Source organism: Fulvivirga sp. (assembly GCF_040218215.1).
Taxonomy (GTDB): Bacteria; Bacteroidota; Bacteroidia; order Cytophagales; family Cyclobacteriaceae; genus Fulvivirga.
Map to the genome: position 1 here is coordinate 57,672 of NZ_JAVJQL010000014.1, position 115,343 is coordinate 173,014.

Below are 115,343 nucleotides of genomic sequence, written 5' to 3' on the forward strand. Positions count from 1 at the left end.
TGGAGTATCACCAAGGTCATAACCCAGAGTCGCACCTTCAATTATTTTAACAAAAGTATTATCAGTGTCAACACCATCAGACAATGATATCTGAAGAACCTCAATTGGATCAGATTTCTCTTCCCTGAAGAATGTTCCTGTTGAAGAAGTTTTTGCCAACTCATTTAATGTTAACGAAGGGCCATTAGCAGTGGTCTGAACCCAAAAAGCCTGCCCCGTTCCTATAACCCCTGCATTTAAATCCCCTGTAGAGCCGTCCCAAACCCTATACGTACCCCCTGCACCGTTATCTCGAACCTGAATACCTTGATTGACGTTGACCCTGGTACCTCCAGTACCACTCAGCACATTATCCCAATCAATTGATGATGCAAAAGGATTACCTACCAAATTCCAACCTTCATTGGCAGGGCCATTACCATCATTATTATAAGTTACATTCAAATCAATATCTGCATTATTCGCCAAGTTCACGGTGCCTGTTACGTCAATTACAGTACTTGATGCCCCCTCCCTAATGAAAGCTGCATAACCTCGGCCAACTTCTATTGTGCTACTAGCTAATGCCCCAGATGCGGGGTATGCCTCATAACCATCATCTGCCAAACCCGGTAAACTCTCGATATAACGATATAAAGAAGGGTTGGTAGAAGTGATTCCAGTGCCCGTACTTGGATCATCAAACGTTCCAGTTATCGGAAAGTCGTCACGCCATTGTTCCAAATTGGCGCCACTTACAGGGCTGGATAAATACCTGTAAATCCTTCCTTCGCCACTCAAAAACCGCTGGACTACAACGTTGCCTGTAATATTGGCTCCTGACGGCACCACCCCAATACTACCATTTCCTGTCGCACCATCTGATGTAGATACAATGGTAAGGTTGCCTCCACTGGCTATTGTTGCACCACTGGCTCCGTCAAAACTCAATCTACCTGTTAAATTCAAGGTGCCGGCTATTGTAACTGTACCTGTCGCTTTTGTAACAGCAATATTATTAAATGACGCTCCACCTGCAGCAATATTTTGATTGGCCGTTGTTCCTAAAGTAACGGTGCCTCCGTTGGCAGAAAAAGTGGCTGATGGGTCAATCTGAAGATTTCCGTTAATATTAATATTACCAGAGGGCAAAGTTAATGAAGCTCCACTTGGAACTTGTACATTAACAAATGTTGCTGTACTAGAACCATTGATCAACGATACACCATTAAAAATAACTTGGCCAGAGTATGTTGATAACGAGCCTCCATTTCTTACCCAATTACCCAAAACCGTTAACGAATTGGCACCAATCGAGAGTGAGCCACCATCTAAAGTAACATTTCCATTAACCTGTAAGGCTTGATCTAAAACAAGGGAGCCAGAGGTATTGATAGTGATATCCCCTAGCGCATCGGTGGTAAGGGCATCCGGTATTTCACTACCAGTCGTTTGACCCGCATTGGTGTAGATAACATTGTATAACGCCCCACCGGTGGTTTCAGGGCTGTCCCCCGAGAATGTTGCATTGGAATTCTTTGTTAATGTGGCGTCATTACCCATGAACAAGTTGGCGTTATTTGTCAATGTACCATTTGTAAGTACTAATGATTGAGAAACATTGAGTGTACCATTCAAGGCTAGTGTACCAGAAGATCGATTATAGGTGATATTACCAATAGTATTAAAGGTAGGGTCAAATTGCAAAGCACCCACAGCACCTGTCCCAGTAATGTTAACCGTTGACGCAGTATTTGCCAACAAATTTCCTGTACCAGATATAGTTCCGGTTAAATTCAAGGTCTGATCCCTAATATCCAGATTGCCCTGAGTAAGGTTTAAGGCTGTTCCTATGGTTACATCATCTTCAAAAACTGCCACTTCACCAGACCTATCAATCGTTAACGTTCCCAAAGAAGGTGTTGCTGAAACAAAAGGAATGACACCAATAGCACCTGAACCGTTAAACACGAGTGTTGATGTAGAATTTACCGATAATGATCCACTTCCAGAATGGGCTCCCTGTAATGTCAATGTATTACTTCCGACAGTCAAATTACCACTGGTCAAGTTCAATTCTCCTCCTAAAACCACACTACTTGCCAAGGTGACACCGTTACTGTTATTGATCTCTGTATTAACACCTGAAGTTGATGGATGCCCCGAACCTATGAATTGGGCAGTAGCCCCATTATAAACTATAGTGCACCCCGTAGCATAAGTCTGTCCACCAGTAACTCGAATTCCCCCGGCTGAACCAGAAGATTGAATTGCTCCATTAGCAGCATTTGAACCAACTCTTAACTCAGCCAAATTAGCAACATTTAGAGCTCCTGAAGTACCTAAGAAATTGTTATTTGGAACTGAAACAATAGCATTAGACATGATATTAATATTCTGGCCATCGAACAATTCATTTGTTGAAGCAGTTATTACTTGTTCAGAATTACCATTAAAATTGATGGTATAAGAACCAGAACCAAATCCAGTTGTAATATAAGAAAAGTTCGACATGGATAAATCTCCCGATATATTTACTTCTGAGCTTCCGGATCCGGCCTGAGACATATCTATAAATCCAGAATTATCGAGAGTAACACTTCCTCCAACGTTTAAGGTTGCATTCCCGGATGCTCCGGAGAGAACTAAGTAAGGAAAGTTTGAGGTTAATATTGCATTTCCCTGAATATCAAGAACATTATTAGACCCAGATTCAGAAATTAAGAAATACTCTTCAACATTCAAATCTCCTGCTACAGTAACGGTAGTGTTAGATCCTGATTGATTTAGAAAGACACCTGTAAAACCTGTATTTAAAAGATTTAAATTACCATTTACAGTAACTAACCCACCTGATAAATCTATAGCAGATGTCTGGCTCGAACAGTCCCAAGTAAAATTTCCAAAAGATTGTCCTAAATTTGTTGGGGCAACTGAATTTGAAGTATATCCGCTAACCATACATGTTGAAGAAGTATCCCAAGTACCTAATGGAATGGTACCAGCAGTTGTTGTATGCTGATGATCATATATTGAGTTTGATTCAAAAAACAATTTAGCTGTTGTAAAACCTGTCATTGTGGATTGATTATTTACTCTACCAAAAACTCTCATTCTCTTTATCAACCCTCCTGCCATAGTTAATATACCCTGATTGTTTAGAATACCACTTGCAGAAATTGTGAGTCTGTCAGAAGGCGGTCCTGCAGCAGAAATAGTTAAAGAACCTCCACTTTGGATTGTTAAAGTTCCGTTTATTGTCTCATTTGTTGTCAGAATAACTGAATGAGTATTTTGTATTTCTATCAAATTACTCAAAGAATTAGGAGCTACACTTGAAGGACTTTCTTCATAAGTTCCATTCTGATCAGCATCCCGCTCCCATATTGTAGCTGTAGACCAAGTACCACCAGATAATGTCCTGAAATTTCCAGTTTGACTGAAAGCACTTATTGTAGTGATAATTAAAAGAATTGAAAGACTGAGTCTCTTCATATAACAAAAATCCAAATTGAACTTAAAATACAAAAATAAGAATTAAAACACAGCTTGGCTGTATAAATAAATCATTTTTTAGATACCAGTATTACCAAAAATGTAACCTACAATAAGGACGTTATTTTATTGATAATGAGTTGCTTTTGCTCTGTTGTAAGGTTCGATCCTGATGGCAGGCACAGCCCTTTTTCAAAAAGATGCTCACTTACCTTGCCTCCATAAGATGGATAGTGGCTAAAGACAGGCTGCAAATGCATAGGCTTCCACAATGGCCGGGTTTCTATATTATGTTTTTCCAGTTCAGTTCTCAATGTTTCCCTATCAAAACCTGTTGCTTTTTCATCTACCAAAACGGTAGTCAGCCAGCGGTTGCTATAATAATCCTTATCAGGCTCTTCAATAAACGTAAAACCCTTGCCCCTTAGATTTTGCTTATAAAAACCGTAATTAGCCCTTCGCTTGTCGGCCCATTCGTCCAGCACCTGAAGTTGCCCTCGGCCTATTCCAGCCGCTATGTTACTCATACGGTAGTTATAGCCTATCTCTGAATGTTGATAATGCGGGGCCTGATCTCGTGCTTGTGTCGCCAAAAATCTGGCCTTTTTAATCCAGGCTTCATTATTGGAAACCAACGCCCCGCCTCCTGATGTGGTAATAATCTTGTTACCATTAAATGAATAAATGCCAAAATCACCAAAGGTGCCTAACTTCTGCCCTTTGTAAGATGAGCCAAGCGCCTCGGCAGCATCTTCAATTAACGGAACCTCATATTTTTTACATATACTGGCAATTTCTTCAATCTTACCCGGCATGCCATACAGGTGAACAAAAATAACGGCTACTGGCTTTCTACCTCCTTTTATTTGGTTGTATAGAGCTTCTTCCAAAAGAGTAGGATCCATGTTCCATGTCTGCTCTTCACTATCAATGAATATGGGCTCGGCACCTTGGTACACTATTGGGTTCGCTGAAGCAGAAAAAGTAAAAGATGAGCATATAACACTGTCGCCAGTTTTAACACCTAAAATAATCAAGGCCAAATGAATGGCTGCTGTACCTGAGCTTAATACCGCACAATGTCCTGCTCCTGAATAAGCACACAGCTCCTTTTCAAAGTTATCTACATTAGGGCCTAAAGGGGCTATCCAGTTTTGATCAAATGCCTCTTGTATATAATTCAGTTCACTGCCTCCCATGTGTGGCGAGGAAAGGTATATTCGTTCATTCATTTTTTGGAATATTGTTTTGATAGTAAAAAGCGGGAATAAGTAAAAGCATTAATAATGGATTAACAATTAACCGGTGCATAAAAGAAACTAAAGGCCCATTATAATTGGTGTAATATCTAATGACCAGATATGGGGTAAGTATGAGTACTATTCCAACCAGTTGTACGTATAATGCAAATACCACATACTTTCTTTTTTCAAAAAGACCATAGATTAAAAGCACTACAAGCAAGTCATTAACAATGAACCGAAACGTTCGTGCCACTGCAAATGAGATGTATTTGGAGTCAAGGGTCTGGTTAAAAAAAGATTGGATATCGCGCTGAAGGAGGTAAGCCAGCAACAATCCCAAGACGCTAATAAAGACAATCAAATATCTTTTCATTCAGCATTTGGCTTATTGTACAGTTTGGTAACCCAGAAATACCACATAATGAAGATTACGCCAAAAAGAAACCCTGTAAAAAGATATTTGTGGGTAAAGTACAGATATTGATCAAAATAGACTGTGATATAATATAAGGCTCCCACCCTTACCAGGTTAAAAATGTGGATGATGACAAAACCAAGTGGAATAAACCAAAGCAATTTCCTTTTCAATCGGCCATAAGCCATTAAAAAGCTTACAAATACAATCATGGTATTTAGCCCATTGCAGCCCTCAAAAACAGACAACACACCTCGGTCTGCATTACTCAAGTGCACATTTGGCCTTGCCTCATCCCTTAGAATAGAGGTTTCATTTCCCGCAAGGTTTAATATCCAGGATGTTTGCTCTGTAACAATATAAGTTATGGGGTCAGGTTGTGGGGAGTAGCTATTAATATACAATCCATAGAGAAGGTTGAGCACCATATAGGTTCCTAAGAATTTGGCCAGGAATAATATTGAAGGCTTGAACTCTTTAAGCATTGACATATTCATTTTACAATTTTTGCGGGAACCCCTACCACGGTATCACCGGCCTTTACAGTATCAAGCACAACAGCCCCAGAACCAACTTTGGCTCCTTTGCCAATCTTTAACCCATTTAAAATATTCGCACCACTGCCCACCAGCACCTGATCATCAATTATAACCCCACCTGCAACGTTAACCCCTGGCATCAGTGAGCAACAATCGCCTATTACAGCATTATGCCCAACCGTGCTGTTTAAATTAAGAAGGACGTGGTTTCCTATTAATATTTCTGTAGTCAGCACAACACCAGCAGTTACTATCGTTCCCTCACCTAACTTAACTGTTTCTTGATCCATTATTATCGCTCCAGGGTGAACTAGTGTAGCATAATGAATATTTGAAAATACACTTATTTTTTCTGTCACTTCAAATTTAGTTTTAGGCGATCCAATGGCCACCACTAAGTAAATCCCTTGATCGTAGTTTTTTAAAATATCCAGTCCGCCAAGAACACTTTCATGCGTCTTGCCATCATCAACAAACCCAACAAAATCCCATTCAAATGTCTCCTTGTTGATCGAGTCGACCAATGCTTTTACTTCTTTTCCAAGACCCCCGGCACCATATATGATTAACTTTTTACCCTCAGCCATTAGCAATAATTTTACCTGGGTTACCCACAACTTTACAATTATCAGGAATATCAGAAACAATGACCGCACCTGCACCTATCGTGCACCATTTGCCAATTTTAACCAACGGGATAACTGTGGCTCCTGCACCAATTAATGTGCCTTCTCCAACTGCCACCCCACCACACAAAGTGGCATTAGGGGCTATGTGTACAAAATCATGAATAACACAATCATGATCGACAGATGAACTGGTATTTATTATGACGTGATTGCCTATTGATGTGTCTGCATTAATAGTGGCAGAAGCCATTACCACAGTGCCTCTGCCAATTTTCACTCTTTTATCAATTACAGAAGCAGGATGCAGGGCATTACAATATTCAGTATTCAATTTTTGAGCAATCTTCTTTCTTATAGCGTTGTTGCCTACTGTTATTATACAGGGAATATGCTCGGCTTTATGAGCACTGTAATTGCCAATAACAGGATATTGCCATAGTTGCTTCTTATTAGGATCATCATCAAAAATGCCTAAGATTTTTGAACCGTTTTGTTCAATGATGTCTATAACAACTTTTGCATGACCACTGGCTCCAAATAAAAACATATTTCAATTAGCAATTAACAATGCGCAATTAACAATTGACAAGTAATTAATATAAACTTTAGTTTCCCTTAAATTTTTCCATTGTTGCGCTTCCTTTTGCACTTATCCCTTCCGCAATAAACACCTTCTTTATTGTAAGAAAGATTATTTTCAAATCTAACCAAAAGGATTGGTTATCCACATAATACAGATCATACTGAAACCTCTGCTCCCATGAAATGGCATTCCTTCCGTTTACCTGTGCCCAGCCTGAAATACCGGGTTTTACCTCATGCCTTCTCCTTTGTTCAGGACTATAAAGCGGCAAATATTCTACCAACCACGGACGGGGACCAATGAATGACATGTCTCCTTTGATTACATTTATTAACTGAGGGAGCTCATCAAGCGATGTTTTCCGAACAAAACTACCAACCCAAGTCAATCTCTCTTTATCAGGTAAAAGCTCTCCATCTGCTCCTCTTTCATCAGTCATCGTTTTAAATTTGATAACTCTAAACAACTTCTCATTCATGCCTGGTCTTTGTTGGGTGAAAAAGACCTGACCTTTCTGAAATGCCATTAAAAAGATAATGACCAAAACAAAAATTGGGCTCACCACTATCAATAAGATAAGAGCAATTGAAAAATCAAAAAAGGGCTTTACCAGGTTTTTGTACATTAGCGCTACATCAATTTTTGATATTCTTGCAATATAAGTTGCCAAACATTTTCTTGTTTATAATCCATTATACTAGGCCGGGCGTTGGCAGCTAATTTAGTCCTTAATGATGCATTTAAGCATAGTTCCTCCATACTTTCCTTAAGTTGCGAAGTGTTTTTTGTTTCTATAAGCAACCCATTTTGACCTGGTTGTATAATTTCATTATTACCGTTAATATTAGTGGCAATTGATGGCAACCCCATGGCACAAGCTTGCAAAAGAGCATTAGGGAACCCCTCTCTGTAACTAGGAAAAACAAAAACATCTGAAGCTGCCAAATACATTCTTATATCACTTTGAAAACCGACAGCTATTATCTTTTCATTTAGGCGGATTTTATTTTTTGTTTCAACAGTAAGTGGTTCCCGTTGGTCTTCGTAATTGCCAACTAATACAAGATATGTGTTATCAACAGTCAAACTATCAAATGCTGCGACTAACTCTACTATTCCTTTATCCCGAACGAGACGACCCACAAAGCAAAAAACCATTGCATTTTCAGAAATATTGTTACAAGCTCTAAATTCAGTAGCTTTGCTTCGCAACGCTTCCGTTGTATCAAAATAGTTGGTATCAATGCCATTGGAGCTACCTTTACCTATCACTTTTAACTTCTTATGCGCAACGGTAAAATTTGATTTGATCCAACTTTCTAAATTTTGCGAATTTGGAAAAACATGTGTCGCAGACCAGTAAGTTAGAAACTCGGTAACAGTCAATATTAGTTTTGATATACCAGAAGCTTCCATTAAAGGCATTCCGGCTACAGTATGTATTCGATGCTTAACACCACAAATCTTTCCCGCTAACATAGCAATAAGACCTGCTTTGGGTGTGTGTGAATGTATGATTTCAGGCTTTTCAACTCTAATCAGTTGAATAGTCCTCCAGAGGCAAACCAGATCCTGCCAAGGACTGATAACCCGAGTAAAAGGAATAACAAAATGTTTTACCCCTTCCCTTTCCTTAATAAGACTAATATCATCACCATCTGCACTGGCTGTAATCACTTCAAAACCATGTTTTTGAGCATAGGACAGCTGCCCCTTCAAAAGTAAGTTTAATGAAATAGGAATGGTTGTAACACGGAGGATTTTAGGCATTATACATTTTTACTGACAGCTTTTGAGAATTCATAGAACTCTCCCCAAAAGGATTTACGTTTATCATTAAGTTTTTCAGGATAATAATTCTTTGCTTTTTCAAAATTTTCTAAAGCCATAGCACTCAAATTACCTAAATTTCGATATATGTAATTAATCTTCTCTGAAAGTTGGTTATGATTTCCAGGCTGATGAAGATAGGTCTGATGTAGCAACTCTGGGGTACCTGCAATAGAGGAAGCTAAAACAGGACAAGCCCGCGCCATTGCTTCAATTACTGACCTTGGAAGTCCTTCTTGCATGGATGGGTGTACATATAAGTCAATACTATCTAAAAAAACATTAATTTGCTCTCCTGCCATTAATTTTCCATGAAACAAAATGGAGTCCTCTAATTCATACTTTTTAATTATAGGTTTTAGAAAATCCTGATTACCAGGCCCTACTATATGCAATTTAAAGCTAATGTTCAGTTGGCCTAAAGCTTTGATCAAAATGCCGATGCCTTTGGCCTTTACATCAACTTTACCTATCACACCAATATTTAACGGCTCATTTGATAGCTCTAATTTTTTTATATTATCTAATCTCTTTGTTAGGATATCAGAAGATGGTTCGGTTAACATAACATTGGAAGCTCCAATATGACGGCCTTTGGTTGGATATCTAGACTGAAGAAATTGATCAGTAACATATAAAACGAACTTGCATTTCCATATAGCTCTTCTTAATCTAAAGTAAGAGTATGGAGCTATTAATTTTGCTTTAAAAGATTGATGGGCTCTATAGGCATCCCATGGGCAACCTACTAACTCAACAGCATAAGGCTTGTCTAGCATTTTAGCAATTCTGATCGCTTGAAATGCATATTCACTATATATGCGAACAATTAACGCATCATGAGATTTAACAAGCTCTTTTAATGACTTGTCATTTTTAAATAAGTTAATTACAAATGACTTTAGTGACTTGATAGGTTTAAAGAACCTAAAAGATACTTTAGGGTGACTTACAACATTATATCTACGGAGATCTTGATCAAAGTCTACGTTGTGACCTATTACCGTTAGCTGGTCAAAATGCTCTAAATACCTTTCCCATGAAGAACTATTAAATGCACCTGAGCTATAGATGATTCCCTCATCTGATTTTAAGTAATTGTGATCATATACAAATATCGCTTTCATTGATCAGAAGGTTCAAATTCCACAACAACTGCTTTAAATTTCTCATTTGCTCCTCGTGGGATAAAGCCCATGTAAGTAAATTCAATAAATATATTTGTATCAAGCCTTTTCACAATTTCTTCCTTTATTTGATCTTCAATTTCGTCTTTATTTGCATTAGTCCGAATTGAAAGTCTACATTCAAAACTTTCATATCCTTTTTGAATAATTTGAGCTTCATTAATTCCATCTACATTTTTTGTAGCATGAAAACATAAATAGCCTATTCTACTTCCATCTCTTTTCCAAACAAGATCTTCCGAACGACCGTTTATCTCACCAACTTCTGGCCATAAAGGGATGCTGTCTTCAGTCACATTGTAATCTGTAGATTGAATTGAATCACCGATTTCATACCTGATAAGCGGCATACTTTTACGCATAAATCCTGTTACTACTACACATCCATAGCCATTAGATACAGCATTCTTGTCTTGATCAAGTATTTCTATAAAGCCCATTCTGGGATGAATCTTCATTAGACCATCTTCATTTTCAAAAATTCCATGTACGCATTCCTGCGAGGAATAAAAATTATGAATCTTTCTTACCAAATTAGTTTCAATCACATTTCTCCAATCAGGTTGAAGTATTTCTGAAGTAGTAACTGCAACCATTTCATTTTTATTAGCTAGCGAATCTGATCCTAACACTTTTGCTAATAAGTGTACTGCAGAGGCATAACCATATATAATATTTGGACATTCTCTTTCAATCGTTTCTTTTATTTCATTAACATTTTGACTCTTTAATGCATAAATCGACAAATGAAGATCATTCGTGAATTTATCTTTAAAAAAAATAGGGCCACCAGCTTTAGGTACATAATAGCCTGAAAGAATTAATAACTTAGGAAAAAATTTACCATTGATTTTCTTAAACCAATAGTTTTTTATCATCTGTAACTCTGCTTTTTCAAAAATATTTGCTTTCAGCTTTAAAGGGGTGCCTGATGTCCCACTGGTTGTATGAGTCTTGGCAAGGAATTCTGAATTACTGAAGAAAAGAGAATTATTCGACTTGAGAACCTCTTTCTTTAAGATAGGAATTTTCTGAACCAGATCGAAGAACTCCTCCTGCGATCTACAGTTAGAAAAATTAATTTCAGGGTAATTATTAGCTTTATAGAATGGAATGTTTTGTAAAGCGTGGCTATAATTTTTCTCAAACTGCTTCATCTGATACTTCCAGAAATGCTGTTCATCAAAAGAATAAAATCTTCGGCACCTCAGATAATATAAGAGACCCATGAAGTCCTTTATTAGCCGATTCAATCCATATTTAGAATATTTTGCCAGCATAAAATCTCTACAAAATTGAGGAAATAGCTTCTTCGTACTGATCGGCTATTTTTGCAGGAGCAAAATCGAAAGCCCGCTTATAACCATTCTTAGAAATACTCTCCAATTTCTCTGTATTAGAAAACAGTTCATCAATAGCTTCGGCAATTGCAATAGAACTGTCAATAGGAACTAGTATTCCATTGTTATTGTGCTCAATAATTTCACTTGGGCCGTGAGGGCAATCAGTTGCAATTACCGCACAACCCGAGGCCATAGCTTCTATAATCACGTTTCCAAAACCCTCTAAATAAGATGCCAATACAAAAACCTCAGATCTATTTAAATAATATTCAGGGTTAGGGACCATTCCTTCGAATTGAACATTATCTTCAAGCTTAAGATGCTTTGTCATCTCCTTCAAGCGATCTTCCTCTGGACCTGATCCCAGAAAAGTAAGAGTTGCATCAGGAAATTTTTTGACTATTTCTACCATCGCCTTGATCACAAGATCAAACCCCTTCAACTTCACCAACCGACCAACACAGATAATTGATCTTGCTTTTCTGCTGTGAAATTCTTGATCCGCCTCAACGACATCATTATCTGTGATACCAATATTGTGTATGGTAACTATATTATCTCCAGCATTTAGAATTTTTTCAGTTATCTCTTTTCTTACACCATTGGAAAGAACAATTACCTTATCTGCATTTTTATAAATTCTAGGCATTATTTTATATAAAATCTGCTTCAAAAAATTCGGTTGAAATTTAATGGCTTGCAGTAGTGAAGCTTGAACCAAGTAAACACTTTTGAAAGAATGTTTTGAAAGTTTTCTTACAATCCAGCTAATGAAATTAACCATATCCATTACTGAAACAAAGGCTTTTGGTTTTTCAGAATTAACTAATCTTATCAGTGGGTTTACCGATAAAACCAAGGCTTTAATAGATGACTTGCAGTTTATATTTAAAGTAATTACTCTAATTTCATCTTGGTTGATGATATCAATATATTGATTTTCCGACCTACTAGTTACTAATATTTTCTCAAATCGCTCATTGTTTAGATTCTGAATTAACCGTGCAAAATGCTTTTCTGCTCCACCTCTGCTTAAAGAAGGACAGAAAAACATGATTTTGATTTTGGAATTATTCATTTCTTTCCTTGAACCATTTAATCGTTTGCATCAAACCATCTTCTAAGGCCACCAGCTGCTTTCCACCCAAAAGTTCATCGACCATCTTTTGATTACTAGGCTGCCTTCTCGTCATATCTCCCTCTTTAAGTGGATCAAGGTGTTTTATTTCACTAGCAGAATTGGTTAATTTTATAATTAGTTTGGCTAATTCTAAAACAGTCATCTCTGTAGAAGAGCCAATATTATAAATTTCATTTCTACTTTCATCAGAAAGCATAGCAGCCACGGTCGCATTTAAATTATCATCAACGAAGCAAAAAGTTCTGGTTTGCTGCCCATCTCCATAGATAGTAATGGGTTTATTTTTTAACGCTAAATCAATGAATTTGGAAATCACGAAATCCTGCGACTGATGAGGACCATAAGTATTAAAAAATCTGAAGATGGTATAATCCAAGCCAAATTCACTTTGATAAGTCTTAATAAAAACTTCACCCACGTTTTTTACTACTGCATAAGGGAGTTTAGAATTTAAAGGGGTAGTATGTTCATTCTGTGGTAATTCTACGGGTTCTCCGTAGACTTCACTGGAAGAACTAAATAGGATTCTTTTGACATTAAAGTCCTTAGATAACTCTAATATATGTTTAAATCCATCTATATCTTTCAGGACTTGCAATGGATTTTCCAGTGTTCTTAATACCCCAACGTACGCTGCATAATGAAATACATAATCAGGTTTAAAAGTGTAAAAGATATTGTACAGTGTATTATAATTATTAGCATCTCCTCTTATGAAACTATAATTTGGATCATCTTTAAACTCGTCAATATTATCAATTGATCCGGTCAAGAAATTATCTACACTAACCACCTTGTAATTCATAGATAATAGTTTCTTTGTCAACCTGGAGGCAATGAAACCAAGACCTCCTGTAATAAAAACTGTGTGATTTTTCATGCTCTAAATTATATTCACTTCCAAAAGGAAATATCAATTTTAAATTCCTTTTCTAATGCCTTATTATAATCTGCAAAATAGTCCTTTAATAAATTAATTGAGGACGAGTCACTCGAGGAAATTACCTGCTCGGTGAAATATCTAAAATATACTTTTTTGAAAGTTGATTTAAATGGTATCTTTCTAAAACTCCTATTCAATCTTGCCAGTATATTTTGAAGAGAAGAACTTTTAGGTTGATAGGTTTGATTTTTTTTCTCAAGATCCAGTTCATCCCAATTAAAATCAACATTTAACCAACTAAATAAATTAGAATAAAATCTTTCCGGTTCCTTTTTCATTTCCTCAAAGACTCCAATATAGAGATTGCTGTTTTCAAAGAAAGACTTATATTTTCTTAAATGATCAATGTAGGTAGAGTAATACAACTCATTTTTTAGAACGAAGCGGCTACTTTCATTTTTAATATAATCCATTGAATTATTTTGGATCAGATCGTGTACATAGCGCTCGAAAGAAATGTTTTCTGGCAAATAAGCCGCATTAAATTTAGTATAATAAAAGGATGAGCGTATCCTATCTGCTGGCTCTCGTAAAAGAATGATTAACTTGTAATCATCCATCCTGTTTTTAAGATGTTCAAACATCTTATCCTGAAATATATGATGGGTAGTTGCTTCCATCAAATACTTATTAGACAGATCAAAGAATGGGTAAAAATCTTCCCAAGAATTATTATTCCTTCGACTACTTTCAGCATATAGCTTGACAGGACTATCATCGTCCATAAGAAAAAATGTTTCTTTAGGTTGTGACCCTGTTATCGCCTTGCATTGATTGAGCACGTTGAATAAAGAACTTGTACCGCATTTTGGAAATCCAAGGATATATAGATTGGGTTGCATTATAAGGGCCTAACAGCGTTTTCACACCTACTAAAAATAATATCATTTGAAAATAATTGACCAAACTTAATACGGTTGTGTTAAAATTCATAATAAATATGATGTAGGCTATTAAGAAATAAACATCATCTGTAACTCCATACTTCAAAATTCTATTCACAACTAGTTTATATATCCTACCTTTTAAAAAGAAAACAAATATTAAACCCAAAAAACCAAAATTATAATAGGCTTCTGCCGTCTCGCCTGGTGGAATTCCCGCTTGAGATGTTCCAAAAACGTTTCTTCCCACATAGTAACCGGTACCATGTGGTTTATCATTCCAAACAGAGCGTGGAATAAAAAACAATAAGGCCCCTAAATATGATTTGCCATATAAATAATCAGTCTGATTTGGTACTTTGGCGTAGATAGCAATATCCGCATTTAATCCTTGCCATAGCCCCAGCTCTTCTTCTGATTTCTCTATTGATTCAGACAAATTAAGATTACTGAACACACTCCAATCTACTTTATTATCATAAGTTGAAGCTCTAAATTGACCTAAAACACCAAAAACTCCCAAGAATAATATGCCGATTAAGGCTGGTCGGGTGATTGGTATCTTTCCATTTTTAATCATCCAAACAATAAAAAATGGCATAGTCGCTAAAATCAAACCTGATCTCGAGCCCACAAGAAAAAACCCGGAAATAACAGTGATGATTACCGCAATGAGTAAAATTATATTTCCTTTTAATTTTGCACCATTAATAGTAAACCATATTAATGGGAAAATATATATTCTTTTCAAAAATGATAATTGAACTCCTATTTCTGATAGGGCTTCTTTCCTGGAAGTTCCCCAACTCGAAATATAGCTCGTAATACCACCTTGGCTATTAAAAAATAGTAATAATAACATTAAACTCGCTACCGATATATAGGGAATCGCCCTCTTAGCTGAAGTAAATACGATAGGAAACGGAAAGCGGGGAATCTTAAAATGAATGGCCCTGTTGCCAAGTGACACATAACCCAAATAAAAAAAAGACAATGCAACAATATCAAAAACACGGGCCTGTAGGTTTAAAAAAACTAAATCATATGTTACAACATCGGTAGAACGAAATGCTGCAGTACTAGAAAAAGTATATTCAGTCTGAAAAAATGGAGTTAAAAAATTACCACCTGCCTGACTAACTGTACTTTTTAATAAACCTAATAGAATAGTAAAGACTAAAGGATGAATAACACCAATATTTCTAAATGGAACTAATACCGGCAAAAATATTAAGGTAGAATAGATGATATTTAAAACTGTGAGAATAAAAAGACCTTCTTGTTCTGCATTAAGTAAAAAAGTGTATATCGGGATAAAAATTCTATAGACAATAAAATACGTCTTTAACAAGAACATTAACCAAGTCGGTATATCAATAAAACTATTGAAATTATTCTTCACTTACTATTTCTTATAATAACAATTAAGCACTATTACTTCACTTTTCACCCAATACACTCTAACCTTATTCATACAAAAGCGAAATCTTATGTACTTAAATAGATGTTTTGATAACTAGTGATTATCTCAGGCTTCGAGAATAACTGAGTCGCTAAATTACGCCCATTTTCTGAATACTTTTTTAGTAATTCCTTGTTGTTAGATAGCTCATAGGCATTTTGAAAGAAAGAATCATACACCCCTTGAGGAACTACAATACCACATTTATTCTCTTCTATAATTTCCTCTGCACTACTCACATTAAAGGAGACCACTGCTTTTCCACAAGCTAAGCTTTCAATCATACAGCGTGCAAGGCCTTCTCTTTTGGTCGGCACTATCGTAAGATCTGCTGCTTTATAAAAATCTTCCACTTGCTTATAGTAGCCATGAAAAATACACTTTGCCTCGAGTCCTAATTTTTCAACCATTAACTGACATTCCTGAGCATATTCATTAATATCCCCTACCAAGTGTATCATCACATCATGTGCTTTTAAATCTTGCTCCATCGCTTGGATAAAACCCAATTGATTTTTCTTGGTATTGAAAGTAGCTACATAAGCCCAATGCAAATGATCCTTATCCATCGTAAGTTTTTCTCTTAATTGATTCTTCTCGGTTTCATTTGCAGGAGAAAATCTTTGGAGATCCACAATACTGTAGATTGCATGAATGTGATTGCGCCAATACTCCTTGTTATTAAGAGGAAGTCGTTGATACAACTCCCTTTTCATGTGCTCTGACAGTACAATAAGCTCATCACAATAATTGACAAACTTCCACTTTTTAGTGTAAAGTCGACCAGGTTCAAAAACATCCCTTATATTAAAAATAATCTTGAATTCAGCTTTAAACTTAAATAAGTTAGTCATCTTGGCAGAAAAAACACCGTAAGAGAGTGCCATGATATCATTAAAATGAATAGCCCTTATATTTCCTCTTGATACCAGCTTTAATAAAGTAAAAGACCAAAAAAGGACATTATAGATTCTGGCCCTTAAACTGAACGAATCCATTGTAGGTGTAATCTTAAATTCGTAGCCTAAGGCTTCAGCTTGTTCCACCACTGAAGTACGGGCGTTGGTTAGTAAAATAGGCTCTATTTCGTCAAATGATTTGATGAGTTGCCATAAGCTGTTTATCCCTCCATTCGCTTGACTTTTGGATTGATAAAAAACAAAAATCACTTTTTTCTTATTCATGAATCTCTTTTAGAATCCTATGCGAACGTTTTTCCCAAGTATAGTTATTTATGAAGTCATCATAGGCCTGCAATGAGATACTTTGCTTTAGTTTTTTATTATTGACCAAAGTATGTATTGCATTTTGCCATTCATTAATGTTTTCTGGATTACATAAAATGGAATTATCATTATTTAGTACTTCCTTTAACACAGCTAAGTCCGAAGCTATTATCGGCTTTTGATGTGCCATATACTCAAACATCTTTAAAGGTGATGTAAAATCAGAGATGTTCGTTTTACCGTCATTCCATATTCTCACAATTTTTTGATTTGGCAATAAGCAAATATCAAAAGCATTAATATAATTTGATAAACTTCCTTGTTGAATAAAGCCATGATAATGCAAGTTAAAATAGCCATGCTTAGCTTTCCAACTTTCAATATCATTTTGATTACCACCCACCACATGAAATTGCACATTGGTCATGCAATGCGCAAGTTTTCCTACTATTTCCATTCCTTTCCCAACATATAGATGCCCTACATAGCCAATATGAAATCCTGCACCTAAATCGATTTTATCTGTAGTTGTTGGGACTACACTGGCATCATGAGCAACAATAACTTTACTAGCAGGTAAATTAAAGTCTTTAAGCATCTGATGCTTTAGAGCATTTGAAATAACAGTAACATTTTTAACTTTTCTGAAAAATCTTTTAGTCATCCAACCTAAAACACCTGCTTTCATTTTTAAAGGGGAATGAAATTCATGAACAACCTGTTTTCCCATGTTTACTAAAAACATGGCAGTGTAGAAGTCCCGTGAATAGTAAACATCTGCCCATCTTATCAACGCATAACATGCCTTCAAAAAGGAAAAAAAATATTTCGACCCTTTAAATTTAACGAATGTAAGACGCTTTATTTTAAAGGAATGTGATACATTGTAAAAATCAAAAATAGCACCTACTGATTTCTCACCTTTATTATAGTATATGTATGTCAGGAGTTCTACATCATGTGTTTTCGAAAAGGCTTCACACATTTTCATAATATGCACGCCATGAGCTGCCCTGGTAGGTAAGTCTGCATCTGACAAATAGACAATTTTCATATCTATTATCTAGTTGAATTTATTCCTAATTCTTTGAAATATAGAAGCTGTAGCTTCCTTCTTTGGTGAGGTGGATAACCTCTTAATGTATTCGGAGGAATAAGTATAATTAAGTTGCTTGTTAATATTTCTAGTTTGTTGAAAAAATTCTTCTTTCTCTGTTTCAGACCATTTATGAAATTTATAGGAAGGGCTTAGCGTATTCACTTTCTTAGCCGTTAATTTATGAAAGGTTGCTTCTGAAATTTTATCTTTCAGCGATAAAAAATCTGCAATTTCAAGGTATTTTTGGTAATCTAGGTCTTCTAGTTTGATTACTTTATAATGACTATTTGGAATACCCTCAAACTGTTTTAAAACTGCGGAGTTCAATGCTTGATAATACCATGAAAGCTTTCCGATTTGAGTTAACTGTTCCCATTCCTTCAATTCATTACCTATAGGCACTATTCTACTGAAACTGTGATGCTTAAGTGACATCTTTGGCTGAAAACCTGGTGCTTTAGAATAGTCTGAAATAACTAAATCGTTTTGATACCAGCCTTTTTTGTGGTAGCTCGTCACTACTGCATGAGGTGCCCTTACAAGCAGAATGAACTTGGCATTAAATTTTTCAAATAGAGGCTTTACTGCTAAGGATAAGTAAGCACTAGATTCAAAAGAAAAGTCTGCTTTTTCCAAGTCATTTTCAACTGCTTTCGCTTTAATATGAAAATAACCGGAGTGCTCTAACTTTAATTGATTCCACTCAGCATATCTATAAAAACTATCTTCTAAGGGAAGGCGTTCGTGGTGAGAGAGAAGATTAGGTTGATGAGATAACAACTCATACAAAAACTTCGTACCACAGCGACCAGTACCTATGCTGAATGCTACTTTATTAGAATAATTCATTCTTACATTTGTGTTTTATATAGCGTTGAAATATAATTAAAGTCCATTATTATTCTTTAAGGCATTTTTCCAAATTGATAATTGTTTTTTCGCTCTATCTTCAACGGAATATTTCAATGCTACTTCTCTTACAATTTCTCTATCAATATTTTCATGATATAATATAACAACTGCCTCTATAAATTCTCTTATACTTTCAGGGATGATCTGAACAGCAACACCTTCCTCCACCAAATCTTCATGAGTATTCTTAGGGATGATTATTGAAGAACCAGTAGCAAGATATTGATATATCTTCTGAGATGAATTACCCTTTTCTTTTACCTCCTGACTAGAAACAAGTGCAACACCAATATTCAAGCAGTTAAAGTATGGTAATACCTCATCAAATGGAATTGTTCCAGTGAATGTAAAGTACCTTTCAACATTCATTTTCTTAGCTAACTTTTGCATTTTATATAGGTGCGTACTGTCTCTATATTTACTGTCCCCTACAATGACAAAATGAACATCCGGAATCTTATTAATAATTTGTGGTGCAGACTTAATCAGCAAATCAGCACCTCTATTTAGGGGGACTCCTCCAATATATCCAATTATAAAACTGTCTTTTTTAAAACCATACTTCGCCTTGGTACTTGGTCGATCCATTAAATGGAATCGCTTTAAATTAACGGCATTTCCGACAACATGAACATTTTGATATCCTAATAAAATTAATTGATCAGCACCTTCCTTTTGCGAACAATCTATACACTTTGCCCCATTTAATCCCCACTTTAAGACTGTGTTTCTATACCAATTCTTTACATTTTTACTCTTTTTAATTTGACCTTGAAAATGACGAAAGCCAAATTTGACCCCTCTAAAATATAACCATATAGGAATTAAGCTTAATCTCCCGGTTGAATCGGGTCTAAGAATTACTAAAACGTCTTTCCTATTTTTACCCAGATTATGATAGATTGAGATAAAAGAGCGCAGATATTGAATCTGCCAAATAAGAAGTGACATTCCCTTATAAACTTTCTCATTTACATTGAAAGAATAAAAATTGGAACTTGAAATTTCGCTACGGTTGGTTTTTGATGCAAGCAAAAAAAACAGCTTAACATTCTCTTGAGCGCTTTGGTTTAATGCTAATATTGATTCCAATTCATTTGTACCCGGACCTGTAGGTTTGGATATATCTACTAATGTGACATAGACTATATTCATTTTTTAATTAATAAGCGATTGGAATTACTATTTTGTATATGGAAAGTCTTCGCACAAAGCTAATAACTCTTCACAAGTTGATTTTAATGTTATTGAAGTAATTCCAGAATTGCGCTTAACTTCTGTCAATCCCTTTATCACTTGCTCTATTTTCTCTGTTTCATCATCATAAAAACAACAGTACTCCTTAATTTCATGATCTTGATAATACTCCTTACCTTCAGTATGTAAAATAAGGCTCTTGACCTCCATTCCTGCGGCTTCGATTGCCACTGATGACATCAATGTAATATGCAGACTAGTATTTTTTAAGATGTTTGGTAATGGCAGAACTGTAGCTTCTTCAATATTAATTAAATCTAGTATTTCTAATCTTTCCAATTCCATTCTAATATTATCTAATTCAGGCAACTGCCTAGGATGTAAGCGAAACCAAAACTGATAATTACGATTATATTCTTTAATGAATGACACAAGGTAGTCCGGAAATTGCTCTCCTCTATTACCTAAAGTATATAATATTAATTTCTTTGTAGGATCAAGTAGTTCAGATATATCTTGAATTTGTGGAATCTTATTTTCTTTGAAGACCATTAACCATGGATTTCCCAAAGCCACTGCTTGGTGTGCTAACTGAGGTGACCAGCTATTTATAACATTGCTCTCGTACTGACTCCATGTCCAAAAGTAATCAGGTAGTGTAGATAAACCAGATGATGGGATATGTGAATAATTTCCGTAAGAATAGTGTTCCTTATAAATTATCCCGTGCTGGATATCAAAGGTAGGGATTTTCATTTCTTTTGCCGCTACTAAGAGTGCTTGCTGCCATTCTCCGTAATAACACACCAGTAAAACAGCTTTAGGTTTTATCTTTTTTAATAAATCTTTTGCTAAGGATTTATTTCTATTGATACGGTATGCTATGTTCTTGACTTTATGCAAATTTATTTTTTTTGTAAGCTTATCATCTACTTTAGATATAGCCCTTAAAAAATCATCAAACCCTATTAAAACTAAAGGGGCCACTTTATGCAATTTTTTACTAATTCTTACTCTTAAATTCCCCCAGTTTATGGCATCATCTAACTTTTGAAATCGATTATTCTTATACACTTTGGTAATGTAGACATCAGTTTTAGATTGTTCTACTAAAGATCCTTTATGACCCATTTCTTCTAACTGATCCAATAAGGGATCTGCAAAACGATTATATGAGGTATTTTCTAGCTGATTACGATAAATTTGATTTGCAGAAACTAAGAAATCTGCTGGCCTTGAATTTTTTAACAGCCTTTTGTAAGCAAAGTAATATTTGAACACATTTTTTAAATTGACGTCTTTTTTCTTCTTCTTGGTAGTATTTTTTTTTTCTAAAAAATGCTTAAAAATTAACTGGCGAATGATCGGCCATAAATCAATTCCTTCATACTTCCAGTCATACACCGGAAATTTTTCTTCTAATTCATTTACAAGAGTTAGTATATCCTTTTTTGATAAAGTCCTTGAACTGGTGTTTAACATTTATAATCTTATAACATATTAATACTCAGATTTTCTAAATTACTGCCTTTACAGTACTTGTTTATCATCTAGCATTTGGTTTTGCCTCCTAGATAGCCAACTAATTTATTCTATTAACTCATCTACTTTTAAACTTTAACAAACTTAGTCTTCATCTTTTCAGGAACTTCGGTAGTAAAACAATAATTTGTGCAGGCATATCTGATTCCTTCCTTAATTGGTGCACCTCTATGTATCCCTGATGTATCAACAAGAATTGCTGTCCCCTTTTTCCCGGTTATAGTACATAAAGCATTGGTTCTAAATTTCGACCTGATAAATGAATCCGTGTATCTGCTAGGAATCTTTTTTTCATCATCCAAATTATAATCTGCTTTAACCACACCTAATACTTTTTTGGATAAACGGTGTGATCCAACTATATATTGAAATGGCCCATTATTTTCGGTTACATCTGATAAATACACTATTAACTTTACTTGAGGGTAAATATAACTATCTCTGTGCCATCCTCCACCTGAACCTAAATTACCAGGAATAGGCGACACTCTATTTGCCATTGTAAATGAGCCTTTCGTATTTAGGTACCCTGATATTAAGTCAATTACTTTTTCTGACTGAAACGCCTTATGGAAAGTATCATCAACCACATCAATTCCCAGTAATCTATGATCACTTTTTAATTCATCTGCTATTACATTCTCAGCTTTATCAATTAACCCATCAATCTTTCCCACAAGAACTTCACACTCCTTCTCAGTCAAGAAATCATCTATCACAACTAGACCGTCTTTTTTCAACATTTCATATGTTTCATTTATTGAATTTGACTGAAGGTTAAATCTCTGATAGTCAGAAATATCTTTAAGCAATCTTATAGTATTATTAAGATATTTTTTAGTTTTAGTAGCCCACCTCATGATTTAGCGAATTTTTAATTATTTTATCAATAGAATCAATTGTACTATCAGAAAGATAGTCTTTGTAACCTCCCACTTTACCTTTCCTTACCTTATAAGCATCGTTATTGTCTTGTTTATCACTACTTACACCAATTGCGTTTGTTCCGTAAAAGTTTTCTTTTTCCTTTTGTTTCATTTTTGAAAAATCATTGAATTCCACTGATTTTGCAATTGAACTAAGCGATATGTCTTTAACATTAAAAAAAGATAGAATTTCTTTTACTGAGTCTATGGGGTGATTACGCATATCTTCATACTTTACAATTTTGAAATCTTTGCATTGATTTTTGGCCTTAATCCAATCATTATAAAAACGAATAATGGTTTTTAGTCCTCCGTAGTGACCCATGATGAAGTTTTCAATTGATGTCAAGTCAAACTCTTTTTTTTTCAAAGATGTTCCCCTTTGCGTCAAATGAAAATACCACGATATTAATGTGTCTTTTGGTTCTCTCACTAAAAACAGGACTTTCTTTTCTTTATATAATTTCTTATCTCTAAAAAGTTCTCTATAATGGTAATACATGGGTCTACCATCATGAGTCATTTGCAACTTGGGAAATGTCTTTGACTTTTCATTTAAACGTAATAATGTATCAATATATTCTTTAGGGTTTCCTCCAAACAATTCGGGATACTCAAAGTAAAATGCGTGATTAATAATTAATCTTAACCAAGTTCTTCCACACTTGGGGTAAGATACAATAACGTTGTCTGGTAAATTTTTAACCAGCTCTTGATAGATAGGTCTTCTTTTTCTCTTTCTTATTTTATTAATTATTAGCTCTGGCAATAGGGTTTTTAATGTCTGTTTCATATAAAAATGGAATTTAGCCCTAATTAATAATTACTACTTGAAATCAGGCTCATAATAATCACTTGAACTCCTTTCATTAAACTTGGATATTCTTTTTATCAATTTTTGAATTAGCAGTGAATAGTACTTATAACGAGGTTTTCTTGTATTGGAAATCCTCTCTTTTATCCTATTTTCAATAAACAATTGTAATTCACTATTTTCAAGTCTTTTGTTTAATGATAAAGCATATCCCAAAATTCCATAGCTTTCAGCGATTACAATTGCTTTTAGTATTTTTTCTTCTCCTTGAATAAGCTCAGCCCTTTTAAGGAAGAATAAGTTAATTCCAACAGGTTGTCGTGAGGATTCAGCTCCGTATGACTCCTCGTTAATATTTTTCCAAGCCATATAGTCGCTATTAATTTTATGAAGGAAGAAACCTTCATTATAGAGCAAATTAAAAACATCTCCAAACAATCGTTGTCCCTTATGTGCTTCAAGAGCCCAAGCTTCTACAAACACCCCTAGTGTTCCTTTTAATGCTTCTTTCGCTCCTTCTAGTATTTGAAATTCGGCTCCATGTACATCAACTTTCATGAAATCGGAAGATGAATTAGACAAAACAGAGTCCAGTTTATCAGTAGCAATTGTAGTTGTACTTTCAACAGCTCTTGTGTTCCAATGACGGTTTGCAAAAGTGGAACTTAACAATTCAATGTTTGGCTCAAATACGCTTGAAGCAGCCGCACTTTTTGTTAAGTACAGCTTCAATTCACTCTGGGAATCCCATAACGCTATATTATGATACTTTCGATTTGATTTTGCCTTGTCACATAGAACCTCAAATGCTTTCCTATCAGGCTCAAAGCCAATGACGTTAATACTTGAATCATCCAACATGTTCCAAGGTTCACCTAACTTTCCTCTTGCACCTATATCAATATAATTTACAGGGTCTTTAGATAATTCAACTTGAATACTTTTAAATGAAAATAAATTCTTTTTATACATAATTCTTTCTCTGTAAATCTAATACCTGTTTTATAATTAGTCCCTTTAAGGGACGGCAGCGATCCTCTTGTAAAGCAAAAATCACCTTTATATAATTTGAAGGAATTTACTATGGCTACATATTATATGTTGGGGCAGTTCAAGTTTTCTAGGTAACTCCAGACATCTCTTGGAATAATTTGTTATTTTTTAACAACTCTTGATATGATCCTTGAGAACTTATCATTCCATTTTCCAAGAATAATATTCTATCACATTTCTCAAGAGTACTTAATCTATGTGCCACCATTATTATAGTTAGGTCATCATCCAAACCATGTAATATTTCAACAAATTTCCTTTCTGTTTTATTATCCAAAGCAGAGGTGGCTTCATCAAATATTAGAATCTGTGGGTTATTATATAGGGCTCTTGCAATCCCTATCCGTTGTCGTTGCCCTCCTGATATTTTTACTCCATTTTCTCCTACCTTCGATTTCAATCCTTTATCTAATGAGTTGACAAAATCAAACAACTGAGCCGCCTTAACTACCTCCTTTACCCTATCTAAATCTACGTTATTAGGCTTAATTCCAAATGCAATATTTGCTATTATCGTATCATCAAGTAAATAAATATTTTGAGGCACATAACCTACACTCTTTTGCCATAAGGACAACATAGACTGTAAATCCACATTATCAACTTTTATATACCCTTCAGTAGGTTGATGTAAGCCAAGAATTAAATCTAATATTGTAGTTTTCCCTCCACCAGTCGCTCCAGCAATACCAATTATTTCACCTTTTTCAATTTCAAAATTGATTTTATTAATCACTTTACTTTCGGAAGATTGATAATTAAAACTAACATTCTGAAAAGATATCTTGTGTTCAAAATTGAGAGATTGATCTAGACTAGTATCATCCTGTTCTCTATCCTTTTGGATTTTCATATCTTTTACTACCGGGTCAATAGAAACTTCATTACTTCTTACCAGATTTAGATTAACCATAATTGCGCTAAAGTTTTGTCTCATCCTTACCAATGCCAGACCAAAAAAACTCAATAAATAAGTTAGTTCAGTTCCTTGGTAAGCTAAGAAAAGCAAACCCCCAGTTAAAAAAAGTATCATTACAACCGCAACTATTTCAAGGTAACCTGAAGGTAATTTGGAGAGCATATTTACCCTTAGTTGAGTATTTGCAAGCCGTAATGTGGAGTTTTTAAAAAGTTGATAAAAAAAATGTTCCCTATTAGCAACCTTAATGGCTTTCAACCCCTGCAGTCCTTGATATAAATATTGCAATTGCAACCGTCTTTCTTGTTGCATAGTTTTACCGTATCTCCTAAGTTTCCTTCTTAGTAACAAATTAAAGCCTCCCATTGCAATTACTAAAAAAGAAACAACTATTGTGGTCATATAAAATTCTACAACCAACATTGAAATAAAAATAGCAATTAGAATTATTATATTTAATAATATTAGAAAACTTGGAATCAACACCTTTGCAGCTATATAAGAAACTTCGTTATTAATATTCCTAATTAATGTGCTCGTATTTCTATTTAAATAAAGCTGATAAGGACTAAACAAATACTTACTAAAAAGATCACTTGCCAATTTTGTTTGTATATGCTTTATAAGCTTTAATTGCTTAAAATCAACATAAAAACGATAGGCATTTTTCATTAAGAACACCAATATTATCATAACCGAACCAACTAAAAATAGGTGTTTAGTGGTTAACAAGTTCAGCTCATCTAAAAAGTCATATAGCCAAGGAAAATTTTTAAGCTCTTCAGGTTGTAAGATATATTTTATCACAATCGGTACAATCCCAATGCCCAGTACTTCTAACACAGCAGAAAGCAACATCATCCAAAATAAAATGAAAATTCTATTCTTATTTTCGCTGTCAAAGAGGGATAAAATTTTTCTGATTAAAGACATATTAATTCTGAAGTAAGTAATGGCCACTCATTTTTTCAAAGATTTCAAAGTCAAAATTAGAAAATACACCAAATGCTGTTTTTTGATCAACCACTATATGACTGATTTTTCCTTTCATTAAATTTTTATTCTTTCTGAAGTTATCTTTTGTACTCAACATTATGCCTCCTGCTCCTCTATATAATGCTTCCCTTTCCAGTTTTGTGAATTTCTCTTGGTCTAAAATTGGCGCTAAGGTATGCCCGGTATGTTGATAATACATTCTGTTATCAGGCCGTACACTTAAAACTGCATCTGATTGAAATAAAGTCATCGTATTAATGGCATCATCCATTATGTCACTTTTAGTAAATGGATACTCTAATGAAACCGTCATAATAGCTTCGAACTCCCCATATTTTTCTTCTGCAAATTTTAAAGCTTGATCAATCGTATCCCTTAAAGTTTCGTTTGCTTGAGAAAAAGCTTTCGGTCTTTCTATAACATCTACTTGCTTATACCCTTCAAAGGTAGTTTTGGCATATTCTAAAATGTCCGGGTCTGCGCTTGAAATTATGATATGATCAATTTTTTTTGCTTCAACACAAGTCGCTACTTTCCTGTGTAAAATAGTTTTTCCATCAACCTGATGTAGTGGCCAGTTGACATTACCAATAAAGGCACTTCTGACAGGGATTATGCAAAGCGTACGTTTCGTTTGCAAATGCTGATTTACAAAAAGTTCTTTTATTTTTTGTCTGGTTGCTAGTATTCTTTCCTCATTAGTGGTTAAATTATTTCCATGCCTTCTGTAAGAAAATAAACTTTGAGAAACATTGGTGACCTTATGATGCATGATGAATTTAATCCATAAATCATAACCGTCCTGGCACGTAAAACTTTCATTATAGCCCCCTAAATCTCTTAAAAACTCTAAGCGAACCATCGTGCAGGCACCATGTGCAGGCTGATCATATAAAGAAACTTCCTTTTCAAAGTTGTGCCCCTTCTCCTCTCCAGTCTTATTGCCATCTATATCTACATAGTAATAATCTGGAAAGACTAGTCCTAGTTCTTCATCAGCTTCCAAAACAGCACTCATTACCTCTAATGCCGTTGGTTCTAAAAAGTCATCTGCATCAAGGCGCATGATATACTTTCCATTTGCCATTCGCATGGCAACATTATTAGTGATATTTAAACCTTTGTTTTGTTGATATATAATGGATACTTTGTTGTTTTCTCTATATTCCTCAATAATAGCTTTGCTTCCATCAGTTGAGCCATCATCAATAATTAGCAGGTCAAAATCTTGTAAACTTTGCTTTAAAACACTTTCAATTGATTGCCTTAAAAACTGTTCGTAGTTATAGTTTGTGATGTAAATTGTTATTAATGGACTCTTCATTTCTAATTTCTTTCTTTAAGCGGTTTTGCTGGAATCCCTGCTACAACCTGGTATTCTCCCACATCCTTTTTAACTACAGCATTACTCCCCACTACGGCTCCCCTTTTTATAATGACTCCTGGCATTATAACCACATGTGCTCCTAACCAACTATCTTCTTCTAAAACAATAGGTGCATGTCGATAGCCCTGGTCTTGAATAGATTTCGATTTCTCGGCAAAACCATGCATGCTAGTTTGCAGATAGACAAAACCTGAGATCAAACATTTTCTTCCAATAGTAATCGAATCACCCCATTGAAAACCGTATATAAGCCTACTCTTGCACCACTTTCTAAAGAAATTTGAGCATTATTGGTTGAAAGCAATCTTACACCCCTATCAATCCTGCAATTATCCCCTATTCTAATACTGCTTTTTCCATGAACTCTAATTTCTATACTTCTTCTAAACTCTACATTATTGCCAATCTCTAACTTACAGCCCTCGTCAATCCATATTTTAGGGATACTGTCAGTCCTAAAATTGTTTCCAATTTTAATATTAGAAGAAGCATAAAAAAATTTAGTCATCATTGCATTAAATGACGGTCTAAATTTTCTGATATAGAATTGTGTAAGCCGGTTTATCATATAATTATATCCCAGCTTAATTTTTGATGTTTGAAAATGTCTTTTTGGGCTCTTTTACCTAAGACATCATAGTAATATCGAGCATCTATACCATGATTTGGTCTTAATACTGTTGTATTTTCTTCAGTAAATTTTTCTCCCTTTTTTATATCTTTCAATGGATAGACTGCTCTTCTAAATGATAAATCATGTCCATTGTTAATTTCTATTGGTACAGGTTTTTTCTTTTCATCACCCTGAAGTGATTTGATTAATTTAATTTCACCAATTAATGAATGAACTTCTTCTTTCGTCAACGAGACTTTATGATCCCTAAACTGTTTATTTGTTCTATCATCAGTGAAATGAAACTCTAAGACTTCCGCTCCCATCGCAACCGCATACCACAAAGCTTTACTTCCTTCAGTATGATCAGAATACCCTATGGTCAGGCCTGTTAGTTTTTTCAGACGCTTCATAACGTTCAAATGTGCGTCACTTACACTAATCGGGTACATGCTGGTACATTGAAGTACGGACAGCATTTCCTTCGATTTATAAACAGGATTTACAGATTGGATAAAATTAATGGTTTCCAACACCTCTTCTTCAGTTGAAAGGCCAGTGGAGATCACCATCGGTTTTCCTCTTAACGCAGTTTTATTGATTACGGGATAAGCAGTTAAGTCACCACTCCCAATCTTATACAATGAGATAAACTCATCTATCCAGTGCATAGCGTCTAAATCCCAGACAGAGGAAGTATATTTTAACCCTGCATCAATTACCATTTTAGCAAGCGTTCTATGTTGCTCCTGACTTAATTCAAATTTTTTAAAATGTTTGTTGCGATCAGGGCTCTCCACACTCGAAACAAGGCTATTGCCTGTATAAATTTGAAACTTAACGTAATCAACATCAGATTCTATTGCTAATTGGGTCAATTGCTTTGCATATTCAAAGTCACCTTCATGGTTACCACCAATTTCTGCTATTAGCAACGGCCCGTATTTTCCATTAAATGCGTCTTTCACCATATTGATTTTGTGAAATTATTTCAGCTATTTCTTTGATATTATATTTTATGTGGTCTTGATCAAATGAATTAATAATAGTAATCGCTTTTTCAAAATCCTCTAGAGTATCTATTGCGAGTTGTGTACCTGCCAGTTCTTTAAGCTCATCATTATAAACAAAATGATACGATTTCAGCTCATTTTCATACAAATACAGGGTCACATGCTCGCGATAACGTTCTTCTGTAATGATCTCTTTTAATAAGTTTTTATAATGTTCTAGTCTTACGATTTCAATACTCATCCCTTTCGGATAGCTTCGTCCTTTGACATTACTTATAAAATCACATTTTCCAGTATGCGCCAAATTAATTAGGTTTTCCAATAGGGGAATATCTAAAAAAAGATTATCTCCATTTATTCTAATAATATAATCAACAGCTAAGTTAACTCCGGACTCGTAAAATCTTTTGGCTACATTTTCCAAAGACCCCCGATAACAATTCCAATTTTGCTTCTCACAATACCTTGAAATTATATCGTCTGACTTTTCAGTTGACGTGGCTATTATTATCTGTTCAGCTGGCAGCACCTTATTTACTCTTTCAAATATATATTGTAAAATAGTTTTGCCATTAATTTCCTTTAAAGCTTTTCCTGGCAACCGACTAGAATTATACCTAGATAATATAGTTACTCCTATTGTCATATTCCTATTTTCTTTCTCCAATCTTTTTGGCTGGACTCCCACCCCAGATTTCGAAAGCAGGAATATTGGAATTCACTACTGAATTAGCCGCAACAACAGCTCCATCCCCAATTGTAACACCCTTCAAAACAGTAACATTACTGGCAATCCATACACCATTTCCTATAAAAATTGGGGCTGTTTCATTAGGTTGCTTATTAATTAGTCTTGCTCTTTCTATTTGATAATTACTATCCACTAGATAAACAAATGGGGCAATTAAGCAATCATCTCCTATTTCAATTTTGTCAGATGCAAAAATAAAATTATGATAACCAATGGTAGTTCTATCACCTATTTTAATTATTGATGATCCATTACAACTACAAATTCTTACACCTTCTTTTAAAACCACCTCATCTCCTATAAAGATATTTTTAGGAAACCGCATAAATTCAACCGATTTGTCGATATGAACCCTTTCACCAAGCTTACCTAGTCGGCTTTTTTGCCAAAAAGCACGTAATTTATGTTTCCATGTGAACTTAATATGTTGGCGTAATTGGGACATTTTCAAAATAAATTTCATTAAAACAGATGATAACGGGAATACCGAACCCACATACCTTCCTAGAAATGCATTTTACATTTAAACTATTTCGAAAACTACGGATTATAAATTGTAAAATTATCCTTCTTGATAATAGCCACCGTTTCCTTTTTTATTACCATAGCCATAGCCATAGCCATAGCCATAACCTTCTCCGTAGCCATAACCCGGGCCTACCCGTTTTATATCATTAAATAAAAGACTTACTTTTTTAATTTTCCCATTTTCATAAAACTCCTGCACGGTTTTAATCGCCTGCTTGGGAGTATAATCCTGCCGCACAAGAAAAAGTGTATGATCAGCGTATTTGGATAGAATAAAGGCATCCGTTACCAAACCAATAGGAGGAGTATCCATTATTACAAAATCAAAATTTTTAATTGCCTCGGCCATGAATTTTTCCATCCTGTCACTCATCAAAAGCTCGCTGGGGTTTGGAGGAACCGGCCCCCCACTGATCAAGACCAAATTATCAATGTTAGTGTCCTGAATGATTTCAGTAAATGCCATTTGCCCGGATAAATAATTACTTAAACCGACATCATTGTTAAGATTAAAATCTCCAAACAAGCGGGGTTTTCGCATATCTGCACCAACAATAAGGGTTCGTTTGTTGCTAAAGGCCAAAACCGTTGCCAGATTAATGGTAGAAAAGGTCTTTCCCTCACCACTGATGGAGGATGTGATCAAAAATATCTTTTTGTCTTTGCCTTCTGTAAAGAAATTAAGATTGGAGCGCAATGACCTGAACGATTCGGCCACGCCAGATTTCGGTTTTTTATAAACGATCAGGTTATCAGATAGCCCATTATGTCCCACTCCTCCGATAAGGGGTATATTGGTTACATTTTCAATATCCTCTTTCGACTGTACCTTGTTATTCAACAACTCCATAATGAGAAAAAAAACAAAGGGCAACATAACTCCCATTGCACCAGCAATGGCATAATTTCGAGATGGCTTAGGAGCAATGGCGCCACCCATCTGTCGAGCGGGATTCACAACTACAATGTCACTGGTGGTTGAGGCTTTTGAAATACCCGCTTCGGCACGTTTTTGCATCAAAAAAATATACAAGTTTTCGCTGAGTGTATAGTTTCGTTGCAGATTAACCAAACGTCTCTCCGACTCTGGAAGCTTAGCCAATTGCTGATCCACCAATTTAATTTGTTGCTTTATAAATTGCTCATTGATCTTTTGCGCCTCTAATGAACTCTCTACACTCTCCTGTATGTCAGCTCTTATCTTCGCAACTTGTGCCCGCTTCCTTTCTATCAATGATGTCTCTTCTTTTCCTCTACTGGTTTGCAAATTTAACTCTGTTTGTAGTTGTACTAGTGAAGTAATGAGACTAGTCATAATTGGATCTTCCACGCCAACGCTAGTGGGAGGTACTACTTGGTTGAGGTTATCTTCTTTGCGCAGATATTCCGTAAGATACTGGTAGTAGTTTTTCTGCAAACGCAGCTGTGCCAAATTGGCTTCAAGACCCTCTACCCGCTGGTATAGCCTTAAAGCTTCACCCTCCAGATTAGTAATGACATTTTTTTGCTTAAATGTCTCTACCTCACGCTCAAAATACTGTAATGAGTCCTTAATCAATTGCAACTGAGAATCAATAAATTCAATGCTTTGGGTAGCAGTTTCGTTTTTCTTATCCAAATCATACTGCTGATATTGTTTTATTAGCTCATTAAGGAAATCAATCTCCTTTTCCGGCACAGCTGTATTGATTTCCATGTTTACCACTGAAGCTCCCTGCTCCTGCCAGTAAGCTTTAAGACGTGAAATATAGCCATTGGCAGTTGCTTCTACCGAATTAAAGTTGATCAATAACCTGCGATCCACATAATTTTGGTTACCGCCAGTTGATATAACTAAAAAATGGTAATCATACAGGCGTATCGTATCACCAAATTCATAAGTAATTGGCTCACTTGTTCTAGTATCTTCCAATAATTGCAATTTAAATCTGTTAGCATTTAAGAGTGTGAGTTCCATAGTCTTTCCGGAAGGAGTATGCCCTTCTAAAAAATGAAATTTGAACGGTATATTTTTATCATATACCTCCGTAGTCTTAATTTCACCTTCCCTAAAATAGCGGGTATTCAAATCAAGATTTTCCACCACCGAAGACATGAGTGGAACTGATTTTAAGATATATAGCTCATTGTAAAAATTTCGATAAGGATTTACCAAGGCGTTGTTGTAAAGTAATTTAGCGCCTACATTTTCCTGATTTTCTTTAATAATAATAGAAGCCTTGATGGGATAAATTCTGGTACTATACCTGTTTATGGAGTACGCTACGACCAATGAAACAACCAAGGTTGAAATAATAACATACCAATAGCGTAGTGCCCTATAAAGTATGCGTTTATAATCGATAAGATTACTACCACTTTCACGAGATGCTTCAAACTGCATCATGTCGCGTTCAAACGGATAACCTGAATCCTTGCTAGTCATTAGTTTTTGAGAAGGTTTAAAGTGAGTAAAATCACGGAAACCGTAGAAACAAATAAGCTTAGATTTTGCCCGAAATATCTTCGAAAGGGACGTTGCTTTAGAGGCGGAACAATAATAACATCATTGGGATGTACAAAAAAACTACTGTGCTTCATATAGTCTTCTTCCAGAAGGTTAACATAGAACACCTCGGAAGTATTCGCCTTCTGTCTGATCACTTTCACCTTTGAGCGATCAGCCATCTCACTTAATCCTCCAGTACCTGCAATGACTTCCATTATAGTGACCCGGTTATTGATACTATTGAAGACACCTTCTCTATTCACCTCCCCTAAAACTGAAATTCTATAATTTAAGAGCCTCACCTTCACAGCAGGTGCAGATAAAAATCTGGTAGCTATTTCTGTAATTCTCTCCTCTGTTTGATGCAAGGTCAACCCACTTATTTTAACTTTTCCTACCTCAGGAAATTGAATTTCACCATTTCTATCCACTAAATATCCGCCAATTGCTAGGTTGTTTTGATTAGCTCCTCCTCCCGTACCTTGTTGTAGGTTGGCAAAAATATTATACTCATCTTCCGTCAAACTCTCAATCCTTATCGAAAGAATATCCTCAGATTGAATTCTGTATTCATAATTGACCAAATCATAAGAACGTAATACCGTATCAGTGGGAAAATCTTGATTCAGTTCATTTTCAGATTGTAAATAAACCAATTTTCTATTGGGAACACAAGAAGAAAAAAACAGCACAGCCAATACTGAAAAAATTAAAATTCTATCCATCAGTCTAAAAAATATCCACTAATTAACATACTGCTTACCAAGCATCCAAACCTCTTTTAACATCTTTAAGAAGTTTTCCATCTCATTGAGGGGTATCATATTGGGCCCATCGCTCAATGCTTTTGCTGGATTGGGGTGCGTTTCAATAAAAAATCCATCTACCCCAACTGCTGCAGCTGCTCGTGCAAGGTATGGAGCAAATTCTCTTTGCCCACCCGAAGTGCCACCTTGTCCACCTGGCTGCTGAACACTATGGGTAGTATCGAATACAACCGGAGCAAACTGTCTCATAGTAGGTAATGCTCTCATATCTACTACCAAATTATGATATCCAAAGCTCACCCCACGTTCTGTCAAACAAACATTGGGATTACCAGAATCCCTTACCTTATCCACAGCATATTTCATGTCTTCTGGCGCCATAAATTGTCCACGCTTTACTTTTACCATTTTTCCTGTCTCAGCTGCAGCTATCAACAAATCGGTCTGGCGACATAAGAATGCTGGTATTTGCAATACATCAGCCACCGTGGCCACTTCTGCCGCCTGATAACTTTCGTGTATATCCGTAACAATAGGAACTCCTAACCTGGATTTCACCTCCGAGAGAAGTTTCAAGCCTTCTTCCATGCCCAACCCTCGATAAGAATTAACCGATGTTCTATTTGCCTTATCGAATGAAGCCTTGAATACATATTCAATATCAAGCTGATTACAAATAGATTGAACCTTTTCTCCAACCTCAAGACATAAGTCCAAACTTTCTGCGGCACATGGCCCAGAAAAAACGACCAGCTTATCACCTCCAAGGGCAATCTTGTCTGCTATTTTAACATTAGTCTTAAAAATCTCCATGTGTTGCCTACATTCTAACTTTATAGTACTTGAGATACCAATCTACGAACTTTTTTACGCCCTCATCAATATCTGTGCTTGGTTTAAAATCAAATTCCTTAATTAACTCACTAACATCCGCATAGGTTGATTCTACATCACCGGGCTGTATCGGAAAATACTCTTTTTTTGCTTCTAATTTAAATGCTCTTTCTAATGAATAAATAAAGTCCATAAGTCTTACTGGACTGTTATTTCCGATATTATAAATTTTATATGGTGCAGTGGATGAACCTATATTGGAACCATCTCCTGCCCAATTAGTATTTGATGCAGCAGGTTTATCCATTACTCTAATCATAGCCTCTATGATATCATCAATAAATGTAAAATCACGCGACATGTCTCCATTATTAAAAATCTTAATAGGTTCATTCTTACTAATTGCTTTTGCAAAGAGAAACAATGCCATATCGGGCCTCCCCCAAGGGCCATAAACTGTAAAAAACCTGAGACCCGTTACTGGTATTTTAAACAGATGGCTGTAAGAATGTGCCATTAGTTCATTGCTCTTCTTGGTAGCAGCATACAATGACAATGGATGATCGACATTATCATTAACAGAAAATGGCATTTTTGTATTTGCACCATAAACAGAGCTGGACGAAGCAAATACTAAATGCTTAACTGGATGATTACGGCAAGCTTCAAGAACATTTAAAAAACCCTGAATATTGGCATCTAAATAGACTTGTGGATTTTCTACCGAATACCTAACTCCGGCTTGAGCTGCCAGGTTAACAACTATATCGAACCCCTGCTTCTCAAAAAGACTGTCGATAGTAAATTTATCTTTCAAATCAGCTTTAATGAATTGAAAGTTATCATAAGTATCGCTATTAGATAACTGACCTTCGGATATTGAATGTTCATCAATACCTAATTCAGCAAGTCTGTCTAACTTTAATGAAATATCATAGTAACCTGAGATATTGTCCAGACCAATGACCTTATCTCCCCTTTTAAGAAGTTGTTTTGATAAATGAAACCCAATAAAACCGGCAGCCCCTGTTACTAAAATCCTAGCCATTTACATAAGTGAATTTAAGACTCCTTCAAAATCACCTTGCGCAGCAAGCACTAAATCCCCCACTTCCCTCAAAACCCCATTGCCACCGCCCTTAACAGTAATGAAATGAGCTTCATCTTTAACATAAGATAGTGCGTCCACCGGAGCAACGCCCAAACCTACATTTTTAATGACTTTTAAATCAATGATATCGTCACCGATATAGGCTATTTCCTCTAGCTTCAACCCCTTCTGCTCTGCAATATCCTGAACAATCTGAAACTTATCTTTCACCCCCTGAAAACAATAATCAAGCTTCAGCTCTTGACATCTTCTCTCTACTAATACGGATTCCCTGCCTGTTATTGCACCAACGGTAAAGCCCAACCTTTTCAAGTGACTTATAATTTGACCGTCTTTTACGTTGAAGGCTTTAATTTCATCACCGCTATTAGTATATATGATTGATCCATCAGTCAATACACCATCCACATCAAACAAAATTGCTTTTATCTTTTGGGCACGACTTTGAACATCCTGAGGTATATCTACCAAGACCTTCTGCATAGCTAATAATGCCGGCTTACTAATCAACAATGATTACTCCTGTGGCTACAAAATTGTATTCTTCTTTCGGTTCAGTTATGGCCGCTATCTCAGCTTCACTTTTACCAGCATCCTGAGCATAATGTTGCAGGGTTTCTACATCGGTAATTTCCTTTACGGTCTCACCGGCAATTATTGCTTTCTTACCCTCTGCCCCACTTGTAGGCACGAAGAAGCCATAGTCTTTAAAGGTAACTCTAATTTCTTCTCCATCGTCCATCTTCATGGTCATCCAGCAGCCCTTCTTTTCACAAGTAGCCAAAATTTCACCCTCCAACTTCACATTAGCTTTTTTACCATTTTCTATTAATGACTTGGCTTGCGAAATACTAACCACTTCATTGTCATCAATTTTTTCACCATAGTAGTTCTGATTTGGCTGCGAGCAACCTACTAAGGCAACTAGAAGTAAAATTCCTAAATTTTTCATCATCATGATCTTAATGTTAATGCAAACAAAACTAGGACTAATTTCAATTACTCCTTAATTAAAATCTGAATTTAAATGTCAATTAGTTGAAGACAAGGACATTATTCACCCACAATTTTGAACGCCCCCCAATAGAAGGGCTCTGGATATTCTTGCATCAAAGACAGTTGAGCCTCTCTAAATGCATAGTATTTTTCCTTTCCTTTGGCCAAATTCTCATAGAATAGTGTCATCAACCTTTGAGTGGCGTCATCATCAACATTCCACATACTCATGACCAGATAACGAGCTCCGGCTATTTTAAATGCCCTTTGAAGCCCATAAACACCTTCTCCGTTTGACACTTCACCAAGACCTGTTTCGCAAGCAGACAAAACAACCAATTCAGTGTTGTTTAAGTCCATATTCATAGCTTCATAGGCCGTTAGTATTCCATCCTCATTATCAATAGGATTATTGCCAGATAGTAAAAAATCCTCTGCTCCGGCCAGTATTATTCCGGCCCTGAGCAATGGGTTTTGGTAGTATCTGTTACTCTCCTCAAAATCCGGGGATTTAACATTTTCAAGAAAATAACCATGTGTAGCTATATGTAAAATGCCCGGATTACTGATTTCCTTAAGCTTGGATTCACTGGCTTGACTGGTAGTGAGTGTATTTGTTATAATACCCCGGTCTTCATAAATTTTGCTTATCTCTTCTACCTCTGTTTTAGTGCCGGGCAGCTCGGCAATGCCCTCTCCACTTCGCATATACCTCAACAGACCTCCTCTCAAACCTCTTGTCTCTGAGAAATCAACACCCCTCAAACTTCTATTTACGCCAGTCTCACTAGGTTTTTGTTTCTTTGCTAGGGTATAAGTTGGAAAGCCAAAAAGATATTTAGAGGCTGATGCTTTTTCAGAGGCTGAAGACAAAATATCACGGGTGCTTGTTACTTCTTGAATTTCTATCTCCTTAATCAGGTACTCTTTGGTGTTTGGATTAACCAGAGTACTTAAGTTAACCTGATTGTAAACACCGTCAGGTGAAATGTATAACTTATTAACACCTTTGAACTGCTTTTCCAAAGGGGCCCACAACTCATTATATGTATAATTATCCTCGATTTGATACCTGATTGAATTTCGGTAGTTATTCAGATACCTGCCTTCCATCAGTTCACCTCTTGTTAACAGAACAGACCTTGGAAATTCAGAGCTTTCATCAATGATAAGTGCCAGGTAATGTATCTTTTCACTAAAAGACCCACCCTTTGCCGGGTCAGACACTCTATACCTGATTATTTCCACTGCAGTCTCACCTGTTTTTAGTGATTTCTGAACCCTTTTCCAATCTGGTATTTCCTCATTGTATATTTGTGCAAATTGAGAAGACCTACTTACCAGACTCTTTTCAATCTGATTGGCATACTGGTTTAAAGAATCAACTAAACCCTGCCTGGGATCATTATTTGAATATAGTTTTGAAAGCCTCTCTTTGGCCAATTTCCAGGTATTAAAATCCTTAATTAGTGAAGAATCATTACTGTCGTAAATACTCCTCCTCAACCTTTCAGTAGCCACCATAATGATGCCTTTTGTTCTGAGTTGATAATTATATAGCTGACCCAGGATGTCAGGGTCATTTTTCATCATCTGTGCTGCTAAAGAGTTGTACTGCTCAAAAGTTGGTCTTAACTTTTCTAAATAAAACTTGGTTTTTTCTTCTTCACTTAATGACGGGAAGAATAATTTTATCTGCTCAAAGAAGTTTTCAAATGTCTGTTCAAAATACTTCCTCGAATTCTTTAAATCATTCTTTTTCCAATAATAAATGGCCAAATAATTAGTAACCTCAGCATATTTTGGATGGTGCTCTCCTAAAATTGATTTTCTCAACTTAAGGGCTTCTTGAAGGGTTTTTTCAGTATTGGCTGCATTTTTCAATAATTCAGTCTTTCCAATATTAAAAATAACTGTAGCGTAGTTAGCACTCTTCTTGCCTTCAACTTTTTCGTAAATTCCCCTTGAAGTTTCGAAGGTTTTAATAGCCAGCTCATATTGCCCCTTTTCTCTGTAAACATTTGCTAAGTTGTTCAATACTTGCGCATTAACTTCACTCTGTTGATCATATAGCTGAGCTGAAATTTCCAACGCTTCTTTCAATGACTTTTCTGCCAGATCAAAGTTCTTGACATCATAATAGGCCATACCTATATTAATAAGTGATGTCAAATAATTAGGATGAACTGTGCCAAAGGTCACTGAATCCTGACTTAAAAGGTTTTTATAAATAGCTATAGCTTCATTTGATCTCCCAAGGGCCATTTGTGCTAATGCAATATTATTATCAATGTCATTAAGAAGTATTTCCATGCCCATGATCCCATCGAGGTTATTCTTGGATTGATTGAAGATCAATTCAGCTATCGGGTACTTTCCTTGATTAATGTAATTGATTGCTAAGGAACCTTGTGTAAGCACGAACCTTATGGTATCATCTTGCTCTTCAAACACTTTACTTGATGATACTAATAACTCTTTTGCATCATCATAATTACCCAGTAATGACAACACATCACCTTTTTTGGCATTTAGAACCGCTACTGCATATTCATCGCTTTTAGAGTTTTTTAGCTGTTTATTTAGAATTGCCAAAGCGTCTGAATATTTACCCGTTTCAACCAAAATATCGGCATAGAATAATACTGATTCTAAATATGCATCAGATTCCTTGCCATGAAGAGCTGCATCAACAACAAGCAATTTATTTGCTATACCAATAGATTTGTTAAATTTCCCCAGGTCAAAATACAAATAGGCCAGCGAATACAGGGTGTTGCTATAACCTATGGTTTCTAAAGGAATGAGTTGTTCCCGCACCTTTAATGCCTTCTCATAATATGATGTTGCCAAATTGAATTTGGCTAATCCCAAATATGTTTCGCCAAAAATTGAAAATATCTCAGCAGTTAAAGTATCTAAATCTGTGGTGTTTGCTGCTACTTGAGCCTCGAGGGCAATAATTTCTTCAAGTTGATCATTGTCAATTAATTGTTCTAATTGATTATAATAATCAGTTCTGTTTTGCCCGTAAGAATAAAGAGAAATACAGATTAAAAGGGGTGTAATAAGTTTCCTCAAAGTTGATTAGATTTTCGTTCGATTGACCAATAATATATGATCTTTAAATTTAATCAATATTATTAACCCAAATACAAGCTATTATTCCAAAAACCTGATTTAAGTAACCAATTATAAATACTAAATGTATTTAAAGCGATGCATGAAATGATTTATGACTGTTAAATCAAGTATAGAAATCAGATCTGGGTGGATAATTACTATGTTTCAGTGAAGAGTAAGGGTTGAAAACGAAAAAGCCCGAGTATTTCTACTCAGGCTTCTCTTATGTCGGGGCGGCAGGATTCGAACCTGCGACCCCCTGGTCCCAAACCAGGTACGCTAACCGGACTGCGCTACGCCCCGAACTTATATTTTCGTGATCCGCTTAGGATTCGAACCTAAGACCTACTGCTTAGAAGGCAGTTGCTCTATCCAGCTGAGCTAGCGGACCAAAATCTGTCTCAGCGGAGAGAGGGGGATTCGAACCCCCGGTACCCTTTCGAGTACGACAGTTTAGCAAACTGTTGGTTTCAGCCACTCACCCACCTCTCCGTCTCAATTTTTGAGAGTGCAAATATAAAAGAACTATTTTCAGTATTCCAAACACAATGTGAATAAAATATTGCGTTTAATTTCAGATAAGGATTTTTGATTTTAACATTAATTATGACAGGTGGTATTTGGTCGCCAATTTGGCTTCTTTATATTTGCCCCAGTTCAAAAAACAGTATATGTCTTGGTTATATTCATTTACGCTTACAGAAGGCATCCTTAGCGGCTTATTCGCCTTACTCTACCTTGCATATATGGCCAGAGTTATAAGTACTGCAAAAAAATTAAAAGTAGGCTATTCTAATGTTTTCATAAAGCTTTTGATAAGAACCGTTTACTTCATACTCATCATTGTAGCTATACTCGGGCCTTCATTCGGGGAGTCAAAAAGAGAAGTAAAATCTGTAGGTAAGGACATTTTTATGCTTGTTGACCTTTCGGAATCAATGAATGCCGCTGATATTCAGCCTACCAGGTTAGAAAAAATAAAATTTGAGTTAAAAAATATTGTCAAGGCCTTTAACTCAGATAGAATGGGAATTATCATATTCTCATCTGAATCTTTTATGCAATCACCCCTGACTTACGATCAAAATGCCCTTAACTTGTTTATAGAGACACTTAATACCCGGCTTGTTCCTAATGCAGGTACTGACTTTGGTCCTCCATTAAAAATGGCGCTGGAGAAATTGAACGCTGAAGAGTCCCCCCTAACACAACAGAAATCAAAAGTGATAATTTTAATAAGTGATGGCGAAGACTTTGGTGAGCAGACTGAAGATGTAACTCAGGACATAGAAAGTCAGGGAATCAAGCTTTTTACACTCGGAATTGGGACTGAAAGAGGTAGCAAGATAAGAGTACGTGGCGGATTTAAAAGAGATAGACAAGGTAATGAGGTCATTACAAAGCTTGATTCTAAGTCTCTAAGAAAACTAGCAAGTGAGACCGATGGGCAATATTTTGAGATAAATGAAACTAATAATGACGTTTCTCGCTTAATAAGTACAATAAACAAAATTGAAGGCGAACTGCGGGACACACGTCAGGTTGACGTTTCAGCCAATAGATATTACTACTTTTTATTAGCTGCTTTGTTTTTGATATTATTGGATGTGCTTGCAAGTGTTAAAGTGATAAAAATATGAAGTATATCATAGGTATATTATTAGTTGTAACAGCTTTTGGCAACATTGGTGATATTGCCAAGGTCAATTCATTGAAGAAGAAGGCAAAGGAAGCTTATACCAATGGCGAATATCAGGTAGCACTTCAGCATTATCAATTTTTGGTCGATTCTATGAATGTTGTTGATGACAACATTAAATTAAATATGGCTAATGCCTACTATCAACTGAAAGACACTACGAATGCCATTAATAATTACAGTGATTTATTGGCCAGCAATAACAAAACAGTGAGGTCTGTAGCTAATCAGCAGACAGGCATAATCAAAAACAAACAGAAAAAGTATGAGGAAGCGCTTGATCATTTTAAAGAGGCTTTGAAGGCTGATCCTACCAATGAGGATGCCAGGTACAATTATGAATTACTGAAGAAGGTCTTAAAAGAAAAAGAAGAGCAGCAAAAGAACCAAGATCAAAACGACAAGGATAAAAACCAGGATAAAGACAAGGAGAATAAGGACAATAAAGATCAACAGAATAAGGATCAGCAAAAGCAAGATCAAAACAAAGAAGATCAGGAGAAGCAGAACGAAGAACAGCAGAAGGAAGGGCAAGAAGATAAGGACAAGCAAGACGAGCAGCAGAAAAAAGAAGAAGAAAAGAAAGAGGGTGAAGAAAAAGATAAAGAGCAACAAAAGCCCGAGGATGCAGAAAATAAAGACCAGGAAAAACCAACAGACCAAGAGCCATCACTCTCTGAAAAACTGAAGGACATGAAAATCTCTGAGGAAAAAGCCAAAATGATTTTAGAGGCAATGAAAAATAACGAGATTCAGTACATTCAGCAGAATAAGCGAAAGCCGACTAAGAAAAAGGATCCGGATAAGCCAGATTGGTGACAGTTGTCAGGAAATAGTCTTTTTATCTCTGGTCAGATTCCCTAGATTTGTTGCCTAACAACAGTTAGGATAATTCAACAAATCTAAACCACAAAATATATTATGAAAGAAGTATATATCGTTGCTGCGGTAAGAACACCAATAGGCAGTTTTGGCGGTAGCCTGGCGGGGATTCCTGCAACTAAACTTGGGTCAGTGGCCATCAAAGGGGCTTTAGAGAAGGCTGGTGTTGCAGCATCAGAAGTTAACGAAGTATTTATAGGCAATGTAGTATCGGCAAATCTAGGACAGGCACCTGCAAGACAGGCTGCAGTAGGCGCTGGCATTGGTTATAATGTTCCTTGCACCACTGTAAACAAAGTGTGCTCTTCCGGTATGAAGTCAGTAATGCTTGGTGCTCAGTCAATCATGCTAGGCATTAATGATGTTGTGGTTGCCGGAGGTATGGAAAACATGTCTGCCATCCCCTACTACGTTCCCAAAGCACGTTATGGGCTTGGTTATGGACATGGCCAGTTAATTGATGGTTTGATGCACGATGGTTTATGGGAAGCCTATCATGGTTTTCCAATGGGAAATTGTGCAGATAATACTGCCAAAGAGATGAATATTTCCAGGGAGATGCAGGATGAATATGCCATCAACTCATATAAAAGATCAGCTGCCGCATGGGAAACCGGAAAATTCAAAGACGAGATCGTGCCGGTAGAAGTACCACAAAGAAAGGGTGATCCTATCATCTTTGCTGAAGATGAAGAGTACAAAAATGTTAGGTTCGATAAAATACCTGATTTAAGGCCAGTATTCTCTAAAGAGGGTACTGTTACAGCGGCCAATGCTTCCACCATCAATGATGGAGCATCTGCTATTATTTTAATAAGTAAAGAAAAAATGGAAGAGCTTGGCCTGAAGCCAATAGCTAAAATAAGAGGTTTTGCTGACGCTGCACAGGAGCCAATATGGTTTACCACAGCACCATCATTGGCCATACCTAAAGCCATGAAGCATGCAGGAATCGAAAAGTCTGATGTTGACTTCTATGAAATTAATGAGGCATTTGCAGCAGTGGCCATTGCTAATAACCAGGAGTTAGGCCTTGATCCTGCAAAAGTAAATGTAAATGGTGGCGCTGTAGCATTGGGTCACCCACTTGGGGCATCAGGTGCCAGAATCATAACCACTTTAAATAGCGTACTTCACCAAAATAAAGGCAGCATTGGTGTTGCAGGTATTTGTAATGGTGGTGGTGGTGCTTCTGCTATTGTTATAGAAGCGCTATAAGCCGATATTTTAAATAATATATTGAATAGCCCTGCGTTTTAGCAGGGCTATTTTTATTTTTGACCTATGAAATCACTTCTCCTTCTTGCATTGACATTCCTTTCCTTGAGCTTATGTGCTCAGCAAATGGTTTACACCTTCTATGATGAGGAGCAAACTATTCTAAAAGAGAAGTATGAAACACTAACTGGTGATGAATCCAGCCTTAACGGAAAATACATCAAATATCACCTCAATGGAAATGTGGCTACGGAAGGCTCGTTTAAAAACGGTTATAAAAGTGGTTTATTTAAAGAATATTATGAAAGTGGCAAGCTTCAGCGGGAGATCAACTTTGACAATGGTAACAAACAAGGGCCTGTGAAGGTTTACAATGAACAAGGAATATTACTTCAATCTGCCTATTTTGAAAATAACAAACTCGCTGACAGCCTTAATTTATTCTTTGATAATGGGAAGAAAAGAACTGAAGGGTATTTTAAAAATGATAAGCCCGAGGGTTTGCTTTATGAATATTATGAGAGCGGGCAGGTAAAAAGGGAAATTCATTATGAAGATGGAAACCAAACGGGAATTACCAAGACCTACTATGAAAATGGGGTATTAAATACTGAAGGTAACTATCTGAATGGCGTGCTCAACGGCTATTACAAAACCTATTTTCCTAATGGGAAAATTGAAACTACTTCTTCCATGGATTCAGGAACACAAACTGGAAAGTTTGAGAATTACGACTCTCTGGGCAACCTATTGTTAACTGGCACTTACAAAAACGGAAAGCTTGATGGAGAAAATCTGGGCTACTACCCTTCCGGAACTTTGAAGCATAAGTATTTTTATGAAGAAGGAAAATTTGCCGGCACCAACATTCAGTATTATGAAAATGGAAACAAAGAAAGGGAAGTAACAACCTCAAAAGATGGCAGCAACAAATCAATAACATACTATACCCAGGCCGGCATCAAATCCAAAACAGAATCCTTTTCGGGCGACAACCCTCATGGCGAATGGATATACTTTGATGATGAAGGATACAAAATCAAAAGTGAGAATTATGACTTGGGTAGGCTAAACGGGCAATTGACCCACTATTATAAAAGCGGAAAAATTCAAAGGCAAGTTGAATACAAGTACGATTATCGTTTCGGAAATTCTACCACTTATTACGAAACAGGAGAAATAGAATCCATTACACCATTTAGAAGTGACAAACAACATGGTACTTTCAAAAAGCTGAGTAAGAAGGGCACCATTATAGAAACTGGTGAGTATGTCGGTAATAGAAAGGTTGGAAACTGGAACCAGTATGACGAGACCGGAAAACTGATTTTGACTGAAGTTTATAAAGCCGGAAAACTGACAGAAACGATAGTGCCGCCAGAAGAAGATAAAACTGAAGGCAACTAGATGATATAAAAAACAAAATTGTATTTCATATCATGCCCCGCTGAATTAAATTTGCCCACGATCTATGAAAGCACTAAAAGGAACAAATTTTTCCTTCCCCAATCAGACAAAATTTTACAGCGGAAAAGTAAGGGACGTTTACTACTTCGGAGATAAAATGGCCATGGTTGCCACTGACAGAATCTCTGCATTTGATGTAATCTTACCAGAAGCCATCCCATTTAAAGGGCAGGTTCTCAACCAGATAGCTGCTAAAAATTTATTGGCAACTAAAGACATTTGCCCTAATTGGCTGGAAGCCACTCCTGATCCTAATGTGGCCATAGGTCACTTATGCGAGCCTTTTCCTGTAGAAATGGTTATAAGGGGCTACCTGGCAGGGCATGCCTGGAGAGAATATAAAAGTGGTAAAAGAGAAGTCTGTGGTGTAGCATTACCAGAGGGACTAAAGGAAAATGACAAGCTGCCTGCTCCTATTATTACACCTACAACAAAAGCCCATGAAGGTCATGATGAAGATATTTCCAAGGAGGAAATTCTAAAGCAAAACCAAGTGAATGCTGCAGATTATGAGGTGCTTGAAAAGTACACGCAGCAACTATTTGCCCGGGGCACCGAGCTTGCCGACAAACAAGATCTTATACTGGTAGATACTAAGTATGAGTTTGGTAAAATTGACGGTGAAATTTATTTAATAGATGAGGTTCATACTCCAGATTCGTCACGATACTTCTATAAGGAAGGATATAAAGAAAGACAGCAAAAAAATGAGCCACAGAAACAACTCTCAAAGGAGTTTGTCCGTCAATGGTTAATAGAAAACGGGTTTCAGGGTAAAGATGGACAAAAGGTACCCGAAATGACTGAATCAGTTGTAAAATCAATTTCAGATAGGTATCTTGAACTTTACGAGAAAGTATCTGGTGAGCCTTTTAATAAACAGGACTACAGCAACATAGAAAAAAGAATAGAAAGCAATATTATCGCGGCCTTAAAATAGAATTAAGGTTTCCACCAAGAAAACAAAAACAGATAATGAAATATACTATAGACAAACAAGAGAAATATAGCCTACTTAAATTGCATGAAGAAAAATTAGACTCGAGTATAGCCCCGGGTTTAAAATCAGAATTGATCACAATACATGCCGAAGGAGTTAAAAATATTATTCTTGACCTTTCAGAAGTAAAATATACAGATTCATCTGGTCTGAGTGCCCTTCTTGTTGGCAACAGAGTGGTACAGGAAAAAGGTGGTATTTTCATTCTCGCTTGCTTGTCAGACCACACTACTAAATTGATAAAGATTTCTCAATTGGACAGTGTTCTTAATATTTTACCTACCGTTGAAGAAGGTGTAGATGCAGTGTTTATGAACGAGATTGAGAACGAGCTTCAAGATGGTGAAGATGACATTTGAGGTAGAATAGTTGCCTTTTAATTTAACAATACTCGGCTCCAATTCGGCAACGCCTGCCTATGGCAGGCACCATACCGCCCAATATCTAAATATTGGAGGACACCATTTTTTGATAGATTGTGGCGAAGGAACTCAGGAAAGACTCAATATATACAAAGCCAAAGTTCAGCGAATAAACCACATTTTCATAAGCCACCTGCACGGTGATCATTATCTGGGATTAATGGGTCTTGTTTACACCATGCACCTTTTAAAACGCACTAAAGACCTCAATATTTATGGTCAGAAAGGTCTTAAGGAGATTATAGTCACCCAACTAAAGTATTCTGACAGCAGATTAAACTATAAAATAAATTTCAGGGAACTTAAAGCTGAAAAACCAGAACTGCTCTTTGAGGATGATACTTTAGAAATAACCTCTTTTCCTCTAAGCCATAGAATACCTTGTAGTGGTTTTCTCTTCAAGGAAAAACCCAAACCTCTAAGGCTGTCTAAAGAAATGCTTCCTGAAAAAATTTCATTGGCACATATTGCACTTTTAAAAAAAGGTGAAGACGTTTATGATGAAGATGGCAATTTAATCTATAAGAATAGCGAATATACTTTGCCTCCAAGAAGGTCGCGGTCTTATGCTTTCTGTTCAGACACCTTATATGATGAGAGCATAGTTCCCTATATAAAAGGTGTTGACTTATTGTATCATGAAGCTACATTTCTAGCAGACAAATACCCATGGGCTGAACTAACCTTTCATAGCACAACGCACCAGGCGGGAGCAATTGCCAAAAAAGCTGAAGTAAAGCAACTGATCATAGGGCATTACTCTGCAAGATATAAAGACCTTACTCCTTTTATAAAGGAAACTCAAGAGGTGTTTGAAAACGCTATACTTTCTGTGGAAGGAGAAACCATATCACTTAGTGAATAAACTATGAAAAATACTATAGACAAAAAAACCAACCTCTTCATAGTGCTGGCGGGTATTTTTCTCACCAATGCCCTATTGGCCGAACTCATTGGCTTTAAGATATTTTCGTTGGAATCATCCCTAGGGTTCAACCCGGCACAGATCAATTTGCTGGGTGACTGGGTGTTGGATTTTAATTTAACTGCAGGTGTGGTGCTTTGGCCTGTGGTATTCATTACCACAGATATCATCAATGAATATTTTGGCAAACAAGGGGTGAAAAAAATCAGTTACCTAACGGTTATTTTTATTGCCTTTGCTTTTATTGTTTTAGTAGTTGTTACAAAGCTAGAACCTGCTCAATTTTGGCTAGACATTAATAGTACTGACGCTCAAGGCAGGGACTTTGATATCTCCTATGCCTTTAACAAAGTATTACTACAAGGCTCATACATTATCATTGGCTCATTGGTAGCCTTTCTGGTGGGGCAATTGTTGGATGTATATGTTTTCCACAAACTCCGTAAAATCACTGGCAACAAACATTTATGGATAAGAGCTACAGGATCAACGCTGGTTTCACAACTGGTGGATAGTTTTGTGGTGCTCTTTATAGCTTTTTATCTACTGGCTCCTGCTGATGGGCAATGGACAGTTGCCCAGGTTATTTCAGTGGGAATTATAAACTACATCTATAAGTTTGTAATAGCACTGGTGTTGACCCCATTGCTTTACATAGCTCATTATCTTATTGACAACTATTTAGGAAAAGAAAAGTCTGAAGAACTTATAGAAGAAGCGGCAGACTCAAGTGAATCATTTTTTTAAAGCCAGCTTTTTAATTTTTTCCTCTCTCTGTTCTGGTGCGCATGGATATCCAAATAGGCAATCCTGAATAATGGCTTGTGCCACCTGGCGAGGTATTTTATCTTCCCAACCAGATTCACCTGCCTTAATCATAGCCAAAACATTGTCTGATATAATATCAAGGTTATCCATGTTGGCACCCTTAATATTCTCCAGTTTATTATTTTGAATCAAGAACTCAAAAAGGCCTCTTAAATTCTCAGGAAGCTCAAAATTATCTAAAGTATAAACTTCTTTAGAGTTGGCTTTTAATGCGGGATATACATATAACTTCACATTAATACCGAACAAAGCTCCAAAAGCTTCTAACACGCCCCCTCTTAAATCCGTGTAATACTTCTCTTCAAAAACACGCTGAAGATTATAAATACCCAAGATAATACCAATCTTACGTCCTCTGGTAATAGCCGATAAATAATCCACCAGCTTATAATACTCGGGATAATTTGAAATCATTACATTTTGACCCAACGCACAGATAATATCAACCCGTGCTAAGAAATCAACATCATCAATTTCCCCATCGGCCCTAAGGTCATTAAGGGTAATCTCGGTAAGCACAACTATCTTGGATTTATCAACATCTGGTTCACGCTTAAAATGCCTTCTTGCTGTAAGCAGCATATCAACATTTACATGAGTTACAGGCCTGAACCTTCCTCTTAACACCAGTACATTTTTCTTATAAAGTGCTTCAGATGGCTGCAGCACATCCGCATTAGGGCCAAACATAGCCGCTCTTGTAAGGCCATTCTTCACCAACTTTAAACTCATCAACCGGTTGTCAACATGAGCGAAATCAGGCCCATTTAACCTGAACATGTCAATGCCTATTCTACCAGGTGCAAGTCCATCAACCAATGAAACAAGCAACTCCTCTGGGTCAGTAATAAAGAAACAACCAAAAATCAGATTTACACCCACTATGCCAACCGCCTGTTGCTGCAGAAGTGCGTCATTGTCGCGCATCTTTATGTGAAGGATACACTCATTATAATCCCCACCCGGCTTGGTTTGAAATCTAAGACCTATCCAGCCATGAGGTTTATTGGTACGCTCGTAATTCAGAGCTTCTAAAGTGTCAGCAAAGGCAAAAAAAGTGGTGTTATCGGCTAAATGAGGCAAACGCTCAAGCAATAGGCTGTACTCATGTTCAAGCATCTTTAGTAGCCTGGGTTCGCAAACATATCTATCACTCATTCCATAGATGGCGTCACTAAAACTCATATCATAGGCTGACATGGTTTTGGCCACTGTGCCAGATGCTCCTCCAGCTTTAAAGAAATTGGCCGCCACATCCTGACCCGCTCCTATCTCTGCAAATGATCCGTAAATATCTCTCCTTAAATTGATCTGAAGAGCTTTTTCCTTTATTGTTAGTTTGCGGAGTTCATTCATAGCTGATATAATAACACCGTTTTAAGCTAATGTGTTTACCTGTTCAAATGTATAAGTTTTCAATTGTCTTTTGCATATATTTTCGACATTGATTTATAGTTAATTAAAAGACAGCATTGCTTTTTATTAAAACCATTCTTTTCTATCTTTTCCAGTTATAAACTCACTTTTTTAAACCACTTGTCTTAGTATGGAAGTTTTAGATTTCATTACCCTACTTATTATCATGGCAGCCTTTTTCACATTGATCAATGTGAAATACCTAAAACTTCCTTCTACAATAGGCTTAATGCTACTGGCACTCTGTCTTTCCCTATTTATTATCGGAGGCGAATATGTTTTTAGTATGCTTAACAAGCTGGCTACCAACCTAATGACTGAGTATGATTTCTCTAAAGTGCTCTTTCAGGTCATGCTTAGTTTCTTGCTTTTTGCAGGGGCACTGGATGTTAACCTCAATAAGCTTGGTGAAGAGAAATGGCCGATATTAATTCTTGCTACTGTAGGAGTACTTATTTCTACATTTATTGTAGGAGGAGCCATGTACTTGACTTTGCCATATTTAGGCCTGCCAATGGATTTTATCTATTGCTTACTTTTTGGGGCTTTAATCTCCCCTACCGATCCAATTGCAGTGCTGGCAATGATCAAAAAAACGGTAGTGTCAGAAAATTTAGAATCTCAAATAGCAGGTGAATCTTTATTCAATGATGGCATAGGCGTTGTTGTATTTCTTTCAATTTTAGGCGTTGCTGCTGGTGGTGTTGAAAATTTTGAAGCGATAGAAGTTGTTAAACTTTTCGGGATTGAAGTGATAGGTGGAATAGCCCTGGGAGCTTTGTTAGGATATATTGGTCTGCGTCTTTTAAAAATCATTGATAATGAACATACCGAAATTGAAGTATTGGTTACCCTATCTATGGTTCTTGGCGGTGCCAGTGTTGCTGATTTTTTGCACGTATCAGGCCCACTTGCAATGGTCGTAATGGGGTTGTTTGTTGGAAGAAAAGGTCGTATTGCCAAAGTAGATGAAGATGCTGCTGGTGAGTACGTATATAAATTCTGGCATTTAATGGATGAAGCCATGAATGCAATACTTTTTATTCTAATCGGGCTTCAAATAATAGTTATAAACTATGAAATGGATTACTTCTACGCAGCAGGCATTGCCATAGTAGCTGTGCTATTAGCGAGATTATTGGGAGTTGGCGTACCTCTTTCCATAATGAGAATCAAAAGGCACTTCCCAAAATATACCATTAGAATACTAACATGGAGTGGTCTGCGCGGAGGAATTTCTGTTGCGCTGGCGTTATCCCTGTATAAGGAAAATCATGGTTTTTTAATTGATGCCAAAACTGTAGATATCATCATAACAATGACATATTGTGTCGTTTTATTTTCAATAGTTGTGCAAGGTCTTACTGTAGATAAACTCTTCAAATTGGCCACAAAAAATAATAAACCGATAAAAGGAAGTACCGATTAAATTAAATGTAGCAGTCAATGTACCTGATGTGGATATTCCTTTTCTTATCCTGAAAAATTTATACATATTTACAGCCTGTTAAATTTTTATTAAATTATGGCTAATAGAGGAGGCTTTTCGAGTAAGCTTGGATTCATTATGGCTGCAGCAGGTTCTGCAGTTGGGTTAGGAAATATTTGGGGGTTCCCCTATGAAGTTGGACAAGGTGGTGGTGCTGCATTTGTAGTTATCTATCTTTTATTTTGTTTCATCCTCTGCTTCCCCGTTATGGTTACTGAAATAGCCATTGGTAGAAAAAGTCAAAAAAATGCCGTTGGTGCTTTCGACTACCTCGGATTCAAAAAATGGAATATTGTTGGAAAGATGGGCATCCTTTGTGGAGTCCTGATCCTTTCATTTTATAATGTAATTGCCGGTTGGGCATTTGGTTACATCTTTGAAATGGCCGTTGGTAATTTTGATATTGCCAATCACTTTAGCGAGTTCATAGTTGATGTATTTAAAGTGGGTGCATATGGTTTAGTCTTTATGGCAACCACAGCATATGTTGTTTCAAAAGGTATATCTGGTGGTATTGAGAAAGCTGCAAAGCTGTTAATGCCAACACTCCTATTCCTAATCGTTTCCCTTGTTATCTATTCCTTGACGCTTGAAAACGCTATGGCTGGCGTTAAATTCTATTTAGTGCCCGATTTTTCCGAACTCAATGGAAGGGTTATTTATAACGCCATGGGACAGGCTTTCTTCTCACTTTCTTTAGGAATGGGGGCTTTGATTACCTATGGAAGTTATGTTGGTAAAGATGACAATATAGTAACATCTGCAGCTCTCATAACGCTTACTGATGTTGGTATAGCTTTAATAGCTGGTTTAATGATCTTCCCGCTTATTGGTTACATGACTGAAGGCGCTATGACAGATGTTGGACGTGGACCCGGGTTAATATTCGTTACACTTCCTCAAATCTTCGGTACAATTGGCGGAACATTAGGTGCTGTTGTAGGTACAACCTTCTTTATATTGTTATGCTTTGCAGCACTTACATCTACAGTGTCATTATTGGAAGTACCAGTATCGTATATTGTTGATGAGAAAAACATTAAAAGAAGCAAGGCGGTTTGGCTTGTTGCAGGACTTATTTACCTAATAGGAATCCCTTCTTTATTAGGAAATGGCTATTCTGAATATTTCTCAAACTTCATTACTTATGTGGGTGCAGAAAGTGCCACCGACTTCTTATCGTTCGTTGGTCACGTGGCTAATGATACTTTGTTGCCCCTTGGTGGCTGCTTAATAGCATTCTTTGCTGGCCACATTTGGAAGAAAGCTAACCTGGATGACGAACTTGCTAAAGGAGCACCAGGATACAAAGGATCATTCATTCAGAAGTATTTGAATTTCGCAGTAAGCTACCTTGCTCCAATCGTATTAGGAACACTTTTCGTACTTACTGTACTTGGTACCTTCTTCGGAATAAACCTATTCTAAGAAAGAAAAGACAATAAAGGATAAAACAGATTTAAGAGGCTAGAAACGTTGTTTCGGCCTCTTTTTTTAATTCGTCCCATTCTGGTTGTGTTGGGATTTTACCTTCATCAAAAAGATTAATTAGCCAGCGTACTATTTCTTGCTTGTAGCCAAACTGATCAACCAGATCGTTGCAAAATTCAATTTCAGAGTCCTCTACAATACCATCGGCATAGACCATCATAATAACATCATACAACTGATCCATTTTTTCATCATGATTGTCCGGAATATGAAGATCGTTCTTCTTATTGCTTCTTAAGAGGCTTGCAATTTGCCGATCCTTCAAACCATATTTATCACCAATTTTGTAGATGAGCTTTTCCTCATCAGGATGCAGGTGACCGTCAGCCTTAGCTAAGGAAATAAGATTTTTAAGGTGATTTTTCTTAAAAGAAAGATATTGATGTTCAAAAAAACCAATCATATAATCAAATTAATATTATGTTTTCCACAAACGCCTGGTCAGAGCTATAACCTCATCAAGGTCACTTTTCTTCAACTCAAGCCGCTCTGCGATGTTTAAGCAAAGATCATATTCCTTATCTTGAATATCTCCATCTACCATTGACATAAACACTACATCAGCCAGTTGTTCCTCCCTATCATCCATATCATCAGGGACAACAAAATCCAACTCTGTTGGGTTTTTCAATATCCTGGCAACATCTTCTGCTGGCAAACCAAGTTCCTCAGCACGCTCTTCCAAAAACTCCCTTTCTTCTTCTTCAAAATGTCCATCCGCATAGGCCACCGACACTAAATTTTGAAAGTGCTCAAGTTTAATATTTCTCAAGGAAATCGATTTAAATAAGATAATTAAGCTCTAAATATTAAAAGTAATAAAATTACCTCAATAATTGAATGATTGCCATACGCTTAAAACATATTTATCTTACTACCGCTTCCTCAGAATTTAAATAATCAATGATTAAGCTACTGGCTCCAAGTATTGGAGCACTTTGATTTTGCAGACCAGAAGGCAACACCTGCACTTTGCCCTTGTAGATAGGCATCAGGGCTTCTTCCAAATATTTTCGTGTAGGTGAGAAAATTAAATCTCCAGCCAAAGAAAGTCCTCCAAATAAAAATATAGCCTCAGGGTCTGTGTGAGCAACAGTATCAGCCATTTTAGCGCCAAGCACCTGCCCGGTATATTCAAAGGCATCTTTAGCGACTAAATCTCCCCTTAAGGCCGATTCCGCTATCATTTTAGTCGTTAAGTCATGGAAGCTTATACCCCTAAGTTCGCTTTCCTCCAAATGATCTGCCAACATCTTATAAACAGTTCTTTTTATACCGGTTGCTGAAACATAAGTTTCCAGGCATCCTCTTCTACCACACCCACACTGCCTTCCTCTTGGATTTATAATTACATGACCTAACTCTGCTGCAAAGCCATCATGACCATGAACCAGTTTTCCGTTGCAAACAATGCCTGCGCCTAAACCAGTACCTAAAGTGATCACGATAAAATCATTCATATTTTTAGCATTGCCATAGATCATCTCACCCATGGCGGCAGCATTGGCATCATTTGTAACTAAAACAGGCACATTAAAATCTTCTCTTATAATGTCTACAATAGGAATAACCCCCTTCCAGTTAAGGTTTGGCGCATGTTCTATTGTACCTCGATAATAATTAGCATTTGGAGCCCCTATGCCTATCCCTATAATTTTTCCGTTGCTCCCAACTTTTTCGACTCCGGCTTTTATTGAGTCAGAAAGGTCTTTGATAAAGTCTCTAAAATCTTCATGGGTTTGGGTTGGTATTTTCGATTGAAAAAGAACCTTTCCATCTAAATCTACCAAACCGAATTTCGTAGATGTCCCTCCTATGTCTATACCCACTATTAACTCGATCATGACAAATTATATCTTTTGTTTAAATGATATTGAACCAAATCGTTAATTGGTTCTTTTATTATTTTACCAACTTCAATACCCTTCCCTTTGGCTACTTCTTTCAGAATATCTGAAAAGAAATAAGCGATAGAACCAGTAAAATGTGTCTTCACCGATTCATACTTGCTAAATTTTGTTATATATAAATCCATAAATTCGCCCATACCCCTTGTTATCATTTCTATGAAATAAGGGTGTTCTTTGTGCTCTTGAATGAATTTCATAAATGAGGCCAAATAAACATTAGGGTATGGCTTCATATAAACGTTTTCGAGAATCTCATCTTTGGTAAGGTGAAATTGCTCTGTAAAAGCTGCGTCCAGATCTTTCGGCAGTGTTTTATATAAGTAGGCATGAAGTAGTTGACGTCCGTAACTTGAGCCCCCCCCTTCGTCTCCCAAAACATAATCTAATGCCGGAGTTTCCTGTCTTACAATATCCCCATCAAAATAACAGGCGTTAGAACCTGTGCCAAGTATGCAAGATATTGAGCCCACACCTTCATAAGTAGCCAGCGCAGATGCCACAATATCATGGTTTACATAATACTGGCTTTTAGGAAATGCCCTTGTAAAAGCTCTTGAAATAACATTCTGAAAGTTTTTGCTACCACAGCCAGCACTGTAGATATACGCAACTTCCATGTGCTTATTATTAAGCTCTGGAATAGAAGTGAAAAGTTGATATATCTCTTCTTCACTATGAAAGATAGGATTGAGCCCGCCAGTGCTAAAAAAACCTATTGTTTTTTCATCTTCAATGAGCTGCCAGTCGCATTTGCTCGATCCGCTGATGCCAACTAGTACCATTAAATTGAAAGTATCTTAGAGATTCTTAATGCTTCGGGTTCTATTTCATGGTTTTTAACCATAGTAGATTCGAAATCATTGTAAACTGTAATGCCATTTTGAATACCAACCATCACATCTGTTTTGCCCGCCATTATTCCTTCCACAGCATACACACCCATTTTACTGGCCAATACACGATCAAAATAAGTGGGTGACCCTCCGCGCTGTAAATGGCCCAAAATGGTCACTTTGGTGTCATAATATGGAAAACGTTTGTGAACCTCTTCCGCAATTTGAAGAGCGTTGCCCAATTTTCCTCCTTCGGCAACTACAACAAGACTAGAGCTCTTTTTGCTTTCCACACCCTTGTCCAGCTTGGCTACCAACTCATCAATTGTCATTTCGTCTTCAGGTATAATGATCGCAGCAGCTCCTCCGGCTATCCCTGAGTTAATGGCAATATAACCAGAGTCTCTGCCCATCACTTCGATAAAAAACAATCTGTTATGAGAAAGTGCTGTATCTCTAATTTTATCTACAGCATCTACAACAGTATTGGTGGCTGTATCATACCCTATAGTAAAATCAGTACCTGGCAAATCATTATCAATGGTTCCCGGAATACAAATAACAGGCATTTTATGTTCTAAATAGAAATTATGAAGGCCTGTAAATGTTCCATCACCACCAATAGCTACAAGGGCATCTATACCCTTTTCCTTAAGGTTTTCGTAAGCTTTCTGACGACCTTCTTTTGTTCTAAATTCGTCACTTCTGGCTGATTTCAGAATAGTGCCACCTCTTTGAATAATATTGCCAACTGAACGCGCATCCAATTCCTCAATATCACCTTCTATCATCCCCTCATATCCGCGGTAAATACCAAATATCTTCTTATTGTAAAAAATGCTTGTTCTTACCACTGCTCTAATTGCCGCATTCATTCCGGGAGCGTCTCCTCCAGAGGTAAAAACTGCAATATTATTAATCTCTTTACTCATTAAGTCAAGGTTATTTTTTTGCTAAAATTAATGAAGATAACAATGCAATAACCATGAATTTGTACTGAATTTCAAGTAAAAATGGCAATTCTATTGGCGCAATCGATTGAAATGAATTCAATGAATGAAAATATTTTTCATTGATATTGCGCATATTTTTACGCAATAGTTGAGAGATTGAAAAAGCAAAAAATGCTTAACTCCTTGCGCTATGGAAAGATGAGTTTTTTAAGACCATAAATATATCTAAAGTGTAAGAAGTGCCGCGCCAAATACGCCCGCACTGTCACCAAGTTTAGGAGCAACGATGTGAGTATCAAAACGTGTATTAAAAGTAAACTCTTTGGCCTTTTCCACTCCGTCCGAGTAAATACTTAAAATATTGCCTACGCCACCACCAATAACTATCACCTCCGGATCTAGCATGTTAATGATTGTGGATATGCCCAACCCAAAAAAATGATGTAACCGATCCATTGTTTCCTTAGCATATTTATCAGTAGAAAGGTCTGCCACGATATTTTTAAGTTTCTTCCTAGACCCACTTACCGACTCATAAAATCGCTCAAGGGATGGTCCTGAAAGTATAGTTTCTACGCAACCAGATTTACCACAATAACACGGCCCACCCGAAGCATCTAAAAAATTATGCCCCCACTCGCCAGCGATGCCTTGAAAACCTTTAACAACTTTACCATTCACCACTATACCGCCTCCAACACCTGTACCCATAATAACACCAAAAACAACTTCGGCATTTGGCGCTATTTCCAGAACGCTACCTAGTTTGGCTTCAGCCAGGGCAAAGCAATTAGCGTCATTGGCAATGACTACTTCCTTCTCTAGTATATTGATCAAGTCCTCTAAAAAAGGTTTATGATTAAGGCTGGTTGAGTTACTATTCTTAAGCAGCCCTGTGTGAGGATCAATAGCACCAGGTGTGCCAATGCCTAATACTTCGCACTGCGCACCTGTTTCCTTTTCCATCAAGTCAACAAGCACCTTTATTCTTGAAAGCACATGGTCATAACCTTTATCACCTTCGGTATCAATCCTATTTCTGAAGATTATTTTATTGAAATCATTTCGATCTATAATAACCCCTTCAATCTTCGTTCCTCCAAGGTCAATACCCCATAGATAATTTTCTGTGCTCATAAACTGTATACTTTAAGTGATGCCTAATTACGTGAATTCACTAGCCACTTCCAATTCCTTGTCTAACCATTGTTTCTCCTGCATTATCCTGGATTCATCCCAACTAAAGGTTTTATATAGATGATTCAAAACAGGCTCCTTCAACTTTCCTATGGTATTAATATTAAAAAATAACCTGCCTGTCCTTCTTTCAAAAAAGTCCAGCACAGAGTGAACGGATTCATTTTCAATGGCCCATTGCAACTCCGCAAGTGCCAGGTCTACTTCAGCATCTTTTTCAGCAATTGAATCTGCAATTGTCAGTATTTCATCCGTTTGCTTTCCATAATTACCCACCAAATATTCAGCATAATATGGATCAAGCCCCTTGGCAACTACCTTTTCCTTAATCGAGGATTCATATGTTCTCACTTCTTTGGCGTTTTTAAAAACACCTCCTGTAAGTACAAGGCTTTCCGTTATACATGGGCCAATAATACGATGGTCTTTCTCAGAGAGTCTTTTACTAAGCTTATCGATTATCCTCTCCGCCATTTTCCTGTAACCCGTCAGCTTACCTCCTGCAATAGACAGTAAGCCACTTTGTGACTCAAAAATCTCATCCTTCCTGGATAACTGCGATGCTGACTTGCCTTCTTCTTCAATCAAAGGTCTAAGACCAGCCCAGCTGGATTCTACATCTTCAATTTTCAACTCAACATCAGGAAAGATATGTTTGACCCCATCAATTAAATACTGAACGTCCTTCTTTTCAGTACGCACATCATCTAAGTCACCAAAATAGTCTGTGTCTGTGGTGCCAATATAGGTAACACGATCTCTGGGGATAGCAAAAATCATCCTGCCGTCAGGCACATCGAAATAGACAGATTGCTTCACTGGAAATTTCTCATGAGGCAGTACAATATGCACCCCTTTGGTAGGATGAAGTTTTTTTCCAAACAAGGACTTATTCTTCGCTCTTAGTTTATCTACCCATGGACCAGCTGCACTAATAGTAAAGGAGGCATTGCATTCAAATGCCTGGTTTGTAAGATGATCAATACAATCGATGCCTTTTACCTTTCCTTCTTCATCATAAATAAAATCAGTCGCCTCAACGTAGTTTATGATATGAGCACCTCTCTGTACGGCCGTTTTAAGCACTTCAATTGTAAGTCTGGCATCATCCGTTCGATACTCAGCATAAATACCTCCACCTTCAATTAGCTCATCATGAAGCAATGGCTCCTTCTCCATTGTCTCCTCTTTAGTAAGCATTTTACGCTGATCCACTTTCTCGACACCAGCAAGGACATCATAAACCATCAACCCCACGGAGGTCATGATTTTGCCGTATGTACCATCTTTAATCAAAGGAAGCAGCATCCTTTCGGATTTAACCAGATGAGGAGCTAAACGATGTACAATTGCCCGCTCATGCCCAACTTCGCGCACCAATGCTATTTCAAATTGCTTCAAGTACCTTAAGCCCCCGTGTATGAGTTTAGTTGATTTACTGCTGGTGCCCGAAGCAAAATCACTTTTTTCAACTAAGGCTACTTTTAATCCTCTGGACACAGCGTCTAAGGCAATACCCGCCCCAGTAATACCCCCACCAATAATGATGAGGTCATATTTGTCAGATGTTAAATGATTAATTAGTACTTTTCTATTTCGTGCATCGAATAAATTCATTATTCTTTATCTAGCCAGTTAAGTGTTCGTTTTACAGCATTCTGCCATTGGGCATATCTGTTCTTCCTTTTTTCTTCAGACCAATTTGGCTGATATACTTTATCAACATCCTGAATGGATTGAAGTTTAGTTTTATCAAATAATTTAACGCCATAGCCTGCCAAAAGGGCCGCACCTAATGCCGTAGATTCTGTAAAAGCAGGCCTGACAACACCTACACCTAACAAATCAGCCTGAAACTGCATTAAATAGTTATTGGTAACTGCTCCGCCATCAACTTTCAGTTCTTCCAGGGTTATGCCACTATCCTTTTGCATAGCATCCAATATATCTTTGGTTTGGTATGCCATCGACTCTATAGCGGCTTTCGCCAAATGTGCGGGTTTGGTATCCCTGGTTAACCCGAAGATGGCACCACGTGAATATTGATCCCAATAAGGTGCACCAAGACCTGTAAAGGCTGGCACCATAATAACATCATCGTTATCAGCCACACTTTCAGCCATGGCTTCGGTTTCTCCAGCAGACCCTATGATGCCCAGTCCATCGCGAAGCCATTGAACCACTGCGCCAGCTATAAAAACACTCCCTTCGAGTGCATATATTATTTCTCCATCAATACCATAGGCTATAGTGCTCAATAATCCGTTTTCGGATTTACAAACTTCATTGCCTGTATTCATCAACATAAAACATCCCGTGCCGTAGGTGTTTTTCGCCATACCTGGGTCCAGGCAAGTCTGGCCGAATAATGCTGCCTGCTGATCGCCAGCGATACCATGAATTGGAATTTTCACTCCCTTGTATTCCCAATCTCCAAAATGGTCAGCTGATTGTTTTACTTCCGGCAGCATCGAAGCAGGAACATAAAGCATCTCCAAAAGCTTTTCATCCCATTCCAGAGACTTGATGTTATACATTAAAGTTCTACTGGCGTTTGTACAGTCTGTAACATGCTGCTTGCCATTGGTCAACTTCCACACCAGCCAGGAATCTACGGTACCAAACTTCAGATCTCCATTAGCTGCATTTTCCTTTGCGCCATCTACATTATTTAAAATCCAATTGACTTTAGTACCAGAGAAGTAAGAGTCCAACACTAGTCCGGTATTGTCAGAAACGTATGACTCATAGCCCTCTTCTTTCAGTTTATCACAGAATGCTGATGTTCGCTTGTCTTGCCAAACTATTGCTTTGTATACTGCCTTTCCAGAGTTTTTATCCCAAACAATTGTCGTCTCTCGCTGATTGGTAATACCAATTGCTGCTATGTCTGTGGCATTGATATGATTATTTTCAATAAGATCTGTCAAAACTTTGCTTTGTGAAGACCATATCTCTTCTGGGTCATGCTCTACCCATCCGGATTTTGGAAAGTATTGTTTAAACTCTTGCTGCTCCATAGCCACCATTTTTGCATTTGAATCAAACAAAACGGCCCTTGAACTGGTAGTGCCCTGATCTATGGCTATAATATATTTACTCATTAGAAGTTTTGTTTTTTACTATAGCAATAATTACTGCAACCACACAAAGTGCGATTACTATACCATAGCCAATTGAAAATTCATTTAAGAACAGGCACTTATATAATACAGCACCCAATATTCCCCCTAAAATAGGCCCGAATACTGGCACCCATGAATAGGCCCAATCAGAGCCTCCTTTACCCGCTATTGGCAACAAGAAATGAGCTAACCTCGGCCCAAAGTCACGGGCAGGGTTTATTGCAAACCCAGTGGTTGCTCCTAAGCCAAGCCCTATTGCTACTATTAGCGCTCCTACTACTAAGGGATTGAGACCTTCAGTAAAATTGTTAGCACCGATATATGATAAGGACATTGTTAAGGCAGTGGTGCCAAGCATTTCACTTATAAAGTTGGAAGGATATGACCTTATAGCGGGGCTTGTACAGAAAACGGCCAGTTTAGCACCCTGATCTGCAGTTTTAGACCAGTGTGGCAGGTAGTGTATCCAAACAAGAGAAGACCCTACTGCTGCGCCTAACACCTGAGCTACAATATATCCGGGAACTTTGTACCATTCAAAATCACCGACAAATGCCAAACCCAGCGTTACGGCAGGGTTGATATGTGCTCCACTTATTCCGCCAACAGCATAAATAGCTAATGTAACTGCCAACCCCCATGCCAACACTACTACAAGCCAGCCGGCATCATAGGCTTTTGACTCTTTCAACAAAATAGATGCAACCACTCCAGACCCAAATAGCATAAGGATCATTGTGCCTAAAAACTCACCCAGATAAATTGACATATGTACAACAGATTAAATGGTATTAATGATTGTTAATTAAATTATCCGTGCCTTAAAATGCACCAATAATAATACGCATTATACCTTCATTTTCATAGAAAGTAAAGGGCAATCACAAGTACTTGTAAACGATTGCTATTGAGCTAACTCAGGCATTACAATTTTCTGCCTTTCAAGAATTGATTGGAACGATAAAGCTACTCCGTTGCTCCACCCAAAACCATCCTGCAATGGATATTCACCCCCACCTGCTAGCAGGTCAGTGTCAACAACATTATACTTCTCCATCATCTTACCGGTCGATTTATAAACCTGCTGATTTCTGTTCAGCCATTTTTTCATGGCATCAAGGCCTTCTTTATTGTATTCATAGTTAAACATGCCATTTACAGTGATCCACTGAAGTGGTGCCCAACCATTTGGATAATCCCATTGCTGGCCAGTATTATTAAGTGTTGTCACAAAGCCTCCCTCCTTTAAGAAATCTTCGGTCAGCCTCTGTGAGGTTCTCTTAGCCTGCTTCTTGGACGCTATGCTAAAAAACAAAGGGTAAGCTGCAGCGAGGGAAAGTACGCCTGTTGCCTTTTTGTCAATGAAATTATAGTCAATAAAAAAACCAATTTCTTCATCCCAAAGGTATTTATTAATAGCTTCCTTTCTATTTGCGGCCCTTTCAAGGTAATAATCTGCGCTATCAAGTTGTTCATTCCAGTTGTAACCTTGAGCTATTTTCAACTCCAGATGATACATTAAAGAATTTAAATCAACTGGAATAATATTGGTGGTTTGAATTGTCTTAATGTTCTTACCATCGGCAAACCACCTACTGCTAAAATCCCAACCTGACTCGGCACCAGCCCGTAGGTGCTTGTATGTTGCTTCCGCTTCAAGGCCATTTTCATGCACAAGTTCATAGTCTTCTTTGTAGGACTCTGGGCGTGGCCCATCATTGTTATCATAATACCTATTGAATATAGTTCCGTCCTCAAGTTTAACAACTCTACTAAAGGCACTTCCATTGGCTACATCTGCTTCACCATTCATCCAGAATTCATATTCCTTTACCAATTGTGGCAAATATGACAGGTACTTATCCCTATTCTCAGAATAAAGCCTGGCTAATATTACAGAGTAAAATGGGGGTTGCGACCTGCCATTATAGTAAGCCCTGTTACCGTTTGGTATAAATCCAATGGAGTCTATAAGATGAGAGAAATTATCCAGCATATTGACAGCCATAGAATCTAAACCTGCATCCATTAAGCCTTCAATCGTAAAATAGCTATCCCAATAATAAATTTCTCTAAATCGCCCCCCAGGAACAATATATGAATTTGATAATGGCATTAATGAATTCCCCTCCACAACTTCATCTGGTTGCCTCGTGAGTACCGGCCAAAGTGAGTTAATATGACTCACCATAGACTTTGAAGTATCAGACACAAAATCAGTCTTTGGCTGATAAGGCATGTCAAAATTAGCTTTTACAAACTCAGAAAGGTTAAATCCTTCCTTTACCTTTTCTTGCTCATAGGAGGCTATTATTTCTCCATAAGGTTTGTTTGGAGAACAATCTACGAATGTTTTGCCATCAGGAAATACATTGGTTAGTTGTACTTCTTTGAATAACTCTGACTGATAAAAGTCATTTATTGAAACTACTGATGTTTCTTTTACTTCCTGACAAGCAGCAAATAAAAGAAGCAGGCAAAACACCCCTAATTTTCTCATTCTTCTTCTTTTAACTTGACATTATCGACAATGAACTTACCTAAGCTACGACCTTGAGTAACCCCGTTTTCAATGGCTGGCATATAGTGTATCCCACCATAAAGCCTACTAATAGCTGCTTCGTCAGAAGCTTCTTTAAATGAGTTAAACTCCCTGGCAGTAAGGCCGTATTTCACTTCTGTAGAATCAACAAAATGAAAAGGCTCACCAAAAATTGAGGTGAGTGCTACACCTGCAGCACCTGAAATCACACTATGCCCACTTGTATATTCTGGAAATGGAGGTGTTTGCAAAAGTGGCGTCCACTCTTCATCTATATATTTATTAATTACCGTTTCTGGCCGGATTAAATTGCTTCGGTATTTTTCATCCCAGCAGCTTATAAAACCATCAACCAAAGCCAATGAAGTCAATACGTAAGCACTGGCACTTTTCATAAGGCTGGCATCTGTTTGTTTACACACTGTTTTAACAATCCCGATCCAGTGACCACCTGGAGTCACCTTTTTAGTGGCAAACATCACGTGCCCATGAACATTCATTACATATGGATTACAATCCCAAAAACTAGCTATTTCAGATTGTTCTGGTGTTAAACTTTGTTTTACATCATACACTTGTTTTACCTCTTTGAAAAACTGGCTATTTTCATCTATGCTAAACTCTGTGGGAGGCTCAGGGGTAAACTGGGATGCAGAATCAATGACGAAAGTTCGAATCTTGCTCCAATGCGGCTCGATCGCTTCAATATAAGCTGGGGGCGTTGGCTGCCATCTTGAAACGTCTTCTTTAACAGTAAACTTTTCAAAAGTTCTGGTTTGTTTATAGTTATCCTTATCAGCCCAGTCCAATATGTGTTTTTTAACTGCATCAGCATATGCCAGTGTAGCTTCCTTGCCTTCTCCTGACCATCCCTGAGCTTCTAATTCGGCATGCCACTCATTGATGAATTCATCCATTTTATCTTCAGAGAAGATCAAAGTTTTACCCAGTAGCAACATTGTCTGAATTGCTGCTATTTCATGATTGACATTATCCGGAACCGGAGGTATAGGTGTAAGCCCGTTGAGCTGACCAGCAAGCGACTTATATGAAGAGTCCTTAGCTGCTAAAATCTCGTAAGCACCCACGCTCGGGTAGGTATAGATACGACTGGCAACTGGCGGGGAAAAGATATCATGCACAATAACATCGGTTAGATGCTGCATCGTTTCATGCATTTTATTTGCATCGACTTTGATAGGTTGTTTTTCCTGGTTACATGCAGAAACCAAAATTAGAAGTACAAGTAATACTCCAATAGATTTAGATTTTATTTTATTAAACATCACTTCTTCCTCGTCTTTAAATATTTAAAATTCTATCAATTAGATAATCTGTAAGTTTTCACCCTTCCATTGTTGAGGGCAAACAAATAGTAGGTATTGCCATTGACTTTTAGTATTTCGCTGGCATTCACTTGCCCTGTGATATTCAAACCTGAATTTGGATTAGGCAAATATTGAAACCCTAATGTTCCTTTGTTTAAAGCAACACCTCCATAGCTACCATCAAGTCTGCCCAAATTTACATGCATTTGATCAAAATTACCTGTTGCAGTAATATCAACCAACTTATCATTGTTAAGATCATGCAAAAGGAAACTATTAATAGATGAAAATTGCATTTCTTGAGGCAACGGGTTGGCTGAAAAGCTGCCTTGATCGTTAATAAAAACCATTGACCTTAACTCCTGAATTTCCTTTTTTTCAGAAACATCAATACTTTCCTGATCAAACAAGCTTTCTATTCCATTTACCTGCATGGCATAATCTTTATAAGAACCATATCTTTTTTTGATCATAACCACTTGCTTTTCTATTTCGTCTTTGGTGAAAAGTGGTATATACCTACCTTCCTGGCTTTGCATTATTATAGGATCAGTTCTCCCATTATTATCAAAATCATTAATATATAGTTTTAGTGGCTCTGAAATACTTGCTCTAAATTTATTATTCAAACCAATATTTCCTCCAACCAAGTCTTGATCTCCATCATTATCGATATCTGCAGCATCTATAACATTCCAAAATCCACTAGAATTAGGAATTACTTCTTTCTTTACGAGCTTATTAGCTTCATTCACCAAAATGGTGATGGGCATCCAATGTCCGGCTACTACCAAATCAACGTCACCATCATTATCATAGTCTGTCCAGACAGCCGATTTAACTAACCCAAATTTAGATGCAACAGGCGCAGTGCTACTGGTCTCATCTTTAAAAGTTCCATCCCCCTGATTTATCAATAATGTTCCTGACGTCCCTATTCCATATTGTCCAACCCCATTTAAATACCCTATAAACAAATCTTCATCACCATCACTGTCAAAATCACTAATAGCAATTGCGGATGAATTAAGTCTTGTACTTGAAAAATTCTCCGCTCGTGTGAAAATGGAATTATTGTTAATATAAAGTCTGTCTTCCAGCAAAGGATGACCGTCCGTAAACTGATATCCAGCACTAAGAACTACTAAATCCAGATCGTTATCATTATCCACATCAACAAACTCAGCCTTAGAATCTTCAAAAGCAGCATCTTTTGCAAATGCAACTTGAGCAACATTAAGAAACTCACCATTTTCACTTTGAATGAAGATAGATGCCTCTTGTCCTGCACCTCCTCCTATGAATACATCATCAAGGTTATCACCATTTATATCACCAACGGCTAAAGCTGGTCCCTCCGTAGATAATCGATAAGGCAATAAATATTCAAAATTATGATCTTTATATTTTATGTTCTCTTCGTGTTTGAACAATACCAAATCATCGGCTATTTGAAACAAAGGAGGCCGGTTACTCTCTCCTAATTCAATTCCAACTTCAGGTTCAGCTAAGGTTATCCTTTGATCAGCTTTTAGATTGGTCATCAATTGTTTTTTTCCTGATGCCCAATGAATTTCAACAGTATCTACAATTGTACTATTGCCCAGTCCAAGTGTCATGTTGGGCTCACCGGAAGACTGAAATCCATGTGTAGTTGTTAAATAACGCTGAATAATTCTGCCGTCAGTTTTCAATTTTATGCTCGTTCCAAGTGCAAAGGTATTTTGGTTCTTTCCTTCAAAATCGAACTTTATAAAATGTTTCAAGGAATCTCTCTCACTATTATTCCGGTAGACAAAGGCCTCTTGATTAACATTGTTAATAACCAAATCCAAATCACCATCGCCATCTAAATCACCATAGGCCGACCCATTTGAATAAGACGGTTGATCAAGACCCCAACTTGCTCCTACATTATCCCATGACAAATCACCTTTATAGCTAAATGTTTCATTAGGAATCTTCAGCGTAGGCATTCTTTTGATCATTTCCCTGTTTACGCTATCCTCATTGGTCTCATTGTATCGTAGATTAGCCAAATTGGAGATATATTGAATATAGTCCATATCATTGGGACGTTTGAATATTCCATTTGAGATATGAATATCATTAAAACCATCATTATCAAAATCCGCAATAAGTGGCGACCAGCTCCAATCGGTGGCAAAAATACCGGCATACAGTGCTATATCTGAGAAATTACCATTTCCAGTGTTCAACTGAAGGGTGTTTCTGGCCAATTGATGCCCATACCCGAAATCAAGTTTTATGTCATACACCTCTAGCTTATCCTCACCTCCCGATTTCATCAAAATAGTTGGATCTTTAGGTAGCATGTCTGTAGATATAATATCATATAGTCCGTCACCATTTACATCGCCAATGTCATTACCCATTGAGTATCTACTGCTGTGCCCCATTACATCATAAAGCGACTCGGTAAATGTTCCATCACCATTATTGAAATACAAGTAGTCATTTTCATGAAAATCATTACTCACATAAATGTCAGGATGACCATCCTCATTTAGATCAGATACCCCAACACCTAAACCATATCCAATCTTACTACTATATATACCCGCCTGCTCAGTAACATCTAAAAACCGCTGGTTGCCTTGAGCCACCTGGCTTTGCATAAGTTTGTCACCAGATTTAGCACTTACCTCTTCTCTAAGATTTGACCTCCCATAATTACCCACAGAATGAACAGAATGGTTTAGCAAATACACATCCAAATCAGTATCACCATCATAATCAAAGAAAACGGCATGTGTCCCAAAACCGGTGAAATTCAAGCCATATTCTACAGCCTGTTCTTCGAAAACTAAATTCCCTTTATTAATAAAAAGCTCGTTGGCGCCTTTCAGGTTTTTATAATCCCCAACATTACTTACATATATATCCAACAGACCATCAGCATTTACATCAGCCATAGTAACCCCATTGGACCAGCTTGTTTTGCCTCCAACACCGGCTTGTTCTGTGATGTCCTTGAACTTAAAATCCCCCTCATTTAAATAAAGCTTGTTTTCACCCAAATTAGAAGTAAAGTAAATGTCCGGAAGGTTATCATTATTTATGTCTCCAATGGCCACACCTGCGCCATTATAAAAGTATAGGTATTCAATGATATTCAGTTCCTCACTGGTTTCGACAGTATTCACAAAGTCGATACCTGTGACATTGCTCCCAAGTAAATCGAACAGTTTGTCAGAAGGAACTTCCGTTTGTTCAATACACCCGGATACAAGTAGTAATAAAAATAGAAGGTATTTCTTCATTTAAAATCCAAATTGAAGAAAAGCATTATTATTTCTTGCAATTATTAGCCTGTTACCTATAACAAAAATATCCCGGACTTCACCATCTGTGATGAAGCCTCGATTTCCTTCGTAGGTCTTAAACTTGTTTCCGCCAAGATTCTCCAGATATAAACCATAACTAGCATCATATCTGCCCACTTCTGGTTTAGCAGCATATAAGTTGCCCCCTAAAACAATATCCATATCGCCATCCTTATCAAAATCAAAGGCTTTAATGGCGTAAATAGGACTCAACTGAGCTTCCAGTGGCAAATCCATGTATGAGAATTTCCCATTACCCTCATTGATAGCAACAATTGATTTAAGGCTATTCACTTCGATTTTTAAGGCCTTTTTAAACATTTCTTCGCCTAAAATTTGCTGAAGAGTGGCATCCTTAAATGATTTATAATCAGGGTATTTCTTCAACACAAACTTCAACTGCTCTGCGAGATTATGTCTAAGGGCAAATGGATATAAATCTCCCTTCTCATTACTCCAGGCCAATATTGGATCAGAAAATCCATTCTTATCATAATCGTCAACAACAAGGTACAATGGCTTTTCCTTTGATGTTTTAAAGCGGCTATTTAAACCATGGTTGCCCAAAATAAAATCCTCATCGCCATCATTATCAATATCCACAGCCTCAATTGTATTCCACCACCCTTTCATTGAAGTTAGTGATGTTTCCAATTCTTCGAACTTACCATTGGTATTAGTAAATGTTCTAATACCTAAATACTCACCCACAATGACTAAATCATTATCTCCGTCATTATCAATATCAGAAGTGCTGGCATCGGTAATCATACCTATTTCTTTAAGACCAGGAGCTATTGTATCTGTAACATTACTAAAGTTTCCCTTACCATCATTTTGTAATATGTAGCCGCTGGATGGGAATCCATTCTGGAAAGGAATAAACCTTTCACCAACAAAAAGATCGATATCCCCATCATTGTCATAGTCAAAAGGCTTAACCACTGAAGTCACCTTATATTTATCAGCTGCCGGAAGCACCTGCTTTGAGAGTTCAAATTTCCCGTTTGTATTAAAATACAATTTATCCTTTAACGGCTCTGATACCGCTGAAAATTCTGAACCTCCAGTACATACATATAAATCCAGGTCTCCATCTCCATCAGCATCAAAGAAGGTGGAGCCCTGATCTTCTGATTCCCGTTCACCAGCAAAGCTTAAAGAGTCAACTATAAAACCGTTTTCAGTGGTTAATATGAGTTGCCCTGAAAACCCTTTTGACCCACCGATATAAAAATCATCAAGCCCATCACTATTAATATCTGCCACAGCCACCTTTGGTCCTTCTGTGCTGCTCATGTGATACTTTAGTCTATCACGATTGAACTCGACAAACTTATTTTCATGATGCGAAATGTTTAAGGACTGAGGTTCGAAAATATTAGATGGTCTTTTAGCTTCCAGAATAGATTGGTCACTCTGATTAATATTATTTTCATCCAATAAAATAGTTTGGTTGGGAACTACATTTTCCAGGTAAGATACTTTTTGAGAAGGCCAAATAATTTCGATTTTCACTTTCTCACCATTTGGCAAACCTACAAGTGGCCTGTAATCCATTGAGCTTTGAAATCCCCGGGTTGGTTGTTGTTCGATATAAAAGATTTGGTTGCCCTGATAAACAGTTACCTGTGCTCCAACAGCAAATGTGTTAGGCTCCTTTCCTTTAAATTCAAATCTGATGTAGTTCGCAGAATCTTTACTTTGTTGTCTGGCATTGTTCCTGTAAATGAATGCCTGCATATTCACGTTATTTACCACTAAATCGAGGTCGCCATCATTATCAAAATCGCCATATGCAGATCCATTTGAAAAAGAGCTCTGATCTAATCCTAATGCTTCAGTTTTGTCTTCAAAACTTAAGTTACCATTATTCTTAAAAGCCTTATTGCTAATAGGGTTTGAAGGAATAATTTCTATTAACTTTTTATAGTTTACCTTATTATTTTGAATAACCGACTTAGCTATCTCTTCATTGGAAATATAATTAAGATAGTCTTGATCTGTTAGATCTTGATAAATGCCGTTGGCCACGAAAATATCCTTATAGCCATCATTGTCAACATCAAAAATCAACGCTCCCCAACTCCAATCAGAAGCCTCTACGCCTGACAATCGACCTATCTCGCTGAAGGTCTTATTAGCATTGTTAAGTTGAAAAGTATTACGCGTGAATTGATGATAATAGCCATTTTTAACATTATAGCTGTACTTATCAAAATTCTCAAAAGTCGTCACCGACTTTAGGCGTTTATATTCATCCGGAAGCATTTCCGTAACAAATATGTCCGGGTACCCATCATTGTTGATATCAGCCATATCCGCACCCATAGATGCACCGCTTATGGAGTTCATTGAGTTAGTCAATTGTTCTGAAAATGTGCCATCCTGATTATTATAGTAAAGGTAATCCCTTTCAAAGAAGTCATTGGAAACATAAATATCTTCCCATCCATCTTTATTAAGGTCACCTATGGTTACTCCAAGTCCAAAGCCTATAATGCTTCCATATATTCCCGCCTCTTCGCTAACATCTTCAAAGAACTTTCCATTGTATCTAAGTAGCTTGTCACCACCTAAAGAGTCTCGCACTCCTCTTTCATTCCTTTCCAAGTTAAAGCTTCCTATGGCTTGGTAGGAGTTATTTAATAAGTAAACATCAAGATCTCCATCTTTATCATAATCAAAAAATGAGGCGTGAGTACTAAAGCCCTTATCATCCAAATGATATTCTCTCGCACTTTCAGTAAAAGTATTATCCTGATTATTGATAAAAAGTTCATTCTGCTTCTTATCACCTTCTATATCCCCAGAATTACAAACATAGATATCAAGCCAACCATCACCGTTAACATCTGCCATCGAAACCCCTGTTGACCAGCCCATTTCTCCACCTACACCCGCAGTCTCCGTGATATCCTCAAATTTAAAATCTCCTTTATTTAAGTAAAGTCTATTCTTTTTTTGATTCGCAGTTAGGTATAGATCAACTAACCCGTCATTATTAATATCACCTATGGCTACACCTCCACCGTTATAAAAATTGCGGTAAGTGTAGACATTGAACTTTTCATCAAACTCAAGATTATTAGCGAAGCTAATTCCCGTTTGAGTTGAATCTAATAAACTAAATAATTTCTCCTGCACTTGATCTTGATCATCAGTTTTACAGCTTGCAAAACCTATAACCAGAATAAAGAATAACTTTGAAAATCTCATCATTACGAACTAATAGAATGTTTGAATTGTGGATGAAGTAAGTCCTGAACCTTCACTACCACTGATTGTGTATCCTTGATATATATTAAAATGCGCCTATTGGCATCTACCTTAACCTTAAGCTTCTCTCCTCTAACTTCTGTTTCGATAAACTCATTACCCTTGTACCAAGTTTCTATCATTTTAACAACCTTTGGCTCAAGGTAGTCAGACTGCAATTCCCTATTCCATGGCGCCCATGCCATGTAACTAAACTCAATGTTCATTGCTGTCAATTTATCTTCATCATCAAAGTCTGGATAAAACAGGATCCTGACCGGGGTAGGTTTAGAATGAAACAAAGAATCTTGAAATACATACTGAACAGAGGAATTACTAGGGCCCTGTGTTACTAACTGCTGCCTGTTTAATTCAAGGCATCTTTGATAAAAGCGTGGCCTAGGGTCACCAAAATTAATGTCGAAAAGTACAGAATCTAGCCTCTGTTCTTTTTCTAATTCACGCTTCACTAACCTAGTGTATTCCGATTCGCAGCTCGCAAATAAGAATATCACGATCACCAAACTAAAAATGCACCTCATAGTATTCAACAGCTTCTCCATATTTTGTAACAACCAAATATTTTTTCTTTTCTATATCAATACTCTCAATGTCCCTTATCTGCCCAGGGATGTTGAGGGAAACACCATTCATAAATTTAAAACCTTTCTTATTTTCTCCTTTGAAAAACCATCCATTGGAAGCATCGAACCTACCAAATTGCGGCTTAACCTTATATTGATTTCCACCGGCTACTAAATCCAAAACACCATCTCCGTCAAGATCTTCAATATGCAATGCATAAATTGGGGCATATTGTGCCTGCTCTGGCAAATCTATCAATTCATAGCCATTTTCTGTGGAAAGAAGCATAATTGATTCGAGCTTGTTTACCTCAAATATAGTGGCGTCAGACAGATCTTTTTCGCCAAATAAGTCCTCCATGCCCATTGAAGCATAATTCTTATAATACAACAACTTCTTCTTTAATATCGGGAGTTGGGATATTAACTCATCTTTATCTAAAATTGGAAAATACTTGCCATTTACCTGGGTACAGAATATTTGTTCTACAGAGCCATTACCGTCAAAGTCATTGACATACATCCGGTCAGTTGGCTTGAAAAAGGAATTTAACCCATGGTTGCCTAACACAAAATCTGGTTTTCCATCGGCATTTAAATCTGCCGACTCAATGGTGTTCCACCATCCTTCTGATTCTGTAATTTTTTCCTCAACTTGAAAACCCGAGCCTTTATTTATCAAAAATGTAACTGGCAGCCAATCACCCACAATTATCAGATCCATTTTTCCATCTGCATTGATATCAGCAGCAACTGCATCTGTGACCATTCCTATACTCTTCAAAGCAGGAGCATATGTATCTGTAACATCAGAAAACACCCCTGTACCGTCATTTTCGAATAAAAATCCTCTACCACCTATCCCATAATAAAAAGGATCAAACCTTTCACCAATGAAGAGGTCACTGTCTCCATCATTATCAAAATCCAATGCTACAACAGTGCTTGTACTTATAAAAGATTTAAAAGGCAATTTATTTGGAGACTCTGTGAAATTACCCTTCCCATCATTAATTAAGATTTTATCCATCAAAACTGAGGAAGATGACGGGTAAAACCTACCTCCTGAAGCGTAATAAAGATCTAAATCCCCATCTAAATCTGCATCAAAAAATACTCCTTCAGTAATCTCAGCCTTCGAATTATCAGTAATTGTTGAAACCTGAAATTCATTTCTGATAGACTTGATTATTGCACTTTCCTGATCCTTACCACCGCCCACTAATACATCACTAAACCCGTTATTGTCAATATCGCCAATTAATAATTTAGGTGTTTCATTGCTGTACATCATAGGCAATAATCTATTCCTGTTAAAATCCACCATCCCATTTTCCTTGTGGGTGTATGAAGGCAGGTTTTGAACCTTTACCAGTGAAAGACCATTCTTTTTGGATGGGGGAACATAATTATAATCTCCATCACCACCCTTGCTAATCTTTATTTGTTGGTTAACTTTTAAATTAAATTGCTTTGTTGTTTTGCCATCTGGCCATTGGACAATGAGTGAATCAATATGCTGGACTTCCTTACCTAAGCCAATAACTACTTTATTGTCTACAGAGCTTTGGAATCCTCTGGTGACAAAGTTATCAGCGAAGAAACTTCTTCCACCAGCGTAAACAATTATTTTAGAGCCTACTGCTCCTACATTCTGTTTATCTCCGCTTAAGGATATGCTAATATTTTTGTATTGAATAGAATCAGTATTATTTCTATATATCTTGGATACTGAGTTAATATTATTCAAAACCAAATCTAAATCACCATCATTATCCAAATCGCCATAAGCGCTTCCATTAGAGAAGGTAGGTTCAGAAAATCCCCATTGGTCAGCTACATTTTTAAAATTAAAACTTCCTTCATTTTTATAGGCATAATTTGCAACAGCAGCAGAGGGCATTGTTTCAACCAGATTGGTAATGACGTCCTCTTTGTTTTTTATCATTTCTTTAATGCGCTCATTAGTCGCCTGATAGGTTAAGTAATCCCTGTCCAATAAGTCTTTGTAAATACCATTGGCAACAAAAATATCACGTAAACCATCATTGTCCATATCGAATAATAATGCTCCCCAGCTCCATTCTGTAGCTGCTATATCAGATAATCTACCCAATTCAACATAGGTACTATCCGATATGTTCTTTTGTAAAATATTTCTGGGAAACTGGTTATGATAACCGTTACTTACATTGAGCTGATACTTATCCCAGTTTTCATAAATGGCTTTGGTTTTTCTACGGCTTAGCGAGTCCGGTAGCATCTCAGTTACAAAAAGCTCTGGCCTTCCGTCATTATCAAGATCAGCAACATCCGCACCCATAGAGCCCATGCTTATAGATTCGAAGTATTTTGTTAGTGATTCGGTAAAACCACCCCTCTTATTATTAATGTATAAATAATCTCTTTCAAAGAAATCATTCGAGATAAATACATCAACCCAATCATCATTATTAAAGTCACCCAGGGTAATGCCTAACCCAAAGCCTATATTACTATTATAGATACCCGCCTGTTGAGTATAGTCTTCAAAATGACCTTCATTATTAATTAGAAATTTATTACCTCCTCCCTGTTCATCGGAAATATCCCTTTGGTTTTTAATTAAATCATAATTACCAACAGACTTGATTGAGTTGGTTAATACATAGCAATCCAAATCCCCATCCTTGTCATAATCAAAGAAAGCAGCATGAACTGAAAGTCCTTTAATATCCAACCCATATTCTTTAGATTTCTCTGTAAAAGTCAGATCTCCGTTGTTAATGAACAGTTCGTTACTTCTATTAGGAGTATTAGGATCTCCTGATTTACATACATATATATCTAGATAGCCATCTGCATTAATGTCTACGAAGGTCACCCCTGTAGACCAAACCTCAGGGCAGGCCACACCGGCTGAAGTTGTTATATCTTTAAATTTAAAATTACCCTCATTGAGGTAAAGTTTATTATCTACCTGATTACCTGCAAAGTAGATATCGGAAAGTCCGTCATTATTTATGTCGCCAATCGCAACACCACCTCCATTGTAGAAATTACGGTAGGTATAAGGATTAAGTTCCTCTGTAAAGGTGAGGTTATTTGAAAAGTCAATATTGGATTGAGTAGTAACATCAGAAAACAAAAACTCTGCTTTTTCGACCTTCTCGGTACAACCAACAACAATTATAAAAAAAACAACTCTATAGTAGTACTTCATATATCAATAAAATGGCGTCCAATAAATTGGACGCCATTTTCAATTTAATAATGTCTAAATCTAGGAATTAATATCCAGGATTTTGAGATAATGGAAATGCTTCTGATGCAGATGCATTAATTTGCTCAATTGGAATAGGCATTATGTCATAATCAGGATTACTATGAGCATCCTTCTCCCACCAAGCAGCTCCCCATTGTTCAAATCTGATCAAGTCAGTTCTTCTTAATGACTCTAAAAATAACTCTCTACCTCTTTCAGCTAGAAAATCAGCTTCTGTCATTGTTGTAAATGGAGTAGCACTGGCTCTACTTCTTAACTGATTTACAAGATCAACTCCCGCACTCCAGTTACCTGCTTGTCTGCATTGAGCCTCTGCCTTGTTCAACAATACCTCACCGAATCTTAATAACGGATAATCATTATCCATTTCAGGACCCTGACCAATTTTGAAACTGAACTTACCAAAACGAGCTCCAGCTTGTCTGGAACCGTTAGGGAATAGCTCATTTATCTCAGGGGTGTAATTAATTTCAGCACCATCAGGATCAGCTTTGTCAAAAGCCAAATCCAGGATTGGGTTACCGTCTAAGTCAGTTTGTGGTCCAACAATAAAGTTGTTTTCCTTTCTATTATCACCATCAGCATAAGAATTATAGAAGTCCTCCAATGTAGAGTAACCATTCCAAGGCTGCTGCTGCAATCTGAAAGTTAATTGACTTGGGTAGTGCAGCGTAAACTGTGCAATATTCATTCCTGTACCTGTAGACTCATCAAATGGTGCAACAAAAATATGCTCAACATTATCAACGTTGTCAGGGGCAAATACGTCTGCATAGCTAGCAGACAATGAATAGTTACCTGAATTTATTACCATGTCAGCCGCATCAATAGCTTCCTGATACATGGCAGTGCCGGTATAAACCTCAGCATTTAAATACAGTCTTGATAGCAAAGCATAAGCAGCACCTTGGCTCGCTCTACCGTAATCAGCTCTTCCAGCCGTAAGGTCAGGAATAGCAGCTAACAATTCGGATTCAATAAAATTAAAAGCAGCAGCTCTATTAGTTTGAGCAACATCAGTACCTGGTGTAGTTACCAACTTAATATTACCAAACATATCCATCAACTTCCAGTAAAAATATGCTCTAAGCATTCTAACCTGAGCAGTACCTGCCGCATCAAGTCCACCTTCATCAAGTAGTATATTACACTGAGTAACACCACCATAAAGGTCTCCCCATGCACCATTTATACCTCCTTGAGCTGGATTGAAGTCATGCTGGTGGGTTTGCAACCAAATACCACCATCAAACCAGTCACCACCTTTTTGGGTAATAACCGCCTCATCCGTTGAAATCTCAGCAACTGAAAAATAACTACCGTGATTGGCAGTACCGTTTAACAATCTAGTGAATGCAGCAGAAAGACCATCGCTAGGACTTTGAGCATTGACATTATTTCTAATACCAACCCCAGGATTTGCAGGATCAAAATCAGAAGTAAAATCTCCCTTTATCTCCTCGTCCAAGTCTGTACAAGACAATGCCAGCAGACTCAGAGGAATTAAGAATAATATTTTAAATAAATTTTTCATAGTTTTTAAATTTCTCTATTAATTATAGTCCAAGGCTTACACCAAAAGTGAATGTTCTTGCAGTGAAATAGTTATTTCTTCTGTCAATACCTGGAGACAATACGTCAGGGGTTGTACCCAAGAATCCACCATTATCAACTGGACCAAAATCTTGAAGTATTGGCTCAGGATCAATTCCAGTATAATTTGTTATTACGAAAGCATTCTGAATGTTGGCATAAACCCTCAAGTTTTTAATGTTACTGGCTTTAGAGGTATTAAATGTATAACCAAGTGTAACGTTATCTAGTTTCAGGAAATTTGCCTTTTCGACATATAATGAGCTAAACTGAGCAGAAGTTAAACCATCCACAGCTTCATCAGTACTGATTCTATTGTAGGAGTTAATTGCTCCTGGATCAATAGGCTCATAGAACGCTCTGTATGTATTCACCAAACTATGACCAAAGGCACCTCTAAAAAAGGCATTGAAGTCCCAATTTTTATAAGTAACCTGGTTAGTCCAACCTACTTCTAAATCTGGAATACCGTTTCCTAATTCTTGGAAATCACCAGCAGGGTCTAAAGCTAAGCCTTGATCTGAATTTACTGTTCCATCACCATTTAAATCCGCAAATCTTGGTGCGCCATTGGACTCAACACCTTCAAATACGGGTCCCCATATTTGACCAATCTCTTCTCCAACAGCCACTCTAATCAGGTTTGTGCTGTTTTGACCAGGAGCTCCTAAATTCGCTCTGGTTTGCTCATCGATTATAAACTCTTCCAAAGTAGTTGAGTATGTGCTCAAAACAACTCCTGGCGTCCATCTAACTTCACCAATAGCTATTGAGTTGTAGTTTAAAGACAACTCAGCACCTCTAGTCTGTAATTTACCAGCGTTTTCAAATCGTGTTCCTGATGGATATAAGTCAGTAGGCACTGCTCTTTCCAAAATAAAGTCATTAATATCCCTAGTATATATGTCCAAAGCACCTGTAAGCTTTCCTCCTAAACCAAAGTCAATACCCAGGTTAATTTCTGACTTTTCTTCCCATTTCAAATCAGGGTTAGCATCTCTTACAAGAGAAACCTGTCCACCACCTTGGAAACTATAGTTATATAAATCTTGTGCTAAACCAGAAGGTCCCGGCAATGATCCTGTAACACCATACCCTACCCTTAATTTTAATACATCAACTCCACCTAATTGAAGATAGTTTTGAAGATCAACTCCTACTCCTAACGCAGGAAAAACACCCCATTGGTTATCTGCACCCAATTTCGTTGAGCCTTCTCTTCTTACAGAGGCATTGAAAAATATTGCATTATCAAAGGTTAAATTTACTCGGCCAAAAAATGCAATGATTCGATTTTCAGGAGAAGCACTGCTGCTAATATTAACATTTGACGCCAATCCAGAAATTCTGTCACCTGCAGTTTCCAAAGCGTATTGACCTAATTCGTCACTTGGAAAATTACCTAGTTCAATAAAGATATCTTCAAATTCATCTTCCTGGAATGAATAACCGGCAGATACGTCAAGATTAATTCTATCGAAACCTTTTGAATATGTTGCATATGTTTCAAACAGGGTGAATTTGTTGTCAGAAGTATACCTTCTTGCCAAACCTCCTCTATTAAATCCTCTAAAAAGTGACGCTCTGGAATAATATTCTCCATTCAATACATTAGTGTATTGCTGACCGTAATTAGCCGTAACCGATAACTCATCTGTTATTGCAAAACTCATTTGAGTATTAAAATTAAGATTTTTCCTTTTTCCAGTATTTGTATTTTGATCTATGATAGCAACTGGGTTAAAGTTATCGAACAAAATTGCCTGAAAATACTCTCCGTTGTCAAATCTTATTGGGGCAGTTGGGTTGTATAACACTGCATATCTAAGAGCCTCGTTAAACGAAAAATCACTCTCTCTATTTGTCATAGACATATTGAAATCAACCGTTAAACGGTTATCAAATGCCCTGTGATTTAAACTTGCTCTTGTGTTAATCTGATCAAATCCAGACTTTTTCAAAACTCCTTCAATATTTCTGAAATTTGAAGAAAGTCTGAAGGTTGTAGTCTCATTACCTCCAGAAACAGCTATATTATGTACGTTAGAAACAGCAGTTCTTGTTACCTCCTTCTGCCAGTCAGTATTAGCGCCTAGATCATTACCTCCTGCAGCAATATATTCTCCTGGCTCCATGACAGGTTGTTGATTTAGAACTGAAGCAGCTGCAACGTATCCATTGTAATTTACAGATACACCGCCAGTTCTAGAACCTCTTTTAGTTGTTACAAGTATAACGCCAGAAGAACCTCTACTACCATAAATAGCAGCTGCCGAACCATCCTTAAGCACGTTCACAGATTCAATATCATTAGGGTCTACGTTATCAAGAGATGCTCCAATAACACCGTCAACTACAACCAAAGGTTCTGTATTTGCACCTACGGTAGAAATACCTCTTAACCTAATAGTTGAATTGGCATTTGGATTACCCCCTTTGTTATATACGCTCAATCCAGGCACTTTTCCCTGAAGTAATTGAGTAGCATCATTAATGTTACCTTTGTTAAACTCCTTTTCGCTAAGGGCTACAACAGAACTGGTAATCTCTTTTTTGTCTTGCGAGCCATAACCCACAACGACAACTTCTGATAATTCAGTTACATCAACCGCTAAACTCACATCTACCACCCCTCTAGATCCAACAGCTACCTCTTGAGTTGCGTAACCTATAAATGAAACAACAAGTGTTGCTCCGTTTTGAACTGACAGCTTATAGTTACCGTCAATATCCGTAACAGTACCATTACTAGTACCTTTTTCAACTACGTTAGCTCCGGGGATTGGATCACCAGAACTACCATCAGTTATTTTTCCACTCACGGACATTTCCTGGGCGTACATGACACCCGCGGCCGCGAGAAAGAAAAACATAAACATTAGTAAAAACTTCTTCATAAGGTTATGTTTTAAGTTAAGTTTAAAGTGTTTAATAATTAGATTTTTAATTACATACCGTATCAATTATAATAAGAAATCGTTTGCATTTCCTAATAATAAAAGCACTTATTCACCGAAAAATTACCGCAAACGTTTACGCAAACGTTTGTGATTTTATTATAATTTAACATTTTTTTTCGAAACATGCATCCGATTGCACAAATTCATATTTTACAACACCATACCAAAGTATATTTTGTGTTATTGCACAATTTCAATATTTACTCTAAATAGACAGCGGATTTTATTATCTTGGCACAGTTAATTACTACCGTATTCTGTAAACTAAATAATGAAGAACAATCAAATAACAATTAAGGACATAGCGAGAGAATTGGGAATATCTCCTTCAACTGTTTCAAGAGCTTTAAAAGACCATCCAGACATTAGCACTGCAACAAAAAAGGCGGTGAACGAGTTAGCTGAAAAACTCAAATATACTCCCAACTCTATAGCCCTGAGTCTAAGGCAAAGTAAAACCAATACCATAGGGGTAATCATCCCTGAAATAATACATTTCTTCTTTTCTACTGTTATTAGTGGTATTGAAGATATAGCGTATGATAAAGGTTATAGTGTTATTGTATCGCAATCCAATGAGTCTTATGAAAGAGAAGTTATGGATTCAAAAGCACTATTTAATAACAGGGTTGATGGAATGTTGATCTCCCTTTCTAAGGAAACATTAAAGTACGACCATTTTCATACTATTCATGAAAGAGGGATGCCGCTGGTTCTTTTCGATAGAGTTACTGATGCCATTAATTGTAGTAAAGTAATAGTTGACGATTTTGATGGAGCCTTTAAAGCGACAGAGCATCTCATTCAACAGGGAAATAAAAGGATAGCCCATTTATCAGGGCCATCTAATTTGGAGATCAGTAGAAACAGGCTTGCTGGATACAAAGCCGCTCTGGAACATTACAGTATACCCTACCGCGAGGAACTAGTTATGGGTGACTTCACCTCAGAAGATGAAATGGTTGCCAAAAGTATTGCCGCCAAATTGTTTGCCCTGCAGAATCCTCCAGATGCTCTTTTTGCCATTAATGACATAGTAGCCCTTGGCGCTATGATGGCCGCCAGGGAAAGAGGTTTGAATATCCCAAATGATTTTGCAATTGTAGGGTTTAGTAACTGGAGGTTCACTTCGCTCACAGAACCTGCAATGACCACTGTAAACCAACCTGGGTTCGAAATGGGACAGGAAGCTGCCAGACTACTTATCAAGCAAATTGAGGCGAAAGATGATGAGGTTATAGAACCTGAGACTAAAGTGCTTAAAACCAACCTAATAGTAAGGGGTTCTACAATCAAAAAATAGACTACTTAAACAATGCTTCTTTTTGGAGGTGGTGTTATTCTCAACTTCAAACGATTGCGGTCATTTTTTGACTCACATAGTACTCAATCAGTTTAGTAATCACTAATTTGGTTTGTTTTTAGAGATTAATTATTCTCTATTCTGAACCGAATTAGTACTGATGGATAATACAAAGAATAATAAGTTGAGCCAGGATCTTGGCGCATTTGAAAGTTTCAAAATCAAGGCTGATGGTCTTCACTCCAAAACCAGTAATGGTAATTTCATAGTTAAGGTTTATGATGCTGGCATTGTCAGAGTTCATATTTATTTCGGAGAGACTACTGACACGAACAAATACAGTGTAATTGCAAACCCTGTTGAAGACAAGTTCAGTATTGAAGATACCGAAAGTGTAATTCTTGTTAAGACATCTCTCCTCAAGCTTGAAATATCAAAATCGCCAGTAAGGTTTACCTTTAAGAAACCAGGTGGACAGATAATTTCTGCTGATGACACTTTTGGCTCATCCAGGATTGGAGACCAAATAACCACATATAAAAAACTACAAGAAGGTGAGCGCTTTATAGGGCTTGGTGAAAAAACCGGTCCGCTGGACAGAAGAGGTCAGGGTTATGAACATTGGAATACAGATAGCTTTGCCTATGGGTCAGAGCAAGACCCGCTTTATTGCTCTACTCCTTTTTACATTGGGTTACACAACAATCTGGCTTATGGCATATACCTTGACAACAGTCACAAGTCCTTCGTAAATTTCGGAGCGTCCAATGACAGATTTTCGAGCTTCTCAGTGGATGCCGGTGATATGGACTACTACTTCATCCATGATAATAATGTAGAAGGTATTATTAAGAAATATGCTCACTTAACAGGTACAACTCCCCTTCCTCCACTCTGGAGCATAGGCTATCAGCAATGTCGTTACAGCTATTACCCTGATGTTGAGGTTGAAAGAATTGCAAAAACATTCAGGCAAAAAAACATTCCTGCTGATGTGATTGTGCTTGATATCCATTACATGGAGCAATATAAAATCTTTACCTGGGACAATAAAAAGTTCTCAAAACCAGCTGAATTGGTACAACACCTCAAAGAATTGGGATTTCATGTAGTGGTTATGTGTGACCCTGGAATAAAAATAGAGGATGGTTATACTGCATATGAATCTGGTAAGCAAAATGATGTTTTTATTAAATATCCTGATGGCACTAATTACAGTGGAACTGTATGGCCAGGATTGTGTCACTTTCCCGATTTCACCAAAGCTTCCACAAGAGATTGGTGGGAAGAAAATTTAAAGTCATATACGGAGATCGGTGTTGACGGATTCTGGAATGATATGAACGAAATAGCCACATGGGGCCAGATGCTGCCCGAATTAATAGAATTCGACTTTGATGGCGAGAAAGACACTGCCCGAAAAGGTCGTAATATATATGGCTTTCAAATGAGCAGGGCAACATTTGAGGGGACTAAAGCAGGGTTAGAAAACAAACGCCCATTTAACCTTACTAGAGCCGGTTTCTCGGGCATCCAGCGTTATGCAGCGGTGTGGACAGGTGACAACGTGGCTAGCGATGAACACATGATGCTTGGTGTAAGATTAGTCAACAGCATGGGACTGGCAGGTATAGCTTTTGCCGGGTACGATGTCGGTGGTTTTGTAGGCAATGCAAGTGAACACCTGTTTGCCAGATGGGCTCAAATAGGCTCCTTCTCTCCTTTCTTCAGGGGGCATTCAATGATTAACAGCAGGGATTCGGAACCCTGGGCTTATGGTGAGCAGGTAGAAGAAATATCTACCAACTTCATTCGTCTTAGGTACAAACTGATGCCATATATCTACTCGCTGTTTTTCGAAGCGTCTGTCAGTGGCATGCCATTACAAAGAAGTTTGGCCATCAATTATAGTTTCGACCACAATGTATATAGTGGTCTGTATCAAAATCAATATTTGTTTGGCCCGTCCATAATGGTTGCGCCTCTGGAAAGTGACAAAACACTTACCAAAGTATATTTGCCAGAAGGCGAATGGTATGAAATGTTTAATGATCAGAAATTTGAAGGTAATCAGGAAATGATCATCGAGTGTGGCATTGAAAAGTTACCTGTATTCATAAAATCATCTTCAATAATTCCGGTTGTGCCTCAGGCAAATACCAATACCCAAGGGCTCGGAGATACTCTGGAGATTCACGTTTATGCCGGTCATCAAGAAAATTCCTTTGTTTATTACGAAGATGATGGCGAGTCTTATGACTATGAAAATGGACAATATCACAAAAGGACAATTGTTTACAATCCTGAAAATAATTCAATAACCCTGGAAGAGATTGAAGGAAGCACTAAATCAAGATATAAGCATTTAAAATTCTGCCTGCATGCCTTTGACGATAATTCATTCACTTTACAAGGCCAACATGCAGCAGCTCATAAGCATGAGTATAGATTTATAGAGCCAATTTCAAACTTTGATCCGTTTGGAAACGAAACTGGTGAAGGTTTAAAAATTAAAGAGATCAAGTCAATTGAAACGGAGTATGTCAATGATGTCATCATCCTGAAATGGTAATGCTCGTGGCCATGATGCGTTAATAAATAATGGCCTGCATATCTGGTTAGAATAATTAGTTAAGAATAAAAAAAATCGTAAGTTCAAAAAATGCTAACGATTGTATAACAATCAGGCAGTAATATTAGATACATTCACTATGGATAACATCTCTCTTTCCTCAGAAAAACCAAGGTTAGGTTTCTGGCAAATATGGAATATGAGTTTTGGGTTTTTAGGGATCCAATTTGGTTTTGCACTGCAAAATGCCAATACAAGTAGAATATTTGAAACACTTGGTGGTGATACCAAAGACTTAGCATTTTATTGGTTGGCAGCACCTGTAACAGGGCTTTTGGTTCAACCACTGATTGGTTATTATAGTGATAGAACATGGCACCCCAAATGGGGACGCAGACGCCCTTTCTTTGCTATTGGTGCCATATTAGCAACAATAGCATTATTTATCATGCCTAATTCGCCAAGCTTGTGGATAGCAATTGGTATGCTTTGGGTCATGGATGCAAGCATAAACATAAGCATGGAGCCTTTTCGGGCTTTTGTTGGAGATATGTTACCCCCCGATCAAAGAACCCAGGGCTTCGCTGTTCAAAGCTTTTTTATTGGGATAGGTGCCGTAATAGCTTCAGCACTTCCGTGGATGTTTTCCAATTGGTTTGGTGTGAGCAACACAACTGAAAACATTGGAGAAATTGCTGATTCAGTTAAATATTCATACTATATCGGTGGTATTGCCTTCTTAACTGCCGTGATGTGGACTGTTTTCACAACAAAAGAATACCCTCCTTCTGATGATGAAATCCACGAAGAGAAAAGTACGGAACCTTTGGTTATTAAATACACTCCTAATACTTATTTGAAAATAGGCCTGGCTTTGTTAGGTGTTGCGGCCTTATTATCTCTCTGGTTTTATTTTAAAAATATCGAACCCCAACTTTATGTACTTAGCGGAATCATAGCTGTTTTTGGAATTTGCTACTCGGCTGCATCTTTATTCATGTTTAGAGATAAGTATCGCAATGGCTTTGTGCAAATTGTAAGGGACTTTCAAAATATGCCCAAAACTATGATTCAACTGGCCTTTGTTCAGTTTTTTTCCTGGTTTGCATTATTTGCCATGTGGATATATACTGTCTCTGGTGTAACCAGCCATATTTATGGTTCTACAGACCCAACCAGTCAAGCCTATAATGACGGTGCTGATTGGGTATCATTACTTTTTAGTGGCTATAATGGAGTTGCAGCTTTGGCGGCATTGGCACTTCCCTTTTTAGCTAAAATTACAAGTAGAAGGGTAGCCCACCTGATAGCATTAAGCTGTGGTGGTATAGGTCTTATTTCATTTTATTTTATTGGTAACCCCACACTTTTGGCCTTTTCAATGGTTGGTGTGGGAATAGCCTGGGCAAGTATTTTATCAATGCCTTATGCACTATTATCTGGATCATTACCTCCACAGAAAATGGGGTATTATATGGGCATATTCAACTTCTTCATAGTCATACCTCAAATTGTTGCGGCAAGTATTTTAGGATTTTTAATAACTCAATTCTTCAATGGTGAATTTATATATGCACTCGTTCTGGGTGGAGGGTCAATGATTTTAGCAGGATTGCTATGCCTGATTGTAGATGATAAAGATGAAGTGGATATAAAGCAAAATGCAGCATAAATTAACCTCAATACTATTTCTCTTTCTAGTTGCAGTGGGCAATGTAAGTGCTCAGGATGACCCTATTTTTACAGATCGACCTAATGTGACTGATGCCATTGGCTTAATCAGCAAAGGCACTTTTCAGGTCGAATTGGGCTACTTTTCTAGCAAAATTGATGCAGGCACTAATAATTTAACGTCCAAAACAATACCTAATTATTCTATCAAATATGGCCTTTCAGACAAGGTCGAACTACGGATTTTAGGAACCTATTTGTCCATAGATAATGATATGGAGACCATCTCAGGGCTGAGTCCAATAACTCTTTCTCCTAAATTTGCATTATATGAAGGGCTCGGTGCCGTACCTAAGACCTCCCTTGCTGTAAATATGACTTTTCCTGATTTGGGTAAAAGGGAATTTCAGTTATCCGAGTTTAGCTATGGTTTCAGAGGTTTATTTGGTTATGTCTTTGGCAAGATTAGCTGGGATTCCTCTTTCGGTTTTGACTGGATAGATGGAAATAATGCCGTAAACGCCTATTCTTCAGCGCTGAGTTATCCGCTGGCTAACAGGTTAGGTGTTTTTGTTGAAATCTATGGTTCAGGCCGCTCCGATTATCTTCATGGCATAGATGCTGGCATGACCTATCTCGTGACCAATAATTTACAGATTGATTTCATTATTGGAAAAAACCTAAACTCTCTGGTTGAGTATACAGACTTTGGTTTTGGTTTTGCCTGGAAAACCGGCAATTAATCCAACTTAAATATTGTGGCCGTCTGGTCCCTGTGAATCCTTGGATTAAAGAAATGGAGCATTTTATCAAGACTCGAAGGTTCGATCTCAGTTTTAAAAACAAGGGCCTTATTCTCATATAAAGCCTCAACCCTCTTCTTTCTATCATCCAGATTATTTGCACCCTGAAAAATCACATAATTGGGTGTTTTACCCGCTGATCGGATTTCATTCTTCAAAGAATCCACTGATTTATCTGCGTTTAATGAATAAACCACATAATGGTTCTTGTCCATCTTCTCAACATCAGTCAACCCAAGGATTCCTTTATTCCATTCGTTAAAATCAGAATAATTATTACCAAGATAAAATACAGGTGGCTGCTTTACGCTACGTTCATTTTCTATTATCACAGATTGTGCGTCTTTTTGCTCATACAAGTAATGTAAGGGATCAACCCTATCCTTTTTGGTAAAAGTAAAGCACATAAAGGCTCCACCAATAAAATTCACCAGCCAAAAGAACTTCCATGAGACAGATGGAATAATGCTATATTTTGTTAGAAACTGTCCTTCTGCGATCTTTTTCCATCCGATAGTACCTAGTATTATTAGCATTGGAAACATGGGTAGAATAAATCGCTCTTGCTGATTAGGAAACGAGGAATGAAAGACAAAGAAAACCAGCACAGCCATAAACATGAGTGGCTCAATTTTGTACGATCTAACGTACCCAATCATTAAAAACACACTTACTGGTGGTATTAAAAAGCCAAATGTAGTCAGTGTAAATTTGAATGGAGAACCTGAAATAAACTCTCCCGAGTGACTGCTGTTATACCCAAAATACTCCACTATTGAATGAAAAGGATAGTCGAAGATTATGAGGTCGATGAGCCCTACGGTTAAAAAAGCTGCAAGTAAATAGCCCAGCGTAAAGAGAGCACTTCCAAGCCATTCTTTTCTAAAAAGAAGCACTAACCCAAGTCCACCGGCAAACAATATGGTATGGTACCTGAAAGCAAATGAAAGTCCGAACATGGCGCCTGAAAGCAGCCAAATCGAAAGAGTAGCACTTCCCTCTTTATGCGACTTTATCAGTAAATAAAAACCAAATAAAAGGGGTGGAATACAGGCCATTTCAACCAAAAAACGAACGCCCATAAAAGGCATAAACCAGAGTAGTGCAGTAATCCAACCAACCAGTTTGGCTCTTTTCTCATCAGCAATCAGTAGTGTTATTTTTATAGAAAAAAAGACAATCAGCAATGTGTAGGCGGCATGAACAAATCTCATGGCCATAGTTTTGAGGTAAGGGTCTTCAATCCCAAACTGTTGTACTACCCAGATGATGCCGGCATTTAAACCAGCATAAAACATACTATGCTTTGGTGGAATGCCATTTTCAAGCCAATGAGGAATACCATTAGCCCATGCATTAGCCACTCTTGTAACATCAAAATGGTCATCATGAAAGCCATAACCTTCAGAAAAAATAGCAGCCAAAACACGAATGAATAATGCTACTAGAAGTATGGTTTTAAAAGGATATTGCCTGTAGTATTCCCTGATCACTTTGAATGAAATTTCCGCAAAACTAGAAATAATTTCTAGGGAAACTAGGCTGTGGTCTCTTCTCTGAGTTCCCTGCGAATAATTTTACCCACATTTGACTTAGGAAGCTCCGTCCTGAACTCTACATATTTAGGTCTTTTGTATCCCGTAAGGTTTTCATCACAGTATGAATCAACTTCTTCTACAGTTAAAGATTGGTCACTTTTTACAATAAAAACCTTAACCGCTTCTGTAGATTTAGGATCAGGAACTCCTATCGCTGCCACTTCCAACACCTTAGGATGGTTGGCAATTACATTTTCAATCTCGTTAGGGTAGACATTAAAGCCAGAAACATTGATCATATCTTTTTTACGGTCAACTATTTTGAAGAATCCATCTTCATCCATAAGGCCCATGTCACCAGTCCTGAACCAGTTTCCTGGGAAAAACACTTGTGAGTTATCCTTATTCAGATAACCAGTCATTACTTGTGGCCCTCTTGCACAAATCTCCCCTACCTCTCCCTGAGCCAGCTGATTACCTTCCTCATCAAATATGGCCATCTCCGTACTTGGGGTTGGCAGGCCTATCGTGCCTCTTTTGTGGCTTCCGTCAAGTGGATTACATGATAATACAGGAGAAGTTTCGCTTAATCCGTATCCTTCTACTAAAGCTGTACCTGTTACTTCCTGCCACTTAGCAGCCACAAAGTCCTGAACTGCCATCCCTCCTCCGATTGTCGCTTTCAAACCGCTGAAATCAACATTTTTAAAATCTTCCTGATTAAGCAGCCCGTTAAAAAGCGTATTTACACCGGTCATCAATGTGAATTTCTGTTTTTTCAATTCACCAATAAAGGCTTTCATGTCACGTGGGTTTGTGATAAGAACATTTTTGGCTCCTATTTTCATCATAAACACCCCATTGACCGTCAAAGCAAATATGTGGTACAATGGAATAGCGGTAACCATGGTTTCCGTTTTCCCTATCTCTAACAAAGGATCAAACCACCAGATAATCTGCTCTGTATGAGACAACACATTTTTATGTGACAGCATGGCTCCTTTAGACACCCCTGTAGTTCCGCCAGTATATTGAAGAAATGCACAATCCTCCAAACCAATATCTGGTTTTGTGAGCTTTACGTTACTTCCTTCCTTTAAAGCGGTATTGAATTTTACTGCGTTGGGCAAGTTGAACTTAGGCACCATTTTTTTGATGTACTTGACCACAAAATTGACAATGGTTCCTTTCAACCCTCCCAACAAATCTCCAAGACCTGTTACAATAACATGCTCTATCCGAGTGTTTTTGATTATTTTTTCAAGGTTACAAGCAAAGTTTTCAACTATAACAATGGCCTTGACCTCTGCATCCTTAAACTGATGCTCCATTTCCCTGGGCATGTAAAGTGGATTGGTATTCACCACTTTTAGTCCTGCCCTGAGGGCTCCTATTAAGGCAATAGGGTATTGCAAGCAATTAGGCATTTGAATAGCGATAGTATCGCCTTTTTTCAGCTTACAATTATTTTGTAAGTAGGATGCAAAATTAAGGGACAACTCATCCACCTGGGAAAAAGTGAGTGCCTTGCCCATGTTTTCAAAAGCATCCTGATTGGAATACTTTTCAAAACACTCTTCAAACATTTCTACCAACGAGTTGTGCTTCAACTCCTCTATGTCCGCAGGTATACCTTTTGGATACCTTTTTATCCAAGCAAAATCAGCCATGCCAAATCAATCGTTTTCTAAACGGCTAAAGATAGATTTATTCTGGAATCTCAACAAATAAAAAAGCGACCCGAAAGAGCCGCTTTTTTTTAACCTATTAAACTTAAACGCATTTGCTGTAGGAGAAGGACTCGAACCTCCAAGAGGTGGTTAGCTATCATACATAGAAACACTAGTGGTCAACCCATTATATGACGTTTATCCCGATTTCCTCACCCCCGAGACAGGAGGGCTTGTTTGCCAATTTCAACACCCTACATTGTTTTTGATATTTCAAATGTAGCAAATCGATTCATTTATTAAAATTTTATCAATGATATTGATTAATATTTATTGTATTTTTAATTTTATTATGTTTAAATTAAAATATTAATAATTAAACTTTAAAAATATGCCTCTAAATTTCGAAATTGATAATGTGGACCTCAAAATCCTTGAAATTCTGATGAAAAACGCTAAAAAGCCCTATACAGAAGTGGCCAAGCAGGTGTTTGTTTCAGGAGGAACCGTACATGTCAGGATGAAAAAGCTAGAGGATGCTGGAATAGTTAAAGGAACTACCCTTGAAATAGACCCAACAAAACTTGGTTATGACATAACTGCTTTCATCGGGATATTCCTTGCCAAAAGCGAATTGTATGATGACGTGATCAGACAACTAAAAGAAATACCAGAGATAATTAATGTTCATTATACCACTGGTAATTATAGTATGTTCGCCCGCATCCACTGCAAAGACACACAACACCTTAAGGATTTACTGCATGATAAAATCCAAAAAGTAGATGGAATCGTGAGGACAGATACAATGATTTCATTAGAGGAGAGTATAAACAGGCATATTAGCCTCACATAGAACCAAATAAATTTGACCTATTAATATATAAGGAATTTCTATCCAAAAATTTGATTATTGGGAACATCCTTCCGTGAATTTTGTTGTACCTTTGCAATATAATTTGAAATTAGTCTAAATAATTCATATGAGTAAAGACAATCAAATTTTAGAGGAATTCACCTCCAAAGAGTACGAACACGGTTGGAGTATTGATATAGAGTCTGATCAGGCACCCAAGGGATTGACCGAGGATACCGTCAGATTCATTTCTGCTAAAAAAGAAGAGCCTGAATGGTTGCTTAAATGGAGGCTTGATGCCTTCAAAAAGTGGCAATCAATGAAGGAGCCAACATGGCCGAATGTAAAATATCCTGCTGTTGATTATCAGGATATAATCTATTATTCGGCACCCAAAAAGAAGGCTACCCTTGACAGCCTTGACGAGGTGGATCCTGAATTGAGGGAGACATTTAAAAAGCTGGGTATTTCCCTTGAAGAGCAAAAAAGATTGACAGGTGTGGCCGTTGATGCTGTCATTGACAGTGTTTCTGTGGCGACTACTTTTAAAGAAAAATTAGGAGAACTTGGTGTTATATTCTGCTCATTTAGCGAAGCCGTAAAGGAACACCCAGAGCTCGTTAAAAAATATTTAGGTTCTGTAGTGCCTACTGGTGACAATTACTTTGCAGCACTTAACTCAGCTGTATTTTCTGACGGGTCATTCTGCTATATACCGAAAGGTGTAAGATGTCCTATGGAATTATCCACTTACTTCAGGATAAATGCAGCAAATACGGGTCAGTTCGAGAGAACGTTGATTATTGCTGATGATGCTTCATATGTAAGTTATCTCGAAGGTTGTACGGCACCGCAAAGAGATGAAAATCAATTGCATGCAGCTGTAGTTGAAATTTACGCAGCTAAAGATGCTGAAGTAAAATATTCTACCGTTCAGAACTGGTACCCTGGGGATAAGAATGGTAAAGGTGGTATTTACAACTTCGTGACTAAGCGTGGTATCTGTGCAGGAGATAATTCTAAAATTTCATGGACTCAGGTTGAAACCGGGTCTGCAGTAACATGGAAGTACCCATCTTGCATTCTTAAAGGAGACAATTCTACTGGTGAATTTTATTCCGTAGCTGTTACCAACAATTATCAGCAGGCTGATACAGGTACCAAAATGATTCATATTGGTAAAAACACTAAATCGAGGATCGTTTCGAAAGGTGTGTCCGCAGGACATTCGCAGAATAGCTACCGAGGTCAGGTGCATGTAATGAAACGTGCTTCGGGTGCCCGTAACTTCTCACAATGTGATTCTTTGCTAATGGGAGATAAATGTGGAGCTCATACTTTTCCTTACATAGATATTGAGAATAGTACTGCTCAGGTTGAACATGAGGCTACTACTTCAAAAATTGGTGAAGATCAGATTTTCTATTGTACTCAGCGTGGTATAGACGAGGAAAGTGCAGTTGCTTTAATTGTAAACGGTTATTGCAAAGAAGTTCTAAACCAATTACCTATGGAATTTGCTGTAGAAGCTCAAAAACTTTTAGCGCTTACTCTAGAAGGATCAGTAGGATAACAGTTCTCAGTTTTTTGTTCATCGTTATTCATTATGTCAAGAATAGATAAATTTGAGGATTTAAAAAGTTGGCAAGAGGCAAGACTTTTATGCCAATCGATATATGGTCATTTGTTATCTAATGAAGAAATTAGAGATTTTCCCTTGAAAAATCAGATTAATAGTTCCTCTGGGTCAATAATGGATAACATTGCAGAGGGTTTTGGCAGAAGTGGAAATAAAGAATTTAGGCAATTCTTAACAATAGCTAAAGGCTCTTGCACAGAAGTAAAATCTCAATTATATCGATCATTAGATAGAAATTATATTAACGCTGATGTTCATCAAAATCTAAGTCAGAGTTGTGACAATATTGGCAAGTTGATCATGGGGCTTATTAAATATTTGAACTCAAGTGATTTGAAAGGCGGGAAATTTAAAAATGAGAGCAACACTCAAAAAACATCAAACTAAAAACAAAAAACAATTATGCTTAGCATAAAAGACTTACATGCCTCAATTGAGGATAAGGAGATTTTGAGAGGTATTAACCTTGAAGTGAAAGCGGGTGAAGTACATGCGATTATGGGGCCTAATGGTTCTGGTAAAAGTACTTTAGCTTCTGTACTGGCGGGAAGGGAAGATTACGAAGTGACAGCGGGAAGCGCTGATTTCGAAGGTAAGGATTTACTGGATATGGCAGCTGAAGAGCGTGCCCGTGAAGGTATTTTTCTGGCTTTTCAGTACCCTATTGAGATACCTGGTGTAAGTACCACTAACTTCATGAAAACGGCACTTAATCAAGTTCGTGGACATAAAGGCCTTGACCCTTTGGATGCAGTCTCTTTTTTAAAACTGATGAAAGAGAAAATGCAATTGGTCGAGATTGACCAATCATTGTTGAGCAGATCTTTAAACGAAGGCTTTTCTGGTGGTGAAAAGAAAAGAAATGAAATTTTCCAAATGGCAATGTTGGAACCAAAGCTTTCTATCCTTGATGAAACTGATTCAGGTCTTGACATTGACGCACTTAAAATAGTAGCCAATGGTGTTAATAAGCTTAAAAACAAAGATAATGCAACAATAGTGGTAACTCACTACCAGCGATTGTTAGATTATATAGTGCCTGACTTTGTGCACGTATTGTACAAAGGACGTATAGTTAAATCAGGAACAAAAGAATTGGCTTTAGAGCTTGAAGAAAAAGGATACGATTGGATCAAAGAAGAAGTAGACGCTACTATCTAAAATCAAATTTATGACTGAAGTTGCAGAAAGAAGTAAGGTTTTGGAAGGTCTAAATACAAGATTCTCTGGTCTGAATTCTAATTCAGAATTTCATACCATAAGGCAGAGAGCTTTTGATTTTGTCAATGAGAAAGGTCTTCCCCACCCTAAAAATGAAGAATACAAATTCACGAATGTTACCAGAATTTTAGAAAAGCAATTTGATATTTCTAAAAAAACAGGGCATGCAGTTGAAAAGTCTGATGTTGATGCACTCATATTTGAAGGGTTGGATGTTGTTAAACTCGTTTTTATTAATGGAGCATTTTCTTCAGAATTATCTGATAATGAAGAAATTAAAGGTTTAAAAATCTCTTCAATAGCCAGTGCCATCGAAATCAATGACCCTCAGTTTTTAGAGCTTTTCGGAAAGGCTACCAAAGATAACAATGATGAATTTGCAGCTCTAAATACAGCGCTTGTTGAAGATGGGTCATTTATTACAGTGGCTGACAATAGTATCATTGAAAAACCAATCGCTTTATTTTTTATCAATGACGCTACACAAGAGAAAAACTATACCACTTTAAGAAATCTGATTTCTATTGGTAAAAATAGCCAGGTTGATTTCCTGGAATTATTCTCCACAAAGGGAAACAATGATAGCTTCACCAATATTGTAACTGAAATATTGGTTGATGAGAATGCACATGGAAATTATTATAAAATCCAGAATAATAATGACAACGCATCACATATCGGCACCACCCAAATACACCAAAAGAGGTCCAGCGTTTTCTCTACATACACCTTCACATTAAATGGAGGTACTGTAAGAAACAACCTGAACATTGCCGTTGATGGTGAAGGCTGTGAATCACACATGTATGGCCTATATGTAGTCAACGGCAAAACGCATGTTGACAATCACACTGCTGCCGACCATATTAAGCCTCATTCCATGAGCAATGAGCTTTATAAGGGAATCTTAGAAGATACTGCCCGAGGAGTATTTAATGGTAAAGTATATGTAAGGCAGGCTGCTCAAAAGACCAATGCATTCCAGTCAAACAAGAACATTCTTTTGTCAGATACTTCTACTGTTAATACAAAACCTCAACTGGAAATCTGGGCAGATGACGTAAAATGCTCTCATGGCTGTACAACTGGTCAGCTTGATGAGGATGCATTGTTCTATTTAAGAGCAAGAGGATTGAGTAAAACCAGCGCAAGGGCACTGTTGCTTTACGCATTTGCCATTGAGGTAATTGAAAGTGTGAAGTTGGAACCGCTCAAAAATTATCTTGAACACATTATTTCTGATCGTCTACATAAAGACTTTTAATATGACAGCCATTAGTAGCAAAACAAAAACTTTTGATGTTGAAGAGATAAGAAAGCAGTTTCCTGTTTTACACCAAACGGTTAACGGAAAACCACTCATCTATTTTGACAATGCTGCTACCAATCAAAAACCTAAAGCTGTTATAGATGCTATATCCGGTTATTATTCAGGTTACAATGCCAATATCCACAGAGGCATTCATACATTGGCTGAAAAAGCTACCAAAGCATTTGAAGAAACCAGAAAAACACTAAAAGCATTTATTAATGCCAAGGAAGTAGAGGAAATCATCTTCACTAAAGGCACTACAGAAAGTATCAATCTGGTAGCCTCTTCTTTTGGCCGCAAATTTATTAATGCTGGTGATGAAATTATCATTAGTGGATTAGAGCATCATTCCAATATTGTTCCGTGGCAATTGATTGCCGAGGAAAAAGGGGCAAAAATCAAGGTCATTGAGGTGAAAGACGATGGCTCTTTAGATATGGAGCAATACAAGCTTTTGCTTTCAGACAAAACTAAATTAGTGGCAGTAAACCATGCTTCTAATAGCCTTGGAACCATTAACCCCGTAAAGGAAATAATAGATGAGGCACATAAAGTAGGTGCAAAAGTATTGATCGATGGTGCTCAGGCTACTGCTCATTTAGATATTGATGTTCAGGCTTTGGATTGCGATTTTTACGCCATTTCAGCGCATAAATGCTACGGCCCTACTGGCACGGGAGCACTGTATGGAAAGCGCGAGTTATTAGAGGCTATGCCTCCATATCAGGGTGGTGGGGAAATGATTAAAGATGTTAGCTTTGAAAAAACCACTTACAACGATATTCCTTATAAGTTTGAGGCCGGCACGCCAAACATTGGCGATGTAGTGGCGTTCAAAACTGCACTGGATTTTATTACTGAACTCGGTAAAGAAAATATTGCCAGGCATGAAGATGAGCTTTTAGCTTATGCAAAAGATAAGATTCAGAAAATTAAAGGTGTGAGGCTTATTGGCGATGCAAAAGAAAAAGTAAGCGTATTGTCCTTTATTGTTGATGGCATCCACCCTTTTGACATTGGGCAAATGCTAGATGCCAGCGGTATAGCTGTAAGAACGGGACATCACTGCACGCAACCTTTAATGGATAGATTCAGGATAGAAGGAACTGTAAGGGCTTCTTTCTCGGTTTACAACACCAAACAGGAAATTGACAAAATGATCGAGGCTCTTGATAGAGTTGTCAAATTCATGAAATAATATGTCAATAAAAGAAAAGCAAGAAGAAATTATAGAAGAGTTTGCCATTCTTGATGGGGATATGGAGATGACCAATTTCTATGTGATGGAATTAGGGCAGAAACTACCACCAATGAGTGAGGCAGATAAAACCGATGATAATATTGTAAAAGGTTGCCAATCAAAAGTATGGCTTACAGCCGACCTGGATGGTGATAATATTACTTATCATGCTGACAGCAATACGGCCATAACCAAAGGACTGGTAAGTTTGCTTGTAAGAACATTTTCCGGACAAAAAGTGAACGATATTCTTAACGAAGAGGTTTATTTCCCAGAGCGTATTGGTATGGAAAGATTCATTGGTACACAGCGTTCTAACGGCTTTGCTGCCATGATAAAACAAATGAAGCTATACGCATTGGCCTATAAAAGTAAGATAGAATCATGAGTGAGATTAAAGAAGCAGAAATAACGTTAAGGGATAAGGTTTTAGAGGCACTAAAGAACGTATATGATCCTGAAATACCTGTGGATGTATACGAGTTAGGATTGATCTATGAGATCACTATTCATCCTGTTAACAGTGTTTATGTGCTTATGACATTGACCTCTCCTAACTGCCCTGCGGCTGAGACAATTCCAGCGGAGGTTGAAGCAAACATTAAGAAGATAGAAGGTGTTAATGACGTGAATGTTGAAATCACTTTTGATCCTCCTTATTCTCAAGACATGATGTCCGAAGCCGCAAAGCTTGAATTGGGCTTTTTATAAGAACAATAGATATTCAATAATTTAAATAAAATACTAACTACAAATAATATGTATCCAGAAGAACTAGTAGCCCCAATGAGAGTTGATTTAACTTCTGTAGGGTTTGAAGAATTAAAAACCGGTGCTGATGTTGACAAGCATCTTACCGACCATAAAGGAACCACTTTGATGGTGATCAACTCTGTGTGTGGATGTGCCGCAGGTGCAGCTCGTCCAGGAGTAAAGTGGGCTGTTGAGCAAACAGATAAGAAACCCGACCACCTTACCACTGTGTTTGCTGGTGTAGATCAGGAAGCCGTGGCTAAAGCCAGACAGTATACTTTGCCTTACCCTCCTTCTTCTCCTTCTATCGCTTTGTTTAAAGATGGTGAGCTGGTGCACTTTGTAGAAAGACATCACATTGAAGGCAGAAATGCTGAAATGATTGGCAACCATTTGTTAGAGGTATTTAACGAATACTGCTAGTCGCGGAAGTAATTTAATCTGAGGCCCTGGTTTTTATCAGGGCCTTTTTATTTGCTTTACAACACCTAAACCTTCAACAACTTATTAATATCAGACACCGCTTCTGGTGTGCCCATGATGTAAAGAATGTCGTTCTGGTTAATTTTGGTATTACCATCGAGATCGGTTATGAAATTTCCATCCCGCTGAATAGCAACAATATTTACCCCCCAATTTTGTCTAATAGCTGCATCTTCCAGTGATTTACCAACAATACTGTTATCACTTTGAGACACGGTGGCACTTGTAATTCTTAAATTAGGAATGTTTAATCCATTGGCATCCTTACTAATCCCGGGTCTTATCATTTTATAATTGTCACCTCTTATATATTGGACAAGATTGGTAATCTGGTCATCTGGGATGAGGTATTTGTACAAAACCCTGGTAAAAATCTCAATACTGGTTTCGAATTCTTCTGAGATCACTTCATCAGCGCCAAGGTTAAGATTAGTGGAAATTTCGCTGATGTACCTGGTTCTGACAATGATAAATACTGTTCGGCAAATCTCCCTTATTGAACTTACCACCTTCTTGGTTGTTGCCCCATCAGAAATAGCAATAACAGCTACCCTTGCGCTCCATACTTTTACCTGCTCTAAAATAAACGGATTAGAAGCATCCCCAAAAATAATAGGCTCCCCGTTGGCCTTTTCAGCATGAACGGTTTCTGCATTCATCTCAATAATAACATAGGGTATCCCTGTTGATTTTGCTGCTTTGGCCACATTTTTACCATTAACACCAAAACCAATAATAATCAGGTGATCCTTAAGCGATTTAACATTTTCCTGTTCATCGACCTGTTCATTCCAGTAGTTAAACTTTGCCAGGTTTTTTGATAACTGGGTATTGCTGAGCAGCTTCACTATCCTGCCGGAAAACATGAATACTAAGGGTGTCAGGGCCATGGACAGTATAGATATGGAAAGAAAATATTGATTGGTTACGGCATCCAACAACCCATTTTCTATTCCTACCTTTGATAGTATAAAGGCAAACTCCCCCACCTGAAAGAGGGCCAGCCCGACCAAAATTGACACTCTTGGCGGATATTTTAATATTGCAGCGGCTACAGAGCCAATCAACCCCTTCAAGATGAAAACAACCACTGTAAATCCTATGATAACCCCTGCATTTTGCAAAAAGAATGTAATGTCAAGCAGCATGCCAATAGACACAAAAAAGAAACTGGTAAATATTTCCCTAAAAGGCATAATCTGGCTTGTTGCCTGATGGCTGTAGTCAGATTCAGAAATAATAAGGCCGGCAATAAAAGCACCCAATGGCAGGGAAAGGCCAATGCTGGATGTTAACCATGCTACTGCGAAGCAAGACACCACAATGGTAAGTATGAACAACTCCCTGCTTCTTGTCTTGGCTACTTCAAACAGTAAACGAGGAAAGATGTACCGTGCTGCAATAATTACCAAACCAACAACAAGCAATGTTTTTAAAACCAGGCTGGCGAGCGTAAGCAATACATTATCAGACTTGCCCGCCATTATTGGGGCAAGTAGCATCATAGGCACAACTATAATGTCCTGAAAAATAAGGATGGCAAGGGTAGTCTTTCCATGCGGACTATTAATGTCCCCACGGCTTTGCAAAATATTCAATACGATAGCCGTACTGCTAAGGGAAAATAGAAAGCCTATAAATACTGCCTTTGTAATATCATACCCTATGTAGACAGATAATAAACCAGCTACCACAATGGTGAGCAAAACCTGAAACGCCCCTCCCAGGAAAACCGCCTTCTTTATAGCGGCAAGGCTTTTCAATGAAAATTCCAATCCAATAATAAAGAGTAGAAGAATAATGCCTATTTCTGATAGAATTTCTACTTCATGAGAAGCTTTCACCAGGCTCAAGCCATGAGGGCCCGCCATTATCCCTGTAATCAAAAACCCTAAAATAGTAGGTAGTTTGAGTTTTTGAAAAATCAAAATAACAACAACCGACAATCCTAGAATAATGACAATATCGGGTAACAGTGGTATGTTCATAAAAGCAAATAGATAAATAAATATAAGATGACAAATAAATATTTAGAAACTCAGATGGTTCCTAAACTCAGTTATCTCATCTTTAAATGATTTGGATGTATCAATACCCAGCTTACTGTTCAATTCATCATTGGGCTGTATTTTAAGCTCACGTAGCTTGAGGTGTTGATTTACAAATATGAATTCCAATTCCTGGATTAGCTCCTTTAGAACATCAACAATATCCAAAACAACCAAATCCCTGGCCACAAGGTTATAGGTACCTGAGCTTATTGTGTTATTCAGCAGCCCCGCCAAGGCCTTGGCTATCTGATCGATATGAATGAATGACCGATGTTGTCTGCCATCTCCGTGAATCGTGATTTTTTTATTGAAATTGGCCTCAAACACAAATTTATTGATCACGGCATCAAACCGCATACTCTTGCTGTAGCCATAAACATTTCCGCATCTCAAAATATAAGTTTCCATCTTATCACTAAGCCGGCTTACCTGTTCTTCTCCACGCATTTTGGAAATGCCATAAAATGTCTTGGGATTTGGCGTTACCTCCTCACCTACCCCTTTTTTTGAAGATCCATAAACACCAGTACTACTGGTATAAATAAACTTTCTGACGTCACTATTCTCCACTGCGTAAACCAGTTCGGCTGTCCCCCAGTGATTGACCTGCTCAAAGAAATGTGGGTCCGTATTAGCGAAAGGCGTAGTCACCTTAGCGGCCAAATGATAAACAACATCCACACCATCCAGAACCTTTTTGAGCTGGCGCGAGTCCAAGAGTTCCCCTTTTACAAAGGTGAGCTTATCATAATTATTCATTTTACCATTAATGAATAGGTTATAGTTGCTACGGCTCAGGTTATCGTATACAATAACCTCTGCAACGTCCTTCTGCTGAACCAAAGCATACACCAGTTCTGTGCCTATATATCCGGCTCCACCTGTTACTAATATTCTCATTTACTTACTAAATCTGTATGAAGACCACATTCTGTTTTATTCATGCCATACCACCTTGCTTCCCGCTCCATCATCTCCGGATCAACCTTTCTTGTGCACGGCTCACAGCCTATGCTCAGGTACCCATTTGACTCAAGAGGGTGCTTCGGGAGGTCATATTCTTTCTGATATTGATAGATAGTTTTGGCGTTCCAGTCGAGCATTGGGTGAAACCTGACCGTATTATGAGGTGCTGGCTGCTCTACCTTCATCGCTTTGCGCACGGCACTCTGATCTGCCCTTACACCATTAATCCACACATCATGACGCAGTAGCAGGGAATCAACAGGCTGTGTTTTGTTCAGGTAGCAACAATGGTCAGGGTCAGAAGTAAACAAAAGCCTGCCCTCACTATCGCGCTGCATAAATTTTGGCACATCAGAACGAAGGTCAATCAAATTTGTTAACCCAAACTTTTCTACTACTTTATCCCTAAAAGCCACCGTTTCCGGAAAATGATAACCAGTGTTAATAAATACTATTGGAATGGAATTGTCTATCCTGCTTAAGATGTGGAGCAGCACCAAACTGTGCGATTGAAATGAGGAAGTAGTAAATAACTTTTTACCCTCACTCTTATAATTTTCAATAGCACTTTTTATCTCTTCGAAATTCAAATTACGCCCGTTTTAGGTTACCAAAGTTATTCAAACGCTTTTCAATTGGAAATAATTTGGATTAATAGTCTATTATTCATTTTTTCATGGAATTTTGATTTAGATGGAAGTGGAAAACACACGGCAAATAATACAGGTACTGAAAAGGCTCATTGCCAGTGAACAGAATTTGGCATTGGAGAACATTCAAGATCACAACTCCTTTTTCGATCTGGGCCTTGATTCTATAAGTGCTGTTTATTTGATGGAACTGGCAGAAAATGAATTGAATATCAAACTAACTCCACTCGATTTCTGGGACTATCCTACCATTGCACAATTTGCCGAATATATCTTCAATCAAAATTTTAAGCGATGAGTTTGTGGAGCCCACATAGTCCTGAAAATATCCTCAGTCCATATCCAATGTATGAACGGCTTAGAGCTGAAGCCCCTATATACAAGGCACAAACCGGGGAATGGATTTTTACGAGGTATGACGATGTGAAGCACGTCCTTACCAACCGGGTTTTTGGAAGTGGAAACCGGAAAAACTGGATTGAGCGAGGAGTAGAATATCTTGCACAAAAGGATATTGACCTGGCCTTCATTGCAGAGGCCATGAACAATTTTATCCTGCAACTAGACCCACCATCACACACCAGAGTCAGAAGGTTTGTAACAGACAACTGGGACAAACATGGCGTAGAGCAACTAATAGAAGAAAACACCAAGGTTTTAATAAATGAAATCAAGTCAGACGAATTTGATATTATCAAGTCATTTGCCGCCAAACTGCCTTCAATGACAACAGCAAGAATAATGGGCTTGCCTTTGGCTGATCATCAATACCTCCATGACTTATCTTCTGAGATGATAAAAGCACTGGATCTATACGTTGACTTAAAAGAGTTGGTGAGATTAAATGATGCTTCAAAAAAATTTATCACCTATTTCAAAGAGAAAATCAACAATGAAGAACTGGGTGATGGATTAATAAAACACTTGTTAACCATTAATAAAAAGTCCACTGAACCACTCAATGAAAATGAGCTTATCTCATTGTTTATATTCCTGTTTGTTGCCAGCGAAGAGACAAGCGTCAGCTTTTTGGGCATGACATTGTTCAATATCATTCATCATGATCTACAACCAACACTAACAAATAAAGCCAATATCAATACAGACATTGAAGAATTTTTAAGGTATGATTCTCCTGTACAACTGCTGGGAAGGATAGCCCTTGAAGACATTAGTATTAGGAATATAAATATCAAGAAGGGTGACACGGTAACACTTTCTATTGGTGCGGCTAACAGAGACCCTGAAATATTTTCTAATCCCAATGAAATTCAACTTGGCAGAAATTCCAAACATCTGACTTTCGGAAAAGGCACCCACTACTGCCTGGGGGATTGGCTTGCGAAAGCTGTAGCTAAAATTGCTATAAAAGAGGCATTAAAATCCTTCAGTAATTTACAAATAGTATCGCCCCCTGCTGACTGGTATAATAACATTGCCATTAGAGGATTCAGAAGCCTAAAGGTGAAAACCAACTAGATCATTGCCCCTTTAAAGTACCTGAGCCTGATTTGCTTTCCTTTTTTTGTATATCCTGCCAAAACGAGCTTTGAAGTTGGATAAACCAACTCCTTACGGGTTTTTATCAGTTGAGGATTTTCGATTAATGTTATAATCCCTACACAGTTGCTTTTCCCTGAAACATACAGGCCTTCCAGAAATTCAAACGATTCGGCTATAAGTTTATCAGACAAACCGGGTATTCGATATTCAGGATCAATCAACATTCTGAAACTGAAGAACTTGTTATTATTTAGATTGGGGACTTCAATTTCCTTTGCGGTAGATAGGCCAATAATTTCCTGATCCAACTGAATCTGACAAACCACCTCTTTAGCTCGTTCATTTACATCAAAACCAGCACTGGAAAATAGGCGCTGCCAAAACTTTATAGAAGAAGATTGTGCATCTTCATTTTTCCAAACGCTTTGTATTTGAAGTCGCTGATTTATAATTTCACTCATATGGCTAATAATGTAGATAAAGATAAGATTCAAAATTTTATAATTAATGAACTATCTGCTTTGCTGAAGATTGATTCGGACAAAATTGACCCAAGCATAGAATTTTTAAACCTTGGCATAGATTCATTGACAGGTTTAAATCTTATGACCAAGTTAGAAAATCTGCTTAAAATGGAATTAGACCCTATTATGTTTTGGAACTACCCAACAATTGAAAAGTTAAGCGAGCACTTATCCACAAAAACATCTGCACTTTAGGCTAACCTGGCATTGTCAAAATAAGAAATTCTGATACTATCACCCGTACTGTTGTTCCCAATGTAAATCATATTCACTCCAGGCCAGATTACATATCTCGCATTACTGGATAATCTCTCATTTTGTACAACAGCTAAAAGTCCTACCGGCTTATTTTCTTTAAAACTATTAAGGTCCTTCTCGAGAATGGATTTGGTTTCAATGGTCAGCTTTGTCTCCATGCCTATTACTCTGGAGTCCTTATGAATTAAGCAGCGATACGCATAAACATACGACCTCAATTCTTTAAAATAAGTGTGAAAGGCAGTTGAAACGCCTACAACCTCCTCATTTTTATTTTTAATAATTATAACAACTTGCTTTGCTCTCTTAGCAGCCTCAAGTCTTGACAGTATGCCAAGGCGCAACCAAAAGGACACAACTTGTTCAATCTCATCGCTGGTGATTTTCTTCCAGACAACATGCCATTTAAAATCGTGAATAGACCTTTTCATCATAAACATTAACAATCGCACATAAAAAGCACATCACAATTATAGTTAATTTATTGCGGTCACCATTTTCCAATTATTAGTATATAGTGCTGTGAGCTATCTATTATGTTTATATTAATTCTTAAAATTTTGTTAAAATTAATAAATATTACATGGATAGAAGCCGTAAAAAGCTCATATTTGAAGTAATTAACCAACTAAAAATCAGCCTCAATGAAAAGCAATCTTCGTGTTCTATACGGAACCACGTTGGCAAAATATTCGAAGTTTAAGTCCAGATATGACAAGAACGTTCGAAATGGGCACTTTAAAGATCTTAGTGATCGCAAGAAATCACAAATAATCTCGAAGCTCAAAAGGCTCTATAATCGACTTTGCCAATTAAGGCTACAATTGAAGTTAGCTGCTGCAACCGGAATTTTAGCACTTGGCTTAACCGCTACTCAATCAGCAACCGCCCAGCAACTGGGTCCATTTGTTGTTAGCGAAGAAAAAAATCCTTTGCCACCATTATTTCCGAACGAAAGAGATGAACAATTGGCAATTGCTGATTTGGATAATGATGGTGATTTGGATGTTATTGTTGGAAGGAACTATGGAGATATAAGGTTTTTGGAGAATGTTGGTTCAGCATCAAACCCTAAATTTGTTAATAGGATTGGAGTTGACAATCCATTCAACGGCATTTATGTCTCTTACTATGCTTCACCGGCCTTGGCTGATTTAGATGGTGATGGTGACTTAGATTTTGTTTTGGGAACAAACCTTAATGACCTTGCTTTCTTTGAAAACACGGATCCTACCACTGATCACAGTAACCCACAATTTGCTCCACAGAGCGACCCACCGCATCCTGTAGATAATCTTGTCAATAAGTATGGCAATTATATGCGGCCATCTATTGTAGACATAGATAATGATGGAGATGTAGATATTTTCGTAGGTCAAAACTACGAAGGTTCTGCTTATCCAATAGTTACATTTTGGCTGAATGATGGAACAAACATTTTTACACAACAAATAGGAACTGGTGCAAACCCACTATTTGATGTCCTAGAACCCGTAAAAGGCGGAATGTCCAGGGCTTATCCCACCTTTATAGATATTGATGGCGATAATGATCAAGATGCCATTATGGGAGACGCTTCTGGAAATATTCGTTTTTTTAGAAATGATGGAAATGTTACATCACCAGATTTTACAACAGAGGTAACTGGTGCCTCCAATCCGTTTAACACCATAAGTACTTCATACAATGCCTCCCCTGAATTTGCTGATCTGGATAATGACGGTGATTTTGACATGATTTTTGGTTCAGGACCATATGAAAGATTAAGGTTTTTTGAAAATATTGGTACTTCTTCTTCCCCTGTTTTTGAAGAGAAACTTGGATTTGAAAATCCATTATATGGAACTAACTTAGGTGACTTTGATATTGCTCCAACAACAGTTGACTTAGATGGCGATGGTTTTTTGGATATAGTTATTGGGAGCAAATACGAACAGACCCTCTTCTATTTTGAAAACAATCACAATGGAACGTTTACCGAGAAGGTTGGTTCAGACAACCCTTTTGAGAACCTAACAGGATGGACTACCTACGAAGAAAGTCCTGTTCCTGCATTTGCAGATATAGATGGTGATTTAGATTTTGATCTTTTTCTATCTGTAACAGATGATGAATCGGGTCCCAATATTCCAGAAGTTAAACTGTGGTCAAATGATGGTAGTAACAATTTTACCCCAGTCACTAGCCCCATTACTACATATGCATATAGCTCCAAATTTAGCACAACGGTTAATGATTTCGATGATGATGGTGATGTCGATGCTATTATAGGTACACCGTATTTTGGAGGTAGCTTTATTTTCTCTAGAAACGATGGTGGGGCAACATGGGTAGATCAACCCTCTGGTAATGCTCCATTTTTTGGCGTAGATATAGCTGCTGGGATAACTGAATATGCCAAACCTGTCATGGTCGACCTTGATCATGATGGTGACTTGGATGTTGTGGCTGGTGTTGATAACTCTACCTTAGCCGGTCAACTTGTTTTTTTCAGAAATACCAATGGAGTACTACTCCTACAAAATTTTGCAGCCAATCCTTTTGATGGAATCGATGTGGGAGGCGAATCGCACCCTGCTTTTATAGATATTGACAATGATGGTGACCAAGATGTCTTAATTGGTGAGGCATATGGAGATATTGCTTTTGTTGAGAATCAAAACGAATCGCCTACCCTCAGTCTTGCAGCCGGACCAATCAACTACACTGAAGGAGATGGGCCTGTCTCAATAGACGCGTTATTAAATGTTACTGACGATGCTCCCGGAGAAGGTGATTTAATTCAAGAAGCAAGAATTAGAATTGTTAACTATGTTAATGGCCAAGATGTATTAACCTTTACATCATCTTCGAACCCAGATGCTAACATTACAGGTATATTTCAAACTACTGGTTTAGATGCAGGCACATTGATTCTTACTGGAATGGATACCCTTAAAAATTTCATCCCTGTAATGCGGTCAATCATGTATGAAAACACCAGCATTGCTCCGAATACAACAACAAGAATCATTGAGTTTTCGGTCACAGATTGGGACAATACAAACCCAAGCCCCACATCAATTAATATTAATATTAATGCTGATAACTCTGCACCTATAATAACAGCATCCTCTGCGCCAAATGCAATATATAACGAGGATGATAGTCCAGGAGTAATTATTGACGGTGGATTGATAGTATCAGACGTTGACAACACAACACTGTCAAGTGCTACAGTTCAGATTACAACTAACTTTCAAACCAGTGAAGATGTACTTGAATTCACAGATCAGAATGGAATTACAGGAAGTTATAATGCTACTATTGGGCTATTGACCCTGACGGGTTCAGCTTCGGTTGCCAATTACCAAACTGCCCTGCGCTCGGTCAGGTATTCAAATACTTCGCAAGACCCAAACAATACCAATCGTACCATAAGAATCAGGGTTAACGATGGCACAATAAATAGCAATCTGGCGACCCGTATTGTTGAGGTGGTGCCAATAAATGATGCCCCTGTTGTTTCAAGTAGTAACACTACCACCCTTGATTATGATCATAATACAACTGCCATAGTGGTTGATGATCTTCTTGACATTATTGATGTTGATGACACCCAACTTGTCAGTGCAACGGTTACGATAACAGGATATCAGACTGGTGATATTTTGGCTGGAACAGCCCCTACCGGAGGTTCGATAGACTTTGATGCTGGAACTGGAATATTAACACTTTCAGGAACGGCTACATTGGCTGAATATATCTCAGCATTATCCACAGTCACCTTTTCTTCTGATCAATCAGGATCAAGGCAATTGAATTTCTCCGTTAATGACGGCACTAATGATTCCAATATTTATTCAAGGGATTTAAATATTATAGTACCGAATGAAGCTCCGGTTATTGCCTCAACTGGTTCTGGGTCAATTGATTATGAACAAAATGCAGAGGCCAGTATACTTGACAATTCTTTAACAATTAATGACCCAGATGACACCAATATTGAAAGTGTTTCCGTCAGTATTTCTGGATATCTAGCAGGTGATACATTGACCATCTCAGAACCGACAGGTACAACATCAAGTTTTGATGACACTACTGGCATTTTAATGGTGACTGGCAGTGCACCTATAGAAGATTATGAGGCTGCTCTACAATCACTTTCTTTTGCTAGTACCAATGGAGCTGGCGCACGTCAAATTTTGATAGTAGCCAATGACGGTGATGACAACTCGAATACATTCACAATAGATGTCAATATCAGTGATGAAATAATACCTCAACCACCTGTTGTCAATACCACCCCTGCAACAACGCAGGAAGGTAGCAGGCTTACTATTGATTTATGTGCCATCATTTCAGATCCTGACAATACATTTGATGAATTAACAATCACGGTTGTTAGTATAACTTCAGGTGCTGTCACTTCTATTGATGGCTGCGATCTGGTAATAGATTATGAAGGTCTTGATTTTTCAGGAACCGACTCTATCGTCTTGAGTGCCACAGACCCGGATGGGAATACAGATCAAAACACTTTATCAATTACTGTAGAAGAAGAGCCTGTGGTAAACGGGGGCGATCTCCTTATCTATAACGCTATCTCTCCAAATGGTGACGGTGCAAATGACTGGTGGGAGATTGTAAACCTTACTACCCCGAACAAAATTGAGTTATATAACCGCTGGGGAGATCTGGTGAAGACACTCAATAATTATGAAAACATAGAAAACAACAGCCAACTTGATGACTTACCAGTTGGCACCTATTTCTACAAAATATCTTCACCTCAAGGCGAATACACTGGATATATAACCATTAAGAAATAATATGAAAAGATACCTTACCATCGCTTTAGTCTGGTTAGCTACTTATGGTTCGTATGGCCAGCAGGATCCTTTGTATTCACAATACCTGAACAATCCTATTGTATTAAACCCTGCCTATGCAGGTATCAATAATGTATTCAGCGCATCATTAGCCTATCGTGCGCAGTGGACAGGACTGGATGGTGCTCCTAAAACGGCTTTACTATCTGCTAATTCATCATTCTTTGATAACAAAGTTGGTGGTGGGCTTACCATTATCAATGACAAGATTGGTTCTGTCACAAACACACAGATCAATATTTCAGGGGCTTATAAAATTGAATTTGGTGATAACACCTTCTCTTTCGGGATGCAGACTGGTATTAACACTTATAGAGAGAACAATGATGAGTTAGACATAAGAGACCCCAACGATGCCTTGTTTTCGAGCAATCAAAGCTTTACCAAGATCAATATTGGTGCTGGAGCCATTATTAAAGGTCCACAATATTTCATTGGGTTGTCGGTGCCAAGGCTAATTAACAGTACTGAAAATATTGATAATGTTGAGACACAGATTTACTCAAGGCATTACTATCTCGGACTTGGTTATGTATTTCTATTAAATAACAGCCTGGCACTTAAAACCGGAACGCTGATTAAAGCAGTTGCTGAAGCTCCGGCATCTATCGACTTAAGTGCCTCCCTCCTGTTTCTTGATCGATTTAATGCGGGCCTAATGAGCAGAAATCTTGAGACTTATGGACTAACCTTCGGAATGCTTTTAAAAGAAAATTTACGGTTTGGATACACATTTGAGGTTCCTACTAATCAATCGGTAGGCAGCCAGTTTAGTAGTCACGAGCTTACGCTAACCCTGGATTTAGAACTTTTAGATGGTCATTTCATAAAAGAACGCTACTTCTAAACTCCTTTTATTCAATATCATCAGAATATTTGCCCTGATATATAAAATAATATTTATTCTTGTTCGAACATTAATCACTGATCCGGTGTTTGAATTTGAGTAGATGAAAGTAGCTGTTTATAGAAAGGAGCATTTTAATGCCGCCCACCGTTTATTTAACCCTGACTGGGACGATGAGACAAATCAAAAAGTCTTTGGAAAGTGTAATAACCCTAATTACCACGGACATAATTATGACCTTGAGGTAAGGCTGATTGGGGAGATAGATGAACGTACTGGCTACGTCTACGATATGAAAAAATTGAGTACTTTGATCAAGGATAAAGTCTTAAAACAATTTGACCATAAAAACCTTAATCTAGATACCAAGTATTTTAAAAATTTAAACCCAACAGCCGAAAATATTGCCGTAGTGATATTCAACATCTTACGAAAGGAAATAGATGAGGCCATTGATTTAAAAATCAGATTGTATGAAACAGAAAGAAATTTTGTTGAATATCCAGCATAACTTTGATGATCAGGACATGGATGATGACCATGTAGCAACTTCATTTGACACCCCGCTTAGAGGTGATGCATTTGAAATGCATGATGATGAAAAGGTAAAGCAGATAGAAAGTCATTTTACCGAAATAATGAATATTCTGGGGCTGGATTTAACGGATGATTCGTTAAAAGGCACTCCACATAGAGTAGCCAAAATGTATGTGAAAGAGGTTTTTAGTGGATTAAACCCTGCTAACAAACCAAAGGCTCGTCTATTTGAGAATAAGTACAAGTATGATCAAATGTTGGTAGAGAAGGACATCACTTTCTACTCTCACTGTGAACACCATTTTGTTCCCATTTATGGCAAGGCACACGTAGCCTACATTTCAAGTGGAGAGGTTATTGGTTTGTCCAAAATCAATAGAATTGTGCAATACTATTCAAGAAGACCGCAAGTTCAGGAGCGATTAACTGTGCAGATAGCGAAGGAGTTACAAAACGTATTAAAAACTGAACATGTAGGTGTTGTAATTGATGCTACTCATATGTGCGTTGCTTCCAGAGGTGTCGGTGATACCAATAGTAAAACTGGAACCGCTTTTTTTGGTGGCAAATTCAAGGAAGATCAGGCTAAAAATGAATTTCTTAATTATATAAACAGCAAATAGTCATTACTTACCTGTTAAAACTTCAAAAAGGCGCTTTAATAATATTGAAGTGCCTTTTTTTTGTTTATAAAGAGTCTAATTAAGTATTATTCCCTTTACAGCAAAAATTTAATTTGTAACTTTAAACTTCAATTTTGATAACCGAAAACAACTCATTATATGGCGTTTGATTTAGATATGATCAAAGCAGTGTATGCTGGTATGGGAGCCAGAATAGAAGCTGCGAGAAAAGTGGTTAACAAGCCACTAACCCTTTCAGAGAAAATTTTATACTCACACTTATATTCTGACCAAAAATTAGAAGCCTTTGGTAGAGGCAAATCCTATGTTGATTTTGCTCCTGACAGGGTAGCCATGCAAGATGCTACTGCTCAAATGGCCCTTTTGCAGTTTATGCAAGCAGGTAAACCGACAGCCGCTGTACCTTCAACTGTACACTGCGATCACCTGATTATGGCTAAGCAAGGTGCCGTTGAAGATTTAAGAACATCTTTAACTGCGAGTGGTGAAGTATTCAATTTCTTAGAATCAGTATCTAATAAATATGGTATAGGTTTTTGGAAACCGGGAGCCGGAATTATCCATCAGGTGGTATTAGAGAATTATGCCTTCCCAGGTGGTATGATGATCGGTACAGACTCACATACTGTAAATGCTGGTGGGCTTGGTATGGTGGCTATTGGTGTTGGTGGTGCAGATGCTGTTGACGTAATGGCTGGTATGGCATGGGAGCTTAAATTCCCTAAACTAATTGGCGTTAAGCTTACAGGTAAACTTAGCGGCTGGACCGCTCCTAAAGATGTTATTCTTAAGGTGGCTGGTATCTTAACTGTAAAAGGTGGAACGGGAGCTATTGTTGAATACTTTGGTGAAGGTGCTAAATCAATGTCTTGCACCGGTAAAGGTACTATCTGTAATATGGGCGCTGAGATTGGTGCAACCACATCTACATTCGGTTATGATGAATCAATGGATCGTTACTTAAGAGCTACAGAAAGAGCTGAAGTTGCTGATCTTGCCAATGGAGTAAAAGAACATTTGACTGGCGACCCAGAGGTATATGCTAATCCAGAGAAATATTTCGATCAGGTTATAGAAATTGACCTATCCACTCTGGAACCGCATGTAAACGGCCCTTTTACACCAGACAGAGCTACCCCTGTTTCTCAGATGCGAGCTGAAGCGGAGAAAAACGGATGGCCTACCAAAGTTGAGTGGGGCTTGATTGGTTCATGTACCAATTCATCTTATGAAGATTTGTCAAGAGCTGCTTCCATTGCAAAACAAGCTGTTGACAAGAAATTAAAGACTAAAGCAGAATTTGGGATCAACCCAGGCTCTGAGCAAATAAGATACACTGTTGACAGAGATGGTTTCATCAAGATTTTTGAAGATCTTGATGCCCGAATCTTTACCAATGCCTGCGGCCCTTGTATAGGTCAGTGGGACAGGGCTGGTGCTGATAAGAAAGAGAAGAATACTATCATTCACTCTTTCAATAGAAACTTCTCTAAAAGAGCCGATGGAAACCCTAACACACATGCCTTTGTAACTTCACCAGAAATGGTAGCTGCAATTGCAATATCTGGTGATTTAGGTTTTAATCCTTTAACTGATACATTGACCAATGAAGACGGAGAGCAAGTGAAGCTTGACCCTCCTACTGGCTGGGAACTTCCAGAAAAAGGATTTGATGTTGAAGATAATGGTTATCAGGCTCCAGCAGCAGATGGAAGCGGTGTTGAAGTTAAGGTAGCTCCTGATTCTAAAAGACTTCAGTTATTATCTCCTTTCCTTCCATGGGATGGAAATAATATTACTGGTATGAAACTCTTAATCAAAGCCAAAGGTAAGTGTACAACTGACCATATTTCAATGGCTGGTCCATGGTTAAGATTCAGAGGTCACTTAGATAATATTTCTGATAATACATTAACTGGTGCTGTTAACTTTGCCAATGAAGCCACTGACTCGGTTAAAAATCAATTAACTGGTGAGTATGGGACTGTTCCTGCCACGGCCAGGGCTTACAAAGCCGCTGGTGTGCCATCCATTGTAGTTGGGGATCACAATTATGGTGAAGGTTCATCCAGAGAGCATGCAGCTATGCAGCCAAGGCATTTAGGCGTGAAGGCAGTATTGGTGAAGTCATTTGCCAGAATTCACGAAACCAACCTTAAGAAGCAAGGTATGCTAGCACTTACTTTTGCTAATGAAGCTGACTATGACCTTATTCAGGAAGACGATACTTTGGACTTGGTTGACTTGAAAGATTTCTCTGAAGGCAAGCCATTGACTTTGGTATTAAACCATAAAGATGGAAGCTCAGATACAATAAAGGTAAATCATACTTACAATGAGCAGCAAATAGGCTGGTTTAGAGCAGGCAGTGCTTTAAATCTAATTGCTGCAAAACAAAAATCATGATTTAAAACCCCGCTAAGCGGGGTTTTTTATTGCCCTTTTCAGAATACTGAGTCAATCTAGAAAGCAATAAAGTTCCTTTTGCCGTAAAGATTAGTCCATTGTTCAATCCTTCATATCATATTGAATGAAGAAATCTATCAAAACACAACAACAATGGCCAATAGTTACGATCTAGACTTTACATATACTACAATAGACAAGATTTTTCGCTTAAGCATGGGCGAATCGGGAGATTATAGTGGGGCCAAATATGACGGTGATTTTTCAATGCCACTGGAAAAGGCGCAAAAGGCCAAGCATAAGTTTATTGCAGACAGCCTGAATATCAAAAAAGGAAGTAAGGTGCTGGATATGGCTTGCGGATGGGCTCCATTTACAAAATACATCACACAAGAAAGAGGTGCTACCAGTATTGGATTAACCCTTTCCTCCGGTCAGGCTAAAGCATGTCAAAAAAACGGAATGAATGTAATTGTTAAAGACTGCAGATACCTTACCCCCGAAGAATTTGGAACATTTGACGCCATCACCTGTATTGGCGGACTTGAACATTTTTGCTCTGTTGAAGAGTGGAAAGATGGTAAACAAGAAAGGGTCTATCGTAATTTTTTTAAAACTTTATCTGATCTTTTGCCAGTTGGTGGCAGGTACTACATGCAGACCATGACCTTCAGCAAGAACATGTTGGATCATAAAGATATTGATATCAATGCTGAAAGAGGTTCTGCATCCCATGTACTAGCGTTAATGATGAAAGAATTTCCAGGCTCATGGTTACCTGACAGCCCTGAAATGGTCATCAATTGTGCCGCCCCCCACTTTAAGCTAATTTCACAAAGTAGTGGTAGACTCGATTATATTGAAACCATTAAACAGTGGCGCAAAAAATTCAGAAAATTTAACTTGAAAAAATACCTATTGTATTTATCTCTACTGCCTAAATACCTTACCAATAAAGAATTCAGACATCAAGTTGCCGTCTTTAAAATCAGCCCAAATAAAGTCTGCTTCGAACAGGAAATAATGGATCATTACAGATTGGTATTTGAAAAAATCCAGTAAAACCAGATCAACAGTTAAGCCTTAACTATGCCGCCATTTTATTGTACTTATTGCGATACTCTGCTGGGGTGAGGCCGGTAATCTTCTTAAACACCATTCTAAATGCCTTAGAATCTGTATAGCCAACATCATACATTACCTCACTAATGTTCTTTCTGCTTGATTCGAAACTGCGCTTTGCAGACTCAATTTTAACCCTTTGAATGTATTCCAGCACTGTATTGTTGGTTGCCTTTTTAAAACGCCTTTCAAGGCTTCTCCTGTTCATGGCCACACTTTCAGCCAGATCATCTACAGACAATCTTTCTGTAATATTATTTTCTATGAATTCCTGAGTTTGCAGTACCTCTTCGTCATTATGATTCTTCTGACCTTTAAACATGGCAAAAGCGGCCTGATTGTCACGATCAATGTCAATAGCAAAATATTTAGACGCTAATATGGCCGTTTCGCGGTCCGTGTATTTTTCAACAAGATGCAGGAGTAAATTCCAATATGAATTGGCCCCACCACTTGAGTAAAGCCTAACTTCTTCAGTAATAATACTACCATCTACCACTTCCACCTTTGGAAAAAGCGCTCTGAACTCATTAGCAAAACCCCAATGTGTGGAGCATTTCTTGCCGTCAAGTAGCCCGGTTGAAGCCAACAAAAACGCACCGACACACAAAGAAGCCACCTCTGCTCCTTTTTGATATTGATCAACTATCCAAGGCACTAATTCTTCATTGGCTTTAATGGCGGTCTCCATGTCTCCGAACAAGGCAGGTATAAAAATCAGATCAGTTTTATCAACTTCAGAGATACACCGATCCATGTGAACGGTAAAAATGCCTTCATTCAATTGCACTTCCTTATTAAGACCCACCAGTTCTACATTAAACAAAGGAGGGCTTCCTGATATGCTTAAAAACTGATTTACAGCTGTGAATAGGTACCTGGGATCAGCTACAGCCTGCATTACGCAGGACTCAGGAACAAGTATGGATACGTTTTTCATAATCTTAAATTGATAACTAAATATAAGAAAATTAATCAGTCGCAAATAGCCCTTATATTGTCGTTTTTACACAGGACTGTCATTTTCTTTAATTTCTACATTTACACTATCAAAACAGGATTAATATTTAAACAATAAGATAATGAGTACAGCAGAAAAGACAAAAATCACAATTGAAGCCGAGATAGCAGCTCCAATTACCAAAGTATGGGAATACTGGCTAGAGCCAGAGCACATTATAAAATGGAATTTTGCCAGTGATGATTGGCACTGTCCAAAAGCAGAGGCAGACATAAAGGTAGGAGGTAAATTTTCTGCTACCATGGCAGCTAAAGATGGCAGTATGAGTTTTGACTTTGAAGGCATTTACACAACTCTGGAGCGTCATAAAAAAATAGCTTATGAAATTGCCGATGGAAGAACTGTAGAAATAATATTTGAAGAGAAGGGTGATAAAGTTCATGTGAGCGAGACATTTGAAGCAGAAACTACAAATAGCATAGAAATGCAAAGAGGTGGCTGGCAAACGATACTTGATAACTTCAAAGCTTATGTCGAATCTAACTGACCAAACACGAGCGTAAAATGACTGATAGCAATAGTTATATCACATTCAATGGCAACTGTGCAGAGGCCATGAATTTTTATCACAAGTGTTTCGGTGGCACACTCGATATTCAGACAGTCGGTCAATCACCAGTTTGTGATGATATGCCTACCAAAATGAAAAACACAGTGCTACACTCCTACCTCAATGCCGGGCCGCTGAAACTTATGGCAACGGATATGGTGGGCAATGAAGCCTACAAAAGAGGAAATAACATGGCTATTGTATTACACTTCGAAAGCGAGCAATCTTTAAGAAAGAGTTTTGAATTACTCGCTCAAGATGGTCAAACCATTGATCAGGTACATAAAACATTTTGGGGAGCGCTATATGGCTGTCTTACCGACAAATTTGGCATTAGATGGCTACTTAATTATCAATATGAAAACATAAAAACCAACTAAACATGAAAAAGACAACGATTATTTTTTGGATTACAACTGGCATCATCTTCCTTTTTGAAGGCGTGATGCCAGCACTAACCGGCCATACCGAATTGGCAAAAGAAGGAATTCGTCATCTAGGATACCCCGAGTATTTCGGAACTATGCTTGTGGTCTATAAAGTAATAGGCTCTATCCTATTGGTTATACCTAATTTACCCAGAAAAGTAAAGGAATGGACTTATGCAGGATTCGGGTTTGATTTTATAAGT

General features: G+C 37.5%; 97 protein-coding genes and 3 tRNA genes (2 of these 100 cut by a window edge). 35 read left to right on the forward strand and 65 right to left on the reverse strand.

Annotated elements, in window-relative coordinates; all coding sequences use genetic code 11:
* The 39 genes from RIB54_RS08960 to RIB54_RS09150 form a co-directional block, all read right to left on the reverse strand.
* Nucleotides 1-3,474, reverse strand: the 5' portion of a protein-coding gene (locus RIB54_RS08960; RefSeq protein WP_350100579.1) for a T9SS type A sorting domain-containing protein. 1,857 nt of this gene lie to the left of the window's left edge; the window shows 3,474 of its 5,331 coding nt (coding positions 1-3,474); the start codon lies at nt 3,472-3,474; its stop codon lies off the left edge, out of view.
* Between the two features lie 107 nt (nt 3,475-3,581).
* On the reverse strand, nt 3,582-4,706 hold the full coding sequence (locus RIB54_RS08965; protein ID WP_350100580.1) for a DegT/DnrJ/EryC1/StrS family aminotransferase: 1,125 nt from the start codon (nt 4,704-4,706) through the stop codon (nt 3,582-3,584).
* A complete protein-coding gene (locus RIB54_RS08970; protein WP_350100581.1) occupies nt 4,699-5,091 on the reverse strand; it encodes an exosortase F system-associated membrane protein in 393 nt (130 codons plus the stop codon). Before RIB54_RS08970 ends, RIB54_RS08965 begins: the two co-directional genes overlap by 8 nt.
* The gene (gene xrtF / locus RIB54_RS08975; RefSeq protein WP_350100582.1) at nt 5,088-5,618 is read right to left on the reverse strand and encodes an exosortase family protein XrtF; all 531 of its coding nucleotides are present in this window, start codon (nt 5,616-5,618) and stop codon (nt 5,088-5,090) included. The genes RIB54_RS08970 and xrtF overlap by 4 nt, the downstream gene beginning before the upstream one ends.
* 8 nt (nt 5,619-5,626) lie before the next feature.
* Nucleotides 5,627-6,259, reverse strand: a complete 633-nt coding sequence (locus RIB54_RS08980) for an acetyltransferase (protein WP_350100583.1) — start codon at nt 6,257-6,259, stop codon at nt 5,627-5,629.
* A complete protein-coding gene (locus tag RIB54_RS08985; protein ID WP_350100584.1) occupies nt 6,252-6,848 on the reverse strand; it encodes an acetyltransferase in 597 nt (198 codons plus the stop codon). Before RIB54_RS08985 ends, RIB54_RS08980 begins: the two co-directional genes overlap by 8 nt.
* A 58-nt stretch (nt 6,849-6,906) precedes the next feature.
* On the reverse strand, nt 6,907-7,509 hold the full coding sequence (locus RIB54_RS08990) for a sugar transferase (RefSeq protein WP_350100585.1): 603 nt from the start codon (nt 7,507-7,509) through the stop codon (nt 6,907-6,909).
* Nucleotides 7,510-7,514: 5 nt separating this feature from the next.
* The gene (locus RIB54_RS08995) at nt 7,515-8,654 is read right to left on the reverse strand and encodes a glycosyltransferase family 4 protein (RefSeq protein WP_350100586.1); all 1,140 of its coding nucleotides are present in this window, start codon (nt 8,652-8,654) and stop codon (nt 7,515-7,517) included.
* Complete coding sequence (locus RIB54_RS09000) at nt 8,654-9,841, reverse strand: glycosyltransferase (protein WP_350100587.1); 1,188 nt, start codon at nt 9,839-9,841, stop codon at nt 8,654-8,656. The genes RIB54_RS08995 and RIB54_RS09000 overlap by 1 nt, the downstream gene beginning before the upstream one ends.
* Complete coding sequence (locus RIB54_RS09005) at nt 9,838-11,058, reverse strand: phenylacetate--CoA ligase family protein (protein ID WP_350100588.1); 1,221 nt, start codon at nt 11,056-11,058, stop codon at nt 9,838-9,840. The genes RIB54_RS09000 and RIB54_RS09005 overlap by 4 nt, the downstream gene beginning before the upstream one ends.
* 130 nt (nt 11,059-11,188) lie before the next feature.
* Nucleotides 11,189-12,322: a glycosyltransferase gene (locus RIB54_RS09010; protein WP_350100589.1), complete on the reverse strand. Its 1,134-nt coding sequence runs from the start codon at nt 12,320-12,322 to the stop codon at nt 11,189-11,191.
* Nucleotides 12,315-13,265: an NAD-dependent epimerase/dehydratase family protein gene (locus RIB54_RS09015; RefSeq protein WP_350100590.1), complete on the reverse strand. Its 951-nt coding sequence runs from the start codon at nt 13,263-13,265 to the stop codon at nt 12,315-12,317. The genes RIB54_RS09010 and RIB54_RS09015 overlap by 8 nt, the downstream gene beginning before the upstream one ends.
* A gap of 14 nt (nt 13,266-13,279) precedes the next feature.
* A complete protein-coding gene (locus RIB54_RS09020; protein ID WP_350100591.1) occupies nt 13,280-14,170 on the reverse strand; it encodes a sulfotransferase domain-containing protein in 891 nt (296 codons plus the stop codon).
* On the reverse strand, nt 14,070-15,614 hold the full coding sequence (locus RIB54_RS09025; RefSeq protein ID WP_350100592.1) for an O-antigen polymerase: 1,545 nt from the start codon (nt 15,612-15,614) through the stop codon (nt 14,070-14,072). Before RIB54_RS09025 ends, RIB54_RS09020 begins: the two co-directional genes overlap by 101 nt.
* A gap of 86 nt (nt 15,615-15,700) precedes the next feature.
* Nucleotides 15,701-16,858 (reverse strand): glycosyltransferase family 4 protein, encoded by a 1,158-nt coding sequence (locus tag RIB54_RS09030; RefSeq protein WP_350100593.1) that lies wholly within the window; start codon nt 16,856-16,858, stop codon nt 15,701-15,703.
* Nucleotides 16,851-17,954, reverse strand: coding sequence for a glycosyltransferase (locus RIB54_RS09035; RefSeq protein WP_350100594.1), 1,104 nt, complete (start codon nt 17,952-17,954; stop codon nt 16,851-16,853). The genes RIB54_RS09030 and RIB54_RS09035 overlap by 8 nt, the downstream gene beginning before the upstream one ends.
* A 9-nt stretch (nt 17,955-17,963) precedes the next feature.
* Nucleotides 17,964-18,848, reverse strand: a complete 885-nt coding sequence (locus RIB54_RS09040) for a sulfotransferase family protein (RefSeq protein WP_350100595.1) — start codon at nt 18,846-18,848, stop codon at nt 17,964-17,966.
* Nucleotides 18,849-18,884: 36 nt separating this feature from the next.
* Nucleotides 18,885-20,066 (reverse strand): glycosyltransferase, encoded by a 1,182-nt coding sequence (locus tag RIB54_RS09045; protein WP_350100597.1) that lies wholly within the window; start codon nt 20,064-20,066, stop codon nt 18,885-18,887.
* A 27-nt stretch (nt 20,067-20,093) separates the two neighbouring features.
* Complete coding sequence (locus tag RIB54_RS09050) at nt 20,094-21,590, reverse strand: hypothetical protein (RefSeq protein ID WP_350100598.1); 1,497 nt, start codon at nt 21,588-21,590, stop codon at nt 20,094-20,096.
* Nucleotides 21,591-21,718: 128 nt separating this feature from the next.
* Nucleotides 21,719-22,510, reverse strand: a complete 792-nt coding sequence (locus RIB54_RS09055; protein ID WP_350100599.1) for a phytanoyl-CoA dioxygenase family protein — start codon at nt 22,508-22,510, stop codon at nt 21,719-21,721.
* Nucleotides 22,494-23,369: a sulfotransferase domain-containing protein gene (locus tag RIB54_RS09060; RefSeq protein ID WP_350100601.1), complete on the reverse strand. Its 876-nt coding sequence runs from the start codon at nt 23,367-23,369 to the stop codon at nt 22,494-22,496. Before RIB54_RS09060 ends, RIB54_RS09055 begins: the two co-directional genes overlap by 17 nt.
* Before the next feature lie 33 nt (nt 23,370-23,402).
* Nucleotides 23,403-24,362, reverse strand: a complete 960-nt coding sequence (locus RIB54_RS09065) for an FkbM family methyltransferase (protein WP_350100603.1) — start codon at nt 24,360-24,362, stop codon at nt 23,403-23,405.
* A 148-nt stretch (nt 24,363-24,510) separates the two neighbouring features.
* Nucleotides 24,511-26,295, reverse strand: a complete 1,785-nt coding sequence (locus RIB54_RS09070; protein WP_350100604.1) for an ABC transporter ATP-binding protein — start codon at nt 26,293-26,295, stop codon at nt 24,511-24,513.
* A 1-nt stretch (nt 26,296) separates the two neighbouring features.
* A complete protein-coding gene (locus tag RIB54_RS09075) occupies nt 26,297-27,682 on the reverse strand; it encodes a glycosyltransferase (RefSeq protein ID WP_350100605.1) in 1,386 nt (461 codons plus the stop codon).
* Between the two features lie 2 nt (nt 27,683-27,684).
* Entirely contained in the window at nt 27,685-27,912 is a 228-nt protein-coding gene (locus tag RIB54_RS09080; RefSeq protein WP_350100607.1) for an acyltransferase, read from the reverse strand.
* Nucleotides 27,913-27,941: 29 nt separating this feature from the next.
* The gene (locus tag RIB54_RS09085; protein WP_350100608.1) at nt 27,942-28,256 is read right to left on the reverse strand and encodes a hypothetical protein; all 315 of its coding nucleotides are present in this window, start codon (nt 28,254-28,256) and stop codon (nt 27,942-27,944) included.
* Nucleotides 28,257-28,309: 53 nt separating this feature from the next.
* Nucleotides 28,310-29,329 (reverse strand): N-acetylneuraminate synthase family protein, encoded by a 1,020-nt coding sequence (locus RIB54_RS09090; RefSeq protein WP_350100609.1) that lies wholly within the window; start codon nt 29,327-29,329, stop codon nt 28,310-28,312.
* Complete coding sequence (locus RIB54_RS09095) at nt 29,310-30,017, reverse strand: cytidylyltransferase domain-containing protein (protein ID WP_350100610.1); 708 nt, start codon at nt 30,015-30,017, stop codon at nt 29,310-29,312. Before RIB54_RS09095 ends, RIB54_RS09090 begins: the two co-directional genes overlap by 20 nt.
* A gap of 4 nt (nt 30,018-30,021) precedes the next feature.
* On the reverse strand, nt 30,022-30,585 hold the full coding sequence (locus RIB54_RS09100; protein ID WP_350100611.1) for an acyltransferase: 564 nt from the start codon (nt 30,583-30,585) through the stop codon (nt 30,022-30,024).
* A 99-nt stretch (nt 30,586-30,684) separates the two neighbouring features.
* On the reverse strand, nt 30,685-33,075 hold the full coding sequence (locus tag RIB54_RS09105) for a GumC family protein (RefSeq protein ID WP_350100612.1): 2,391 nt from the start codon (nt 33,073-33,075) through the stop codon (nt 30,685-30,687).
* Nucleotides 33,075-33,863, reverse strand: coding sequence for a polysaccharide biosynthesis/export family protein (locus RIB54_RS09110; RefSeq protein WP_350100613.1), 789 nt, complete (start codon nt 33,861-33,863; stop codon nt 33,075-33,077). The genes RIB54_RS09105 and RIB54_RS09110 overlap by 1 nt, the downstream gene beginning before the upstream one ends.
* Nucleotides 33,864-33,881: 18 nt before the next feature.
* A complete protein-coding gene (gene kdsA / locus RIB54_RS09115) occupies nt 33,882-34,718 on the reverse strand; it encodes a 3-deoxy-8-phosphooctulonate synthase (RefSeq protein WP_350100614.1) in 837 nt (278 codons plus the stop codon).
* A gap of 7 nt (nt 34,719-34,725) precedes the next feature.
* A complete protein-coding gene (locus RIB54_RS09120) occupies nt 34,726-35,787 on the reverse strand; it encodes an NAD-dependent epimerase (protein ID WP_350100615.1) in 1,062 nt (353 codons plus the stop codon).
* On the reverse strand, nt 35,788-36,333 hold the full coding sequence (locus tag RIB54_RS09125; protein WP_350100616.1) for a KdsC family phosphatase: 546 nt from the start codon (nt 36,331-36,333) through the stop codon (nt 35,788-35,790).
* A 19-nt stretch (nt 36,334-36,352) separates the two neighbouring features.
* A complete protein-coding gene (locus tag RIB54_RS09130; RefSeq protein WP_350100617.1) occupies nt 36,353-36,808 on the reverse strand; it encodes a DUF4920 domain-containing protein in 456 nt (151 codons plus the stop codon).
* 95 nt (nt 36,809-36,903) lie between these two features.
* A complete protein-coding gene (locus RIB54_RS09135; RefSeq protein WP_350100619.1) occupies nt 36,904-39,927 on the reverse strand; it encodes a CHAT domain-containing protein in 3,024 nt (1,007 codons plus the stop codon).
* Nucleotides 39,928-40,197: 270 nt separating this feature from the next.
* Nucleotides 40,198-40,272, reverse strand: a tRNA-Pro gene (locus RIB54_RS09140).
* A 14-nt stretch (nt 40,273-40,286) separates the two neighbouring features.
* Nucleotides 40,287-40,360 (reverse strand) — tRNA-Arg (locus RIB54_RS09145).
* A gap of 14 nt (nt 40,361-40,374) precedes the next feature.
* Nucleotides 40,375-40,461 (reverse strand) — tRNA-Ser (locus tag RIB54_RS09150).
* Nucleotides 40,462-40,640: 179 nt separating this feature from the next.
* On the opposite strand from RIB54_RS09150, the gene RIB54_RS09155 reads away from it, so the two are divergent.
* The 8 genes from RIB54_RS09155 (at nt 40,641) to RIB54_RS09190 (ending at nt 48,329) form a co-directional block, all read left to right on the forward strand.
* Nucleotides 40,641-41,609, forward strand: coding sequence for a vWA domain-containing protein (locus RIB54_RS09155; protein WP_350100621.1), 969 nt, complete (start codon nt 40,641-40,643; stop codon nt 41,607-41,609).
* Nucleotides 41,606-42,487, forward strand: a complete 882-nt coding sequence (locus RIB54_RS09160; protein ID WP_350100622.1) for a tetratricopeptide repeat protein — start codon at nt 41,606-41,608, stop codon at nt 42,485-42,487. The genes RIB54_RS09155 and RIB54_RS09160 overlap by 4 nt, the downstream gene beginning before the upstream one ends.
* A 102-nt stretch (nt 42,488-42,589) precedes the next feature.
* Nucleotides 42,590-43,768, forward strand: a complete 1,179-nt coding sequence (locus tag RIB54_RS09165) for an acetyl-CoA C-acyltransferase (protein ID WP_350100623.1) — start codon at nt 42,590-42,592, stop codon at nt 43,766-43,768.
* A gap of 66 nt (nt 43,769-43,834) precedes the next feature.
* Entirely contained in the window at nt 43,835-45,175 is a 1,341-nt protein-coding gene (locus tag RIB54_RS09170) for a toxin-antitoxin system YwqK family antitoxin (RefSeq protein ID WP_350100624.1), read from the forward strand.
* Nucleotides 45,176-45,239: 64 nt separating this feature from the next.
* Complete coding sequence (locus tag RIB54_RS09175) at nt 45,240-46,175, forward strand: phosphoribosylaminoimidazolesuccinocarboxamide synthase (RefSeq protein WP_350100626.1); 936 nt, start codon at nt 45,240-45,242, stop codon at nt 46,173-46,175.
* 35 nt (nt 46,176-46,210) lie between these two features.
* Nucleotides 46,211-46,594: an STAS domain-containing protein gene (locus RIB54_RS09180; RefSeq protein WP_350066019.1), complete on the forward strand. Its 384-nt coding sequence runs from the start codon at nt 46,211-46,213 to the stop codon at nt 46,592-46,594.
* A gap of 10 nt (nt 46,595-46,604) precedes the next feature.
* Complete coding sequence (locus RIB54_RS09185; protein ID WP_350100627.1) at nt 46,605-47,522, forward strand: ribonuclease Z; 918 nt, start codon at nt 46,605-46,607, stop codon at nt 47,520-47,522.
* Nucleotides 47,523-47,525: 3 nt separating this feature from the next.
* Nucleotides 47,526-48,329, forward strand: a complete 804-nt coding sequence (locus RIB54_RS09190; RefSeq protein ID WP_350066015.1) for a queuosine precursor transporter — start codon at nt 47,526-47,528, stop codon at nt 48,327-48,329.
* Here the strand turns inward: RIB54_RS09190 and RIB54_RS09195 are convergent.
* Nucleotides 48,318-49,766 carry a TonB-dependent receptor gene (locus RIB54_RS09195; RefSeq protein WP_350100628.1) on the reverse strand — a complete coding sequence of 483 codons (1,449 nt, stop codon included), beginning with the start codon at nt 49,764-49,766 and terminating at the stop codon, nt 48,318-48,320. The two genes, RIB54_RS09190 and RIB54_RS09195, sit on opposite strands and share 12 nt — an antisense overlap.
* A 190-nt stretch (nt 49,767-49,956) precedes the next feature.
* On the opposite strand from RIB54_RS09195, the gene RIB54_RS09200 reads away from it, so the two are divergent.
* Both RIB54_RS09200 and RIB54_RS09205 read left to right on the forward strand, forming a co-directional pair.
* Complete coding sequence (locus tag RIB54_RS09200; RefSeq protein WP_350100629.1) at nt 49,957-51,255, forward strand: cation:proton antiporter; 1,299 nt, start codon at nt 49,957-49,959, stop codon at nt 51,253-51,255.
* Nucleotides 51,256-51,351: 96 nt separating this feature from the next.
* Nucleotides 51,352-52,743 (forward strand): sodium-dependent transporter, encoded by a 1,392-nt coding sequence (locus RIB54_RS09205; RefSeq protein ID WP_350066009.1) that lies wholly within the window; start codon nt 51,352-51,354, stop codon nt 52,741-52,743.
* Between the two features lie 31 nt (nt 52,744-52,774).
* Here RIB54_RS09205 and RIB54_RS09210 read toward each other — a convergent pair whose 3' ends face one another.
* The 17 genes from RIB54_RS09210 to RIB54_RS09290 form a co-directional block, all read right to left on the reverse strand.
* Nucleotides 52,775-53,209 carry a tellurite resistance TerB family protein gene (locus RIB54_RS09210; protein WP_350066008.1) on the reverse strand — a complete coding sequence of 145 codons (435 nt, stop codon included), beginning with the start codon at nt 53,207-53,209 and terminating at the stop codon, nt 52,775-52,777.
* A gap of 15 nt (nt 53,210-53,224) precedes the next feature.
* Complete coding sequence (locus RIB54_RS09215; protein WP_350066006.1) at nt 53,225-53,578, reverse strand: TerB family tellurite resistance protein; 354 nt, start codon at nt 53,576-53,578, stop codon at nt 53,225-53,227.
* Nucleotides 53,579-53,672: 94 nt separating this feature from the next.
* Complete coding sequence (locus tag RIB54_RS09220; RefSeq protein WP_350100630.1) at nt 53,673-54,650, reverse strand: ROK family protein; 978 nt, start codon at nt 54,648-54,650, stop codon at nt 53,673-53,675.
* On the reverse strand, nt 54,647-55,498 hold the full coding sequence (locus RIB54_RS09225; protein ID WP_350100632.1) for a hypothetical protein: 852 nt from the start codon (nt 55,496-55,498) through the stop codon (nt 54,647-54,649). Before RIB54_RS09225 ends, RIB54_RS09220 begins: the two co-directional genes overlap by 4 nt.
* The gene (gene pfkA, locus RIB54_RS09230; RefSeq protein WP_350066000.1) at nt 55,498-56,481 is read right to left on the reverse strand and encodes a 6-phosphofructokinase; all 984 of its coding nucleotides are present in this window, start codon (nt 56,479-56,481) and stop codon (nt 55,498-55,500) included. Before pfkA ends, RIB54_RS09225 begins: the two co-directional genes overlap by 1 nt.
* Nucleotides 56,482-56,727: 246 nt before the next feature.
* Nucleotides 56,728-57,639, reverse strand: a complete 912-nt coding sequence (locus RIB54_RS09235) for an ROK family protein (protein WP_350100633.1) — start codon at nt 57,637-57,639, stop codon at nt 56,728-56,730.
* A gap of 27 nt (nt 57,640-57,666) precedes the next feature.
* Complete coding sequence (locus RIB54_RS09240) at nt 57,667-59,316, reverse strand: glycerol-3-phosphate dehydrogenase/oxidase (RefSeq protein WP_350100634.1); 1,650 nt, start codon at nt 59,314-59,316, stop codon at nt 57,667-57,669.
* The gene (glpK, locus tag RIB54_RS09245) at nt 59,316-60,803 is read right to left on the reverse strand and encodes a glycerol kinase GlpK (RefSeq protein ID WP_350100635.1); all 1,488 of its coding nucleotides are present in this window, start codon (nt 60,801-60,803) and stop codon (nt 59,316-59,318) included. Before glpK ends, RIB54_RS09240 begins: the two co-directional genes overlap by 1 nt.
* Nucleotides 60,796-61,593 (reverse strand): MIP/aquaporin family protein, encoded by a 798-nt coding sequence (locus RIB54_RS09250; RefSeq protein ID WP_350100637.1) that lies wholly within the window; start codon nt 61,591-61,593, stop codon nt 60,796-60,798. The genes glpK and RIB54_RS09250 overlap by 8 nt, the downstream gene beginning before the upstream one ends.
* A gap of 135 nt (nt 61,594-61,728) precedes the next feature.
* Complete coding sequence (gene treF / locus RIB54_RS09255) at nt 61,729-63,324, reverse strand: alpha,alpha-trehalase TreF (RefSeq protein WP_350100638.1); 1,596 nt, start codon at nt 63,322-63,324, stop codon at nt 61,729-61,731.
* A complete protein-coding gene (locus RIB54_RS09260; protein WP_350100639.1) occupies nt 63,321-64,652 on the reverse strand; it encodes a vanadium-dependent haloperoxidase in 1,332 nt (443 codons plus the stop codon). The genes treF and RIB54_RS09260 overlap by 4 nt, the downstream gene beginning before the upstream one ends.
* Before the next feature lie 35 nt (nt 64,653-64,687).
* Nucleotides 64,688-67,978 (reverse strand): VCBS repeat-containing protein, encoded by a 3,291-nt coding sequence (locus RIB54_RS09265; RefSeq protein ID WP_350100640.1) that lies wholly within the window; start codon nt 67,976-67,978, stop codon nt 64,688-64,690.
* Entirely contained in the window at nt 67,979-71,260 is a 3,282-nt protein-coding gene (locus tag RIB54_RS09270) for a VCBS repeat-containing protein (protein WP_502879615.1), read from the reverse strand.
* A 2-nt stretch (nt 71,261-71,262) separates the two neighbouring features.
* Nucleotides 71,263-71,814, reverse strand: a complete 552-nt coding sequence (locus RIB54_RS09275) for a hypothetical protein (RefSeq protein ID WP_350100642.1) — start codon at nt 71,812-71,814, stop codon at nt 71,263-71,265.
* A gap of 10 nt (nt 71,815-71,824) precedes the next feature.
* Nucleotides 71,825-75,085 (reverse strand): VCBS repeat-containing protein, encoded by a 3,261-nt coding sequence (locus RIB54_RS09280; RefSeq protein WP_350100643.1) that lies wholly within the window; start codon nt 75,083-75,085, stop codon nt 71,825-71,827.
* Between the two features lie 67 nt (nt 75,086-75,152).
* The gene (locus RIB54_RS09285; protein ID WP_350100644.1) at nt 75,153-76,682 is read right to left on the reverse strand and encodes a RagB/SusD family nutrient uptake outer membrane protein; all 1,530 of its coding nucleotides are present in this window, start codon (nt 76,680-76,682) and stop codon (nt 75,153-75,155) included.
* Between the two features lie 22 nt (nt 76,683-76,704).
* Nucleotides 76,705-79,638 (reverse strand): SusC/RagA family TonB-linked outer membrane protein, encoded by a 2,934-nt coding sequence (locus RIB54_RS09290; RefSeq protein ID WP_350100646.1) that lies wholly within the window; start codon nt 79,636-79,638, stop codon nt 76,705-76,707.
* Between the two features lie 334 nt (nt 79,639-79,972).
* Here RIB54_RS09290 and RIB54_RS09295 point away from each other — a divergent pair, with 334 nt between their 5' ends.
* The 4 genes from RIB54_RS09295 (at nt 79,973) to RIB54_RS09310 (ending at nt 85,990) form a co-directional block, all read left to right on the forward strand.
* Entirely contained in the window at nt 79,973-81,004 is a 1,032-nt protein-coding gene (locus RIB54_RS09295) for a LacI family DNA-binding transcriptional regulator (protein ID WP_350065977.1), read from the forward strand.
* A gap of 160 nt (nt 81,005-81,164) precedes the next feature.
* Complete coding sequence (locus RIB54_RS09300; RefSeq protein ID WP_350100647.1) at nt 81,165-83,576, forward strand: glycoside hydrolase family 31 protein; 2,412 nt, start codon at nt 81,165-81,167, stop codon at nt 83,574-83,576.
* A gap of 139 nt (nt 83,577-83,715) precedes the next feature.
* On the forward strand, nt 83,716-85,248 hold the full coding sequence (locus RIB54_RS09305) for an MFS transporter (RefSeq protein WP_350100648.1): 1,533 nt from the start codon (nt 83,716-83,718) through the stop codon (nt 85,246-85,248).
* Nucleotides 85,238-85,990 (forward strand): transporter, encoded by a 753-nt coding sequence (locus RIB54_RS09310; protein ID WP_350100649.1) that lies wholly within the window; start codon nt 85,238-85,240, stop codon nt 85,988-85,990. Before RIB54_RS09305 ends, RIB54_RS09310 begins: the two co-directional genes overlap by 11 nt.
* On the opposite strand, the gene RIB54_RS09315 is transcribed toward RIB54_RS09310, so the two are convergent.
* Nucleotides 85,987-87,543, reverse strand: a complete 1,557-nt coding sequence (locus tag RIB54_RS09315; protein ID WP_350100650.1) for a glycosyltransferase family protein — start codon at nt 87,541-87,543, stop codon at nt 85,987-85,989. The two genes, RIB54_RS09310 and RIB54_RS09315, sit on opposite strands and share 4 nt — an antisense overlap.
* A gap of 44 nt (nt 87,544-87,587) precedes the next feature.
* Nucleotides 87,588-89,258 (reverse strand): AMP-binding protein, encoded by a 1,671-nt coding sequence (locus RIB54_RS09320; protein WP_350100652.1) that lies wholly within the window; start codon nt 89,256-89,258, stop codon nt 87,588-87,590.
* A 391-nt stretch (nt 89,259-89,649) separates the two neighbouring features.
* On the opposite strand from RIB54_RS09320, the gene RIB54_RS09325 reads away from it, so the two are divergent.
* From RIB54_RS09325 to RIB54_RS09365, 9 genes are all read left to right on the forward strand, one after another.
* A complete protein-coding gene (locus RIB54_RS09325) occupies nt 89,650-90,114 on the forward strand; it encodes an Lrp/AsnC ligand binding domain-containing protein (protein ID WP_350100654.1) in 465 nt (154 codons plus the stop codon).
* 127 nt (nt 90,115-90,241) lie between these two features.
* Nucleotides 90,242-91,687 (forward strand): Fe-S cluster assembly protein SufB, encoded by a 1,446-nt coding sequence (gene sufB, locus RIB54_RS09330; protein WP_350065964.1) that lies wholly within the window; start codon nt 90,242-90,244, stop codon nt 91,685-91,687.
* 33 nt (nt 91,688-91,720) lie between these two features.
* A complete protein-coding gene (locus RIB54_RS09335) occupies nt 91,721-92,140 on the forward strand; it encodes a four helix bundle protein (RefSeq protein ID WP_350100655.1) in 420 nt (139 codons plus the stop codon).
* A gap of 15 nt (nt 92,141-92,155) precedes the next feature.
* On the forward strand, nt 92,156-92,914 hold the full coding sequence (sufC, locus tag RIB54_RS09340) for a Fe-S cluster assembly ATPase SufC (protein ID WP_350100656.1): 759 nt from the start codon (nt 92,156-92,158) through the stop codon (nt 92,912-92,914).
* 10 nt (nt 92,915-92,924) lie between these two features.
* Complete coding sequence (gene sufD / locus RIB54_RS09345; RefSeq protein WP_350100657.1) at nt 92,925-94,238, forward strand: Fe-S cluster assembly protein SufD; 1,314 nt, start codon at nt 92,925-92,927, stop codon at nt 94,236-94,238.
* Between the two features lies 1 nt (nt 94,239).
* Nucleotides 94,240-95,484, forward strand: a complete 1,245-nt coding sequence (locus RIB54_RS09350; RefSeq protein ID WP_350100658.1) for a SufS family cysteine desulfurase — start codon at nt 94,240-94,242, stop codon at nt 95,482-95,484.
* Nucleotide 95,485: 1 nt separating this feature from the next.
* Complete coding sequence (locus tag RIB54_RS09355; protein ID WP_350100659.1) at nt 95,486-95,914, forward strand: SufE family protein; 429 nt, start codon at nt 95,486-95,488, stop codon at nt 95,912-95,914.
* A complete protein-coding gene (locus tag RIB54_RS09360) occupies nt 95,911-96,237 on the forward strand; it encodes an SUF system Fe-S cluster assembly protein (RefSeq protein WP_350065954.1) in 327 nt (108 codons plus the stop codon). Before RIB54_RS09355 ends, RIB54_RS09360 begins: the two co-directional genes overlap by 4 nt.
* Nucleotides 96,238-96,285: 48 nt before the next feature.
* Complete coding sequence (locus RIB54_RS09365) at nt 96,286-96,702, forward strand: BrxA/BrxB family bacilliredoxin (protein ID WP_350065952.1); 417 nt, start codon at nt 96,286-96,288, stop codon at nt 96,700-96,702.
* Between the two features lie 65 nt (nt 96,703-96,767).
* On the opposite strand, the gene RIB54_RS09370 is transcribed toward RIB54_RS09365, so the two are convergent.
* The 3 genes from RIB54_RS09370 to RIB54_RS09380 are packed head-to-tail and all read right to left on the reverse strand — an operon-like array spanning nt 96,768 to nt 100,369.
* Entirely contained in the window at nt 96,768-98,750 is a 1,983-nt protein-coding gene (locus RIB54_RS09370) for a monovalent cation:proton antiporter family protein (protein ID WP_350100660.1), read from the reverse strand.
* A gap of 42 nt (nt 98,751-98,792) precedes the next feature.
* Nucleotides 98,793-99,713, reverse strand: a complete 921-nt coding sequence (locus RIB54_RS09375; RefSeq protein ID WP_350100662.1) for an NAD-dependent epimerase/dehydratase family protein — start codon at nt 99,711-99,713, stop codon at nt 98,793-98,795.
* Nucleotides 99,710-100,369, reverse strand: a complete 660-nt coding sequence (locus tag RIB54_RS09380) for a phosphoadenylyl-sulfate reductase (protein WP_350100663.1) — start codon at nt 100,367-100,369, stop codon at nt 99,710-99,712. Before RIB54_RS09380 ends, RIB54_RS09375 begins: the two co-directional genes overlap by 4 nt.
* A 103-nt stretch (nt 100,370-100,472) precedes the next feature.
* On the opposite strand from RIB54_RS09380, the gene RIB54_RS09385 reads away from it, so the two are divergent.
* Nucleotides 100,473-100,727 carry an acyl carrier protein gene (locus RIB54_RS09385; RefSeq protein ID WP_350100664.1) on the forward strand — a complete coding sequence of 85 codons (255 nt, stop codon included), beginning with the start codon at nt 100,473-100,475 and terminating at the stop codon, nt 100,725-100,727.
* Nucleotides 100,724-101,908 carry a cytochrome P450 gene (locus RIB54_RS09390; protein WP_350100665.1) on the forward strand — a complete coding sequence of 395 codons (1,185 nt, stop codon included), beginning with the start codon at nt 100,724-100,726 and terminating at the stop codon, nt 101,906-101,908. The genes RIB54_RS09385 and RIB54_RS09390 overlap by 4 nt, the downstream gene beginning before the upstream one ends.
* Here RIB54_RS09390 and RIB54_RS09395 read toward each other — a convergent pair.
* Nucleotides 101,905-102,393: a hypothetical protein gene (locus tag RIB54_RS09395; RefSeq protein ID WP_350100666.1), complete on the reverse strand. Its 489-nt coding sequence runs from the start codon at nt 102,391-102,393 to the stop codon at nt 101,905-101,907. The two genes, RIB54_RS09390 and RIB54_RS09395, sit on opposite strands and share 4 nt — an antisense overlap.
* Here RIB54_RS09395 and RIB54_RS09400 point away from each other — a divergent pair, their 5' ends adjacent.
* On the forward strand, nt 102,394-102,651 hold the full coding sequence (locus RIB54_RS09400) for an acyl carrier protein (RefSeq protein ID WP_350100667.1): 258 nt from the start codon (nt 102,394-102,396) through the stop codon (nt 102,649-102,651).
* Here RIB54_RS09400 and RIB54_RS09405 read toward each other — a convergent pair.
* Nucleotides 102,648-103,148, reverse strand: a complete 501-nt coding sequence (locus RIB54_RS09405; RefSeq protein WP_350100668.1) for a hypothetical protein — start codon at nt 103,146-103,148, stop codon at nt 102,648-102,650. The genes RIB54_RS09400 and RIB54_RS09405 overlap by 4 nt on opposite strands.
* Before the next feature lie 210 nt (nt 103,149-103,358).
* Here RIB54_RS09405 and RIB54_RS09410 point away from each other — a divergent pair, with 210 nt between their 5' ends.
* The 6 genes from RIB54_RS09410 to RIB54_RS09435 all read left to right on the forward strand — a co-directional run bounded on the left by RIB54_RS09410 (nt 103,359) and on the right by RIB54_RS09435 (nt 113,081).
* Nucleotides 103,359-107,525 carry an FG-GAP-like repeat-containing protein gene (locus RIB54_RS09410; RefSeq protein ID WP_350100669.1) on the forward strand — a complete coding sequence of 1,389 codons (4,167 nt, stop codon included), beginning with the start codon at nt 103,359-103,361 and terminating at the stop codon, nt 107,523-107,525.
* 1 nt (nt 107,526) lies between these two features.
* Entirely contained in the window at nt 107,527-108,432 is a 906-nt protein-coding gene (locus RIB54_RS09415; protein ID WP_350100670.1) for a PorP/SprF family type IX secretion system membrane protein, read from the forward strand.
* Between the two features lie 103 nt (nt 108,433-108,535).
* The gene (locus RIB54_RS09420) at nt 108,536-108,943 is read left to right on the forward strand and encodes a 6-pyruvoyl trahydropterin synthase family protein (protein WP_350100672.1); all 408 of its coding nucleotides are present in this window, start codon (nt 108,536-108,538) and stop codon (nt 108,941-108,943) included.
* On the forward strand, nt 108,906-109,592 hold the full coding sequence (folE, locus tag RIB54_RS09425) for a GTP cyclohydrolase I FolE (protein WP_350100673.1): 687 nt from the start codon (nt 108,906-108,908) through the stop codon (nt 109,590-109,592). Before RIB54_RS09420 ends, folE begins: the two co-directional genes overlap by 38 nt.
* Before the next feature lie 159 nt (nt 109,593-109,751).
* On the forward strand, nt 109,752-112,019 hold the full coding sequence (locus RIB54_RS09430; protein WP_350100674.1) for an aconitate hydratase: 2,268 nt from the start codon (nt 109,752-109,754) through the stop codon (nt 112,017-112,019).
* A 153-nt stretch (nt 112,020-112,172) separates the two neighbouring features.
* Entirely contained in the window at nt 112,173-113,081 is a 909-nt protein-coding gene (locus tag RIB54_RS09435) for a class I SAM-dependent methyltransferase (RefSeq protein ID WP_350100675.1), read from the forward strand.
* Nucleotides 113,082-113,106: 25 nt separating this feature from the next.
* On the opposite strand, the gene RIB54_RS09440 is transcribed toward RIB54_RS09435, so the two are convergent.
* Entirely contained in the window at nt 113,107-114,081 is a 975-nt protein-coding gene (locus RIB54_RS09440) for a GlxA family transcriptional regulator (protein ID WP_350100676.1), read from the reverse strand.
* Between the two features lie 142 nt (nt 114,082-114,223).
* On the opposite strand from RIB54_RS09440, the gene RIB54_RS09445 reads away from it, so the two are divergent.
* The 3 genes in view from RIB54_RS09445 to RIB54_RS09455 are tightly spaced (at most 17 nt apart) and all read left to right on the forward strand, a layout consistent with a single transcriptional unit that may run on beyond the window.
* Nucleotides 114,224-114,649 carry an SRPBCC family protein gene (locus RIB54_RS09445; RefSeq protein WP_350100677.1) on the forward strand — a complete coding sequence of 142 codons (426 nt, stop codon included), beginning with the start codon at nt 114,224-114,226 and terminating at the stop codon, nt 114,647-114,649.
* 17 nt (nt 114,650-114,666) lie between these two features.
* Complete coding sequence (locus RIB54_RS09450; RefSeq protein ID WP_350100679.1) at nt 114,667-115,092, forward strand: VOC family protein; 426 nt, start codon at nt 114,667-114,669, stop codon at nt 115,090-115,092.
* 2 nt (nt 115,093-115,094) lie between these two features.
* A protein-coding gene (locus tag RIB54_RS09455) for a DoxX family protein (RefSeq protein WP_350100680.1) crosses the window boundary here: on the forward strand, nt 115,095-115,343 show its 5' portion. Its footprint extends 129 nt past the window's final position; 249 of the gene's 378 nt are visible here — the first part of the coding sequence; it begins with the start codon at nt 115,095-115,097; the stop codon falls past the right edge of the window.

What these genes read in the sequence shown, in the direction of transcription:
- RIB54_RS08965 (WP_350100580.1), bottom strand. Translation starts at nt 4,706, where the DNA reads ATGAATGAACGAATATACCTTTCCTCGCCACACATGGGAGGCAGTGAA.
- RIB54_RS08970 (WP_350100581.1), bottom strand. Translation starts at nt 5,091, where the DNA reads ATGAAAAGATATTTGATTGTCTTTATTAGCGTCTTGGGATTGTTGCTG.
- xrtF (WP_350100582.1), bottom strand. Translation starts at nt 5,618, where the DNA reads ATGCTTAAAGAGTTCAAGCCTTCAATATTATTCCTGGCCAAATTCTTA.
- RIB54_RS08980 (WP_350100583.1), bottom strand. Translation starts at nt 6,259, where the DNA reads ATGGCTGAGGGTAAAAAGTTAATCATATATGGTGCCGGGGGTCTTGGA.
- RIB54_RS08985 (WP_350100584.1), bottom strand. Translation starts at nt 6,848, where the DNA reads ATGTTTTTATTTGGAGCCAGTGGTCATGCAAAAGTTGTTATAGACATC.
- RIB54_RS08990 (WP_350100585.1), bottom strand. Translation starts at nt 7,509, where the DNA reads ATGTACAAAAACCTGGTAAAGCCCTTTTTTGATTTTTCAATTGCTCTT.
- RIB54_RS08995 (WP_350100586.1), bottom strand. Translation starts at nt 8,654, where the DNA reads ATGCCTAAAATCCTCCGTGTTACAACCATTCCTATTTCATTAAACTTA.
- RIB54_RS09000 (WP_350100587.1), bottom strand. Translation starts at nt 9,841, where the DNA reads ATGAAAGCGATATTTGTATATGATCACAATTACTTAAAATCAGATGAG.
- RIB54_RS09005 (WP_350100588.1), bottom strand. Translation starts at nt 11,058, where the DNA reads ATGAAGCAGTTTGAGAAAAATTATAGCCACGCTTTACAAAACATTCCA.
- RIB54_RS09010 (WP_350100589.1), bottom strand. Translation starts at nt 12,322, where the DNA reads ATGAATAATTCCAAAATCAAAATCATGTTTTTCTGTCCTTCTTTAAGC.
- RIB54_RS09015 (WP_350100590.1), bottom strand. Translation starts at nt 13,265, where the DNA reads ATGAAAAATCACACAGTTTTTATTACAGGAGGTCTTGGTTTCATTGCC.
- RIB54_RS09020 (WP_350100591.1), bottom strand. Translation starts at nt 14,170, where the DNA reads ATGCAACCCAATCTATATATCCTTGGATTTCCAAAATGCGGTACAAGT.
- RIB54_RS09030 (WP_350100593.1), bottom strand. Translation starts at nt 16,858, where the DNA reads ATGAATAAGAAAAAAGTGATTTTTGTTTTTTATCAATCCAAAAGTCAA.
- RIB54_RS09035 (WP_350100594.1), bottom strand. Translation starts at nt 17,954, where the DNA reads ATGAAAATTGTCTATTTGTCAGATGCAGACTTACCTACCAGGGCAGCT.
- RIB54_RS09040 (WP_350100595.1), bottom strand. Translation starts at nt 18,848, where the DNA reads ATGAATTATTCTAATAAAGTAGCATTCAGCATAGGTACTGGTCGCTGT.
- RIB54_RS09045 (WP_350100597.1), bottom strand. Translation starts at nt 20,066, where the DNA reads ATGAATATAGTCTATGTCACATTAGTAGATATATCCAAACCTACAGGT.
- RIB54_RS09050 (WP_350100598.1), bottom strand. Translation starts at nt 21,590, where the DNA reads ATGTTAAACACCAGTTCAAGGACTTTATCAAAAAAGGATATACTAACT.
- RIB54_RS09055 (WP_350100599.1), bottom strand. Translation starts at nt 22,510, where the DNA reads ATGAGGTGGGCTACTAAAACTAAAAAATATCTTAATAATACTATAAGA.
- RIB54_RS09060 (WP_350100601.1), bottom strand. Translation starts at nt 23,369, where the DNA reads ATGAAACAGACATTAAAAACCCTATTGCCAGAGCTAATAATTAATAAA.
- RIB54_RS09065 (WP_350100603.1), bottom strand. Translation starts at nt 24,362, where the DNA reads ATGTATAAAAAGAATTTATTTTCATTTAAAAGTATTCAAGTTGAATTA.
- RIB54_RS09070 (WP_350100604.1), bottom strand. Translation starts at nt 26,295, where the DNA reads ATGTCTTTAATCAGAAAAATTTTATCCCTCTTTGACAGCGAAAATAAG.
- RIB54_RS09075 (WP_350100605.1), bottom strand. Translation starts at nt 27,682, where the DNA reads ATGAAGAGTCCATTAATAACAATTTACATCACAAACTATAACTACGAA.
- RIB54_RS09080 (WP_350100607.1), bottom strand. Translation starts at nt 27,912, where the DNA reads ATGCATGGTTTTGCCGAGAAATCGAAATCTATTCAAGACCAGGGCTAT.
- RIB54_RS09085 (WP_350100608.1), bottom strand. Translation starts at nt 28,256, where the DNA reads ATGATGACTAAATTTTTTTATGCTTCTTCTAATATTAAAATTGGAAAC.
- RIB54_RS09090 (WP_350100609.1), bottom strand. Translation starts at nt 29,329, where the DNA reads ATGGTGAAAGACGCATTTAATGGAAAATACGGGCCGTTGCTAATAGCA.
- RIB54_RS09095 (WP_350100610.1), bottom strand. Translation starts at nt 30,017, where the DNA reads ATGACAATAGGAGTAACTATATTATCTAGGTATAATTCTAGTCGGTTG.
- RIB54_RS09100 (WP_350100611.1), bottom strand. Translation starts at nt 30,585, where the DNA reads ATGAAATTTATTTTGAAAATGTCCCAATTACGCCAACATATTAAGTTC.
- RIB54_RS09105 (WP_350100612.1), bottom strand. Translation starts at nt 33,075, where the DNA reads ATGACTAGCAAGGATTCAGGTTATCCGTTTGAACGCGACATGATGCAG.
- RIB54_RS09110 (WP_350100613.1), bottom strand. Translation starts at nt 33,863, where the DNA reads ATGGATAGAATTTTAATTTTTTCAGTATTGGCTGTGCTGTTTTTTTCT.
- kdsA (WP_350100614.1), bottom strand. Translation starts at nt 34,718, where the DNA reads ATGGAGATTTTTAAGACTAATGTTAAAATAGCAGACAAGATTGCCCTT.
- RIB54_RS09120 (WP_350100615.1), bottom strand. Translation starts at nt 35,787, where the DNA reads ATGGCTAGGATTTTAGTAACAGGGGCTGCCGGTTTTATTGGGTTTCAT.
- RIB54_RS09125 (WP_350100616.1), bottom strand. Translation starts at nt 36,333, where the DNA reads ATGCAGAAGGTCTTGGTAGATATACCTCAGGATGTTCAAAGTCGTGCC.
- RIB54_RS09130 (WP_350100617.1), bottom strand. Translation starts at nt 36,808, where the DNA reads ATGATGATGAAAAATTTAGGAATTTTACTTCTAGTTGCCTTAGTAGGT.
- RIB54_RS09155 (WP_350100621.1), top strand. Translation starts at nt 40,641, where the DNA reads ATGTCTTGGTTATATTCATTTACGCTTACAGAAGGCATCCTTAGCGGC.
- RIB54_RS09160 (WP_350100622.1), top strand. Translation starts at nt 41,606, where the DNA reads ATGAAGTATATCATAGGTATATTATTAGTTGTAACAGCTTTTGGCAAC.
- RIB54_RS09165 (WP_350100623.1), top strand. Translation starts at nt 42,590, where the DNA reads ATGAAAGAAGTATATATCGTTGCTGCGGTAAGAACACCAATAGGCAGT.
- RIB54_RS09170 (WP_350100624.1), top strand. Translation starts at nt 43,835, where the DNA reads ATGAAATCACTTCTCCTTCTTGCATTGACATTCCTTTCCTTGAGCTTA.
- RIB54_RS09175 (WP_350100626.1), top strand. Translation starts at nt 45,240, where the DNA reads ATGAAAGCACTAAAAGGAACAAATTTTTCCTTCCCCAATCAGACAAAA.
- RIB54_RS09180 (WP_350066019.1), top strand. Translation starts at nt 46,211, where the DNA reads ATGAAATATACTATAGACAAACAAGAGAAATATAGCCTACTTAAATTG.
- RIB54_RS09190 (WP_350066015.1), top strand. Translation starts at nt 47,526, where the DNA reads ATGAAAAATACTATAGACAAAAAAACCAACCTCTTCATAGTGCTGGCG.
- RIB54_RS09195 (WP_350100628.1), bottom strand. Translation starts at nt 49,766, where the DNA reads ATGAATGAACTCCGCAAACTAACAATAAAGGAAAAAGCTCTTCAGATC.
- RIB54_RS09200 (WP_350100629.1), top strand. Translation starts at nt 49,957, where the DNA reads ATGGAAGTTTTAGATTTCATTACCCTACTTATTATCATGGCAGCCTTT.
- RIB54_RS09205 (WP_350066009.1), top strand. Translation starts at nt 51,352, where the DNA reads ATGGCTAATAGAGGAGGCTTTTCGAGTAAGCTTGGATTCATTATGGCT.
- RIB54_RS09210 (WP_350066008.1), bottom strand. Translation starts at nt 53,209, where the DNA reads ATGATTGGTTTTTTTGAACATCAATATCTTTCTTTTAAGAAAAATCAC.
- RIB54_RS09220 (WP_350100630.1), bottom strand. Translation starts at nt 54,650, where the DNA reads ATGATCGAGTTAATAGTGGGTATAGACATAGGAGGGACATCTACGAAA.
- RIB54_RS09225 (WP_350100632.1), bottom strand. Translation starts at nt 55,498, where the DNA reads ATGGTACTAGTTGGCATCAGCGGATCGAGCAAATGCGACTGGCAGCTC.
- pfkA (WP_350066000.1), bottom strand. Translation starts at nt 56,481, where the DNA reads ATGAGTAAAGAGATTAATAATATTGCAGTTTTTACCTCTGGAGGAGAC.
- RIB54_RS09235 (WP_350100633.1), bottom strand. Translation starts at nt 57,639, where the DNA reads ATGAGCACAGAAAATTATCTATGGGGTATTGACCTTGGAGGAACGAAG.
- RIB54_RS09240 (WP_350100634.1), bottom strand. Translation starts at nt 59,316, where the DNA reads ATGAATTTATTCGATGCACGAAATAGAAAAGTACTAATTAATCATTTA.
- glpK (WP_350100635.1), bottom strand. Translation starts at nt 60,803, where the DNA reads ATGAGTAAATATATTATAGCCATAGATCAGGGCACTACCAGTTCAAGG.
- RIB54_RS09250 (WP_350100637.1), bottom strand. Translation starts at nt 61,593, where the DNA reads ATGTCAATTTATCTGGGTGAGTTTTTAGGCACAATGATCCTTATGCTA.
- treF (WP_350100638.1), bottom strand. Translation starts at nt 63,324, where the DNA reads ATGAGAAAATTAGGGGTGTTTTGCCTGCTTCTTTTATTTGCTGCTTGT.
- RIB54_RS09260 (WP_350100639.1), bottom strand. Translation starts at nt 64,652, where the DNA reads ATGTTTAATAAAATAAAATCTAAATCTATTGGAGTATTACTTGTACTT.
- RIB54_RS09265 (WP_350100640.1), bottom strand. Translation starts at nt 67,978, where the DNA reads ATGAAGAAATACCTTCTATTTTTATTACTACTTGTATCCGGGTGTATT.
- RIB54_RS09270 (WP_502879615.1), bottom strand. Translation starts at nt 71,260, where the DNA reads ATGAGATTTTCAAAGTTATTCTTTATTCTGGTTATAGGTTTTGCAAGC.
- RIB54_RS09280 (WP_350100643.1), bottom strand. Translation starts at nt 75,085, where the DNA reads ATGAAGTACTACTATAGAGTTGTTTTTTTTATAATTGTTGTTGGTTGT.
- RIB54_RS09285 (WP_350100644.1), bottom strand. Translation starts at nt 76,682, where the DNA reads ATGAAAAATTTATTTAAAATATTATTCTTAATTCCTCTGAGTCTGCTG.
- RIB54_RS09290 (WP_350100646.1), bottom strand. Translation starts at nt 79,638, where the DNA reads ATGAAGAAGTTTTTACTAATGTTTATGTTTTTCTTTCTCGCGGCCGCG.
- RIB54_RS09295 (WP_350065977.1), top strand. Translation starts at nt 79,973, where the DNA reads ATGAAGAACAATCAAATAACAATTAAGGACATAGCGAGAGAATTGGGA.
- RIB54_RS09300 (WP_350100647.1), top strand. Translation starts at nt 81,165, where the DNA reads ATGGATAATACAAAGAATAATAAGTTGAGCCAGGATCTTGGCGCATTT.
- RIB54_RS09305 (WP_350100648.1), top strand. Translation starts at nt 83,716, where the DNA reads ATGGATAACATCTCTCTTTCCTCAGAAAAACCAAGGTTAGGTTTCTGG.
- RIB54_RS09310 (WP_350100649.1), top strand. Translation starts at nt 85,238, where the DNA reads ATGCAGCATAAATTAACCTCAATACTATTTCTCTTTCTAGTTGCAGTG.
- RIB54_RS09320 (WP_350100652.1), bottom strand. Translation starts at nt 89,258, where the DNA reads ATGGCTGATTTTGCTTGGATAAAAAGGTATCCAAAAGGTATACCTGCG.
- RIB54_RS09325 (WP_350100654.1), top strand. Translation starts at nt 89,650, where the DNA reads ATGCCTCTAAATTTCGAAATTGATAATGTGGACCTCAAAATCCTTGAA.
- sufB (WP_350065964.1), top strand. Translation starts at nt 90,242, where the DNA reads ATGAGTAAAGACAATCAAATTTTAGAGGAATTCACCTCCAAAGAGTAC.
- RIB54_RS09335 (WP_350100655.1), top strand. Translation starts at nt 91,721, where the DNA reads ATGTCAAGAATAGATAAATTTGAGGATTTAAAAAGTTGGCAAGAGGCA.
- sufC (WP_350100656.1), top strand. Translation starts at nt 92,156, where the DNA reads ATGCTTAGCATAAAAGACTTACATGCCTCAATTGAGGATAAGGAGATT.
- sufD (WP_350100657.1), top strand. Translation starts at nt 92,925, where the DNA reads ATGACTGAAGTTGCAGAAAGAAGTAAGGTTTTGGAAGGTCTAAATACA.
- RIB54_RS09350 (WP_350100658.1), top strand. Translation starts at nt 94,240, where the DNA reads ATGACAGCCATTAGTAGCAAAACAAAAACTTTTGATGTTGAAGAGATA.
- RIB54_RS09355 (WP_350100659.1), top strand. Translation starts at nt 95,486, where the DNA reads ATGTCAATAAAAGAAAAGCAAGAAGAAATTATAGAAGAGTTTGCCATT.
- RIB54_RS09360 (WP_350065954.1), top strand. Translation starts at nt 95,911, where the DNA reads ATGAGTGAGATTAAAGAAGCAGAAATAACGTTAAGGGATAAGGTTTTA.
- RIB54_RS09365 (WP_350065952.1), top strand. Translation starts at nt 96,286, where the DNA reads ATGTATCCAGAAGAACTAGTAGCCCCAATGAGAGTTGATTTAACTTCT.
- RIB54_RS09370 (WP_350100660.1), bottom strand. Translation starts at nt 98,750, where the DNA reads ATGAACATACCACTGTTACCCGATATTGTCATTATTCTAGGATTGTCG.
- RIB54_RS09375 (WP_350100662.1), bottom strand. Translation starts at nt 99,713, where the DNA reads ATGAGAATATTAGTAACAGGTGGAGCCGGATATATAGGCACAGAACTG.
- RIB54_RS09385 (WP_350100664.1), top strand. Translation starts at nt 100,473, where the DNA reads ATGGAAGTGGAAAACACACGGCAAATAATACAGGTACTGAAAAGGCTC.
- RIB54_RS09390 (WP_350100665.1), top strand. Translation starts at nt 100,724, where the DNA reads ATGAGTTTGTGGAGCCCACATAGTCCTGAAAATATCCTCAGTCCATAT.
- RIB54_RS09395 (WP_350100666.1), bottom strand. Translation starts at nt 102,393, where the DNA reads ATGAGTGAAATTATAAATCAGCGACTTCAAATACAAAGCGTTTGGAAA.
- RIB54_RS09400 (WP_350100667.1), top strand. Translation starts at nt 102,394, where the DNA reads ATGGCTAATAATGTAGATAAAGATAAGATTCAAAATTTTATAATTAAT.
- RIB54_RS09405 (WP_350100668.1), bottom strand. Translation starts at nt 103,148, where the DNA reads ATGATGAAAAGGTCTATTCACGATTTTAAATGGCATGTTGTCTGGAAG.
- RIB54_RS09410 (WP_350100669.1), top strand. Translation starts at nt 103,359, where the DNA reads ATGAAAAGCAATCTTCGTGTTCTATACGGAACCACGTTGGCAAAATAT.
- RIB54_RS09415 (WP_350100670.1), top strand. Translation starts at nt 107,527, where the DNA reads ATGAAAAGATACCTTACCATCGCTTTAGTCTGGTTAGCTACTTATGGT.
- RIB54_RS09420 (WP_350100672.1), top strand. Translation starts at nt 108,536, where the DNA reads ATGAAAGTAGCTGTTTATAGAAAGGAGCATTTTAATGCCGCCCACCGT.
- folE (WP_350100673.1), top strand. Translation starts at nt 108,906, where the DNA reads ATGAAACAGAAAGAAATTTTGTTGAATATCCAGCATAACTTTGATGAT.
- RIB54_RS09430 (WP_350100674.1), top strand. Translation starts at nt 109,752, where the DNA reads ATGGCGTTTGATTTAGATATGATCAAAGCAGTGTATGCTGGTATGGGA.
- RIB54_RS09435 (WP_350100675.1), top strand. Translation starts at nt 112,173, where the DNA reads ATGGCCAATAGTTACGATCTAGACTTTACATATACTACAATAGACAAG.
- RIB54_RS09440 (WP_350100676.1), bottom strand. Translation starts at nt 114,081, where the DNA reads ATGAAAAACGTATCCATACTTGTTCCTGAGTCCTGCGTAATGCAGGCT.
- RIB54_RS09445 (WP_350100677.1), top strand. Translation starts at nt 114,224, where the DNA reads ATGAGTACAGCAGAAAAGACAAAAATCACAATTGAAGCCGAGATAGCA.
- RIB54_RS09450 (WP_350100679.1), top strand. Translation starts at nt 114,667, where the DNA reads ATGACTGATAGCAATAGTTATATCACATTCAATGGCAACTGTGCAGAG.